126 protein-coding genes, 3 pseudogenes and 1 riboswitch (2 of these 130 only partly in view) are annotated in these 112,228 nt (G+C 58.7%); of the genes and pseudogenes, 30 read left to right on the top strand and 99 right to left on the bottom strand.

Annotation, left to right across the window (positions count from 1 at the left end):
- From A6764_RS09560 to A6764_RS09500, 13 genes are all read right to left on the bottom strand, one after another.
- Positions 1-466 carry the 5' portion of a ribonuclease HII gene (locus A6764_RS09560; RefSeq protein ID WP_029100191.1) on the bottom strand. 311 nt of this gene lie to the left of the window's left edge, so only the first 466 of its 777 coding nucleotides appear in the window; its start codon is at positions 464-466; the stop codon falls past the left edge of the window.
- Between the two features lie 92 nt (positions 467-558).
- Complete coding sequence (gene ylqF, locus A6764_RS09555; RefSeq protein ID WP_029100190.1) at positions 559-1,449, bottom strand: ribosome biogenesis GTPase YlqF; 891 nt, start codon at positions 1,447-1,449, stop codon at positions 559-561.
- Positions 1,450-1,489: 40 nt separating this feature from the next.
- Positions 1,490-2,047 carry a signal peptidase I gene (lepB, locus tag A6764_RS09550; protein WP_065066699.1) on the bottom strand — a complete coding sequence of 186 codons (558 nt, stop codon included), beginning with the start codon at positions 2,045-2,047 and terminating at the stop codon, positions 1,490-1,492.
- Between the two features lie 129 nt (positions 2,048-2,176).
- A complete protein-coding gene (gene rplS, locus A6764_RS09545) occupies positions 2,177-2,524 on the bottom strand; it encodes a 50S ribosomal protein L19 (protein ID WP_029100188.1) in 348 nt (115 codons plus the stop codon).
- A 147-nt stretch (positions 2,525-2,671) separates the two neighbouring features.
- Positions 2,672-3,424, bottom strand: coding sequence for a tRNA (guanosine(37)-N1)-methyltransferase TrmD (gene trmD, locus A6764_RS09540; protein WP_065066700.1), 753 nt, complete (start codon positions 3,422-3,424; stop codon positions 2,672-2,674).
- 13 nt (positions 3,425-3,437) lie between these two features.
- Positions 3,438-3,956, bottom strand: coding sequence for a ribosome maturation factor RimM (gene rimM, locus A6764_RS09535; protein WP_065066701.1), 519 nt, complete (start codon positions 3,954-3,956; stop codon positions 3,438-3,440).
- A 44-nt stretch (positions 3,957-4,000) separates the two neighbouring features.
- Entirely contained in the window at positions 4,001-4,417 is a 417-nt protein-coding gene (locus A6764_RS09530; protein ID WP_065066702.1) for a YlqD family protein, read from the bottom strand.
- Between the two features lie 64 nt (positions 4,418-4,481).
- Entirely contained in the window at positions 4,482-4,709 is a 228-nt protein-coding gene (locus A6764_RS09525) for a KH domain-containing protein (protein WP_029100184.1), read from the bottom strand.
- A gap of 23 nt (positions 4,710-4,732) precedes the next feature.
- Positions 4,733-5,005: a 30S ribosomal protein S16 gene (rpsP, locus tag A6764_RS09520; protein ID WP_029100183.1), complete on the bottom strand. Its 273-nt coding sequence runs from the start codon at positions 5,003-5,005 to the stop codon at positions 4,733-4,735.
- A gap of 115 nt (positions 5,006-5,120) precedes the next feature.
- Positions 5,121-6,530 (bottom strand): signal recognition particle protein, encoded by a 1,410-nt coding sequence (ffh, locus tag A6764_RS09515; RefSeq protein ID WP_065066703.1) that lies wholly within the window; start codon positions 6,528-6,530, stop codon positions 5,121-5,123.
- A 10-nt stretch (positions 6,531-6,540) separates the two neighbouring features.
- On the bottom strand, positions 6,541-6,879 hold the full coding sequence (locus tag A6764_RS09510) for a putative DNA-binding protein (protein WP_029100181.1): 339 nt from the start codon (positions 6,877-6,879) through the stop codon (positions 6,541-6,543).
- A gap of 119 nt (positions 6,880-6,998) precedes the next feature.
- Positions 6,999-7,763, bottom strand: coding sequence for an anti-sigma factor (locus A6764_RS09505; protein WP_264622490.1), 765 nt, complete (start codon positions 7,761-7,763; stop codon positions 6,999-7,001).
- On the bottom strand, positions 7,756-8,343 hold the full coding sequence (locus A6764_RS09500) for a sigma-70 family RNA polymerase sigma factor (protein ID WP_255309633.1): 588 nt from the start codon (positions 8,341-8,343) through the stop codon (positions 7,756-7,758). Before A6764_RS09500 ends, A6764_RS09505 begins: the two co-directional genes overlap by 8 nt.
- A gap of 198 nt (positions 8,344-8,541) precedes the next feature.
- On the opposite strand from A6764_RS09500, the gene A6764_RS09495 reads away from it, so the two are divergent.
- The 3 genes from A6764_RS09495 to A6764_RS09485 are packed head-to-tail and all read left to right on the top strand — an operon-like array spanning position 8,542 to position 11,623.
- The gene (locus tag A6764_RS09495; protein ID WP_044899101.1) at positions 8,542-9,696 is read left to right on the top strand and encodes a COG1470 family protein; all 1,155 of its coding nucleotides are present in this window, start codon (positions 8,542-8,544) and stop codon (positions 9,694-9,696) included.
- Between the two features lie 3 nt (positions 9,697-9,699).
- Positions 9,700-10,650 carry an ABC transporter ATP-binding protein gene (locus A6764_RS09490; RefSeq protein WP_065066706.1) on the top strand — a complete coding sequence of 317 codons (951 nt, stop codon included), beginning with the start codon at positions 9,700-9,702 and terminating at the stop codon, positions 10,648-10,650.
- The gene (locus A6764_RS09485) at positions 10,637-11,623 is read left to right on the top strand and encodes an ABC transporter permease (protein ID WP_051188265.1); all 987 of its coding nucleotides are present in this window, start codon (positions 10,637-10,639) and stop codon (positions 11,621-11,623) included. The genes A6764_RS09490 and A6764_RS09485 overlap by 14 nt, the downstream gene beginning before the upstream one ends.
- 47 nt (positions 11,624-11,670) lie before the next feature.
- Here A6764_RS09485 and A6764_RS09480 read toward each other — a convergent pair whose 3' ends face one another.
- The 6 genes from A6764_RS09480 to A6764_RS09455 form a co-directional block, all read right to left on the bottom strand.
- The gene (locus tag A6764_RS09480) at positions 11,671-12,756 is read right to left on the bottom strand and encodes a Ger(x)C family spore germination protein (RefSeq protein WP_176703236.1); all 1,086 of its coding nucleotides are present in this window, start codon (positions 12,754-12,756) and stop codon (positions 11,671-11,673) included.
- The gene (locus tag A6764_RS09475; RefSeq protein ID WP_065066708.1) at positions 12,740-13,873 is read right to left on the bottom strand and encodes a GerAB/ArcD/ProY family transporter; all 1,134 of its coding nucleotides are present in this window, start codon (positions 13,871-13,873) and stop codon (positions 12,740-12,742) included. Before A6764_RS09475 ends, A6764_RS09480 begins: the two co-directional genes overlap by 17 nt.
- Positions 13,870-15,375 carry a spore germination protein gene (locus A6764_RS09470; protein WP_255309634.1) on the bottom strand — a complete coding sequence of 502 codons (1,506 nt, stop codon included), beginning with the start codon at positions 15,373-15,375 and terminating at the stop codon, positions 13,870-13,872. The genes A6764_RS09475 and A6764_RS09470 overlap by 4 nt, the downstream gene beginning before the upstream one ends.
- Positions 15,376-15,534: 159 nt before the next feature.
- The gene (ftsY, locus tag A6764_RS09465; protein ID WP_029100172.1) at positions 15,535-16,536 is read right to left on the bottom strand and encodes a signal recognition particle-docking protein FtsY; all 1,002 of its coding nucleotides are present in this window, start codon (positions 16,534-16,536) and stop codon (positions 15,535-15,537) included.
- 12 nt (positions 16,537-16,548) lie between these two features.
- Positions 16,549-20,121: a chromosome segregation protein SMC gene (gene smc, locus A6764_RS09460; protein ID WP_264622489.1), complete on the bottom strand. Its 3,573-nt coding sequence runs from the start codon at positions 20,119-20,121 to the stop codon at positions 16,549-16,551.
- Between the two features lie 499 nt (positions 20,122-20,620).
- Positions 20,621-21,247, bottom strand: a complete 627-nt coding sequence (locus A6764_RS09455) for a type I glutamate--ammonia ligase (protein WP_264622488.1) — start codon at positions 21,245-21,247, stop codon at positions 20,621-20,623.
- An 85-nt stretch (positions 21,248-21,332) separates the two neighbouring features.
- On the opposite strand from A6764_RS09455, the gene A6764_RS09450 reads away from it, so the two are divergent.
- The gene (locus tag A6764_RS09450; protein WP_255309638.1) at positions 21,333-21,443 is read left to right on the top strand and encodes a helix-turn-helix domain-containing protein; all 111 of its coding nucleotides are present in this window, start codon (positions 21,333-21,335) and stop codon (positions 21,441-21,443) included.
- Positions 21,444-21,502: 59 nt separating this feature from the next.
- Here A6764_RS09450 and rnc read toward each other — a convergent pair whose 3' ends face one another.
- The 16 genes and pseudogenes from rnc to A6764_RS09370 form a co-directional block, all read right to left on the bottom strand.
- Positions 21,503-22,204, bottom strand: a complete 702-nt coding sequence (rnc, locus tag A6764_RS09445; RefSeq protein ID WP_176703237.1) for a ribonuclease III — start codon at positions 22,202-22,204, stop codon at positions 21,503-21,505.
- Between the two features lie 39 nt (positions 22,205-22,243).
- Entirely contained in the window at positions 22,244-23,479 is a 1,236-nt protein-coding gene (fabF, locus tag A6764_RS09440; RefSeq protein WP_029100165.1) for a beta-ketoacyl-ACP synthase II, read from the bottom strand.
- Positions 23,480-23,617: 138 nt separating this feature from the next.
- On the bottom strand, positions 23,618-23,851 hold the full coding sequence (acpP, locus tag A6764_RS09435; RefSeq protein ID WP_029100164.1) for an acyl carrier protein: 234 nt from the start codon (positions 23,849-23,851) through the stop codon (positions 23,618-23,620).
- Between the two features lie 91 nt (positions 23,852-23,942).
- Entirely contained in the window at positions 23,943-24,683 is a 741-nt protein-coding gene (gene fabG / locus A6764_RS09430) for a 3-oxoacyl-[acyl-carrier-protein] reductase (RefSeq protein WP_029100163.1), read from the bottom strand.
- Entirely contained in the window at positions 24,677-25,627 is a 951-nt protein-coding gene (gene fabD / locus A6764_RS09425; RefSeq protein WP_029100162.1) for an ACP S-malonyltransferase, read from the bottom strand. Before fabD ends, fabG begins: the two co-directional genes overlap by 7 nt.
- Before the next feature lie 15 nt (positions 25,628-25,642).
- Positions 25,643-26,647, bottom strand: coding sequence for a beta-ketoacyl-ACP synthase III (locus tag A6764_RS09420; RefSeq protein ID WP_029100161.1), 1,005 nt, complete (start codon positions 26,645-26,647; stop codon positions 25,643-25,645).
- A 5-nt stretch (positions 26,648-26,652) separates the two neighbouring features.
- Positions 26,653-27,660, bottom strand: coding sequence for a phosphate acyltransferase PlsX (plsX, locus tag A6764_RS09415; protein WP_035294859.1), 1,008 nt, complete (start codon positions 27,658-27,660; stop codon positions 26,653-26,655).
- Between the two features lie 21 nt (positions 27,661-27,681).
- Entirely contained in the window at positions 27,682-28,266 is a 585-nt protein-coding gene (gene fapR / locus A6764_RS09410) for a transcription factor FapR (protein WP_029100159.1), read from the bottom strand.
- Positions 28,267-28,402: 136 nt separating this feature from the next.
- A complete protein-coding gene (locus A6764_RS09405; RefSeq protein WP_255309635.1) occupies positions 28,403-28,888 on the bottom strand; it encodes an AAA family ATPase in 486 nt (161 codons plus the stop codon).
- Positions 28,889-28,940: 52 nt separating this feature from the next.
- Positions 28,941-29,099, bottom strand: coding sequence for a hypothetical protein (locus A6764_RS09400; RefSeq protein ID WP_255309636.1), 159 nt, complete (start codon positions 29,097-29,099; stop codon positions 28,941-28,943).
- A gap of 12 nt (positions 29,100-29,111) precedes the next feature.
- A pseudogene (locus A6764_RS09395) lies at positions 29,112-29,641 on the bottom strand (ABC-2 family transporter protein).
- A gap of 666 nt (positions 29,642-30,307) precedes the next feature.
- Entirely contained in the window at positions 30,308-30,577 is a 270-nt protein-coding gene (locus tag A6764_RS09390) for a DeoR/GlpR family DNA-binding transcription regulator (RefSeq protein WP_255309637.1), read from the bottom strand.
- A 24-nt stretch (positions 30,578-30,601) separates the two neighbouring features.
- The gene (rpmF, locus tag A6764_RS09385) at positions 30,602-30,772 is read right to left on the bottom strand and encodes a 50S ribosomal protein L32 (RefSeq protein ID WP_081656575.1); all 171 of its coding nucleotides are present in this window, start codon (positions 30,770-30,772) and stop codon (positions 30,602-30,604) included.
- Between the two features lie 138 nt (positions 30,773-30,910).
- Positions 30,911-31,426, bottom strand: coding sequence for a YceD family protein (locus A6764_RS09380; RefSeq protein ID WP_065066713.1), 516 nt, complete (start codon positions 31,424-31,426; stop codon positions 30,911-30,913).
- An 85-nt stretch (positions 31,427-31,511) separates the two neighbouring features.
- On the bottom strand, positions 31,512-32,579 hold the full coding sequence (locus A6764_RS09375; RefSeq protein ID WP_065066714.1) for a SepM family pheromone-processing serine protease: 1,068 nt from the start codon (positions 32,577-32,579) through the stop codon (positions 31,512-31,514).
- Positions 32,576-33,370 carry a patatin-like phospholipase family protein gene (locus A6764_RS09370; RefSeq protein WP_029100154.1) on the bottom strand — a complete coding sequence of 265 codons (795 nt, stop codon included), beginning with the start codon at positions 33,368-33,370 and terminating at the stop codon, positions 32,576-32,578. Before A6764_RS09370 ends, A6764_RS09375 begins: the two co-directional genes overlap by 4 nt.
- A gap of 220 nt (positions 33,371-33,590) precedes the next feature.
- Between A6764_RS09370 and ylbJ the strand changes: the two genes are divergently transcribed.
- Positions 33,591-34,820: a sporulation integral membrane protein YlbJ gene (gene ylbJ, locus A6764_RS09365; RefSeq protein WP_065066715.1), complete on the top strand. Its 1,230-nt coding sequence runs from the start codon at positions 33,591-33,593 to the stop codon at positions 34,818-34,820.
- A 4-nt stretch (positions 34,821-34,824) separates the two neighbouring features.
- Here the strand turns inward: ylbJ and coaD are convergent, their stop codons facing one another.
- Both coaD and rsmD read right to left on the bottom strand, forming a co-directional pair.
- Positions 34,825-35,310, bottom strand: coding sequence for a pantetheine-phosphate adenylyltransferase (gene coaD, locus A6764_RS09360; protein ID WP_065066716.1), 486 nt, complete (start codon positions 35,308-35,310; stop codon positions 34,825-34,827).
- Positions 35,307-35,915 carry a 16S rRNA (guanine(966)-N(2))-methyltransferase RsmD gene (rsmD, locus tag A6764_RS09355; protein ID WP_044899083.1) on the bottom strand — a complete coding sequence of 203 codons (609 nt, stop codon included), beginning with the start codon at positions 35,913-35,915 and terminating at the stop codon, positions 35,307-35,309. Before rsmD ends, coaD begins: the two co-directional genes overlap by 4 nt.
- Positions 35,916-36,296: 381 nt before the next feature.
- Here rsmD and A6764_RS09350 point away from each other — a divergent pair, with 381 nt between their 5' ends.
- Complete coding sequence (locus A6764_RS09350) at positions 36,297-36,440, top strand: hypothetical protein (protein ID WP_176703238.1); 144 nt, start codon at positions 36,297-36,299, stop codon at positions 36,438-36,440.
- 101 nt (positions 36,441-36,541) lie between these two features.
- Here the strand turns inward: A6764_RS09350 and A6764_RS09345 are convergent, their stop codons facing one another.
- Complete coding sequence (locus A6764_RS09345) at positions 36,542-37,042, bottom strand: GNAT family N-acetyltransferase (RefSeq protein WP_065066717.1); 501 nt, start codon at positions 37,040-37,042, stop codon at positions 36,542-36,544.
- Between the two features lie 73 nt (positions 37,043-37,115).
- Positions 37,116-37,433, bottom strand: coding sequence for a hypothetical protein (locus tag A6764_RS09340; RefSeq protein ID WP_065066718.1), 318 nt, complete (start codon positions 37,431-37,433; stop codon positions 37,116-37,118).
- 134 nt (positions 37,434-37,567) lie between these two features.
- Between A6764_RS09340 and A6764_RS09335 the strand changes: the two genes are divergently transcribed.
- Both A6764_RS09335 and A6764_RS09330 read left to right on the top strand, forming a co-directional pair.
- A complete protein-coding gene (locus A6764_RS09335) occupies positions 37,568-38,494 on the top strand; it encodes a non-homologous end joining protein Ku (RefSeq protein ID WP_143863296.1) in 927 nt (308 codons plus the stop codon).
- A 43-nt stretch (positions 38,495-38,537) separates the two neighbouring features.
- Positions 38,538-39,674 carry a cation:proton antiporter gene (locus A6764_RS09330; protein WP_065066720.1) on the top strand — a complete coding sequence of 379 codons (1,137 nt, stop codon included), beginning with the start codon at positions 38,538-38,540 and terminating at the stop codon, positions 39,672-39,674.
- On the opposite strand, the gene A6764_RS09325 is transcribed toward A6764_RS09330, so the two are convergent.
- Both A6764_RS09325 and A6764_RS09320 read right to left on the bottom strand, forming a co-directional pair.
- Positions 39,671-41,152: a YcdB/YcdC domain-containing protein gene (locus A6764_RS09325; protein ID WP_065066721.1), complete on the bottom strand. Its 1,482-nt coding sequence runs from the start codon at positions 41,150-41,152 to the stop codon at positions 39,671-39,673. The two genes, A6764_RS09330 and A6764_RS09325, sit on opposite strands and share 4 nt — an antisense overlap.
- Positions 41,153-41,292: 140 nt before the next feature.
- Complete coding sequence (locus tag A6764_RS09320) at positions 41,293-42,171, bottom strand: cation diffusion facilitator family transporter (protein WP_029100147.1); 879 nt, start codon at positions 42,169-42,171, stop codon at positions 41,293-41,295.
- Between the two features lie 181 nt (positions 42,172-42,352).
- A riboswitch (TPP riboswitch) is annotated at positions 42,353-42,463 on the top strand.
- A 144-nt stretch (positions 42,464-42,607) separates the two neighbouring features.
- On the opposite strand from A6764_RS09320, the gene thiC reads away from it, so the two are divergent.
- The 3 genes from thiC (at position 42,608) to A6764_RS09305 (ending at position 45,741) form a co-directional block, all read left to right on the top strand.
- The gene (thiC, locus tag A6764_RS09315; RefSeq protein ID WP_065066722.1) at positions 42,608-44,389 is read left to right on the top strand and encodes a phosphomethylpyrimidine synthase ThiC; all 1,782 of its coding nucleotides are present in this window, start codon (positions 42,608-42,610) and stop codon (positions 44,387-44,389) included.
- A gap of 51 nt (positions 44,390-44,440) precedes the next feature.
- Positions 44,441-44,611 (top strand): hypothetical protein, encoded by a 171-nt coding sequence (locus A6764_RS09310; RefSeq protein ID WP_162836737.1) that lies wholly within the window; start codon positions 44,441-44,443, stop codon positions 44,609-44,611.
- Between the two features lie 179 nt (positions 44,612-44,790).
- Positions 44,791-45,741 (top strand): ATP-dependent DNA ligase, encoded by a 951-nt coding sequence (locus A6764_RS09305; protein ID WP_065066740.1) that lies wholly within the window; start codon positions 44,791-44,793, stop codon positions 45,739-45,741.
- Positions 45,742-45,745: 4 nt separating this feature from the next.
- On the opposite strand, the gene A6764_RS09300 is transcribed toward A6764_RS09305, so the two are convergent.
- From A6764_RS09300 to A6764_RS09285, 4 genes are read right to left on the bottom strand one after another with little or no spacing between them, the layout of a single operon-like run.
- Entirely contained in the window at positions 45,746-47,104 is a 1,359-nt protein-coding gene (locus A6764_RS09300; protein WP_065066723.1) for a GerAB/ArcD/ProY family transporter, read from the bottom strand.
- A 12-nt stretch (positions 47,105-47,116) separates the two neighbouring features.
- On the bottom strand, positions 47,117-47,353 hold the full coding sequence (locus A6764_RS09295) for a hypothetical protein (protein ID WP_029100143.1): 237 nt from the start codon (positions 47,351-47,353) through the stop codon (positions 47,117-47,119).
- A complete protein-coding gene (locus A6764_RS09290; RefSeq protein WP_029100142.1) occupies positions 47,346-48,509 on the bottom strand; it encodes a Ger(x)C family spore germination protein in 1,164 nt (387 codons plus the stop codon). The genes A6764_RS09295 and A6764_RS09290 overlap by 8 nt, the downstream gene beginning before the upstream one ends.
- 4 nt (positions 48,510-48,513) lie before the next feature.
- A complete protein-coding gene (locus tag A6764_RS09285) occupies positions 48,514-50,136 on the bottom strand; it encodes a spore germination protein (protein WP_065066724.1) in 1,623 nt (540 codons plus the stop codon).
- A gap of 159 nt (positions 50,137-50,295) precedes the next feature.
- Between A6764_RS09285 and ligD the strand changes: the two genes are divergently transcribed.
- Both ligD and lgt read left to right on the top strand, forming a co-directional pair.
- Positions 50,296-51,201, top strand: a complete 906-nt coding sequence (gene ligD, locus A6764_RS09280; RefSeq protein ID WP_044899072.1) for a non-homologous end-joining DNA ligase — start codon at positions 50,296-50,298, stop codon at positions 51,199-51,201.
- A 134-nt stretch (positions 51,202-51,335) separates the two neighbouring features.
- Positions 51,336-52,136, top strand: coding sequence for a prolipoprotein diacylglyceryl transferase (lgt, locus tag A6764_RS09275; protein ID WP_065066725.1), 801 nt, complete (start codon positions 51,336-51,338; stop codon positions 52,134-52,136).
- Between the two features lie 268 nt (positions 52,137-52,404).
- Here the strand turns inward: lgt and A6764_RS09270 are convergent, their stop codons facing one another.
- From A6764_RS09270 to A6764_RS09215, 12 genes are all read right to left on the bottom strand, one after another.
- A complete protein-coding gene (locus tag A6764_RS09270) occupies positions 52,405-53,190 on the bottom strand; it encodes a 2-keto-4-pentenoate hydratase (protein WP_065066726.1) in 786 nt (261 codons plus the stop codon).
- A gap of 13 nt (positions 53,191-53,203) precedes the next feature.
- Complete coding sequence (gene dmpG / locus A6764_RS09265) at positions 53,204-54,232, bottom strand: 4-hydroxy-2-oxovalerate aldolase (protein ID WP_065066727.1); 1,029 nt, start codon at positions 54,230-54,232, stop codon at positions 53,204-53,206.
- 22 nt (positions 54,233-54,254) lie between these two features.
- On the bottom strand, positions 54,255-55,142 hold the full coding sequence (locus A6764_RS09260; protein ID WP_065066728.1) for an acetaldehyde dehydrogenase (acetylating): 888 nt from the start codon (positions 55,140-55,142) through the stop codon (positions 54,255-54,257).
- Positions 55,135-55,920, bottom strand: a complete 786-nt coding sequence (locus tag A6764_RS09255; RefSeq protein ID WP_065066729.1) for a 2-keto-4-pentenoate hydratase — start codon at positions 55,918-55,920, stop codon at positions 55,135-55,137. Before A6764_RS09255 ends, A6764_RS09260 begins: the two co-directional genes overlap by 8 nt.
- A 25-nt stretch (positions 55,921-55,945) precedes the next feature.
- Positions 55,946-57,415: an aldehyde dehydrogenase gene (locus A6764_RS09250; protein WP_029100135.1), complete on the bottom strand. Its 1,470-nt coding sequence runs from the start codon at positions 57,413-57,415 to the stop codon at positions 55,946-55,948.
- Positions 57,416-57,426: 11 nt separating this feature from the next.
- Entirely contained in the window at positions 57,427-57,888 is a 462-nt protein-coding gene (locus A6764_RS09245) for a RidA family protein (RefSeq protein ID WP_029100134.1), read from the bottom strand.
- 2 nt (positions 57,889-57,890) lie between these two features.
- Positions 57,891-58,901, bottom strand: coding sequence for an amidohydrolase family protein (locus A6764_RS09240; protein WP_029100133.1), 1,011 nt, complete (start codon positions 58,899-58,901; stop codon positions 57,891-57,893).
- On the bottom strand, positions 58,886-59,431 hold the full coding sequence (locus A6764_RS09235) for a 3-hydroxyanthranilate 3,4-dioxygenase (protein ID WP_029100132.1): 546 nt from the start codon (positions 59,429-59,431) through the stop codon (positions 58,886-58,888). Before A6764_RS09235 ends, A6764_RS09240 begins: the two co-directional genes overlap by 16 nt.
- Positions 59,428-59,637, bottom strand: coding sequence for a 2-hydroxymuconate tautomerase (locus A6764_RS09230; RefSeq protein ID WP_029100131.1), 210 nt, complete (start codon positions 59,635-59,637; stop codon positions 59,428-59,430). Before A6764_RS09230 ends, A6764_RS09235 begins: the two co-directional genes overlap by 4 nt.
- A complete protein-coding gene (locus A6764_RS09225; RefSeq protein WP_065066730.1) occupies positions 59,624-60,181 on the bottom strand; it encodes an NADPH-dependent FMN reductase in 558 nt (185 codons plus the stop codon). The genes A6764_RS09230 and A6764_RS09225 overlap by 14 nt, the downstream gene beginning before the upstream one ends.
- Before the next feature lie 39 nt (positions 60,182-60,220).
- Positions 60,221-61,699 (bottom strand): 4-hydroxyphenylacetate 3-hydroxylase family protein, encoded by a 1,479-nt coding sequence (locus A6764_RS09220; protein ID WP_065066731.1) that lies wholly within the window; start codon positions 61,697-61,699, stop codon positions 60,221-60,223.
- 166 nt (positions 61,700-61,865) lie between these two features.
- Positions 61,866-63,188, bottom strand: coding sequence for an MFS transporter (locus A6764_RS09215; protein WP_141669625.1), 1,323 nt, complete (start codon positions 63,186-63,188; stop codon positions 61,866-61,868).
- 287 nt (positions 63,189-63,475) lie between these two features.
- Between A6764_RS09215 and A6764_RS09210 the strand changes: the two genes are divergently transcribed.
- From A6764_RS09210 to A6764_RS09195, 4 genes are all read left to right on the top strand, one after another.
- Positions 63,476-64,306: a methyl-accepting chemotaxis protein gene (locus A6764_RS09210; RefSeq protein WP_065066733.1), complete on the top strand. Its 831-nt coding sequence runs from the start codon at positions 63,476-63,478 to the stop codon at positions 64,304-64,306.
- A gap of 46 nt (positions 64,307-64,352) precedes the next feature.
- A complete protein-coding gene (locus tag A6764_RS09205) occupies positions 64,353-65,000 on the top strand; it encodes a Crp/Fnr family transcriptional regulator (RefSeq protein ID WP_065066734.1) in 648 nt (215 codons plus the stop codon).
- 64 nt (positions 65,001-65,064) lie between these two features.
- A complete protein-coding gene (locus A6764_RS09200) occupies positions 65,065-65,718 on the top strand; it encodes a Crp/Fnr family transcriptional regulator (protein ID WP_065066735.1) in 654 nt (217 codons plus the stop codon).
- A 150-nt stretch (positions 65,719-65,868) separates the two neighbouring features.
- Positions 65,869-66,108 (top strand): hypothetical protein, encoded by a 240-nt coding sequence (locus A6764_RS09195; protein WP_035294884.1) that lies wholly within the window; start codon positions 65,869-65,871, stop codon positions 66,106-66,108.
- A 69-nt stretch (positions 66,109-66,177) separates the two neighbouring features.
- Here A6764_RS09195 and A6764_RS09190 read toward each other — a convergent pair whose 3' ends face one another.
- The 4 genes from A6764_RS09190 to A6764_RS09175 all read right to left on the bottom strand — a co-directional run bounded on the left by A6764_RS09190 (position 66,178) and on the right by A6764_RS09175 (position 69,295).
- Positions 66,178-67,197, bottom strand: a complete 1,020-nt coding sequence (locus tag A6764_RS09190; protein WP_065066736.1) for an inorganic phosphate transporter — start codon at positions 67,195-67,197, stop codon at positions 66,178-66,180.
- Entirely contained in the window at positions 67,190-67,807 is a 618-nt protein-coding gene (locus A6764_RS09185; RefSeq protein ID WP_065066737.1) for a DUF47 domain-containing protein, read from the bottom strand. The genes A6764_RS09190 and A6764_RS09185 overlap by 8 nt, the downstream gene beginning before the upstream one ends.
- A gap of 201 nt (positions 67,808-68,008) precedes the next feature.
- Positions 68,009-68,653, bottom strand: a complete 645-nt coding sequence (locus A6764_RS09180; protein WP_065066738.1) for a GGDEF domain-containing protein — start codon at positions 68,651-68,653, stop codon at positions 68,009-68,011.
- A gap of 213 nt (positions 68,654-68,866) precedes the next feature.
- Positions 68,867-69,295, bottom strand: a complete 429-nt coding sequence (locus tag A6764_RS09175; protein WP_255309639.1) for a MarR family winged helix-turn-helix transcriptional regulator — start codon at positions 69,293-69,295, stop codon at positions 68,867-68,869.
- Positions 69,296-69,468: 173 nt separating this feature from the next.
- Between A6764_RS09175 and A6764_RS09170 the strand changes: the two genes are divergently transcribed.
- A complete protein-coding gene (locus A6764_RS09170) occupies positions 69,469-70,722 on the top strand; it encodes an MDR family MFS transporter (RefSeq protein WP_264622487.1) in 1,254 nt (417 codons plus the stop codon).
- A 48-nt stretch (positions 70,723-70,770) separates the two neighbouring features.
- Here the strand turns inward: A6764_RS09170 and A6764_RS09165 are convergent, their stop codons facing one another.
- Positions 70,771-71,361 carry a cupin domain-containing protein gene (locus A6764_RS09165; protein ID WP_065066741.1) on the bottom strand — a complete coding sequence of 197 codons (591 nt, stop codon included), beginning with the start codon at positions 71,359-71,361 and terminating at the stop codon, positions 70,771-70,773.
- 131 nt (positions 71,362-71,492) lie between these two features.
- On the opposite strand from A6764_RS09165, the gene A6764_RS09160 reads away from it, so the two are divergent.
- Both A6764_RS09160 and A6764_RS09155 read left to right on the top strand, forming a co-directional pair.
- Positions 71,493-72,557, top strand: a complete 1,065-nt coding sequence (locus A6764_RS09160; protein WP_065066742.1) for a type III polyketide synthase — start codon at positions 71,493-71,495, stop codon at positions 72,555-72,557.
- A 6-nt stretch (positions 72,558-72,563) separates the two neighbouring features.
- Positions 72,564-73,073, top strand: a complete 510-nt coding sequence (locus A6764_RS09155; protein ID WP_044899051.1) for an isoprenylcysteine carboxyl methyltransferase family protein — start codon at positions 72,564-72,566, stop codon at positions 73,071-73,073.
- Positions 73,074-73,250: 177 nt separating this feature from the next.
- Here A6764_RS09155 and A6764_RS09150 read toward each other — a convergent pair whose 3' ends face one another.
- The 3 genes from A6764_RS09150 to A6764_RS09140 all read right to left on the bottom strand — a co-directional run bounded on the left by A6764_RS09150 (position 73,251) and on the right by A6764_RS09140 (position 74,590).
- Entirely contained in the window at positions 73,251-73,424 is a 174-nt protein-coding gene (locus A6764_RS09150; protein ID WP_081904112.1) for a YozQ family protein, read from the bottom strand.
- A 134-nt stretch (positions 73,425-73,558) separates the two neighbouring features.
- Entirely contained in the window at positions 73,559-74,086 is a 528-nt protein-coding gene (locus A6764_RS09145; protein ID WP_029100115.1) for a hypothetical protein, read from the bottom strand.
- Between the two features lie 81 nt (positions 74,087-74,167).
- Positions 74,168-74,590, bottom strand: coding sequence for a MarR family winged helix-turn-helix transcriptional regulator (locus A6764_RS09140; RefSeq protein WP_176703240.1), 423 nt, complete (start codon positions 74,588-74,590; stop codon positions 74,168-74,170).
- A 389-nt stretch (positions 74,591-74,979) separates the two neighbouring features.
- Here A6764_RS09140 and lepB (A6764_RS09135) point away from each other — a divergent pair, with 389 nt between their 5' ends.
- Both lepB (A6764_RS09135) and A6764_RS09130 read left to right on the top strand, forming a co-directional pair.
- On the top strand, positions 74,980-75,540 hold the full coding sequence (lepB, locus tag A6764_RS09135; RefSeq protein WP_029100113.1) for a signal peptidase I: 561 nt from the start codon (positions 74,980-74,982) through the stop codon (positions 75,538-75,540).
- A 147-nt stretch (positions 75,541-75,687) separates the two neighbouring features.
- Positions 75,688-76,053 (top strand): hypothetical protein, encoded by a 366-nt coding sequence (locus A6764_RS09130; protein ID WP_065066745.1) that lies wholly within the window; start codon positions 75,688-75,690, stop codon positions 76,051-76,053.
- 173 nt (positions 76,054-76,226) lie between these two features.
- On the opposite strand, the gene A6764_RS09125 is transcribed toward A6764_RS09130, so the two are convergent.
- From A6764_RS09125 to A6764_RS09090, 8 genes are all read right to left on the bottom strand, one after another.
- Positions 76,227-77,210 carry a hypothetical protein gene (locus tag A6764_RS09125; protein WP_065066743.1) on the bottom strand — a complete coding sequence of 328 codons (984 nt, stop codon included), beginning with the start codon at positions 77,208-77,210 and terminating at the stop codon, positions 76,227-76,229.
- Complete coding sequence (locus A6764_RS09120; protein ID WP_255309640.1) at positions 77,201-77,785, bottom strand: RNA polymerase sigma factor; 585 nt, start codon at positions 77,783-77,785, stop codon at positions 77,201-77,203. Before A6764_RS09120 ends, A6764_RS09125 begins: the two co-directional genes overlap by 10 nt.
- Before the next feature lie 167 nt (positions 77,786-77,952).
- Positions 77,953-79,011, bottom strand: a complete 1,059-nt coding sequence (locus A6764_RS09115) for a M15 family metallopeptidase (protein WP_029100110.1) — start codon at positions 79,009-79,011, stop codon at positions 77,953-77,955.
- A 251-nt stretch (positions 79,012-79,262) separates the two neighbouring features.
- Positions 79,263-79,445 (bottom strand): hypothetical protein, encoded by a 183-nt coding sequence (locus A6764_RS09110; protein ID WP_029100109.1) that lies wholly within the window; start codon positions 79,443-79,445, stop codon positions 79,263-79,265.
- 152 nt (positions 79,446-79,597) lie between these two features.
- Positions 79,598-81,628 carry a gamma-glutamyltransferase gene (ggt, locus tag A6764_RS09105; RefSeq protein WP_029100108.1) on the bottom strand — a complete coding sequence of 677 codons (2,031 nt, stop codon included), beginning with the start codon at positions 81,626-81,628 and terminating at the stop codon, positions 79,598-79,600.
- Between the two features lie 204 nt (positions 81,629-81,832).
- Entirely contained in the window at positions 81,833-82,912 is a 1,080-nt protein-coding gene (locus tag A6764_RS09100; protein WP_065066747.1) for a phosphodiester glycosidase family protein, read from the bottom strand.
- Positions 82,893-83,408 (bottom strand): coiled-coil domain-containing protein, encoded by a 516-nt coding sequence (locus tag A6764_RS09095; protein ID WP_035294907.1) that lies wholly within the window; start codon positions 83,406-83,408, stop codon positions 82,893-82,895. Before A6764_RS09095 ends, A6764_RS09100 begins: the two co-directional genes overlap by 20 nt.
- A gap of 105 nt (positions 83,409-83,513) precedes the next feature.
- Positions 83,514-84,335 (bottom strand): RDD family protein, encoded by an 822-nt coding sequence (locus A6764_RS09090; RefSeq protein ID WP_065066748.1) that lies wholly within the window; start codon positions 84,333-84,335, stop codon positions 83,514-83,516.
- Positions 84,336-84,414: 79 nt separating this feature from the next.
- Here A6764_RS09090 and A6764_RS09085 point away from each other — a divergent pair, with 79 nt between their 5' ends.
- Positions 84,415-85,395, top strand: a complete 981-nt coding sequence (locus A6764_RS09085) for a stage II sporulation protein M (protein ID WP_035294911.1) — start codon at positions 84,415-84,417, stop codon at positions 85,393-85,395.
- Here A6764_RS09085 and A6764_RS09080 read toward each other — a convergent pair.
- The 10 genes from A6764_RS09080 to A6764_RS09035 form a co-directional block, all read right to left on the bottom strand.
- Complete coding sequence (locus tag A6764_RS09080; protein ID WP_065066749.1) at positions 85,362-86,732, bottom strand: DUF58 domain-containing protein; 1,371 nt, start codon at positions 86,730-86,732, stop codon at positions 85,362-85,364. The genes A6764_RS09085 and A6764_RS09080 overlap by 34 nt on opposite strands.
- Positions 86,683-87,603: an AAA family ATPase gene (locus A6764_RS09075; protein WP_065066750.1), complete on the bottom strand. Its 921-nt coding sequence runs from the start codon at positions 87,601-87,603 to the stop codon at positions 86,683-86,685. Before A6764_RS09075 ends, A6764_RS09080 begins: the two co-directional genes overlap by 50 nt.
- Before the next feature lie 7 nt (positions 87,604-87,610).
- On the bottom strand, positions 87,611-88,744 hold the full coding sequence (locus tag A6764_RS09070; protein ID WP_065066751.1) for a DUF4350 domain-containing protein: 1,134 nt from the start codon (positions 88,742-88,744) through the stop codon (positions 87,611-87,613).
- On the bottom strand, positions 88,728-89,372 hold the full coding sequence (locus tag A6764_RS09065) for a DUF4129 domain-containing protein (protein ID WP_255309641.1): 645 nt from the start codon (positions 89,370-89,372) through the stop codon (positions 88,728-88,730). Before A6764_RS09065 ends, A6764_RS09070 begins: the two co-directional genes overlap by 17 nt.
- Entirely contained in the window at positions 89,356-90,351 is a 996-nt protein-coding gene (locus A6764_RS09060; RefSeq protein ID WP_035295581.1) for a DUF7847 domain-containing protein, read from the bottom strand. The genes A6764_RS09065 and A6764_RS09060 overlap by 17 nt, the downstream gene beginning before the upstream one ends.
- A 448-nt stretch (positions 90,352-90,799) precedes the next feature.
- Positions 90,800-91,939 (bottom strand): glycosyltransferase family 4 protein, encoded by a 1,140-nt coding sequence (locus A6764_RS09055; protein WP_065066752.1) that lies wholly within the window; start codon positions 91,937-91,939, stop codon positions 90,800-90,802.
- Positions 91,940-92,041: 102 nt separating this feature from the next.
- Entirely contained in the window at positions 92,042-93,874 is a 1,833-nt protein-coding gene (locus A6764_RS09050; protein WP_264622486.1) for a CotS family spore coat protein, read from the bottom strand.
- Between the two features lie 198 nt (positions 93,875-94,072).
- Entirely contained in the window at positions 94,073-94,600 is a 528-nt protein-coding gene (locus A6764_RS09045) for a hypothetical protein (protein WP_065066754.1), read from the bottom strand.
- A 209-nt stretch (positions 94,601-94,809) separates the two neighbouring features.
- Positions 94,810-95,754: an NAD-dependent epimerase/dehydratase family protein gene (locus A6764_RS09040; RefSeq protein WP_065066770.1), complete on the bottom strand. Its 945-nt coding sequence runs from the start codon at positions 95,752-95,754 to the stop codon at positions 94,810-94,812.
- 165 nt (positions 95,755-95,919) lie between these two features.
- Positions 95,920-96,087: a hypothetical protein gene (locus A6764_RS09035; RefSeq protein ID WP_176703241.1), complete on the bottom strand. Its 168-nt coding sequence runs from the start codon at positions 96,085-96,087 to the stop codon at positions 95,920-95,922.
- 74 nt (positions 96,088-96,161) lie between these two features.
- Between A6764_RS09035 and A6764_RS09030 the strand changes: the two genes are divergently transcribed.
- From A6764_RS09030 to A6764_RS09020, 3 genes are all read left to right on the top strand, one after another.
- On the top strand, positions 96,162-96,359 hold the full coding sequence (locus A6764_RS09030; protein ID WP_029100093.1) for a hypothetical protein: 198 nt from the start codon (positions 96,162-96,164) through the stop codon (positions 96,357-96,359).
- 119 nt (positions 96,360-96,478) lie between these two features.
- Entirely contained in the window at positions 96,479-96,946 is a 468-nt protein-coding gene (locus A6764_RS09025) for an NUDIX hydrolase (protein WP_035294924.1), read from the top strand.
- A 316-nt stretch (positions 96,947-97,262) separates the two neighbouring features.
- Complete coding sequence (locus A6764_RS09020; protein ID WP_065066756.1) at positions 97,263-97,913, top strand: SurA N-terminal domain-containing protein; 651 nt, start codon at positions 97,263-97,265, stop codon at positions 97,911-97,913.
- Positions 97,914-97,942: 29 nt separating this feature from the next.
- On the opposite strand, the gene A6764_RS09015 is transcribed toward A6764_RS09020, so the two are convergent.
- The 7 genes and pseudogenes from A6764_RS09015 to A6764_RS08985 all read right to left on the bottom strand — a co-directional run bounded on the left by A6764_RS09015 (position 97,943) and on the right by A6764_RS08985 (position 101,238).
- The gene (locus A6764_RS09015; protein ID WP_255309642.1) at positions 97,943-98,062 is read right to left on the bottom strand and encodes a putative holin-like toxin; all 120 of its coding nucleotides are present in this window, start codon (positions 98,060-98,062) and stop codon (positions 97,943-97,945) included.
- A 112-nt stretch (positions 98,063-98,174) separates the two neighbouring features.
- A complete protein-coding gene (locus A6764_RS09010; protein WP_065066757.1) occupies positions 98,175-98,669 on the bottom strand; it encodes a hypothetical protein in 495 nt (164 codons plus the stop codon).
- A gap of 269 nt (positions 98,670-98,938) precedes the next feature.
- The gene (locus A6764_RS09005) at positions 98,939-99,190 is read right to left on the bottom strand and encodes a spore coat associated protein CotJA (RefSeq protein ID WP_065066758.1); all 252 of its coding nucleotides are present in this window, start codon (positions 99,188-99,190) and stop codon (positions 98,939-98,941) included.
- Between the two features lie 18 nt (positions 99,191-99,208).
- Positions 99,209-99,712 carry a manganese catalase family protein gene (locus tag A6764_RS09000; protein WP_035295585.1) on the bottom strand — a complete coding sequence of 168 codons (504 nt, stop codon included), beginning with the start codon at positions 99,710-99,712 and terminating at the stop codon, positions 99,209-99,211.
- A gap of 87 nt (positions 99,713-99,799) precedes the next feature.
- Positions 99,800-100,273, bottom strand: coding sequence for an NUDIX hydrolase (locus tag A6764_RS08995; RefSeq protein WP_065066771.1), 474 nt, complete (start codon positions 100,271-100,273; stop codon positions 99,800-99,802).
- Positions 100,274-100,441: 168 nt separating this feature from the next.
- Positions 100,442-100,806, bottom strand: a pseudogene (locus tag A6764_RS08990) (DUF4188 domain-containing protein).
- A 234-nt stretch (positions 100,807-101,040) separates the two neighbouring features.
- Positions 101,041-101,238, bottom strand: coding sequence for a hypothetical protein (locus A6764_RS08985; RefSeq protein WP_065066759.1), 198 nt, complete (start codon positions 101,236-101,238; stop codon positions 101,041-101,043).
- Between the two features lie 215 nt (positions 101,239-101,453).
- On the opposite strand from A6764_RS08985, the gene A6764_RS08980 reads away from it, so the two are divergent.
- On the top strand, positions 101,454-101,999 hold the full coding sequence (locus tag A6764_RS08980) for a YdcF family protein (protein ID WP_065066760.1): 546 nt from the start codon (positions 101,454-101,456) through the stop codon (positions 101,997-101,999).
- A 260-nt stretch (positions 102,000-102,259) separates the two neighbouring features.
- On the opposite strand, the gene A6764_RS08975 is transcribed toward A6764_RS08980, so the two are convergent.
- Together A6764_RS08975 and A6764_RS08970 are read right to left on the bottom strand one after the other, a co-directional pair.
- Complete coding sequence (locus A6764_RS08975; protein ID WP_083989766.1) at positions 102,260-102,967, bottom strand: RNA polymerase sigma factor; 708 nt, start codon at positions 102,965-102,967, stop codon at positions 102,260-102,262.
- A 556-nt stretch (positions 102,968-103,523) separates the two neighbouring features.
- Positions 103,524-103,697: a hypothetical protein gene (locus A6764_RS08970; RefSeq protein WP_156110336.1), complete on the bottom strand. Its 174-nt coding sequence runs from the start codon at positions 103,695-103,697 to the stop codon at positions 103,524-103,526.
- Between the two features lie 272 nt (positions 103,698-103,969).
- On the opposite strand from A6764_RS08970, the gene A6764_RS08965 reads away from it, so the two are divergent.
- Entirely contained in the window at positions 103,970-105,439 is a 1,470-nt protein-coding gene (locus A6764_RS08965; RefSeq protein WP_065066762.1) for a recombinase family protein, read from the top strand.
- A 16-nt stretch (positions 105,440-105,455) separates the two neighbouring features.
- On the opposite strand, the pseudogene A6764_RS08960 reads toward A6764_RS08965, so the two are convergent.
- The 7 genes and pseudogenes from A6764_RS08960 to A6764_RS08930 form a co-directional block, all read right to left on the bottom strand.
- Positions 105,456-105,554: pseudogene (locus A6764_RS08960) on the bottom strand (manganese catalase family protein); the annotation flags it as partial.
- 11 nt (positions 105,555-105,565) lie between these two features.
- Entirely contained in the window at positions 105,566-105,817 is a 252-nt protein-coding gene (locus tag A6764_RS08955) for a spore coat protein CotJB (protein ID WP_029100084.1), read from the bottom strand.
- Positions 105,818-106,048: 231 nt separating this feature from the next.
- A complete protein-coding gene (locus A6764_RS08950; RefSeq protein ID WP_065066763.1) occupies positions 106,049-106,330 on the bottom strand; it encodes a hypothetical protein in 282 nt (93 codons plus the stop codon).
- Between the two features lie 223 nt (positions 106,331-106,553).
- The gene (locus A6764_RS08945) at positions 106,554-106,676 is read right to left on the bottom strand and encodes a hypothetical protein (RefSeq protein WP_255309643.1); all 123 of its coding nucleotides are present in this window, start codon (positions 106,674-106,676) and stop codon (positions 106,554-106,556) included.
- A 66-nt stretch (positions 106,677-106,742) separates the two neighbouring features.
- The gene (locus tag A6764_RS08940) at positions 106,743-107,093 is read right to left on the bottom strand and encodes a YolD-like family protein (protein WP_035294940.1); all 351 of its coding nucleotides are present in this window, start codon (positions 107,091-107,093) and stop codon (positions 106,743-106,745) included.
- Positions 107,090-107,533: a YhjD family protein gene (locus tag A6764_RS08935; RefSeq protein ID WP_065066764.1), complete on the bottom strand. Its 444-nt coding sequence runs from the start codon at positions 107,531-107,533 to the stop codon at positions 107,090-107,092. The genes A6764_RS08940 and A6764_RS08935 overlap by 4 nt, the downstream gene beginning before the upstream one ends.
- Positions 107,530-108,771 (bottom strand): DNA polymerase IV, encoded by a 1,242-nt coding sequence (locus A6764_RS08930; RefSeq protein WP_065066772.1) that lies wholly within the window; start codon positions 108,769-108,771, stop codon positions 107,530-107,532. The genes A6764_RS08935 and A6764_RS08930 overlap by 4 nt, the downstream gene beginning before the upstream one ends.
- Positions 108,772-108,929: 158 nt before the next feature.
- Here A6764_RS08930 and A6764_RS22380 point away from each other — a divergent pair, with 158 nt between their 5' ends.
- Both A6764_RS22380 and A6764_RS08920 read left to right on the top strand, forming a co-directional pair.
- Positions 108,930-109,169, top strand: coding sequence for a hypothetical protein (locus A6764_RS22380; RefSeq protein WP_413541975.1), 240 nt, complete (start codon positions 108,930-108,932; stop codon positions 109,167-109,169).
- Between the two features lie 1,039 nt (positions 109,170-110,208).
- On the top strand, positions 110,209-112,228 hold the 5' portion of the coding sequence (locus A6764_RS08920; RefSeq protein ID WP_264622485.1) for a cadherin-like beta sandwich domain-containing protein. It continues 512 nt past the right edge of the window; only the first 2,020 of its 2,532 coding nucleotides appear in the window; it begins with the start codon at positions 110,209-110,211; its stop codon lies off the right edge, out of view.

Here is a 112,228-nt window from a genome sequence, read left to right as displayed (position 1 = left end):
GCATCGCTTCGCGCGTCGCCTCCAGGATGTTGATCTCGTCGATCCGCTCGGCGGACACGATTCCGATGCCGACTGCCAGCGCGTCCCGTCTGATGACTTCATAAAATCCTTCCCGTACCGATGCGGGTAATTTCTTCGAATCGTTCAGCCCCGGCAGGTAAAAATCGGCCGGCAGGCAGACGGCACAGGCGACGACCGGGCCTGCCAGCGGGCCGCGGCCGACTTCGTCGATCCCGAAGAGATGCACGTGGCCTTCCTCCCGCAGGGCGCGCTCCACCTGCGTCATCGCTTCCCACTGTTCCGCCAGCCTGGCCTGCCGGGCCATTGCGCCCTCGAGCTGGCGCGCCAATTCCTGTACGCCTTTTCGGCTGTCCTGCCGCAACCATTGTAAAAAATCTTTGGGGATCTCGTCCATTTTTTCGATGAGCTCCCGTATTTCCTTTATCGACAGTTCCGCGAGATTCATTGACGGCTTTCTCCTTATGTATCCAAAATGTGTCCGCCTGAACGGAAAAACCCGCCTATCCGGCGTGGATAGACAGGTTTTCCCGATCTCCTTCAGGACAGAGAGGGCGGCTTTCCGATCGGCTCCTCCATCTCCCAATCGGCGGGGCGCTCCAGGGAGACAGGCCCCAGCTTGCCCGAGCGCAGGTCGCGCAGGAACAGCTCGGCCGCCTTGTCGTAGTCGATCTCTCCGCGGGATGCCAGGCATCCCCGCTTTTTCCCGATCTCCTCCAGCATCTCCACCCGGTCGCTCGGGAGCGTTTGCAGTTTGAACCGCTCCTGCAGCCGCTCCGGGTAGTAATGCATCATGTAGCTGATGGCGAACAGGGCCACGTCGGTAAAATCGATCAGCTCGTCCTTGATCGCCCCGCTCGCCGCCAGCCGCAGTCCCACCATTTGATCTTCAAACTTGGGCCAGAGGATGCCGGGGGTATCCAACAACTCGAGCGTGTCGCCCATTTTCACCCACTGCTGGGCTTTCGTCACCGCGGGACGGTCTCCCGTCTGCGCCACGGAACGCTTCGCCAGCCGGTTGATCAGGGACGACTTGCCGACGTTGGGAATGCCGAGGATCATGATCCGCACGGCGCGTGCCTGCATGCCCTTCTCGGCCCGCTTGGCCAGCATCTCGCCCGCCAGTTCCCGGCACATCTCCGGCAGTTTGCCCACACCTTTCCCGCTCAGCGCGTCAATCGGCAGGGTGCGGATGCCCTGTTCGCGAAAGTAGCTGATCCACTCGTCCGTCACCTGGCTGTCGGCCAGATCGGCCTTGTTGAGCAGGATCAGCCGGGGCTTTCCGCTGATGATCTCGTCAATCATCGGGTTGCGGCTGGAAAGCGGGAGACGGGCGTCCAGCAGTTCGATCACCACGTCAATCTGCTTCAGTTTCTCCGTAACTTGTCTGCGGGCCTTTGCCATGTGGCCAGGGAACCACTGAATCGTCATGATGTCTCACCTGCCTCGGGTGTGTGATAAAGGGAGGTCGTCAGCGGGCCAGGCGGATCTGGGAGAGCGGCCAGAAGACGAATTCCGCCCGTCCCACGACCCTGTCCAGGCTGATCGGGCCGATCGCCCGGCTGTCGTGGCTGTTCAGGCGGTTGTCCCCAAGCACGAAAATCTCGCCTTCTCCCACTTGGATCGGTCCAAAGTCGTTGGTCAGCGGAACGCCCAGTTTCGCCGCCTCTTCCCGGTTTTTGGCCAGGTACGGCTCGTCCACCGGCTTCCCGTTGACCAGGAGTTGGTCGTTGCGCACCTCCACCGTGTCTCCCGCGACCGCGATGACCCGCTTGATGTAATCGCGGCTTTCTTCGGCGTGAAACACGATGATGTCGCCGCGCTTCGGCTGCGTCAGGTGGTAGACCGCCTTGTTGACCACCAGTTTTTCGTTGTTATGTAACGTCGATTCCATGGATTCGCCTTCGACGATGAACGGGGCGAACAGGAAGGTACGGATGAGAAATGCTAACGCGATGGCTATGCCGAGCGCCTTGATCCATTCCCACGTCTCGTTTTTGGCGCGGCTGGAGGTAACTTCTTCGCTCATGGGTCCGATCCTCCCGCATTGTGCCTTGGTGGACGCCCGGTTCAGGGAACGCGTCCGTGTTTGGATGGAATAATGGGAAAAAGAGGCCTGGCAAGCAGACCAGACCCCCTTTGTATGCAAAACATGCGATTATTTGCGAATTTCCTTGATGCGGGCTGCTTTCCCCACGCGATCGCGCAGGTAGTACAGCTTCGCGCGACGAACTTTACCGCGGCGCACAACCTCGATCTTGTCGATCTTCGGCGTGTGCAGCGGGAACGTACGCTCAACGCCTACGCCGTAAGAAACCTTACGAACGGTGAACGTTTCGCTTACACCCGTGCCGCGACGACGGATCACAACGCCTTCAAACAGCTGAATACGCTCGCGCTGACCCTCGATAACCTTTACGTGAACACGAACCGTGTCACCAGGCCGGAACGCAGGAATGTCCTGTTTCATTTGCTCTTTTTCCAATTCACGGATCACTTGGTTCATCCTCAATTCCCTCCTTCCGCTCAGACGTTCTTACCCGTCCTCACAAGACTCAGCTTCGCGCTGAGATCCGGGTAGCGGACCGCCTTAGTCAGCGGGCAAAATTGCCACAAGAAGTATATTAACACACCGGACATGAATCCACAAGAGCTATTCCGGTCCGGAGCCCGAATTTTTTTCCTCTTCTCCCAGCTCGGCCAGAAGTGCTTTCCACTCATCGGGCAGCTCGATCTTTTCCAGCAGATCAGGTCTGCGCTCCCTGGTCCTGCGCAGCGATTCCTTCAGCCGCCAGCGCTCGATATTGGCGTGGTGGCCGGAGAGCAGGATGTCCGGCACCTTCCACCCGCGAAACTCCGCCGGACGGGTGTAGTGCGGATACTCCAGCAATCCGGTGGTAAACGAATCCTTCTCCGCCGACGACTGATTGCCCAGCGCCCCCGGCTGCAGCCGGACGATGCTGTCGATCACCACCATCGCCGCAAGCTCGCCGCCGGTCAGCACGTAGTCGCCGATCGAGATTTCGTCCGTGACCAGGTATTGACGGATGCGTTCATCGTATCCTTCATAGTGGCCGCAGATGAAAACAAGGTGCTCCTCCCCGGCCAGCTCCTCCGCCATCTTTTGGTTGTACGGCCGGCCCTGGGGGCACATCAGGATGACCCGCGGCTTCGCGTCGCCGGCCACGGCTTCCACGGCGCGAAAGATCGGCTCCGGCTTCAGCACCATGCCGCCTCCCCCGCCGTAGGGCGTATCGTCAACGGTGCCGTGCTTGCTTTCGGAGTAATCGCGAAAGTTGATCACCTGAAACCGGACGATGCCCTTCTCCTGCGCTTTCCCCAGGATGCTGCTGTTGAGGACGCCGTCAAACATCTCGGGGAAGAGCGTCAAAATATCGATTTTCACGATCCGTCCCCCTTCACAGCAGGCCTTCCATCAGGTGGCAGACGACCCGCTTGCCGGCGATGTCCACTTCCTTGATGCAGTCGTCGATAAACGGCAGCAGAATTTCGCCGCGCTTTCCTTTTACCACCCACACATCGTTTGCGCCAGGCTGCAGCACGTCGACGATCCTGCCCAGTTCTTCCCCCTCGTCGGTGAATACCTGGCAGCCGACCAACTGGTGGATGTAATACTCGTCCTCCTCCAGCTCCATCAGCGCTTCTTCGGGAATCTTCAGCTCGCCGCCCTTGAACTTTTCCACGTCGTTGATCGACGGGTAGCCCCGGAAGCTGATGAGTTCAAACCCCTTGTGGGAACGGCGGGAGGCCACCTTCAGCTTCAGCGGCTCCGCCAGCGACGGATGAAACAGAAACAGTTCGCTCCCTTTGCGGAAGCGCTCGTCGGGGAAGTCGGTGGTCGAAATCACCTTGACCTCCCCCCGCAGCCCGTGGGTGTTGACCAGTTTTCCCACGGTGTAGTAACGCGTTTGGCTCACGCGCCTTCTCCTCCTTTCGTGGGGATGATGTACGGGCGCATCGACTATTCGCGGGGCGCTTGCCGAATCTCGTGAATCCGTCCGTCCTTTACCATGATTTCCGTTCCGGACATGATTTCATCCCACACATCTCCGACGCGAATCTGGACGGGACTCTGCACGGTCGCATATTCAATCTCGCTGCCCTCCGGCAGGTTTTCCGCCTGCCGCAGTTGAAACTGGAGCTGCTCCAGCTTTTCCTTGCGCTGCCGTTCCTCCCGGGCGATCCGCTCCTGCACCAACTGCAGCGCCTCGGGCGTCCGCTTGCGGGCGTCCGCGAGCAGTTTTTTGGCCTGAAACTGCCACTGCTCCCACTCTTCCTGCCGCCGCCGGATCTGTTGGCGGTACTGTTCCACCAATGCGGCGCGGGAGGCTTCCGTCATGATCACCTTCACCTGAACCGTACGCAAAATGGTAAGCACGTCCGTCACTCCTCTCGAAGGCTGCCTGCATCAAAAAAGACTGGGACAGCTCCCAGCCTTTTTCTCAGACAATCTCAACCGTGACCCGCTTATCCGTATGGACGGAGGCGGCGATCACGACGGAGCGCAGCGCCTTGGCAATTCGTCCCTGTCTGCCGATGATCTTCCCCATGTCATCGGGGTGCACCGACAGTTCGTAGACGAGTGTGCGCTCTTTTTCCACAGCGTTTACACGAACGTCATCAGGATGATCGACGAGAGCCTTTGCGATCGTTTCGACCAGTGCTTTCATCATCGGACCTCCGGATGACCGGCTTACTTGCCGAATTTCGTTTCGTGTACTTTCGCCAGAACGCCTGCTTTGGACAGCAGGTTGCGAACCGTGTCAGTCGGAGCTGCACCGTTCAGGATCCATTTCACCGCTTTTTCGGTATCGATCTTCACCACAGCCGGTTGTGCAACCGGGTTGTAGTAACCGATTTCCTCGATGAAACGGCCGTCGCGCGGAGAACGGGAGTCAGCCACTACTACGCGGTAGAACGGCGCTTTCTTGGAACCCATGCGCTTCAGACGGATTTTTACTGCCATGCTGTTTCACCTCCTGTATGGATCAACGCAACGGTCAACTCGTCGCGTTGGCATCTCTTTTATCTGAACCATCGCGTCACCTGCTTAGAGCAGGGCGCGAAGAGATCATACGAGATCACTTGAACGGGGGCTTGAAGTTGAACGGGAAGTTCATGCCTCCCGGATTGCCGCCGCCCTTGCCCAGAAAGGGAAGGCCAAAGCCTTTTTTCTTCGCCTTCTTTTTCATCTTGTCGGCCACGCCGGTGAACTGTTTCATCATCTTCTTCATTTCTTCAAACTGCTTGATGAACCGGTTCACTTCCTGGATCGACGTGCCGCTTCCGGCCGCGATCCGCTTGCGCCGGCTGGCGTTCAGCAGCTCGGGGTTGGCCCTCTCCGCTTTCGTCATCGACTTGACGATCGCTTCGACGCGGGCAATCTGCTTTTCGTCCACCTTGAGCTGGCCCTTCATCTTGTTCATGCCCGGCAGCATGCCGAGAATGTCTTCAAACGGGCCCAGGTTGCGCAGCTGCTGCATGGATTCGAGAAACATGTCAAAGGTGAACTCCCCTTGACGCATCTGCTTCTCCATTTCCCGCGCCTTTTCTTCGTCAACCGCCGCCTGCGCCTTTTCGATCAGGCTGAGCACGTCGCCCATCCCGAGAATGCGCGACGCCATCCGGTCCGGATGGAACGGCTCCAGCGCGTCCAGCTTTTCGCCCATCGCCGCAAACTTGATCGGCTTGCCGGTGACGGCCTTGACGGACAACGCGGCACCGCCGCGCGTGTCGCCGTCCAGCTTGGTGAGTACCACGCCTGTCAGCTCGAGCTGGCTGTTGAAGCTTTCCGCCACGTTGACGGCGTCCTGACCGGTCATCGCGTCGACGACGAGCAGAATCTCATCCGGTTTGGCCACGTCACGAACCTGCTTCAGCTCTTCCATCAGCGCTTCGTCGATGTGGAGCCGGCCGGCGGTATCGATCAGCACGTAGTCGAGATGGTTCTCTTTGGCGTGCTCAATCGCTTGTCTGGCGATCTCCACCGGACTGACCTGGTCGCCGAGGGAGAAAACCGGAACGTTCAACTGTTCGCCCAGCACCTGCAGCTGCTTGATCGCCGCCGGACGGTAGATGTCCGCCGCCACCAGGAGCGGTTTGCGGTTCTGCTTTTGCAGATACTTGGCCAGTTTTCCGGTCGTGGTCGTCTTACCGGCACCCTGCAGCCCCGTCATCATCACGACGGTCGGCGGCCGGTTGGCAACGGCCAACTGGGCGACGTGTCCGCCCATCAGTTCGATCAGCTCTTCGTTGACAATCTTGATGACCATCTGGCCGGGCGTCAGGCTTTTCAGCACCTCTTGCCCGACGGCGCGCTCCTTGACGCGCGTGATAAAGTCTTTGACGACTTTAAAGTTGACGTCGGCTTCCAGCAGGGCCAGACGAACTTCGCGCATCGCTTCGTTGACGACGGTTTCGTCGATCTTGCCTCTGCCGCGCAGTTTGTCAAACGCGTTCTGCAGCCGACTGGTCAAGTTTTCAAATGCCATGCGAGCCCTCCTAATCCATCTCCGACAGTTGGTGGAGCAAAGCTTGCAGTTCCTCTCTTGCCTCGCTGTCCGCGAGCTCTTCCACAATCCGCCCGATGCGTTCCAAGAGAGCCTGGCGCTGTTCGTGCTTGGCGGCCAACAGCAGTTTTTCCTCGTACTCAAACAACTGCCGCTCCGCCCGCTTGATGTGGTCGTACACCGCCTGTCTGCTCACTTCGTGCATCTCGGCAATTTCTCCCAGCGACAAATCATCCAGATAGTACAGCTCCAGATATTCCCGCTGCTTGCCTTTCAAGAGCGGCGCGTAAAAGTCGAACAAGAGATTTACCTGATTGGTCTTCTCCAGCATGAAACCAATCCTTTGCTGAGAGGTACTCGATTATGTCCTGTAAAGTGATTCTCCTTTACAGCACGATAACTATACTACCCAATTCTCCATGCACTGTCAAGGTTTTTTATTGACACAGTTTACGGACGAATGTTCACGAACATCGCCTCCGGACCGGTGGGGGAAAAACTGCCCCCTTTCGGTTCGATGCTGACGGCGATGTTCGTGACCCGGCGAATGTCTCCGTCGTGGACATACAGGTGCGCCATCCGTCCCTTCCATTGTAACACACCTGCGTTTGCCCTGCTGTCTCCGATGATGAACCAGACCTGATAATCCTTCTCTTCCAGCGGGTCCAGTCCTTCCGCCAGGATCAGCAGCTCGTTGGACATGTCGTTGATCCAGACGTATCCCCTGACGTTGGTCCGCATCACGGGCACCGCTTGATGCAGCACCGTTTTGGGGTCGTTGACGATCCGGTTCTGCCTGAGGAACAGGGACGTGGCGGGTTCACCGTGGAAGACGGGGGCCGGCTCCGCCCGGTCCATGACGTCTCCTCGCAGCGGGACCAGAGCCAGGGCCGCCAGCAGGACGCAGGCCGCCGCCGAGGACAGGACCGCCGCACGACGCCGCCGCGACCGCCGGCTGCGCGCGTCGATGGAGCGAAGCAGCCGCGTTTTCAGACGGGGCGAAGGCTCCGTTCTCCGCGCAGGCGCATGAAGTTCAGCGGGTTCTCCGGCTCCGCCGCTTCCGTCCAGAATCGCCGACCACTCGCGGTGCAGAGCCGAACAGCGGGAACAGCGATGCAGATGCCGCGCCAGTTCCTCGCTGTGCCCGGCGGAGAGTCTGCCGAGAACCAGGTCGATCACGTCTTCTTCGTTTACGCCGCAATGCTTGTCACTCACGCGTATCGCCTCCCTTGCCGCTTCCGTACCATCCCGTCTCCGCCAACTGCTTGCGCAGGTTGTGCAGTCCGTAGCGAATCAGCGACTTGACCGTTCCGATCGGCCGGGCCATGATGTCCGCCAGTTCCCGATGGGTTTTCGCCTGAAAATAGGCCCCGTAGACCGCCTGCCGCTGCGGCTCGGGAATCCCGTTCAGCACGTTCCGCACCGTTTCCCGTTCCAGCTTTGCCAACACCGTTTCTTCCACCGAGTCGCCCTGCAGCGGGTGGGGGTCCGCCGCCTGTTCCCGCTGCTGTTTGGCCTGGGTCCTGCGCAGACGGTCCATGCAGCGCGACTTGGTCTTTACCGCAAGCCACGCCTCGACGCTTCCCCGCTGCCGGTCGTACTGCGCCGCCGTCCGGTAGGCTTCGAGAAAAATGTCGTGACACAAGTCCTCTGCCTCCATCGGATCGTGCAGCATCCGCAGGGCGACGCGGTAGACGAAAGCGGCGTACCGTTCGTAAAAGGCTTCAAACGCCGCCCGCGAGCCGCGCCCCATTTCCCTGAGCAGGCGCTCCCCTTCCAGGTTCTGTTCCGACACGCCCTTCCTCCCCCTTTGCCGATGCCTCTTTCCCAATTTTCTTGTAACAAAAAAGGCGCGAATGCGCAATTGGGTGCAGCAGCGTTCCCGCTGTCCGGAGCTCCCGAAAATTTTTTGGACGCCGGCAAATCCAACTGCGCATGCTTTCACGTATACGGGGTGAAACCAACTATCAACGATAAAGGGGGAATTGTCATCATGAAGCGCAAGTGGAACCGACAGTGGGCGCTGGGACTGGCGCTGGCCCTCGGCCTCGCCGCGGCCGCCTCTGCCCGGGCCGACGCCGCGGGAGCGTTGAGCCTGTACACGCCGTATCCCGCCATCACGGTGACGCCGGGTGAGTCCATCCAGTACAACGTCGATCTGATCAACAACGGAAGCGCCATCGAAAGCGCGGAGCTTGAGGTGGAACATCTGCCGGCCAAGTGGGAATCGGAAATCACTGCCGACGGGTGGAGCGTGCAGACGATCGCCGTCAAGCCCAAGGATTCCCGCTCCGTCACCCTGCAGGTGGACGTCCCGCTCGACGTGAACAAGGGGACCTACCGCTTCGAGCTGAGCGCCAAGGGGAAAGCGGTCCTGCCGCTGACTGTCACTGTCTCGCAGCAGGGCTCGTTCAAGACGGAGCTGACCAGCGAGCAGCCGAACATGGAAGGACCGGCGGACTCCCAGTTTCAATACAGCGCCACCCTGCGCAACCGGACCGCGCAAAAGCAGCTCTACTCCCTGACGGCGCAAGCGCCGGAAGGTTGGGACGTGCAGTTCAAGGCGGACGGCAAGGCGGTCACGTCTGTGCAGGTGGACGCCAACGGCTCGAAGGACATCGACGTCGAAATCCGTCCGCCGAAAAAAGTGAAATCGGGATCGTACAAAATCCCGGTGAAGGCGGCCACCTCCTCCACCTCCGCCCAATTGGAGCTGGAAGCGGTGATTACCGGCACCTACGGCCTGGAAGTCAGCACCCCGACCGGCGTGTTAAGCACGGACGTCACCGCCGGCGGCACGCGGACGCTGCAGTTGAAGGTGACCAACACCGGGACGGCCGATCTGCGCAACGTGGAACTCTCCGCAAGCACGCCCGTCAACTGGGAGGTGACCTTTGAACCGAAGCGGATCGACAAACTGGCAGCGGGACAGAAGGCGGACGTGACCGCCACGATCAAGGCAGACAGCAAGGCAATCGCCGGAGACTACGTCGTCAATGTCAGCGCCACCGCGCCGGAGGCCTCCGCGGATGCGGAGTTTCGCGTCGCCGTCGAAACGTCGGTGCTGTGGGGCTGGTTGGGCGTACTGGTAATCCTCGCTGTCGCGGGTGGTGTCACCTACCTGTTCCGCACCTACGGGAGGCGGTAACACATGGCGGAAGACGTCATTACGCTGTCTGCCCTGACGAAAGAGTACGGCGGGTTCAAAGCGGTTGACAACTTGACCCTGACCATCCGCCGCGGCGAAATCTTCGGCCTCTTGGGGCCGAACGGCGCGGGAAAATCGACGACGATCCTGATGATGCTGGGATTGACGGAACCCACGTCGGGCACCGTCCGGGTGGCGGGCCACGACCCGACGCGCGACCCGCTGGCCGTCAAGCGAAAAGTGGGGTACCTGCCGGACGACGTGGGCTTCTACGACGACATGAGCGGCCTGGAAAACCTGCTCTACACGGCGCGGCTGAACGGCATTCCCGACGAGACGGGAAAAGAGCGGGCGCTCCGGCTGCTGGAGCGGGTCGGCCTGAGCGAACACGGCCACAAACGGGCGGGAACGTTTTCCCGGGGGATGAGGCAGCGGCTGGGGCTGGCCGACGTCCTGATGAAACAGCCCGAAGTGATCATCCTCGACGAGCCGACGCTGGGCCTTGACCCGGAGGGCGTCCGCGACTTTCTGCACCTGATCCAGCGGCTGAGCAGAGACGAGGGGATTACCGTCCTGCTCTCCTCCCACCATCTGCACCAGGTGCAGCAAATCTGCGACCGCGTCGGCCTGTTCGTGTCGGGCAGACTGCTGGCGGAAGGCAACCTGGCCCAACTGTCGGCCCAACTGTTTGCCGACGAGCCGATCCTGATCGAAGCCGATGTGCGGCCGGTCAGCGAGGAACTGGTGGAGCAGTTCGCGAGGCTGGAACCGGTAATTCGCGTCGAGCGTCGGCAGGACGGGACGCTGCTCCTCTCCTGCAGGACGGACGCGGCCCCCGAGATCGCCCGGCTGGCCGTCCAATCCGGCGCCGCTCTCCACCGCCTGAACACCAAAGCGTACGGGCTGGACGAAATCTATCATCGCTATTTCGAAGGGGGGGATGTCCGTGTTTGACCGGTTTGTTCGTCCCCGCGCGGAATCTCTCCACCCGTTTTGGGTGATGGTGCACAAGGAGATGGCCGACCACCTGCGAAGCTGGCGCTTTGTCATCCTGGTGTCGATTCTGGTCCTGACCTGCATCGGGTCGCTGTACACCGCCCTGTCGACGATCCGGGAGGCGGTGCCCAAACAGGACGGCGGCGCATCCTTCCTGTTTTTGAAGCTGTTCACGATCTCGGACGGCACGCTGCCGCCGTTTATCACCTTTGTCAGCTTCCTCGGACCGCTGCTCGGGATCGGGATGGGCTTTGACGCCATCAGTTCGGAGCGCAACAAAGGCACGCTGAGCCGGCTGTTGTCCCAGCCGCTGCACCGCGACACCGTGATCAACGCCAAATTTGTCGCGGCGCTCATCGTCATCAGCGTCCTGCTGTTTGCCCTGGGATTCCTCGTCATGGGGCTTGGACTGATCGCCATCGGCATTCCGCCCACGCCGGAAGAACTGGGGCGCATGGTCTTCTTCCTGGCGCTGAGCGTGCTGTACGTGGCCTTTTGGCTGAGCGTGAGCATCCTGTTTTCCACCCGCTTTCGCCAGGCCGCCACTTCCGCGCTGGCGGGGATTGCCGTCTGGCTGTTCTTCAGCGTCTTTTTTCCGCTGCTGGTCAACCTGACGGCCGCCGCCACCGCACCGGCCGCCCAGACGCCGGAGAACGTGCTGTCCCATCAGCAGTTTATTCTAAACCTCTCCCGCCTGTCGCCGAGCCAGTTGTTCAGCGAGGCCACCACGACGATGCTGACGCCATCCGTCCGCAGCCTGGGGCCTCTGACGATGGAACAGATTTACGGAGCGATTCCCAGTCCGCTTCCGTTCGGCCAAAGCCTGCTTCTGGTCTGGCCGCAGGTAACGGGACTGCTTGCGGCTACAGCCGTTTGCTTTGCCGCCTCGTACGTTTTGTTCATGCGGCAGGAGGTTCGCAGCCGCAACTAACAGGCAAGAAGCCCTTGCTGCAGCCGACAGGCCATGCAAGGGCTTCGTCATCTTTTCATCTTCAGCAATCCCAGACTTTCCAGCTGCAAATGCACGTCCACATGGACAGGCATGGTGGGCCACGCCGCTTTCCACGCTTCCTCGGTGTACGGCTGCGAAAAGGGGCCCAGGGTGCGCTCTCCGATCCGCAGCGGGTCAATCCTCAACCGCTGCAGCTTTTTCACAAGAAGGGCGGCCTTCTGTTCCAGAACCGCTTCCAACTCCCTCGTCAACTGCTGCGCCGCTTCCGGTTGGTTCAGGTCCCGCTCGCCCTGGTATTCTTCCACCCTCCCGGTTCCTTCGATGTAAATCTTCACATCGCCTGTAGGTTGTACCGTCACCTTCGTTTTCGTGTGCAGCGACCCCAGCGTAACTCCTCGTTCCGGCAGGGACAGCGACTTTTGAAATCGCGTCGGTCGGTTGAGGATTTGGAACAGGGTATCGTCCAGCGCCGTGATTTCGCCCACCATTTTGCCATCGCGAAACAGCGCCGTTCCTTCATAGATCAAATCGGTTCCGTTTGCGGTGAACAGCGGCATCTGCGGATCTGCATAAGGGGAAAAATACGCTTCCATAAACCGGTGCAGATTGGTCACCGTGATTTCTCCCTGCCGCTCATAGTGAGCCAGCATCTTGTACAGATAAAAATCGATCATTTCCTGCTGTTTTTCGACCTGCTGGTTCAAGTACGCGAGAAAATCTCCTTCCACGACGATCAGATACAGGCGGTCGGAGATTTCGGGATCAAGCATCATGGTGTTGACAATGGGCAGGAGGTCTTCCCGGGCGAGACTTTTGGAAATAAAGAGCATGCGCAGCTGCCCGCTTTTCATCTCGCGGTAGTACTTCTGGTTCAGTTGGATTCGTCCTTCCTTCATCATCCTGACGTTTGCCGTGATCATCCGTTTCTTTTCCTCGCGCAGAGGCGGGACCAAGGTTGCCTGCTCCAGGTGTTTGTCCGCGCCCCGGTCGACATACAGCAGGATGGTCGGCGAGATTTCTTCAATGATGCTGCTTTTCACCGACCATGAGCCGCAGCCGGACAGCATCAGCAGCATCGGGACGATCATCAGGCTGTTACTGCGCTTTTTCACTTTTTCGCCTCCTGGATTGCATGGCATGCAGCACAAGAAACAGGGCGGGAGTCAATGCAAAGGATGCCCCGCCGACAACCATCTGCAGTTGTTCCCACATGCGTCTTTGGATTTCCGATGTCCACAGCCAGCGATCGACAATCAACAGATACCCTCCCACCGCCAAAAACACCATGAACAACCCTCCCGCATGCGGCGCCTTGCGGATTCGCTTCAGCAGAATGCGAAGGGCCCCGTATACATAAAGCATCAGCAGCGCGATCACCAGGACAACGGGGGCCATGTAAGCGGGCACCACGATCATTTCCACGCGTTCAAAAAAAGGAAGCTGGATGTAACGAATCAGTTGGATCAGCGCAATATCAACGGTTTTCAAATAAGAAGAACCGAAAAACAGCAGCGAAACGAAAAAGAAATACACGTATTCGAAGAGTGACACAACGTGCCCCGCCAGGAAGTATTTGGTCAGCGGCTTTCCCCCTGTCCACGGCCCCAACACAACGAAATATTCCGGCCCGGCAAACGCCGCCCATACGAACAGCAGGGATTCGAGCCAGTGGGAGGGCCACTGCAGCGGGATGATCGGATACAGATGGGAATAGTTCGCTTCCGGCGGCAACAAAAAATACCCGTACAGGACGAGGATCCAGGCGGACATCAGAAAGGCGATCACGCCAAAACGAAGCACCGTCCACATCCCGTGTTTCGCCAAATAATATCCGGCGAACATCATCAGAACGATGAACGTCCCGGTATTGACGGAGGGAAACAGGATCTGGTGCACGATGCCGACATACCCTTTCACGACAATCGTCAATTTCAGCAGCGTGATGACCAGGCAGGGGACCATCAACACGCGCATCCACACGCTCCCCACGAACGGCCGCCATCCTTCCGTTTCATGCTGCTGGTAACTGGCTTCCAGGCCCTTTCCGATTACCCACAGGTTGAGAAGAGCCAAACATCCGGCAAGCAAAATGATCCAGACCATATACGGTTGAACCAGCACGTTCGGCAGGATCAGCATGAAGTAGCCGACTTGCATCCTGTTCACCAAAACAGCCCACATCCATGGCTGAAGCGGCTTGTCATGGGCAAACAACGAACTGCTCTTCATCGGATCTCCTTTTTCATTCTCGATTTCGCCACCGGTCGCAGGTGCGCAGGCCGCTGTTTCATCATCTTCAACGGCAGCCGAACGATCGTATCCTTCCAATCTCGCCAATACATCGGGGTAAGGGGAGCAAAATACGGCTGCTTCAAGGACGTGAGCCCGGTTAAATGGATAAGCACCCACACCATTCCGAAAATGATTCCCCACATCCCCAGCCAGGCGGCAAGGATGAGCAGGGCGAACTGGATCAATTTGCTGGAATTCGTCATCAGGTAATTCGGCACCAGAAACGACGCGATGGCGGAGACGGCAATGTGGATGATCAAAATATTGCTCGCGACATTCGCTTCGACGGCAGCCTGACCGACGACAATTCCCCCGACAATCCCGAGCGTCTGGCCGGACTTGGTGGGCATCCGCAAGCTGGCCTCCTTCAGAATCTCGAGAGTGAGCAGCATGAACATGGCCTCCCAGATCGGGGTAAAGGGAATCTCGCTTCTCGACTCCATGAGCAGGTACAGCACTTCCAGCGGAATCGAATAGTAATGGTGCGTGGTCAGCGCCACATACACCGGCGTCAGGACGATGGCAAACAAAAAGGCAAAGAAACGAAGGAACCGCAAGAAGCTGCTGACCATCCAGCGGTGGATGTAATCCTCGGGAGACTGAAACAAATCAAAAAACGTAACGGGGGCAATCAGCGCAAACGGCGTATTGGCGACCAGCCAGACAATTTTTCCGCTGGCCAGTGCGGCGGCTACCGCGTCCGGCCTGTCCGTCTGCTGAAACTGCGGAAAAACGCTGCTCATGTGATCCTCCAAAAACGCACTGACATGCGACGAGTCAAAAAATACATCGAAATCAATGTTCGATGTCTTTTCAAATGCGAGCCGGATGTTTTCCGGATTGGCAATTCCCTCGATGTACAGCAGCGCGACGTTTGTTTTGCTCAACGATCCCAGGGTAAACAAACAGTACTTCAGTTCCGGCACGGGCAAACGCCTGCGGATCATGGTCAGATTGTGATCCAACTGCTCGCTCAGGCTGTCCTTGGGTCCGTAGACGATGGCTTCCTGCTCCGAGCTTTCAATGGAACGGCTGATGGTGCTGGGAATATGCACGGCAAATACCTGCCCCTCGCCAAACACGATGACGGCGCCCTGCAGGGTTTGTTCAATCGCCTTTTCGAGATTCGGGACCGGCTTGACCTGATCGGAAATGATGGCGCGGCTTGCGCAGTCGTAATCCCCGTGTACCAGCGGGAGCAGAATCCCCTCCCGCAACTGGTCCGCATCGATCAGGGAGCGAACGTAAAACAGCGTGACTGCCTGGGCATTCACCTGCAATTCTTTCACACAGGCATCATGAACGTGGCAGAACCGTTTCTGCAGCTCTTCAACCGACAGGGACGAAACGGTCCGGGTCTGTTCGTCCCCGTGTGCAGGTTCGTCTTTGGCATGAAACGCCGAAAACATGTCAGGGAACAGCCTTCGAAGAATGTTCATGTGACACACCGCCTTTTCGTGCACCCTAAATAGGGAGTATTTCCTTCGAGGGTGACAGGCATACAAACGGATGGGGGGGCACTTCCGGTTCACCCCATACGAAAAAAACCTGTATCACGGTGAAAGCGATACAGGTTTCCTGTCCTTATCAACACTTTGTTACTGCTGCTCCTCCGCGGTCTCCTGCGCAATCAGCCCGGCAAACAGCGCGTGCACAAACTGCTCAGGGTCAAACGGCTGCAGGTCGTCCATCTTTTCCCCGAGGCCGACGTATTTGACGGGGATGTTCAGTTCGTTGCGGATGGCGATGACGATCCCGCCTTTGGCCGTCCCGTCCAGCTTGGTCAGCACAATGCCCGTCACGCCGGCCGCCTGGCCGAACGTCTTGGCCTGGGAGAGCGCGTTTTGCCCCGTCGTCGCGTCCAGCACGAGCAGCACCTCATGCGGGGCTCCCGGCAGTTCCCGCTGCACGACGCGGTGCACCTTGCTCAGCTCTTCCATCAGGTTGACCTTGTTTTGCAGGCGTCCCGCCGTGTCGCACAGGAGCACGTCCACGCCGCGCGACTTGGCCGCCTGGACGGCGTCGTAGATGACGGCCGCAGGGTCTGCTCCCTGCTGGTGCTTGATCACATCCACACCGACGCGCTCGCCCCACACCTCGAGCTGTTCGATCGCGGCCGCCCGGAACGTGTCCCCTGCCGCCAGCAGCACCTTTTTCCCCTGCTGTTTGAACATATGCGCCATCTTGCCGATCGTGGTCGTCTTGCCCACGCCGTTGACGCCGACGAACAGGATGACGTTCAGCCGCCCGTCCTGCACGTTCAAACCGGCGTCCCGGCTCTGGTCGTTTTTCAGCAGGGCGACCAGCTTTTCCGACAGGATCGGCTGCAGATCCATGGCGTTCTCGATTTTTTGCTTGCGCACCTCGTCGCGCAGTTCGTCAATCAGCTCCATCACGGTGTTGACGCCGACGTCGGCCGTGATCAGGATCTCTTCCAGTTCGTCAAAGAAATCGTCGTCGATTTTTTTGTACCGGCGAACCAGATCTTCCACCTTTTCCACCAGCAGATCCCTGGTTTTGGCCAGACCTTCGGTAAATTTTTGCGTAACCGCCTCCGACTTTTGCACGATGGCGTCACGCAGACGCTTGAAAAAGCTCATGGTCATCTCCCTTTACGAAGCGGATTCGATGAATGTTTTGGTATCCTCCAGCTTGACCGAGACGATTTTGGACACGCCGCCTTCCTGCATCGTCACCCCGTACAGCACATCGGCGCTCTCCATCGTCCCCTTGCGGTGGGTGACGCAGATGAACTGCGTCTGGCTGCTGAACTGGTGCATGTACTCGGCGAATCGGTTGACGTTGGCTTCGTCCAGCGCCGCCTCCACCTCGTCCAGCACGCAAAACGGCACCGGCTTGACCCGCAGAATGGCAAACAGGAGAGCCATCGCGGTCAGCGCCCGTTCGCCGCCGGACAGGAGCGCCAGGTTTTGCAGCTTTTTGCCGGGCGGCTGCGCGACGATGTCAATCCCCGTCTCCAGCAGGTTGTCCGGATTGGACAGCAGCAGGTCGGCGCGTCCTCCGCCGAACAACTGCACGAACACGTCGCGGAACTGTTCCCGGATGGCGTCAAACGTCTCTTTGAAACGGCGGGACATCTCGGTGTCCATCTCTTCGATCACTTGATAGAGCATCGCCTTGGCCTCGTTCAGGTCGGCCTCCTGCGCGCTCAGGAACTGATGGCGCTCAAAGAGCCGCTCGTACTCTTCGATGGCGCCCAGGTTGACCGTGCCCAGCGCGGCGATCTCTTTTTTCAGGCGGTTGACGATCTGCTGCTCCTCCGCCATGTCGCCGCGGGGCGGGTATTTCTGCTTGGCCAGGTCGTAGCTGATTTCGTATTCTTCGGAGAGTTTGTTCAGGAGGTGATCCAGTTCCACCTCGAAGCGGTTGGCCTTCACCTCTTCCTGATGCAGTCCTTCCTCGAGCGCCTTCACCTGCTTGCGGATTTCCCTGACCTCCTGCTCCACCTGCTCCTGCTGATGGTAGAGCGTGGCCCTCTCGCTGCGCCGCTCCTGGATCAGTCCCGCGACGCGCTCCTTGTCCTGCCGCAGCTCGGCGATCTTCTGCTCCAGTTCGCCGCTGGACGACTCGTTGGTCCGCTCCAGCTCGTCCAGCGAGGCCAGCGTCCGGTTCAATTCCTCCCACTCCCGCTGCAGCGACGCGCGCTGTTCCGAGAGCCGCTCCAACTGCTCCACGCGGGACTGGTGTTCCTGCTTGACCTGGGCGTCCAGCACCTTCAGGCTGGTGATCTTCTGGTTCATCTCTTCCTTGGATTCGAGCTGCTCCTGCCGCTTCGCTTCGGCGGCGGCGATCCGTTCGGACAACTGCTTCTCTTCTTCTTCCATGACGGCCAGGGCGGCCTCCAGTTCCGCCAGTTTCCGTCCGGCTTCCTCCATCTCCCGGCGGTACCCCGCGACGTCCTGATCGACGAGCATGGCCCGTTCCGCCAGCGAGCGGCCTTCCGCTTCCGTCTGCTGAAGCAGCCCCTTTACTTCCTGTTCCTTCAGCCGCAGCGATTCCCCCTGGGTGCGAAGCTGCTCCTGCTCCTGCTCGATCCGCTTGAGTTCTTCGGCCAGTTGTTCCATACGCGTAGTATGCCCGGCAATGGCCTCTTCGATCTCGGCCATCTGCGCCTCCAGCTCTTCCGCCTGACGGCTGCGGCCCAGCAGGTTGGTCGTATTCTTTTTCAGCGCGCCCCCGGTCATGGAACCGCCGGCGTTGACGATGTCCCCTTCCAGCGTGACGACGCGGCAGCGGTAGCTCAGCGCCCGCGCCACGCGGTTGGCCTGCTCCAGCGTCTCCGTGACGATGACATTGCCCAAAAGGGATTCGACGATGGGACGGTACGTCTCCTCAAACGAGACCAGTTCGCTGGCGATGCCGACCACGCCGTCCTGCCTGCCCAACAGCCGCTTCTCGTCCGGCTGCAGGCTGCGCGGCCGGATGACGTCCAGCGGCAGGAAGGTAGCCCGTCCCGCATTGTGCTGTTTCAGGTAGGTGATCGCCGCCCGGCCGGCCGCTTCGTCGTCGACGACCACGTTCTGCAGGGCGCCGCCCAGCGCCACCTCCACGGCAGTCTCGTACTTTTCCGGCACCGTGACCAGTTCGGCGACGGCCCCGTGAATCCCTGCAAAGCCGCGCTCGCGGGCCTTGAGGATTTCTTTGACCCCCTGCTGGAACCCGGCAAATTCCGCCTGCATCTCCCTCAACAGGTCGAGCCGCGATTTGGCCGCTTCCCGCTTCTGCTCCCACTGACGCAGTTCCCGGCGGGACGCCTCCAGGCGGGCTTGTCCCTCGCGAATCCGCTCGATCGATTCCTTGTAACGGGTGAGTGTCTCCTGAATCGACCGGTCAATCTCCTGAAGCTGTTCGTTCAGCTCGGCCAGCTTGGCCTGGCGGGTCGCCTCTTCCTGATTGAGCCGCTCTTTTTCCTGCTCCAGCCGCTCCGCCCGGGCCTGGCTGGTCTGGCTCAACTGCTGCTGGTGGCGGATTTCGTTGCGCAGATTGGCCATCGCGTTCAGTTTTTCAAAGTAGTCCCCTTTCAATCGCTCCACGTCGTCAGTGAGCGACTGGATCATGGCGGAAAACTGGTCTTCCGCCTCCTTCAGCGACGCCTGCGCATCGGCCATGCGCCGCCTGGTTTCCTCGACCCGCTGCTGTTCTTCTGCCAGCTCGGCCTCGACGGCGTGCCGCTTTTCCGTGATGCGGTGCATCTGTTCCATCGTCTGCTGCCGGTTGGCGGCCAGGTTGCGCAGCCGTTCCTTGAGCACTTCCCGCTGACCTTCCACTTTCTCCGTCTCTTCGCTCACGGAAAGCAGCACTTGCTGCAGTTCCTCGATCGACTGGTCGATCTGGCTGACGTGAAAGCGGGCCTGCTCCAGGTCGGCTTCCCGCTTCGAGGCCTGGGCCGTCTGTCCGGCCAACTGCTCCCGCAGCTCCTGCACGCGGCGGCTCGCTTCCTCCCATTTGGCGTGCGCCGCCTCGATCTGCTGGACGTAGAGCGCCACCTCGTGCTCCATCAGCGTCTGACGCAGTTCGTTGTATCTGCGGGCGGTGTCCGCCTGCTCCTTCAACGGACCGATCTGTTCGTTGATCTCGCTGACGATGTCGTGAATCCGCACGAGGTTTTGTTCCGTCTCGTCCAGTTTCTTCTCCGCTTCCCGCTTGCGGGTTTTGTACTTGACGATGCCGGCCGCTTCTTCAAAAATGCCGCGGCGGTCCTCCGCCTTGGTGCTGAGAATCTCTTCGATTTTTCCCTGCCCGATGATGGAGTAGGCCTCTTTGCCGAGACCTGTGTCCATGAACAGCTCCATGATGTCCTTGAGCCGGCAGGCCCGGTTGTTTATGTAGTATTCGCTCTCACCCGAACGGTAGACCCGGCGGGTGACAGAGACTTCCGTATATTCCACGTCGAGAGAACGGTCGGTATTGTCCAGCGTCAACGTCACTTCCGCAAAGTTGAGCGGCTTGCGCGTATCGCTTCCGGCGAAGATGATGTCTTCCATCTTTGCCCCGCGCAGCGATTTGGCGCTCTGTTCGCCGAGCACCCAGCGGATCGAGTCGGACACGTTGCTCTTGCCGCTTCCGTTCGGCCCGACGACCGCAGTCACTCCGGGCACGAATTCCAACTCGGTCCGGTCGGCGAACGATTTGAACCCAACCAGTTCCAGGCGTTTCAAATACATACTGACGGTCCTCCTTAAAAACCCGTCCGGCGCATGCGATCACACGCCCGCCCGTCCGGCGCTGCCGCCTGCCGAGCGGGCCCGTTTCGCCGCCGGGCGGGGGCCCTGAAAGAAAGCCCCTGCTGGGGAACAGGAGCAAGTCATCTGCGTAAAACCCAATGTGAGATAAGTGTACCATAGAATAACGGCCGAACGAAGACCTTTCCCCCAACGGTCCGGGACAAAACCACCCCGTGCCGCCCTTTTCCGGCAGACGGAAAAACAGTCTCCGCCCCTTGCATGTTTCGTCGTCCGTTCCTCTGCGCACCGCCTTGTCCCGCTTGCGGAACAGGGGGACGTATTTGGCACAAAAGGCCCACTGCGAAGCAGGCAGCGTTTCGGGCTTGCCCGCAACTGTAATAGTTTATCACAGAACAGCCGTTTGTCGAAGAAAAAAGAAGCTCCTCCCCGGCATCCCGCCGAAGAAGAGCGTGTTTCGTTCGCCTGCGTCCCTTTCTGGTCAGAACCGCTGCGCAAACAGCCGGCGCTCCCAGTCGCTCACGTGCCGGGTGTATTTCTCCCATTCCGTGCGCTTTACCTTGAGATACTCTTCCCAGATCTCGCGGCCGATCGCCTGTGCCAATACGGTGTCCTGGCTCAGGCTGTCCACCGCCTCTTCCAGCGTCCGCGGCAGGCGGGCAATCCCCCGTTCCTGCATCTGCGCCTCGGTGAGCCAACTGACGTCGTCGCTCGCCGGTTCGCCGGGATGAATGCGGTTGTGAATGCCGTCGAGGCCGGCCGCCACGAGACAGGCGGACAGCAGGTACGGATTGCAGGTGCCGTCTCCGCCGCGGAATTCGAACCGGCGGGTGCGCCGCTTCTCCGGGATGCGCACCAGGACGGAGCGATTGCCTGCGCCGTAGCAGATGTGGGCCGGTGCCCACGTGCCCGGCCGCATCCGCTTGTACGAATTGATGCTCGGCGCTCCGATGGCGATCAGGGAGCGGCCGTGTTTGAGCAGGCCGCCGATAAAATGGTACGCCTTTTCCGACAAATCCAATCCGCGCGGGTCGGTGTTGTCGGCGAACAGGTTCTCTCCCGCGTCGTTGTACAGGCTGATGTGCACGTGCAGGCCGCTGCCGGCCAAGTGCTCGAACGGCGCGCCTGTTCGCCTGTCCGGCAGCCTGGAGGAACAGGTTGCGCGGCTGGAGCGGGAGCTGATCCCCTAGGCCCTGCGCGAAGCGAACGGAAACATCACCAAGGCGGGGGAGCGGCTGGGGATTTCCCGCCAAAATTTGAATTACAAGCTGAAAAAGCACGGCATGTCCAAAGACCCGGCCTAAACGAAAAACCCGTTCTCCCTCTTTGGTAGAACGGGTTTTCTCACGGATCAGCGAACGGTCTACTTCGCCCCCAGTTTGATCAGCGCCCGGGCGGCCGCCTGCTGTTCCGCCTCTTTTTTGGAACGCCCGCTGCCCATGCCGAGCGGACGGTTGTTCAGGAGTACTTCGGACACGAACTCCCGGTTGTGCGCCGGCCCCTTTTCCTCCACGATGCGGTAGTGGATTTCCCCCAGATTGTCCTGCTGGACGAATTCCTGAAGCTGACTCTTGAAGTCGGTGACCTGGGCAAACTCCCCCTTGTCCACTCGCGGATAGACGTACTTCTCCATGAAGTGAAAGACCGCGTCCAGTCCCTGATCCAGGTAAAGCGCGCCAATAAATGCCTCAAACACGTCCGCCAGCAGCGCGGGCCGCTGCCGGCCGCCTGTCAGTTCTTCCCCTTTTCCCAGCAGAACGAGATCGCCAAAGTGAAGCAGTTCGGCAAATTTGACCAATGACGGCTCGCAGACGATGGCTGCCCGCAGTTTCGTCATTTCCCCTTCGCTCATTTTGGGAAAGGTCTTGTAGAGAAATTGCGAAACGGTCAGTTCCAGGACGGCGTCGCCGAGAAATTCCAGCCGCTCGTTGTCCTGGATGCGCTTGCCGCGCTGCTCGTTGACATAGGAAGAATGGGTGAAGGCTTGCCGCAAGACGTTCTCGTCGCGAAATCGAATGCCGATGGTTTCTTGCAGCTCCGAGAAGTTCATGACGCTCACCACCATTCTTGAAGACTTCCTGCTCTTCTTTCCGGCAGGAACCATTTACGCCTCAAACCGCTTCAAGACGATCGTGGCGTTGTGACCGCCAAACCCGAACGAGTTGGACATGGCTACGTTCACGTCCGCCTTGCGCGCTTGATTGGGTACGTAGTCGAGGTCGCACTGCGGATCGGGGTTTTCCAGGTTGATCGTCGGCGGCAGAATCTGATCGCGCAGGGCAAACGCCGACGCGATCGCTTCCACACCCCCGGTCGCCCCGAGCATGTGACCGGTCATCGACTTGGTGGAGCTGACCGCCAGCTTGTAGGCATGGTCGCCAAACACGCTCTTGATCGCCTGCGTTTCCGAAATGTCCCCTTGATCCGTAGAGGTGCCGTGTGCATTAATATAATCCACTTCCGTCGGTTCAATACCGGCGTCGCGCAGCGCGTTTTTCATGCAGCGGGCCTGCCCCTCCGGAGACGGCGCGGTGATGTGGTAGGCGTCCGCGCTCATGCCGTAGCCGATCACTTCCGCCAGGATGGTCGCCCCCCGTTTTTTCGCGTGCTCCAGCTCTTCCAGGATGAGCACGCCTGCTCCTTCGCCCATGACAAAACCGTCGCGGTCGATGTCAAACGGACGGCTCGCCTTTTCCGGCTCGTCGTTGCGGGTGGACATCGCTTTGGCGGAACAGAAACCGGCAAACGCCATCGGTCGGATCGTCGCTTCCGCACCGCCGGTGATCATCGCGTCGGCGTGGCCGTGCTGGATCAGCCGGAAGGCGTCGCCGATTGCGTTCGTCCCCGTGGCGCACGCGGTAATCGCGCTGGACGTCGGCCCTTTTGCCCCGTACTGGATGGAGACGGCCCCGGACGCCATGTTGGCGATCATCATCGGGATAAAAAACGGGCTGACACGGCGCGGTCCCTTTTCCATCAGCACCTGGTGCTGCTCTTCCCAGGTAGCCAGACCGCCGATACCTGATCCGATGTATACACCCACGCGTTCCGCATTCTCAGCCGTAATCTCCAGCTTGGCATCTTCCATCGCCATTTTGGTGGCGGCCAACGCAAACTGAACGAATCGGTCTGTACGTCGGATTTCCTTTTTGTCCATGTACGCCTCGGGATTGAAATCCTTCACTTCCCCCGCAATCTGCGTAGGGTAGTCGGAGGCGTCAAACGCCGTGATGCGCCCGATTCCCGATTTTCCTTCCAGCAAGCTGTTCCAGAAGGTCTGCGCGTCGTTTCCCACGGGGGAGATGACGCCGACACCGGTAATCACCACTCGTCGTTTCATTACGATCACCTCTATTGAAAGTCAGCTCTCAGCTTCCTTGTTCTTCGCCTGGTTACGGTTGGAAAAGCTCTGCGGCAAAATCGAGCCGGGTGTGTGAAGGGAGAAGTCCCGCGTGACACGGGACTTCCACTGAATGGACTACTTGTGAGATTCTATGTAAGCCACAACCTCACCAACAGTAGTGATTTTTTCAGCGTCTTCGTCAGAGATTTCCATATCGAACTCGTCTTCCAGCTCCATCACGAGTTCCACTACATCCAGGGAGTCGGCACCCAGGTCCTCTTTGAAAGAAGCTTCCAAAGTCACCTTGGATTCCTCCACACCCAGACGATCGACGATGATTTTCTTCACACGTTCCAAAGTATCTGCCATTCTGCTTCACCCCCTCTCCCCGTATTATAGTGGATGAGCCTGCAAAACACCAGTTGAGTCAGGCTCTTGCTGCTCGAGCGTGTCGCGCGCCTCACATGTACATGCCGCCGTCCACGTGCAGGGTTTGGCCGGTCATGTAGTTGGCCGCGTCCGAGGCGAGGAACAGAACCACCCCGGCGATGTCATCCGCCTGGCCGAGACGGCCCAACGGAATCTGGCCCAGCATGGACGCCTTGACGTCCTCGGGCAGGGTCGCGGTCATGTCCGTGTCGATAAAACCGGGAGCGACCGCGTTTACGGTAATACCGCGGGACGCCAGTTCGCGCGCGGCCGTCTTCGTCAATCCGATCACGCCGGCCTTGGCTGCCACGTAGTTGGCCTGGCCGGGGTTGCCCAGCACGCCGACGACGGAGGTGATGTTGATGATCTTGCCGGAACGCTGTTTCATCATCGGACGGGTGGCCGCTTTCAGGCAGTTGAAGACGCCTTTCAGGTTGGTGGCGATCACCTCGTCCCACTCTTCCTCTTTCATCCGCATCAGCAGATTGTCGCGCGTGATGCCGGCGTTGTTGACGAGAATGTCAATGGTGCCGAAGCGCTCCAGCGCCTCTTTGAACATCTCGTTTACTTCTTCGGCGTTGGCCACGTTGGCGCGGATCATGATCGCCTCGCGCCCCAGTTCCTTCACCTTGGCCACCGTTTCCGCGGCCGCCGCCTCACTTCCGGCGTAGTTGACCACGACGTTGGCCCCCGCTTCCGCCAGCCGAAGCGCGATCGCACGGCCGATGCCGCGGGAAGCGCCGGTGACCAGCGCGGTTTTGCCTGCTAGCATAATACCCCTCCGTTCAACAGTTCATGTAACGATTCCATATCCTGAACGGAAACGATGGTCGTCCCCGCCGGCGCAATCTTTTTGATCAGGCCGGCCAGCACCTTGCCCGGGCCGATCTCCACAAAGGTGGTCACGCCCTGATCCGCCATCCACCGGACGGAATCCTCCCACAGTACCGGAGCCGCCACCTGTTTCACGAGGTTGTCGACGATCGCCCCCGCTGCCGTCTCCGGACGGGCGGACACGTTGGCCACCACCGGCACCCGGGCGTCTTTCACGTCCACGTCGGCCAGCACGGCCTTCAGCTTTTCCGCCGCGGGCTGCATCAGACTGGAGTGGAACGGGCCGCTGACATTGAGCGGCAGGACGCGTTTGGCGCCGGCCGCTTTCGCCTGCTCACCGGCCAGCCGCACGCCCTCCGCCGTACCGGAGATGACGATCTGTCCGGGGCCGTTCATATTGGCCGGCTGAACGGGATGGCCGGAGGCGGTCACCGCTTCGCAGACGTCCTGCAGGGCCTGCCGCTCCATGCCGAGGACGGCCGCCATCGCTCCCTGTCCGGCCGGCACCGCTTCCTCCATAAATTGGCCGCGGGCGCGCACCACTTTCACCGCGTCGGCAAACGCCATCGCCCCGGCGGCTACCAGCGCCGAATACTCGCCCAGGCTGTGGCCGGCCACGTAATCCGGCGTCACGTCCGCCCGTTTTTCCCGAAGCGCGGCCAGGACCGCGACACTGGTCGTCAGGATCGCCGGCTGCGTGTTGACCGTCAGCCGCAGCTCTTCTTCCGGTCCTTCGAAGCAGAGAGACGACAGCGAAAAGCCGAGCGCTTCGTCCGCACGTTCAAACACGTCGCGGGCGGCTGCGGACTGTTCCGCAAGCGACCGCCCCATCCCGACGAACTGGGACCCCTGTCCCGGGAAGACAAATGCCACTTTGCTCATGAACGATTTCCTCCTTTAAGCCGGTGTGGTGGACCACTTCAACAGGGCCGCTCCCCACGTCAGACCGCCGCCGAAGCCGACGAGGACGACGTTGTCGCCTTCTTTCAGGCGCCCCTCCTCCACCGCTTCGTCCAGCGCGACGGGGATGGAAGCGGACGACATGTTGCCGTAGCGGTCCAGGTTGATCGCCACTTTGTCCTCCGACAGGCCGAAGCGCTGGATGGCCGCGTCGATGATCCGCTTGTTGGCCTGGTGGGGAACCAGCAGGTCGATCGCTTCCTTCGGCGTCCCCGACTTCTCCAGGACCGCTTCCGTCGCCGAATTCATGACGCGGACGGCAAATTTGAACACTTCACTGCCGGTCATCGAGATGTAGTGCAGGTTTTTTTCCACCGATTCGCTGGAGGCCGGAATCCGCGAACCGCCCGCAGGCTGACACAGGAGCGGTCCGCCGGAACCGTCCGCGCCCAGCTCAAACGCCTGGAATCCGAAGCCCTCGCCCACCGGTCCGAGCAGGGCCGCACCGGCGCCGTCGCCAAACAGCACGCAGGTGTTGCGGTCCTTGTAGTTCGTGATCTTGGACAGGGTTTCCACCCCGACGACGAGCACGTAGCGGTACATTCCGTTGGCAATGAACTGGCTGCCCGTGGCGATCCCGTAGAGGAACCCGGTGCAGGCCGCCGATACGTCCAGCGCGGCCGCTCGGGAAGCGCCCAGCTTCTCCTGCAGGATGCAGGCGGTCGAAGGGAACATCATGTCGGGCGTAACGGTGGCGACGATGATCATGTCCAGCTCTTCCGGACTGATCTTGGCTTTCGCCAGCGCTTTTTTGGCCGCTTCGTACGCCAGATCGGACGACGCCTGATCCGGTGCGCTGATGCGGCGCTCGCGGATTCCGGTGCGAGTGACGATCCACTCATCTGACGTTTCTACCATTTTTTCCAGGTCAAAATTGGTCAACACCCTCTCCGGCGTGTAGGAACCTGTCGCCAAAATCCCTACGGGGCGCAATTCCTTCATTGGTTTCACTCGCTTTCTCCCGATTTGTTTTTCTGCAGTGCGTCTTGAATAAACCCGTTCACATCCTCAGCCACAAAGCGGACGGCGCTGGCAATCGCGTTTTTGATCGCGCGCTCGTCTGACGATCCGTGCGCCTTGATCACGGGCCGACGCAGTCCCAACAGCGGAGCGCCGCCGTATTCGGCGTAATCCATCCGCTGCTTGAAGCGGACCAGGCTCGGTTTCAACATGGCCGCACCTACTTTATTAATCAGGCTGGAAGTAAACTCCTGCTTGAGCACGGAAAAGATCGTGGAAGCCGTGCCTTCCATCGCCTTCAACAGCACGTTGCCGACAAAGCCGTCGCAGACCAGCACGTCGCACGCTCCCTGCATCACGTCGCGCGCCTCCACGTTGCCGACGAAGTGCAGGTCGGCCTGGGCCAGCAGCGGAAAGACGGCCTTGGTCAGTTCGTTCCCCTTGCCCTCTTCGGTCCCGACGTTCAAGAGACCGACCGTCGGGCGTTCGAAGCCGAGCACTTTTTCCGCGTACAGGCTGCCCATCACGGCGTACTGGAAGAGATGATGGGGCTTGGCGTCCATGTTGGCTCCCACGTCAAGCGTCAGCGTCGCCCTCCCCTTGATATTGGGGATAAACGCCGCCAGCGCCGGCCGCTCGATGCCTTCCATACGTCCCGCGTACAACAGGCCGGCCGTCATCAACGCTCCCGTATTGCCCGCCGAAATGGCCGCGTCCACTTTTCCTTCCCGGGCCAGTTCGACGGCCACCACGAGCGACGCCCCTTTTTTGCGCCGGACGGCCCGTACCGGTTCGTCGTCCGGTTCAATGACTTCTGACGCCGGGTGGATTTCCAATCCTGCAGGAAGCTCCCCCGGAAGTTCGCGTCGAATCGCCTGCTCGTCGCCGACCAGCACAACCTCAAGCGACGAATCCTCCCTGACTGCCTGCAAAGCGCCCAGCACCGTGCTGCGCGGCGCGTTGTCGCCTCCCATCGCATCCAATGCAATTCGCAACCGTGTCTCCTCCTTATGCTGTCATCCATTTCGCTTTGCGACATCGGACATGCCGACGACGCGGAACGTGGCGGTAAAGACCAGCTCTCCCTGCACCTTGGTCTCCACCCGCACTTTGCATTCGTCCCCGTTTCGGCTGCGCACAACGGCCTTGGCCACCAGCTTTTCCCCCAGCCGGACCGGACGGACAAAGCGGATGCGGGCAGAAGCGGTCAGCGCCACGTCGGCGTCGATGACCGCCACCGCCAGCGAGTTGGCCTGGGCGAATATGTAGTGTCCACGGGCGATTTGCGTCCGTGCAAAGACATGTTCTTCCTTGATTTCCAACACGGAGATGGCCTGTACGTCGAGCTGCAGGTCGACAATTTCCCCGATCACTTCGTCAATCCCCAGCGATTTGACCGGGTCCAGGCTCCTTTCCGCCACCGATTTGATCCGCTCCCGCAGTTCCGGGATGCCCAGCTCCAGGCGGTCCAACCGTATTGTTTGAATGCTGACCTGAAACAACTCTGCCAGATCCTCGTCAGTGGCGAAGGGATTTTCCTGAAGCGTCTGCACCAAACGGGTCTGGCGGTCTTTCTTTGGCAAGCGGGCGATGGGTAACACCCCCTCGGCGTCCGTATTCGATCGCATAAGTTGCGAGCAGTTTTTAATACCAGGTACTAATCAAGTATAAGGGAGAAGCGGCGGAATGACAAGCGAAGATCGCCGCAGTCGGCAAAAACGGGAAAGATGTCCCCCGTCAATAGATGCGCTTGATCACCTCTTCGATGCTCGGCTCCTTCATGCAGATGTCCAGCGGCTCTCCCCACTTGGCCACTTCCGCCAGCAGGCGGGGGGACGAGGTTTTTCCCTTGTCGAAATACACCGTCACTTCGCAGCCGCTCCGCTCGATCCGCTCCACGCCTTCCGGAAGCGGGATGTCGCCGGGCGGCGTGCGATACTCCACGTGAATCACGCTGGGCAGCCCGATTTGCGCCCGCAGGTCGGCGATGCTTCCGTCCATGATTGTTTTCCCGTGGTTGATGACGATGATCCGGTCGCAGAGCTGCTCGATGTCGTCCATGTCGTGCGTCGTCAGCACAATCGTTTTTCTCCGGCTCCGGTTTATTTCTCGGAGGAATCCGCGGATGCGCGTCTTGGCTACCACATCCAGCCCGATCGTCGGCTCGTCCAGAAACAGGATGGGTGGATCGTGCAGGAGCGCGGCGGCCAGGTCGGCCCGCATCCGCTGTCCCAGCGACAGCTTGCGGACGGGTGTGTCAAAAACTCGCGCAGGTCTAATAGGTCGTGAAACTACTCAACGGCCCGCCGGTAACGTCGTCCACCGCTTTCCGCTCCACCCGCTCGCGGCTGAACAGCGCGCGCAGCGAAGCCAGCGGCCCCGTTTTGGGCGCGGGGAGAAAAAACGATTTGCTGACGTTTCTCGCTTCAATCATCTCGCATCCCTCCTAGCTTCCCGTACTGTGATTGCCGCGAATGCCCCTGTTCCAGAAGCGCACCGCGACAAACACCGACGCCGCCGCGACCAGCGGCGTCAGGAGCGGATCATACCAGTCTCCGCCCTTGCCGAGAAGGTAGCGCATCGGCACGTAGTTGACAAAGGCGACCGGGATTACGGAAAAGAACAGCCCCTTCAGCCACCCCGGATAAAGACTGGCGGGATAGTTGGACGCGTTGGCCGGGGCGTAGAGGGAATACGTCTGCAGGTCCTTGGTCTGGTGCGTCCAGAAGCAGAGGGTCGCGGTCGCAAGCGAGAGGGAAAAAAGATCGCGCTGCCCGCCAGCAGCGCCACGGGCGCGTACAGCACGACGTCCCACACCGGCTTCCCCTGTGCGTGCAGCCCGGCGACGGCGACGCCAAAAACAACGAGCCCCTGTACAATCCCGCCGATGCGCCCCAGCTCCAGGTTCCGCGTCAGCAGCAGCGCGAGCGGCGAGAGGGGGCGGATCAGCAGTTGATCCAGTTCGCCCTGCAGCACATACCGTTCAAACTCGTGCAGTTCCGGCGCGAACAGCCGGTAGCACCCCGTCGAACGGCAGATACGGGCCGATCTACCCAAGCACGCCCGGCAGCAGATCGACGGGGATCATCTGTCCGCCGATGCCGAGCACAAGCGACATGAGGATGTAGTGAGCTCAGCGGATTCCGTCGTCCAGAAGGAGGTGATCCCGACCAGGTAAAAGAGGAGCACTCCCAGGTAGACGGCCAGGCACAGGGATAATGCGGTCCACAGCCAGACAGCCGGATGCGCTGGCAGCCGGAATCCGACCGCGATCCCCAGGACAAGGCCGATGGGCACGCTGCGGAAACAGGCGTTGTAGGCGATTCGCCATCGTCCGGATGTCGTACGGGTCCTTTCCCGCCAGCACCCCCGCCCAGATGGCGATGTAGACCAGCCCGAAGATTGCGCTTGCCAGATTGTTGACCAGATGCGACAGAATATACTGAAAATTGCATCGATAACTGCTGCGGAGGACGAATCTTCCCACTGGGAACGGAATGGTTTCTGTCGAAGCCCTGCGGAGATGAATCCATGGAAAAGGGAAGCGCCGTAAGAGAGCTTCCCTTGATAAATTTGTCTGCTGTCACGCTGGTTCACCCGATCACGCCAGCCAGACAAAGTTTATCCCGCCTTTAGTCCGATTCATTCCAAACCGGTTACGATCAGTTCCACTTCATGGACGCGGAGCGCCTCGGCGATCTCCTGTTCGGGGGCGCTGTCCGTCACGATCAGATCAATCCGGCCCAGGTCGGCGATCCGGTACAGCATGCTGCGCCCAAACTTGGAATGGTCGGCGAGAACGATTACCTGGTCCGCGCGCTTCATCATTTCCTTGATGAGAAACCCGTGCTCTTCCGAGGTGGAAACCAGCCCCGACACCGTTATTCCACAGGCGCAAAATGAAAAAAGCAAGGTGATTTCTCACCCTGCTTTTTCTTACTTCGCTACTTTTACACCTTTATAGTGTCCGCAGCTCGGGCAAACGCGATGCGCAAGCTTGTATTCGCCACAGTTATCGCATTTGATCATGCCTGGAATCTCTAATTTGAAGTGCGTACGACGCATTCTTTTACGGGTTTTGGAAGTTCTCCGCTGAGGTACTGCCATCTTCCTTACACCTCCTTCAACTGGCAAATGCTAAGAAGCTCTATTGGGTGGATGGTAAAGGCGCGAACGCTTCCGCCATCCTTCAAAAATGAGACGCTCGATCGACGGATCGGCTATCCCATCTTGAAAACATAAGCATTACTTGCTGTCTTTGAAGAAGTCAGCCAGTCCGGCCAAACGCGGATCGATCCGCTCGTTTTTGCACCCGCACGCCTGCTCGTTCCGATTCACTCCGCACGTGGGACACAGTCCTTTGCAGTCTTCCTCGCACAGGGGAAAGGCGGGCATGGCGAGCAGGAAATCTTCCTGCAGCAGCGGGTCCAGTTCGATCTCGTCGCCTTCCAGCGGCAGAATGTCGCTTTCTTCGTCCTCCCCCTCCGCAGAATCGGCGGGGGCGAAGGTTTCCGCAAAAGGCACGGCCGTGTGCCGGGTAAAAGGCTTCAGGCATCGCGCGCAGACAAAGTCCACGTCCGACTTCATCTCGCCTTTCACGTAATAGAGATTGCCCAGCTTGGCTGCCTCGCCGCTCGCTTCGACAGGGGTCAGCCCGCGAATCTCCTGATGGCGGCGCTTCAGCTCGTCGGCGTCCAGCGTCAGCCGAAACGGCAGCGGCTCACCTTTTCGATGGTCCAAATCGCTTACTTTGATGTTCACACCTTTTCACCTCAAGCACAACAAGGATGATTATAGCCTTTGCCCTTTGCTTTGTCAACCAATTTTCCTTGACAGCTCATCCGCATTACGAGCCTTTCGGTTTTTGCGCCTTGAGGAAAGCCAGCGCGTCGTCCACGGTTTTGACCGGGACCACCCGCATCCGGGACCCGATCCGCTTGGCCGTCGCCAGCGCTTCCTGGTAATTGGACACCGGCCCCTCGGCGTCGTCCGGCGCAAAAAAGATGTCGGCTCCCGCCTGGTCCGCGGCCACGACCTTGTGGTTGATGCCGCCGATTCGGCCAACCGAACCGTCCGGCGAGATCGTACCGGTCCCGGCGATCTTGTATCCCCGCGTCAGGTCGATCTCCTTGTTCAACTGGTCGTAAATCTCCAGCGTCATCATCAGCCCCGCCGAGGGACCGCCGATGCCTTGGGCAGTGATGCTGACCCGCTTCGGGACGATGATCTCTTGTTTGTTGTCGGGACGGATGCCGAGGCCGGGCGTTTTGGAATCAGGCAGCGGTGCCAGGGCCAGCTTCCGCTTTTCCTCCCTGCCGTCGCGGATCAGCGTCACTTCCACCTGGTCGCCCGCCTTTTTGGTCGACAGGTAGTGGAGCAGATCCTTGGCTTCGCGCGTCGGTCGGCCGTCCACCGCCACGATCACGTCGCCGATCTGCAGCACGTTTTTCGCCGGCATGCCCTCGATCGTGCCCATCACCCAAACGCCCTGGTTCTCGATCTTCACATCGTATCCGGCCAGGCGGAACGCGACGGCTTCCGCGATCTTCTGGGAGTTGTCCATCACGGCCAGCTCCCGTTTCGTAAAGTCTTCGTTGCTCTCGCCGCTGCCGACTACCAGTTCCTTTTTCATCAGCTCCGCGTCGGGAGACAGATGGGCGTAGAGATACCAGGCGAGATTGGCCTCTCCCATCCTGACCGTCGTCAACATGAACGCCCCTGTTTCGTCCTTCTTCCCGCCCTCGACGTCAATCATCGGGGCCAGTTCAATGGCGGAACCGGGCCGCGTCACATAGTACGGAGTCGGCACGAAAAACACCATCCCCAACAGGACGACTGCCAGCACAAACAGCCAGGGAATGGAATGTGCCCCCCGGCCCGTCCGGTTGCGCGTAATCAGCCTCTCCTCACTCATTGCTTTGCCTCCCAGTCGGCGATCAATTCCTTGATCCGTTCCACAGAGTCCAGTCCGGCGCGTTCGCCGAGGGCGATAATCTCCTCCACGCCGGTGTACGCGATACTGCTATAGTGTCCAACATCGGGACGGATTACGAGATCGGCAGCCAAAATCTGATGCCGCAAAATCTCCCGCTCCATGACGTCGATCGTCTGGGCGATCACGTCAAAAATCGTGGTGACCTTCATCGGCGTGTCAAACTGGGCGACATCGACGGCGATGACGAGATCGGCCCCCATGTCGCGAATGACCGTGATCGGCACCCGATCGATGACCCCGCCGTCCACCAGCAGGCGGTCTCCCACCCGTTCGGGCACAAAAATGCCCGGGATGGAAATGCTGGCCCGAACAGCCTGATCCACCGGCCCCTCCCGAAAGACGACTCGTTCCCCCGTCTCGATGTCGGTGGCGACGACAGCCAGCTCTTTGGGCAGTTCTTCGATGCGTTTGCCATGGGTCAGCAGGCGGATCAACTGCTTGATTTTTTCGCCCGCGACGAACCCCAGACTGGGAACGGTCAGATCCAGCCAATGTTTTCGCTTCAGGTTCAGCGCCAGTTTTTCCATCATGTGAGGCTCGATGCCGTTGGCGTACACGGCGGCGATCAAGCTGCCCATGCTGCTTCCGGCCAGCATGTCAACTTCGATGCCGTTTGCCTCCAGTGCCTTCAGCACACCGATGTGGGCAAAGCCTCGGGCTCCTCCCGAGCCGAGCGCCAGTCCCACTTTCGGTTTGCGCGTTGTTCCCATGCGCCACTCCCCCTCTCACAAACGTATGCAGGGTACCGCCGATCCTTTCGGACAAAGCAGACGGGCGGAGCATAGTTTTTGGTTCGGTCACGTAGACATGTACTATCTCGGCCGGTCGCCGGTCTTGCCACGCCGCCCATGAGCACTGCGGCACCGCCATCGCCGGCTGCAGGGCCCGCCGGGGTTTCCCATTGCTCATTCGCTGGTATAGGAGGTAGCTATGTCGCTCCGCTCTCCATTTCTTACGCTGCTGTTCGCCTTGTCGGCGATTGCCCTCGTCGTCATTTTGGTGTCGCACCCGCAGACGTCGTTTGAGGCGGCGCTCCGCGGCTTGAAAATCTGGTGGGAGGTGGTGTTTCCTTCCACCCTGCCCTTTATCGTTCTCTCCGAGATTCTGATGGGCGTCGGTGTCGTCCACTTCGCCGGCGTCCTCCTGGAACCGCTGATGCGTCCGCTCTTCAACGTACCGGGGACAGGCGGCTTCGTCCTGACGATGGGCTTTGCCTCCGGCTATCCCGTGGCGGCCAAGCTGACGACCCGCTTGCGGGAACAGGGCAGCGTGACCCAGGCGGAAGGAGAACGGCTCGTGTCGTTTACCACGACAGGGGACCCGCTGTTCGTCATCGGCGCGGTCGCCATCGGCTTTTTTCACAGCGAGCAGATCGGGGTCGTCCTCGCGTTCAGCCATTATGTCTCAGCCGTCCTGATCGGGCTCATGTACCGCTTTTACGCACCGTACGCTCCCTTGAGCAAGCCGCTGGAAAAAAACAGGCTTCCCCTGCCGCTCCGCGCGCTGCAGGCGATGCATCGGGCGCGTCTGCGCGACCGCCGACCGTTTGGCCGGCTGATGGGGGAAGCGGTCCAGTCTGCCCTGCACACCCTGTTGATGATCGGCGGCTTCATTATCGTCTTTTCCGTCCTGATTCAGCTTTTCGCCACCATCAACCTGACCCGGTTTCTCAGCAGCCTGCTGGCGGTGCTGCTCGGTCCTCTCGGTCTGCCGCCCGCCCTCTCCAACGGGATCATCGCCGGTCTCTTCGAGGTCACGCTTGGCGCACAGGCCGCGAGTGAAGTCCCCGCATCCGTCCCGATGATCTGGCAGGCGGCCATCGCCAGCGCGGTCCTCTCCTGGGGCGGCTTGAGCGTGCATGCCCAGGTGGCCAGCATCCTCGGCCAGACGGATCTCAGGGTGGCGCCGTACCTGCTCGCCCGCGCGATTCACGCAGCCCTTTCGGCGGCGCTCACCTTTTTGGCGTGGGAACCGCTCACCGCATCTTCCTGGTTCAGGGGAAGCAGCGTCCCGGTCTTTCTGCCGTCCACGTCCGGGATTCCGGTCATGGACTGGTGGGATACCCTGCTTCACTCCGGACTGATCGCTGTCGTGATTCTCGCCGCATTGGCCCTGCTCAGCCTGCTCGTGCGCCTCGCCAGCAGGCATCAACCGCATTGATCGCTCAGGATTGTGCGGCAAACTTGGCGCGCAGCGCACGCTCCACGACGGGCGGCACCAGGTCGCTCACGTCGGCGCCGTACCGGGCCAGTTCCTTGACGATGCTGGAACTGAGAAAGGAATAGCGATGGCTCGTCATCATGAACAGCGTCTCGACATGATCATCCAGCTTCTTGTTGATGGAAGCCATCTGCATCTCGTACTCAAAATCGCTGACGGCCCGCAGTCCGCGAATCACCGCCCGCGCCTGACGCTGGCGGACGTAGTCGATCAAAAGGCCGTTGAAGGATTCCACTTCCACGTTGGCCAGGCCGGCCGTCGCCTCGCGCAGCAGTTCGATGCGTTCTTCCACACTGAACAGGGACTGTTTCTTGGCGTTGATCAACACCGCGACGATCACCTTGTCAAAGATTTTGGCCCCGCGGGAGATGATGTCGAGGTGTCCGTTCGTCACGGGATCAAAACTGCCTGGGCATACTGCGATGGTCATGAGATGGATGCCTCTCCTTCCGACGCCGTTTGCTCGGCGTGATGGTGTTCTTCCAGCTCGTGGGCATAGAGCGTGACCGTCGTCTCCCCGTAGGTGGCGACGCGCTCCACTACACAGCGGCCAATCGTTTCCGGCAGGCGGATGGCGCTGTCGTGTTCCGCCACGATCCACGCCCCGTCCGCAAGCAGTCCCAATTCCTGCATGACACGGAGGTCTTCGGCAATGTTTTGCTGGGCGTACGGCGGGTCGAGAAAGACCAGGTCAAACGCGACGCCGCGTTTCCCCAGTGCCTTCAGCGCCCGGGAAGCATCCGTGCGGTACAGCTCGGAACGGTCTTCCAGCCGGCAGGCGGCGATGTTTTGCTTGACGACCGCATGCGCTTTTGCGTCCCGTTCCACGAAAACGGCCCGTTCCGCTCCCCTGCTGAGCGCTTCGATCCCCAGCCCGCCGGTTCCGGCATAGAGATCTAGGGCCCAGCCGCCGGAAAAGTACGGGCCGATCATATTGAAAATGGATTCCTTCACCTTGTCGGTCGTGGGCCGCGTGCCTTTGCCGGGGACGGCCAACAGCCTGCGCCCCTTGTGTTCACCTGCGATGACTCGCATAATGCCTCACCTTTGTATGTATGGAGAATGAGAATGATTTCATACTAACACAACCGGTCTGCCGCGTAAAATTGTGCCGTGGAAAAAAATTGCGCCGTCCATGTATAAGAGCTGGAAGGTCTGGCAAAGAATATGGATAGCGACGCAACGGTGTCGCTGACAACCGCGGAGAAGACTTACGTTTCCCCATAAGCTCTTCCTCCGGTTTCTCCTCTCCCATAATTGAAAGGCGGTTTACTTTGGCGCGCTGCGTGTCTGATAGGAACATGCCGTGCCCAATCTCCCTTGGGGAGAAGTTAAACCGCTGCCTCATCGCCAATGGCGGTGGGGTATTTTTTTGTGTTCCGGGCGGCACACTATTCGAAAAAGGAGGCGGACCCCATGGCAGAAAAACGGCCGTCGAAGCAAAAACAGGAAGCCTCTGCCGCCCAGTCCCTCGCCGACCGCACCGGCGTCGGCACGGAAGCGGCGCGCCGCATGCAGTCGGAAGCCGACCAGTCTGATGTGACCAAACACGGGCAGTAAATGACGGAAAGCCAGCCGTGATGAGAAACGGCTGGCGTTGTATCGGAATCGGCTGGATGATGAAGCAGCGCAACCGGGGATGTGCCTTGCGCCGGGCGTTGTCAGGACTGTTCCCACGCGTAAACGTGCACCTGTTTCTCCCTGATGACAATCTCTTTTTCCCGGATCATTCCGATCTTTTGGGCAACTCGTACGGATGCGGCGTTTCCCGGTTGAATCAGGCAGATCAATCTCCTCAGCCCTTTCGCCGCTGCCGCGTACTCGCGAAACGCTCTCGCCGCTTCGGACGCGTAGCCGTTTCCCCAGTATTCCTTCGCCATCCAGTAACCGATCTCCGTCTCCGGCTTCCCGTCCACCGTCTGCGGCACCAGTCCCGCATGGCCGATGGGCCGCATATCCTGTTTCCGTACCGCCACCATCAGCCCCAGTCCGGAAGCGTAGGACCGCTGCACCCAATCGTAAAAGCGGGCAACCTCTTCATCCGTTCTCGGCCTGCCGTGCCCGATGAAGCGGACCACGTCCGGGTCTTTCAGCAGACGATCAAGAAAAGGAAGATCGTCCGGGCAATACGGGCGAAAAAACAATCGGTCGGTTTCCAGCATGCGAAATAACACTCCTCCTGTTATGGCCGGGCGTGCACCTCCCCTGCTCACCGCGATGTGCAGGTGGGCGCTGTTACTGGTTGGCCACCGCTTTTTTGAGCAGGCGAATATCCGTGTCGTGCTCTTTCACCAATTCCTGCAAATCGCGAATGACGCCCTCCGACTCCGTGTTACGAGCGACCTGCGCTTTGATCAGCACCACCTGGTCCTTGATCTCGCGCACGTCGCTTTCGATGATGTCCAAGCGGTGCTCAAACCGGTCCATTCGCTGCTCAAACCGGTCCATTCGCTGCTCAAGCCCGCCGATCCGCTGCTCAAGCCCGCCGATCCGTTCGTCCAGCCCTCTCAACTGCTGCCCCAATCCCGCGATCATGCTTTTCAGCTCGTCCATCGCTCTTCCCCCTTTTGCTTTCACTGTACAAAAAGAAAGCATGCCTTGTCGAGTAAAATGACCTGCATTTCCCTCCCGCTCGTTCCATCGGGGTGCAAATACTACTGACAGCAAACCCTGACAGGAGGTCTGACATGCACACGGTCTGGAAAGGTTCGATCAGCTTTGGCCTGGTCAATATCCCGGTGCGGATGCATACCGCGACTGAAGAGCGGGACATCCGCTTTCGCCAGCTTCACAGCGAGTGCCACACGCCGATCAAGTACGCCAAAATGTGCCCGCACTGCCAGCGGGAAGTGGACGCGTCGGAGATCGTGCGGGGATTTGAATACGAAAAGGGCAACTTCGTGATCATTCGCGACGAGGATCTGGAAGCGATTGCCCCGGAAACGCGGAAAGCGATCGAGATCCTCGATTTTGTCGATCTGAACGAAATCGACCCGGTTTACTTTGACAAAAGCTATTTTCTCTCCCCCCAGGACACCGGAGAAAAAGCGTACGCCCTGCTCCGGGCAGCGATGGAAGAAACGGGGAAAATTGCCGTTGCCCGCGTGACGATGCGCAACCGCCAAAGTCTGGCGGTGGTCCGGCTGTACGAACACTGCATCATGCTGGAAACCATCTTTTATCCCGACGAGGTTCGCCCCGTCTCACAGGTGCCATCGCTTCCCGAAGCGGACGTCCCGCTGGCTGACAACGAGTTGAAGATGGCGGCGGAGCTGATCCGCAACATGACGACGCCGTTTGATCCGGCCAAGTACAAAGACGAATACCGCAGCCAACTGCAGGCGATGATCGAGAACAAGCGGAAAGGAGAGGAAGTGGCTGTCGCTCCGGCGGCTCCACGCGCCAACGTGATCGATTTGATGCAGGCGTTGAAGGAGAGTCTCGCCGCAACCGGCGGCGCGTCTGCTCCCGCCAAGCTGGAGCCGGAGCCGACGCCGGCCGCGCCCGCCAAAAAACGGACGGCGGCGGGCAAAGAGCCCTCTCAGGAGCCGGCCGCCGGCGCCACCACGACGACCACCAAGAAACTGAGGCGCAAAAAGGCGAAGTCGTCCTGATCCGCTGCATGTCCGTATTCCCTAGTAGAAAGGATGAGCGAACGTGCTCTTCTCCCTTCAAGTGTTCATCATCCTGCTGGTGACCAAGCTGGCCGGCGAGTACAGTGTGCGCCTGGGGCAGCCGGCCGTCCTCGGCAAGCTGCTCAGCGGCATCCTGATTGGTCCGGCCGTGCTGGGGGTAATCGAGCGTACGGAAGTGCTGCATGAGCTGAGCCAGGTAGGCGTCCTGCTTCTCATGTTCCTCGCAGGATTGGAAACCAATCTGGACGATTTGCGCAAAAACCGGAACGCCTCTGTAGCCGTTGCCGTCGGCGGGATGCTGGTGCCGTTTGCAGGCAGCTATCTGGCTGCCCGTTTTTTTGGCCTGGAGCCAATCAACGCCGTCTTTCTCGGCCTGCTGCTGTCGGCCACATCGGTAAGCATCTCGGTCCAAACCATAAAGGAGCTGGGCAAGCTGCACACGCGCGAAAGCACGACCATTCTCGGCGCGGCGATTGTGGACGACATTCTGGTGGTCGCAGCCCTGGCGATCCTGATGAGTGTTCTCGGCGGCGCGGAAACGCCACTACTTCTCGTCCTCGGCAAGAAAGCGGCGTTTTTTGCCGTCATCATCCTGCTGGGCTGGAAGGTTGTCCCCTGGGTGATGAAAAAGCTGGCCCCATTGCGCGTGGAAGAGGCGGTGATCAGCGCCGGGTTGATCGTGTGCTTCTTTTTTGCCTGGCTGGCCGAATCCCTGGGTGTGGCTGGCATCATCGGCGCGTTTGCCGCCGGACTGTCCATCTCCCGGACCGAATTCAAGGAGGCGGTGGAACACAAGCTGGAACCGATCGCCTACGCGATCTTCGTGCCCGTCTTTTTCGTCAGCATCGGGCTGTCCGTATCGTTTGCAGGTATCGGCGGCCAGGTGTGGCAGATCGTGGTTCTTTCCGTCATCGCCGTCCTGACGAAACTGGTCGGCGCCGGAGCGGGCGCACGTCTTACCGGTTTTTCCCGGCCGTCCGCCTTCGCCGTCGGCAGCGGCATGGTGTCGCGCGGGGAGGTGGCCCTGATTCTGGCGGCCATCGGTCTGGAGACAAAGCTGCTGCCGGCCGGCCAGTTTACGGCGCTGTTGATTGTGGTGATTGTGACGACCATGGTGACGCCGCCGATGTTGAAGCGCGCCTTTGCCAAAGCGCTCTAACCGTGCCGCCTTTCGCAAATCACCTCGCCGCTGCAGGCGTCAACGAGGCGGACCGGCAGTCCCGACTCCTTGTGAACGGCCGCGTACTGCAGGCGGTAGAGGGACTGGCCGCCGTCTCGGCACCGCCCCCACTGCAGGCGAAATACGGTTTCCTCCCGGAGACGACGCAGGGCTTCTCGAGGCGGCAGGGCGGGAATGATCGGCGCATGAATCAACCCGTTTGGAGGCGCATCGAGCCCGGAAAAACGTTCGATCCGCCCTGTTGAGGAATGAACCGTGACGAAGAGGAACCCCGGTTCGCAGGGGATGCCGCCTCTTCGGACGCGAAACCGAAAATGTTCCCGTTCGCGGCGCTCGTCCCCTCCCTCGTCCGGGACATCCGATGCCAGTTCCAGCAGGGGCAGCAGTTCCGGCACCGCCCGCCGCAGGAAGGAAACGGCCCGCTCCAAACACTCCTCACGGGACAGGCGGAGCGTACCTGCTTCCTCTTCCCATCGCCAAAAGCTCAGCAAACGTCCCGTGTTCGCATCAAGCTGGGCCATGGCCGCACGTTCTTCCTGCCGCCTGAGGAAAAATTCTCTAATCGAGCGGTATGGGCGATCGGGCTCCTGCGAGACACGGTCGCGACGGCCCCAAACCACAGCCGTCTGGTTCTCCGCGGCGAACAACGCGGTCTGCTGAATGCGTTCGTAGTGGACAGGGTCAATCCCGATCAGTTCCTCCAGCGATTCGACGCCTTGTTCACAAGCTGAAACGGCTTCAGCCGACAGGGGGAGCCAGTTCACATTCTCTTCGTCCGCCGCCGCTTTTGCCTGCGGGCCTGTTTCCGCCGAAAAAGTCAGGTAGACCGACTCCGGTTCATACACCAGCCGCCACATTCCTCCCCCGCCGGCGAATACGCTCTCCGGAAGCAGCTTCAGCTCGAGCCTAAGCGTTACGTCGTTTTCCAGGAAACGCTCGCACACCGCCTCCCCCACCAACCGCGCGGGCGGTTCCGGCAGCGGCTGCACGCCGAAATAGGTAAAATCGGTCACCGCGCCGCTCTGGTGCACCTTGACGCGGCAGCCTGACAGCGGCAGCGGCAATCCCAGCGCCTCCTGGCAAAAGTGAACCCAGACGCCGTTTTTTTCTGTGGTCACCGTCACGTGAGAGAATGCTTCCAGCGCCTTGGGTTCGTGGCTGGAAACGAACTGTTCCGCCCGCCGCCTTAATGCATCAACCGGCAGCACCGGGCGACGATTCCACTCGTCGGGAACATCCTGCGTAAATTCAACCAGCTTTCCCTCCGAACTGAACGTGACCGCAATCCCTTCCTCGCTGTCGGGCTTGACCCAGAGAAACGTGGCCTTCCCTTCTTGGTGACGCCCCCCATCTTCGATCAGCAGCCTGTACGACGATGGGATGTCAAACAGTGAAACCGCCCGCTTCCTTAGTCCGTTCAGCGCAGTCTCCATGTCCGCTGCAGCCTGTTTCCGCACGGTGCACAACCTCCTGAACCCTTTCGTTTTGTCTCGCTGATTGCCATGTTCATCTGTTTCATCCACATTATACCAAAGACAGAAAGATGAAAAAAACCTGTCCCTTGCCCGCTAACGGGCAGTGACAGGTTTTCGTGTCGTCAGCGCTGGGACCGTTCGTCCGGCTCGATGTGGATGTGCACGGCGTTGACGTTGTGTGCGGCCCTCATCCGCGCCTCGATATCCTCGGTGATCGTGTGGCTCTCCGTCACGTTCAGTCTGGGATCCACGTGAATCACGACATCGACCAGCACGCTGCTTCCGTGGTAGCGCGCCTTGATGTCCTTGATGTCCTTGACGCCGGGGATCTGGGCGATGGTGGAGCGCAGCGCTTCCAGTTCTCCGCGGTCAAACCCGTCCGTCAACCGGTGCGCAGCCTCGCGGAAAATGGACCACGCCGTTTTCAGGATGATCCCGCCCACCACGAGCGCGGTCAGCGGGTCCAGCCAATGCAGTTGGAACTGGGCGCCGGCCACTCCCGCAAAGGTGCCGACGCTGACCAGAGCGTCGGAGCGGTTGTCTTCCGCGGCAGCCATCAAGCCCTGGCTGTGGGTCGCCCGCGCGAGCCGCCGGTTGTAGCGGTAGACGCCGAACATAACGGCAGCGGTTGCCAGGGCGGTCCAACCGGCCAGCATGTCGGGCGCTTTCATCTCCGGGTTGAACAGCGAGGAGATCGCCCGGCTGAGGACTTCGATCCCGACCGCCAGCATGATGAAAGATGCGACGAGGGCCGAAATGGTTTCCGCGCGAAAGTGGCCGTAGGGATGGTCGTGATCGGGCGGCTTTCGCGAAATGCGCAGGCCGATCAGCACGGCGACGGAAGCGACCACGTCGGTCGTGTTGTTCAGTCCGTCCGCCAGCAGCGCTTCCGAGCCTGCCGCAAGCGCCACCCCCACTTTCACCAGGGAGCAGCAGACATAGGCGATAATGCTGACCCACACTCCCCGTTCCCCCTGCTTCAGATTCGCGTACACATCCACCTGCATCACCTCAAGACTCCTTTTCACACGACCTTCATCGTACCAGACGACTCCCGAGTGGGTCTACAGAAACAGTTTTAGTCCGGGTCAGCATGATAGGGAGGAGGAAAATAAGTTGGACAGCTCCAAAACCTCTTGCCGGGAATATTATGAAAGTGGTAAGCTGGTTCCGTACAACATTACACACATGCACGGGAGCTTGGGGAACCAGGCTGAGAGGATGGCTGATCCGCCGTCGACCGTTGAACCTGAACTGGGTAATGCCAGCGGAGGAATGTTCTTGACACCGAGAAACGGGGTGCGCGTCTGTTCGCGCACGCCCTTTCTTAACTGCGTCTGGCGTCGCATGGTTCCATGCGGCGTTTTTTCGTGACGCGGCTTCTCCGCCTCCCGCAGGGTTCACGCCACGTGCAACCGTGACAAGGAGGTTTTTTTCATGTCCACTTCATCTTTCCCCTTCATCTCCGCATCGGCCGTCCCGCCGTTTCCGGGCAGCCGCAAAACGTACGTCCAGGGCTCCAGACCGGACATCCGCGTGCCGATGCGGGAGATTTCCCTGCTGCCGTCCATCACCCCCAACGGCGAAGTGCCCAACCCGCCTCTGCGCGTCTACGACACCAGCGGGGAGTATACGGCACCCGACTACATCACCGATATCCGCAAGGGGCTGCCCGCCCTGCGCAGCAGTTGGATCGCGGAGAGGGGCGACACCGAGGAATACGACGGCCGCGAGCGCAGGCCTGAGGACGACGGCTACCGGTACAACCGGGAGGGGGCGTCCGTCCCCGTCTTTCCCGCCAACGGACGCAGGCCGCTGCGCGCCCGCCAGGGACAAAACGTCACCCAACTGCACTACGCCCGCCGCGGCATCATTACGCCGGAGATGGAGTTTGTGGCGATCCGCGAGGGCGTCTCGCCTGAGTTCGTGCGTCGGGAAGTGGCCAGCGGCCGGGCGATCATCCCCGCCAACATCAACCATCCGGAGAGCGAACCGATGATCATCGGCCGCCATTTTCACGTCAAGGTGAACGCCAACATCGGCACCTCCGCCGTCACCTCCTCCATCGGCGAGGAAGTGGAAAAAATGATATGGGCCGTCCGCTGGGGGGCCGACACGATCATGGACCTGTCCACGGGCAAACACATCCACACCACCCGGGAATGGATCATCCGCAACAGCCCGGTTCCGGTCGGCACCGTCCCGATCTACCAGGCGCTGGAAAAGGTGAACGGCAAGGCGGAGGAGCTGACCTGGGAGGTGTACCGTGACACGCTGATCGAACAGGCGGAGCAGGGGGTGGACTACTTCACCATCCACGCCGGCGTGCTGCTTCGCTACATTCCGCTGACGGCCAAACGGGTGACCGGCATCGTCTCCCGCGGCGGTTCCATCATGGCCGCCTGGTGCCTGGCGCATCACCGGGAAAACTTTTTGTATACCCACTTTGAGGAGATTTGCGAGATTCTGAAGACGTACGACATCGCCGTATCGCTGGGAGACGGCCTCCGTCCCGGCTCCATCGCCGACGCCAACGACGAGGCCCAGTTTGCCGAGTTGGATACGCTGGGCGAACTGACCCGGATCGCCTGGAAGCACGATGTCCAGGTGATGATCGAAGGCCCCGGCCACGTGCCGATGCACCTGATCCGCGAGAACATGGAACGGCAGCTCACGGTGTGCCAGGAAGCCCCCTTCTATACACTGGGGCCGCTTACCACCGACATCGCCCCCGGCTACGATCACATCACCTCCGCCATCGGGGCGGCCATGATCGGCTGGTTCGGCACGGCCATGCTGTGCTACGTGACGCCCAAGGAGCACCTCGGCTTACCTAATAAGGAAGACGTCCGCAGCGGGCTGATCGCCTACAAGATCGCCGCCCATGCCGCCGACCTGGCCAAGGGACACCCGCGCGCCCAAGAGCGGGACGACGCCCTGTCCAAAGCGCGGTTCGAATTCCGCTGGAACGACCAGTTCAACCTGTCGCTTGACCCGGAGCGGGCCCGCGAGTACCACGACGAGACGCTCCCGGCGGAAGGGGCGAAAACGGCCCACTTCTGCTCGATGTGCGGACCCAAATTTTGCAGCATGAACATCACGCAGGAAATCCGCAAGTACGCGCAGGAGAACAACCTGACCGTGGAGACGGCCGTGGAACAAGGGCTGAAAGAGCAGGCGGTCGCCTTCCGGAAACGGGGGAACCGGCTCTACACGTAGGCGGCGCTTCCCGGCGCCCCACGCGCACCTGCAAGACGAGGAGGAGATCGTGTGAACCAGGCGGAACAGCTTCTCGCGGAAGCAAAACGGCTGGAGGCCGAATGGCTGAGGGTGAAGCAGCAGTTGGCGAAGCTCCAGTCCGAGTGCGAACACGACTTTGCCGACGGCCCGCTGTCGATGACCTGCCGCAAATGCCTGTACGCTGAAAGCACGTACTACTGAACCGCAGCCGAGGCGATGAGACGGATGCCGCTCATCGCCTCTTTCGCTTGTTTGCAGCTCATGTGGAATCGGCACAGACTTCCCCGGCCAATTGGGGAACAATCATGGATGAGGCCGATCCGGACGGCTCCCTTCGTTCCGTCCGGCGGCAAATCCCGTTTACGCGGATGAGGTGGAACATGAAACCGATTATCCCGATGGAGCCAGTGGGGAGCGACACCATACCCCGGGACCCGGGCTGGATTGCCCAGGTGAAATGGGACGGCGTTCGCGTCCTGACCTATCACGACGGCAGGAACGTGCGGCTGTTCAACCGAAAGGGAAACGAGCGCACCCTGCACTACCCCGAAATAACGGATCTCGGCACGTACTGCCGAGCCGACTCCGTGATCCTGGATGGCGAGGTGATCGCGCTGGGAAGCGACGGCAAGCCCTCCTTTCACGAAGTGATGCGCCGGGACGGGATTCGCCGCATGCAGAACGTGCCCCGCATGCAGCAGACCGTGCCGATCACCTACATGATTTTTGACTGTCTGTATCTGAACGGGGAATGGATCAACCAACGCTCCTTGCAGGACAGAATCAGGCTGCTGACCGAAACGATCGAACCGAACAGCCACGTTCAAGTGGTGCCGTCCCACGATAACGGCTCCGCCCTGTTTGAGGTGATCCGGCAGCACGGCATGGAAGGCATTGTCATGAAGCGGCTGGATGCCCCGTACCTTATCGGCGCGAAAAAAGAGGTGTGGCTGAAGATCAAACATTACCGGGATGTGATTGCGGCCATTGGCGGTTTCACCTTGAACGGCGGGGTTGTCAACGCGGTGCTTTTGGGCCTTTACGATGAGGACTTTCAGTTTTGGTACATCGGCCACGCGGGGACAGGCAAGCTGTCCCGTCAGGAGTGGCGGGAGCTGACCGACAGGCTGATGCCTACGGTTATCCGCGAAAGACCCTTTGTGAACAAGCCCGAGCGCCATGCCGACGCGTTCTGGGTGAATCCCACGCTCACGGCCAAAATCAAGTACGCGGAATGGACGGAAGGGCGATCGCTTCGCCAACCATCGATCCAGGCGATTGTGGACGTGCCGCCGCACGCCTGCAGGCTGGACAGGGAGATGATGAGATGACCTCCTACTGCTCTGCGGCGGCTGTTTCTTTCCCCTGCGTCTGCTTGTGTTTCAGGTGATTGATCGCCTGCATTTCCAGATAGGAGCTCACCAGCGCCACCAGATAGCAGAAAAAATACGTCGCGCCGCTGATCAGGCCGGCAAATCTGATCCGCTCCTCCAACCAGGCCCCGCCGACGATCGACACCACACACCCCATGAGCGCCAGCTTGTTGATCCAGGACCACGTCCGGAAGCGCTTGTACTCTCTCGTATGGACGGGAAGCGGGTCATGTCTGCTTCCCCGTTCGCGCAAGCGGGCTGCGGCAAACAGGAATGCCAGCAGGGGAAGCTGAATGATGAGGGTGATGGCCGGCATGCCGTAGCTGATGAAGCGCAGCACGTCATCCGTTTTGGGAAACGACAGGAGCGAGGAGACCACGACGAACAAGCCGCACGGCCCGTTGCAGGCGGCGTAATGATGCTGGCCGGCGAACGATCCGACGCCGACGAGAAAGGCGATGTAGGTGATGACCACCTTGATCGTGAAGGCGGGAAACCAGATGCTGAACAGGATCACTTCCACGCGGTCCAGGAAGTCGGTAATGTGGATCTGCTGCACCAGCGTGTGGAGGGGGAAGCTCAGGCGGCTGGTGATCAGATACCCCATCACGCCCAACTGAATCACCATCACCAGCGTCAGCGAAAATCCGGCGATGATCGCCCCGTGCTTCATGGTGGAATACAGCAGCCGGGAGTGGGAAATGGCATGCAGAAACGCGCCGAACAAAAAGATGTCGCCAAACATCCCGGACGCGACGAGATTGATGAGGCCGACCGCCGCAATCTTGCTCTCCAGTACCGGCTCCAGCCGTTCAACCGCATACTCGTTGCTCAGTGTAAAGTACAGCAAGGCGGCGATGAGAAAAAAAACGGGAAAGTACATTTCATTGACGCGGGCAGCCACTTCCGTGCTTGTTCTGCCGTAGTACATCAGCACCAGAACGAACACCAGGAGAATGATTTCCAGCGGCGTCCGGGGCAGCAGCGTCAAATGCAGGTAGAAGCTGACCCCCTTGATGTCCGCCACGATCAACAGCCAGAGGTAGAACAGCACGATGACGTTGACGATGCCGCCGATCCACCTGCCCCCTACCAGAAAGATGATTTCAAACAGGTTTTTTCCGGGGTAGGCCCGCGTCAGCCTCGCGAAGACCAGGGCCACCAGCATGGCGTAAAACGTCGGAATGATGTAGGCAAACCACGCGTCATTCTTGGCAATTTTGGCCAGCGTTTGCGGCTGGCTGATCAACGCCCCCGTGATCAGGACGCTGCCGATCAGCCAGGCAATCTGCCGGTGATTGATCACCTGTTTATGGATCATGACAGGTCCTCCTTACCGGATCTTTTCCAGCCACTGCTGGAGGCCAACGGAAAAGACGTCGGCCAGGTAATTGGTCGGCATGATCACGTTGAGTTGAAACTGCAGCGCAGCGAACAACCCGATCGTGATCAGGTAAAAGAAGCCCACCACCCGCCTCTGCTTGACCGGCATGTTTTTTCGCTTCATGAAAAACTGGATCAGGGACGCAAGCAGCATTAGGCCGTACAAAACCAGGAACACCCTATTCATCGTGATCTTCCTTTGTGATGTTCTCCGTTGTCTGGCCGATGTTGGTGATTTCGGCTTTGGTCTGGACGTGGAACTCCACCTGCGCAAGGCGCTCGTTCCAATCATCCCGCAACTGGCTTCGCCACTCCCGGGGATACTTGCGGGCCAACACCAGGCCCAGCCCGATTGTATCCGTCCGCTGCCGTCTCATCTGGGCCAGCGTCTTTTTTACCGTTTCGGTGATGTGCATGGACAGTTTTCGTTCCAGGGCAGTCAGGTTGGCCGCCCTGCCCAGATCCGCGTTGGTCAAGTTTTCAATGACGGTCGCCGAGGCGTACACATTGATCAAAAACTGGATCCGGCCCTGCTTGATCACAGGCTTGATTTCCGCCTTCCCCTTGTCGAACTGGACGTTGACGTTCTCCCTGTCTGTCAGGGCAACCTTGGTGGCGAAGGGCGTAAACTGACGGCGAAACCACCGCAGCCCCCCTGCCGCTTCCTCGTTGAACACCCCCACCATTTTGTCGCCGCGGAATTGTGCCACCCCGAGGATTTGAATCTCCTTGGACTTGCCTTTGGGATGGGAATGGACGGACATCACGTACGGCAGGTAGGCGTCCACGCCAGGTGTGCTCAGCATCTGTGCCATGTCTTTGACGGTGACGGGAATTGTTTCCTTTTTGATCAGTTCCCTCATCGCCTCACCCGAGAACCGTTCAAAACTGGGCTGTGCCTGCAGCATGGTAATGCCCTTCCCCTTGGCCAGCACCAGGTACGCGGTCAGACGGTTCTCCGGGAAACGGGCCACAATATCCAGCACCTTGCTCAGTCCGTCCCGGGCCAACTCTTCCCCGATGACAATCACGCGATGGTGGGCGTAGAACAACTGCCGGCTCATCCTGGCCTGAAGCACGCTGTTTGCTTCCCGCAGCGTCTTGCCCGTGGCCGAGTCGACGTAATAGGTCTTATCCCCGCTGGTGCCTCCGCCGCCCCCGGTCGGTCCGCCCAGGTTGCTCACCAGCGGAACCTGAACGGACAAGCGGTACTCGCCATTGGCCTCCTTGTCGATGGAAAAGGCAATCACGATGGCGAGGTCGTTCACTTCCACCCGGTCCCAGCAGCCGGCCATCAGCAGTCCGCAGAGCGCGGCAACGCATCCCTTCATCCATCGTCTCATTCCTTCATCCCTCTCCTCGCGTGCGGCCTCCGTCACCTGTCCCCGATCCGCCTTGGCGAACGGTGCCGGAGCTGCCTGCGTCGCGCTGCTGTTGGCTGGTATGGCCGGCCCGCAGCCGACGGGCGTCCTGCACGCCGAGAAAGCTGGGCCGTTTGTTCATGTAGGACCAGGGAGCACGAATCAGCACGTCCTTCAGGTCGCCCACCGACATCGGCGCGATCGGCGACAGGTAGGGGACGCCAAGCGAACGCAGGTTGGCCAAGTGTCCCATGATCAGCAAAATGCCGACGAGAATCCCGTAGATGCCCAGAATCGAGGCGGCGATCATCAGCGGAAAACGCAGCATCCGGAGCGCGATGGAGGCGTTGAAATGGGGGACGGTAAACGAAGCGATCCCCGTAATGGACACGACGATCACCATCGGCGCCGACACAATCCCAGCCTCCACGGCCGCCTGCCCCACGACAAGAGCCCCCAGGATGCTGACCGCCTGACCGACCGTTTTGGGCAGGCGGACCCCGGCCTCCCGCAGCGCCTCAAAGGAGATTTCCATGATCAGCGCCTCCACGATCGCCGGAAACGGGATGGATTCCCGCGCCGCCGCGATGCTGAGCAGCAGGGTGGTGGGCAGCATCTGCTGATGAAACGTGGTGATGGCCACATAAGCGGCGGGCGTGAGCAGCGAAATGAGCAGAAACAGATAGCGCAGCCAGCGGATCAGGGTAGCCATCTGGAACCGTTCGTAGTAGTCTTCGTTCGCCTGCAGCATGATCCAGAACGTGGTGGGCACGATCAGCACCATGGGCGTTCCGTCGACCAAAATGGCGACCCGCCCTTCCAGCAGCGCTCCCGCCACCGTATCCGGCCGCTCGGTATACTGGACCTGGGGAAACGGAGAGTACATGTTGTCCTGAATCAATTCCTCGATGTACCCCGACTCCAAAATCCCGTCGATTTCGATCACACTGATGCGCCGTGTCACTTCTTCCACCAATTGCGGGTCGGCAATCCCCTCCAGGTACGCGAGCGCCACGTTGGTATTGGTTTCCCTGCCAATCACCAACGATTTCATTTTCAACCGGGGGGTCTTGAGTCTGCGCCGAAGCAGGGAGGTGTTGGTCCGAATGTTTTCGATGAAGCCCTCCCGCGGGCCGCGCACCACCGCTTCCCCCTCCGGCTCGTCGACAGAGCGCTTTTCCGGGCCGCGCATGCCCAAGGTGAGCGCCTGCGTGTTTCCGTCCACCATAATGCCGGTGTCGCCCGACAGCACGGCCTGCAAAAACTCTTTGTAATCCTTCGCCTTGGAGATTTGCGAGACCGGCAGAAGAGCCTCTTCGATCACTTCGACGTCGTCATCGCCGCTCTCCAGGATCATCAACGCCTCCAGCGCCTGGTTGACCGCTCTCGTATCGATCAGGCCGTCGACGAATACGGCCACGGCCGGGACGCCGTTTTTCATCTTGAACTCGCGGATGACAAAGTCGGAGCAGTCGGAAAACAGCCGTTTCAAAAAGAGCACATTCTCCTGCAGGGCGGCGAAGACAGGAACCCCCTCCAGATCGGTCAAACTGCAGGTATTGATCGTTTTGAGCCATTCTTCCTTGTTGGGTGTTCCGTTGTGAGCCATCGCATTCACCAACCGTTGGCAAGCTATCCGTATTATGGGTGCCGGACCGGCAAAATATGCAGACGGCGCCGCCGCATAACTGTCCCGCGCCGGGGCATAGTAGTGGCAAAACTTCGGATGCCATCCCGAACATTTCTCCGGAAAGAGGGTGTCAAAGCCATGCCGACCGCCGCGGCCGATCTCGTTTTGACCGTCGAAGGCAGGGAACTGACCGTCACCAACCCGCAAAAACCGCTTTGGCCGGAAGCAAACGTCACCAAATGGGACTATATCCGCTACCTGTTGGAGGTGGCGCCTCCCCTGCTGCGCTACGCCCAAAACCGCCTGTTGACCGTGATCCGCTATCCGCACGGCATTCACGACAAGCATTTTTACCAGAAAAACCTGCCCGAGTACGCGCCGGACTGGATTGCCACGAGCCGCTGGGAAAACACGCGGTATCCGCTGTGCAACGACACCGCCACGCTTGTCTGGATGGCCAATCAGGCTGCGCTGGAGTGGCACGTGTCGTTTCATCTCGCCCACGATGAAACGCCGACCGAGCTGGTGTTCGACCTGGATCCTTCCACGCCCGAGTTCGCCCCCGCAGCCGAGACGGCGCTGCTGTTAAAGGAAGTGCTGGACGGGTTGAATCTGCCCTCATTCGTCAAGACATCGGGGGCCAGCGGTCTGCAGGTCTACATCCCGATCGAGCGGCGCTACACATTTGACGAAACCCGTCAGGTCGGTCAATTCGTCGCCACTTATCTGGCGGAGAAACACCCGAGCCTGGTCACGATCGAACGCCTGGTAAAAAACCGGGGAACCAAGCTGTACGTCGACTATCTGCAGCACTGGCGGGGCAAAACGCTGCCCGCTCCCTACTCCACGCGCGCCCGCCCGCAGGCGACCGTCTCCACTCCGATCACGTGGGACGAGGTGCCCCGCATTCATCCGACCGACTTTACCGTCCATACCGTGCCCCCGCGGCTCAGGGCACGGGGAGATCTGTTCGCGCCGGTCCACGATCCGGATCTGCGGGCATCCCTGGACCCGATTCTCTCCTTTCTCGCCAAGCGGAGGTAATGGAAGGGGAACCCCCGGCGGACCTCGCCCCTCCTCCCGCTTTGCGTTTTCTTTCGCCTTCCCTCAATTGGAACTGGCTGTGCCGTTTGTGCTATACTGGGCATCAGATGGTTGAAGGCAAGGAGGAATTCATCATGATTGATCCGATTGCGTTGTCGCTCGGCCCCATCAAGATCCACTGGTACGGTGTGATTATGGGGCTGGCGTTTTTCCTGGGCACCTATTTGGCCCGCTACAACGCCAAACGGGCCGGGATCGATCCCGACCACGTGCTGAACATGGTCGTCCTGATCATCCCGGCCGCGATCATCTGTGCCCGCTTCTACTACGTCATTTTTGAGTGGGAGCAGTACAAAGACAACCTGTTTGACGTGATTGCCGTGTGGAAGGGCGGACTGGCTATCCACGGCGGGTTGATCGGCGGTTTTCTCGCCGGTGCCTGGTACGTCCGCAAGCACAATCTTCCGTTTCTCAAGCTGGGGGACGTGCTGATTCCCAGCGTCATTCTGGGACAGGCGATCGGCCGCTGGGGCAACTTTATCAACCAGGAAGCGCACGGAGGGCCGGCCACGGAGGAGTTCATGTCGCACTTTCCCGCGTTTATCCGCGAACAGATGTACATCGGCGGCCAGTACTACCACCCCACGTTCTTGTACGAATCGCTGTGGAACCTCGTGGTCTTTGCCATCCTGATGGTCATGCTGTACCGGTTGAAACGCTTTGACGGGCAGGTGCTGTTCAGCTACATGATCCTCTACTCGCTCGGCCGCTTCTTTATTGAGGGCATGCGAACCGACAGCCTGATGCTCGGCCATACGCTGCGCGTCGCCCAGCTTGTCAGCCTCAGCCTGATCGCCGTCGGGGTCGTGCTGCTGCTGGTGTATGCCCGCAAAAGCAGGCAGCAGTCCGATCACTCCCAACATTCGTCGGAATGACGAACACATACGCCCAAAAAACCGATCCGTGTAGTATGCACCCCTTAAACGTAGACGTTGGAACCCCCAGGGTTGACCGATCAATACGTTAGGGGGTGCATTCTTTTCTTACAGTCAACGGCCAATCGTTCCCACCAGCTCTTGTCCCTGAGACGCCCGGAAAGCAGTTGAAATACATAAGGACGTGTCTGGACTGATCGGAACAGATACGGTTGAAACAAAATAAGCCGACCCCGGTCGCGTACCGGGGCCATCTAGCAAATTACGGTCATTCCTTGACGGTAAACTCAATGGAGCCCAGTCCGTCCCATTTGGCAGAAACGACATCGCCGACAGCAAGTGGCTGCGCTCCGGTAATGCCGCCGGTCAAGATCAGTTGGCCGGCTTGCAGCTTGCGCCCTCTGCGAGACAGCATGTTGGCCAACATGGCGACGGAATGGGCCGGATGTCCCAGCACTGCCGCCCCTGCGCCCAAATCTTTCAATTCCCCGTTGATGGAGAGGGTAACTCCGACCAGATCCAGTTCCAGCTCATCCGGTCTGCGCAGCCTCGATCCGATGAACACACGGGAAGCGGACGTGTTGTCCGCGATCACGTCGGGGAGGGTGAACTGAAAATTCAGGTAGCGGCTGTCGATAATCTCCAGGGCGGGAACGACGTATTCCGTGGCGGCCAACACGTGAGCGCCCGTCACTCCCGGTCCTTCGATATCCCTGCCGAGGATGAACGCGATTTCCGCTTCCACTTTCGGATGAATCAGTTCACGGAAAGACAGGACGCCGCTGTCAACGGACATGTAATCAAACACATGGCCGTAGATCGGCTCGTTTACGTTCATCTGCTTCATTTTGGCCCGGCTGGTAAAGCCCATTTTCAGCGCGATCACCCGATGGCCCTGCTCGCGCTTGATGGCAACCAGCTCATCCTGGATCCGGTACGCATCCTCTACCGACAAGTCTGGATATTCAGCCGTAAGTTTCACCTCTTCCTGCCGGTTGAACTCCGCATCGACCAGCTTTTGCGCCAATGATCTGTAGGAATGTTCCGCAAGCAAGCTGTCCACCTCCTTATCGCAGTCCCGCTGCACTGCGCTGCTTCAAGATTTCCGCAGCGACATCAATGATCATGTCTTCCTGACCGCCTACCGCTTTTCGCTTCCCGAGCTCAATCAGGATATCGCGAGAATCAATTCCGAACTTCTTCGCGGCACGCTCCGCATGTAGCCGGAAGCTGGAATACACGCCTGCGTATCCGAGGACCAGGCTGTCCCGGGTAATCTCCTGCGGAACCTGAAGGATGGGCGCAACGATCTCTTCCGCCAGATCCATCATTTTGTAAAGATCAATGCCGGTTTCGATGCCCATCCGTTCCAGCACGGCGACCAGCACTTCCGTTTGCGTATTGCCCGCGCCGGCCCCCAAACAGCGGACACTGCCGTCGATGCGCGTTGCCCCTTCCTGAATCGCCGCCAGCGTGTTGGCCATCGCCAGGGACAAATTATTGTGCGCGTGGAACCCTATCTCAACGCCGATGCTTTGCTTTAATGCCCTGATTCGTTCGGCCACTTCATGAGGCAGCAGGGCGCCGGCCGAATCAACCACATACACCGCATCGGCTCCGTAGCTCTCCATCAGTTTCGCCTGCTCGACCAGTTTTTCCGGAGGTGCCATGTGAGACATCATCAAAAAACCGACGGTGAAGAGGCCAAGTTCTTTGGAGCGGGCAATGTGTTGAGCGGAAATATCGGCTTCGGTAACGTGCGTCGCGATCCGCGCCATGCCGACACCCAGCTTCACAGCGGCATTCAAATCCTTGATTGTGCCGATTCCCGGCAGGAGGAGCACACCTACCGTCGCCTGTTTGCAGACGGCAACTGCCGCCTCGATCAGTTCCATCTCATTCGTTCGGGACAGCCCGTACTGCAAGGAAGAACCGGCCAGACCGTCTCCATGGGAAACTTCGATGAAGGGAACATTCGCCTCGTCCAAAGCGCGGGCCACGCTCACCACCTGTTCCACGGTAAATTGATGGTTGATCGCATGGCTGCCGTCGCGAAGCGCCACTTCCGTGATGAGAATATCCCGTTTACCACTCATCTGTTTCGTCTCCTTTCCAGTTTCAGACGGATGCTGCGTTCACGTGGTGCGCGGCAAATTCCTCCGCCACTTTCACCGCCGTCGCTGTCATGATGTCCAAATTGCCGGAGTAGGTGGGCAGGTAATCGCCGGCCCCTTCCACTTCCAAAAAGACGGTGACTTTGTTGCCGTCGAAAATGGGCTCGGTACGGAGACGGTATCCGGGTACGTACGATTGAATATAGCCTGCGGTTTGCTCAATGGATGCAGCAATCGCCTGTTCATCCAGCGTTTCTTCGTCAACCAGCGCATACACCGTGTTCCTCATCAAAATCGGCGGCTCTGCGGGGTTCAGGATGATAATCGCCTTGCCTTTCTTCGCGCCGCCAATGGCTTCGATGCCGTGGGCGGTGGTTTCCGTAAATTCGTCGATGTTGGCGCGGGTGCCCGGACCGGCGCTTTTGCTGGAAATGGTGGCGACAATCTCAGCGTAGTTGACCGGGCTCACGCGGTTAATCGCGTGAACGATCGGAATCGTCGCCTGGCCTCCGCACGTAATCAGATTGATGTTTTTTTCGTGCAGGTGGGAACCGAGATTTACGGCCGGAACGACATATGGGCCGACTGCGGCCGGAGTCAGGTCGATGGCAAGCTTGCCCGCTTCCCGGAGGGCCTTGGCATGACGAATATGCGCTTTCGCAGACGTGGCGTCAAACACGATGTCGGCAAGTTCCGGACTGTTTTCCAAAAACTGCTTCAGTCCACCGTCGAACACTTCATAACCGCGCTGCTTCGCCATGCGCAGTCCCTCCGAGTCGGGATCGATGCCGATCATCGCGGTAAGCTCCAACTGGCTTGACCGGCCCAGCTTTATCATCAAATCGGTGCCGATGTTTCCGGAGCCGAGAATGGCAACCTTTACGTTAGACATGAAATCTCACTCCCACTTCCCCGAGATGGGCGATTCGCGCGCTAAAACAGTCTCCGGGGGCCGCATTGACCGCCGCAGACAGGGCACCAGACAGAATCACTTCCCCGGCTTTTAGCGTAATCCCGAACTCAAACAGCTTGTTGGCCAGCCATGCCACGCAGTTGGCAGGGTTGCCCAGCGCCGCTGCTCCCACACCGGTATTGACCAACTCGCCGTTTTTGTAAAGGGCCATACCAGCCAGCGCGAGGTCGATTTGATCCGGCTTCACGGGGCGTCCGCCCAGCACGTACAAACCGGAGGAGGCATTGTCTGCGATCGTATCCTGCAGCTTGATCTTCCAATCCGCGATCCGGCTGTCCACAATTTCCAGAGCAGGGAGGAGATAATCGGTCGCCTGCAGCACGTCTGACGCGGTGACGCGCGGCCCCTGCAAGTCGCGTTTTAATACGAAGGCAATTTCCCCTTCCACCTTGGGCTGGATCACGCGCTGAAACGGAATCTCCCCTCCGTTTTCCACGGCCATGCCCGCTAGCAAATGACCGTAATCAGGCTGGTCGACCCCGAGCAATGTCTGCATGGCTAACGAGGTCAACCCGATTTTCTTCCCGACAACGACGTCGCCGGCCTTCACTTTTCGCTCAATCGTGTGCAGCTGCACGCGGTACGCTTCTTCTGTCGTGATATGCGGGTCCAGGGCGGTTAACGGCTCTACCCCGCGGCCGCTTCGTTCCGCCTCCGCCAAATGGTCGGCAAATTTCGTGATTTTTGCCAAGTCCAACGACGCTACCTCCCTGTGTGAGATTTCATAGTTTCATGGTAACGGTCTTTGCTTCCGTATAGAATTCAAAGCTGTGCCGCCCACCTTCACGGCCGATGCCGCTCGCTTTTGCCCCGCCGAACGGCGTGCGAAGGTCGCGCACATACCAGCAGTTGATCCACAACAGGCCGGACTGCACCTGAGCTGCCACCCGGTGGGCACGTCTCAGGTCGTTCGTCCAGACCACGCCGGCCAATCCGTAGATCGAGTCATTGGCGATGCGAATCGCTTCTTCCTCCGTTTTGAACGGAATGACGACTACGACCGGGCCGAAAATTTCCTCCTGGGCCACCCGCATTTTATTGTCTACGTCATAAAAGACGGTCGGCTCGTAGAAGTTTCCGTCACCCAGGCTGGTGATTCGCTTGCCGCCGTAAGCAAGCTTGGCGCCTTCGGCCAGACCGATCTGCACGTAGTCATCGACCGTTTTCAGGTGGCTGCGCGATACGAGCGCCCCCATATCCGTCTCCGGATCCAGCGGATCGCCCACCTTGATTTGCTGCACCGCCTTCACGAATTTGTCGAGGAACCGGTCGTAAATGCTTTCCTGCACCAGCAGCCGCGACCCGGCCAGGCAGATTTCTCCCTGGTTGCGGAAAATCGCTTCGATGGACCCCTTCACCGCTTCATCGAGATCGGCGTCTTCAAACACGATGTTTGCCGACTTTCCGCCCAGTTCGAGAGAGACCGGGATCAGCCGGGAAGCGGCGTTTTTCATGACCGTCTTGCCCGTCGTCGTCTCGCCGACAAACGAAATCCGACGTACGTAGGGATGCGTGGTCATCGCCGTGCCGACGGTTCCTCCCGGGCCGGTCACGATGTTCAAAACGCCCGGGGGCAGGCCTGACTCATTGGCAATTTCACCCAGCATCACGGCGCTCAGGGGAGTATAAGAGGCCGGCTTCACCACCACGGTATTGCCGGCTGCCAGGGCCGCGGAAGCTTTCCAGGTCATCTGCATGAACGGCAGATTCCACGGAATAATCAGGCTGGTCACCCCTGCGGGAGCGTATTTCGTGTACGACATGAAATTGCGCATCTCGTAGTTTTCATGAATCAGGTATTTGGCCATCTCGGCAAAAAAGCGCAAGTTCCAGGCAGCTCTGGGAATGTCAAAGCCGTGGCTCTCCTTGATCGGCTTGCCGACATCGAGCGTTTCCACCCAGGCCAATTCGTCCACCCGTTCCATGACGAGGTCGGACATTTTGCAGAGAATCTTCGCCCGTTCTTCGACAGGCATACCGCTCCAGACGCCGCTTTCAAAGGTGCGCTGCGCCACTTCAATCGCCTTGTTCACATCTTCCTCGCCGGCATTGGCCACCGAGGCCAGCTTTACATTGGTCGCCGGGTTGATCGTGTCGAACGTCTCGCCGGATATGGCGTCGATGTATTCGCCGTTGATGAACAGCTTGGCGTCTTTTATCTTTCTTTCTCTTTCCTGTGCAGTCTGGCTCATCTGCATCCTCCCTACTCCTCAATTTCCACGATCATCTCAACTTCGACCGCGTTGTTGTGCGGAAGCTGCGCCATGCCTACCGCAGAACGTGCGTGTTTGCCTTTCTCACCGAAAATCTGCACCAGTAAATCGGAGGCGCCGTTCATCACCTTGGGTTGATCCGTAAAATCAGGAGCGCTGTTGACAAAGCCCAGGAGTTTGACAAACCGTTTCACTTTGCTCAATTCGCCGATCTCCCGTTTGACGACCGCCAGGAGATTCAGCATGCACTGTCTTGCCGCCAGATAGCCTACTTCCACCGTAACGTCTTCTCCCAGTTTGCCGCGGTACTCATCCGTCCCTTGACCGGCAAGAAACAGGAGATTGCCGGTGCGAACGCAGCCCACGTAATTTCCCGCAGCCTGCCGCGGTGCAGGCAGCGTCAAGCCCAGTTCCTGCAATCGCTGTTCGGGTGTCGCAGCATGTATCGTCATCGTTACCTCACCTCCACCTGGCTCATGTTCAGGAAGCGAAGCGCGTTTTCCCCTAGCATCGCCCGCTTCTGTTCTTCCGTGACCGTCAGCATCTGGTCAATGACCTCGCCCGGGGGAATTTCCCGAAGCAGGAACGGGTAATCGGAGCCCATCAGGATCCGCTCGTGGCCAAAGCGGTCAATCATGTACTGGATGTTCGCCGGATCATAGACCAACGAATCAAAATAGAAATTCTTGGCGTAATGGCTGGGCGGCTGTTCCAGCAGCCGGAGATGGGGCCATACCTTCCAGCCCTGGTCCAGCCGGGGAAGAATGTAAGGGAATGATCCCCCGCCGTGGGCCAAACAAATCCGCAGGCGGGGGAATTTCTCGATCACGCCCCCAAGGATCAAGCTTGCTGCAGCGAGGGCCGTTTCGCTCGGCATCCCCACGGTGTACATGAGATTGTGGCGAGGCATCCGCTCTCTGCCCAACGTCTCCCACGGGTGGACAAACAGCGGCACGTCCCACTTCTCGCACATCTCGAAAAATTCCAGGAAAGCAGGGTCATCCAGATTGTTTCCGTTCACATTGGTGCCGATTTCAATCCCTTTCAGGCCCAGTTCGTGAACGCAGCGATCCATTTCGCGGATGGCGACGGCCGTGTTCTGCAGAGGAACCGTTCCAAGACCCACAAACCGGTCGGGATGCTGTTTCACGGTTTCCGCAATGAAATCGTTTTGGATGCGGGCCATCACTTCCGCTTCTTCAGCGGGCGCCCAATAGGAGAACGTGACGGGAATCGGAGACAGCACCTGGATGTCCACCTTTTCCCGGTCCATATCCTGGATCCGCTTCGCAGAGTCCCACACCTGGTCGGTTACTTCGCGGAACACCTTTCCCCCGACCAGGATATGGGCGCCGCATGCGCACGTCCGGTGCAGGACAGGCCAGCGTTCCCCCTTGAATGTTTCGGCGAAGTTCGGCAGGTCTTCCGGGATGATATGGGTATGAAAATCTACTCGCATTTCCATTCGCTCGCTTCCGGCGGCATGACGTACCCGCAGTTTTTGCAAGTCCGCAGCTCCAGGCTGCCGTTGAATCCTTCGATCGCTTGTTTTACCTGCGTTTCGATATTGGTCAGCTGGACGGTAACGCGGTGCATTTCATGGTCGCATTGATCGCAGAACCAGACAAAGTCCTCCAGCTCTCCCTGAGCCCTGCTGCGCTCAATGACAATGCCGATGGTATCGGCCACCCTGTGCGGCGAGTGCGGAACATTGGCCGGGAGCAGGAACATTTCACCTTCCCGCACGGTGATCACTTCGCGTTTGCCTTCCTGATTGATAATTTCGACGTAACAATCCCCCTTCAACTGATAGAAAATTTCTTCGGAGGGATCGACGTGGAAGTCGCGCCGTTTGTTCGGTCCGCCCAGCACCATCACCATCAGCTCCGCGTCTTTCCAGATCACTTTGTTGTTGACCGGAGGTTTCAGCTGGTCCTTGTTTTCCTCGATAAATTTCCACAAATTGATCGGTGCGAACATGCTCGTCGTACTCATGTCAATCGCTCCTTTTCCGCTTGGATTTCTTTCACCGTCTTTCCGCCAATCGCCCAATGGTTCAACGGAATCTCGTAAAGGATGATCCTGATCCGTTCGGGTGCGACCTGCAGGGTTTCGGAGACCGTTTGCGTTACATCGGCAATCAAACGCTCCTTCACCTCTTGATCTCGTCCCTCCAGCAGCTTGATCTCAAGAATAGGCATGAATGTCACCGGCTTTTAACGCTTTTTGCATATGGACCACTTCTTCGGCCAGATTCTTGATCCGCTGCAGTACGTCTTCGTCCACCAGTTCATTCTGCCGGTTGAAGTGGTCGGTATTGGCGTACACATAGCCGGGTGCGACGTACGCCCGGAAGTATCCGGCGATGGGCTTCAACTGATTTTCAATCACCAGAAAATGCTGATACGTGCCCCCGTTGGCGACAAACCCCATCACTTTATGGCGAAGTGCCTCTGGATTCACCAGGTCGAACAGGTTCTTCAGCACGCCGGTGATCGATCCTTGGAAAATCGGCGTGCCGATGATGTAGAAATCTGCCGAAGAGACGATGTCGATCATCGTTTTCGTATCACCGGTATAGGTCGACGGATCGCGTCCGTCACAGAACTGGACATCGTACTGCTTCATATCCAGCAGTTCCACTTCCAACTCCGGATCCAATTTCTTCGCTTCCTCCAGAACCTTTTCCACGAGTATGCGCGTTTTTGCCCCCACGATCGTTCCTGATATGCCTAACAACTTCATCCCGTTTTCCTCCTTTGCCTGATAGCGGCAGTCCGTTTATCACGCCTTGGCAACCAGCTCATTGAGATCAAGCACGCTCAGCGCTTCATCAACCATGTCAAACGTGCGCTCCCGTTTGTAATTGTTGTAAAAGATCGCCCGCTTGCGGATCGGATCTCCGGTATAGTACCGCTCGTATTGCAGGAGCCGCTGGCCGAATGCTTCTCCGCACAAATCCCAAGCCAACTTGAACAAACGGACGCGTTCCTTGCCGGAGATTCCCGATCGACCGGCGTAATACTTCTCCATATCTTCCACCAGTTCCGGATTGGCAAAATCAGCCCCTGTCGGAGACATCAGCAGTCCGCCTGCTCCGATGATTTGCAGCACTTCCACGGCGCGCGGGTACATCTTCGGCAGCAGTCCGCGTATCGTTTCCAGCGGCACCCAACCCGGCATGATTTCGCCCGACGGCAATACGTCGCACTCCTGTTCGGCGATCCGCAGCAGCGCCCTGATCGATTCCACCGACTGAATCAGCTCGCCCAAGTCGTTCTGGACATTCAGGTAGACATCCACCCCGATGGAGTCGGCCAAGCGGACCGCTACTTCCGTGGCAAACTGCAGTTTGATCAGCCCGCGTACACCGGTCTGATGAGCCGGCTGCTGCGCGATTCCCGTTTTCGGATACAGCAGGTTGGCCGCTTCCACGTTGTTGTACAGAAATACCCGGTCCCACGGCACCAATACATCGTGGAAGACCAGCACCGCATCCATTTCTTCAAAGCGGGACGCCAACGGATGGTCAAACAGCGAGCGGGTTCCGTCCTGCATCGGTTCGCGGCAGAGAATCCGCAGTCCCGGGGTGTCAATGGGAACGGCAAAGGCAAGCGCGTAGCGTTCATCACCGGGTTTGAATCCAGGGAACGAGTAGATGATCACTTCATCCGTGATCGGTGCCAGGGTGGCGAGCATTTTCGCGCCTCTGACGATCAGTCCTTGCGGCGTCTCCCTGACCGCGCCCAGATGGGTAAAGAGATCCTCCTGTTCATGTGATGACTTGCTGCGGTCGTTTTGCGGATTGATAATGGCGTGGGTTAAAAACAAATCGTTGTCACGAATGTAGCGATAGTACGCGCGGACATTTTCCGCCCACTGCGGGTTGTATGTTTCCAAAAAGGACGCGTTGCTGAACAGCGATGTAAGCACAACATTGAGGAAATCCGGGGTTCTGCCCATCAATCCGAAAGTCGCTTTGGCATACGCTTCATACAACGCCCGGCGCGCCTGCAAATCCTCGTGGGTTTTCGGGACCAGAAACGCATTATTCACACGTTCCCCGGTTTCTGTACAGATGTGCGTAATCTTGTCCTGGTACTCCGGATCGTGCTGCATATCGTACAGCTTTGCGATTTCACGTATTGGCTGCTGGAACACAACCTCGTCGCATACATGGGTCACTTTCCGTCCGGACAGCCAAATCTCCGGCTGCCGGGATTTCAATCCGTTGATGTACTGGGCACCTGTTCGGATTCCCATGGTAATTCCTCCCTACTTTCTTGGTTAGGATGAGTTCCTGTCTTGTGATTGCATTATAATATTGAACAATTTTGAAAATTGTAGTGCGGTTAACGTTTTCAGCCGATTTTTGAAGTGCCGTCAGAAAAAAGGCTGCCGATCGTATCGACAGCCTCCCACGCGTTGGTTAGATGTTCCCGTCGCGGTGCTTCGGGATAAACAACACCATGACCGAAGCGATGATTCCCGCGATGGCAAAGGTATAGAAGTTCCAGGCGGGCCCCATGTTCCAGGACATGAACAATCCGATCAGCACCGGGCCGGAAATCGCCCCGATCCGACCGAACCCGATCGCCCAGCCCAGCGCGGTCGCCCGGTTATCCGCGGAGAAGTACTTGGAAATGTAGGCGTTCATGATCAACGTGGTACCGATCGTCCCGAAACCGGCGAGGCCGACCAGGGCGTACACCACCGGCATCGACGATTTTACACTCAAGAGGGCCATCGAGACCCCGGCGAGGAGGTAGGAGATGCTGATGATCTTCTGCGATCCCCACCGGTCTGCCGCCCTGCCCGCCAACAGCGCGCCTACCGCTGCCGACAGGTTCAGCATGAACAGGAAACCCAGACTGGATCCGAGCGGATACCCCGCCTCCTTCATCATTTTCGGCAGCCATGTGCTCAACCCGTAAATCATCAGCAGGCCCATGAAAAAGGCGATCCAGAAGCAGACGGTCGCACGGATGTTTTGTTTGGCGAACAGCGCGGCGACCGAGGCGAATTGACCCTGTCCCTCGTTCGCTTGATCCGGCTTGTATGCTCCGATGGTATCAAGCGGAATGTTGTACCGGCTGGCAACTTGCTCCGCCTCTTCGCGTCTGTTCTTCGCCAGCAGGAAGCTGATCGATTCGGGCAAATACTTGAAAATGAACGGCACGAGGAGAATCGGGACGGCGCCGAGCCAGAACAAGAACCGCCAGCCGAAATCCTGCAGGAAATACATCGACAGCAGCGCACCGAGCAAACCGCCGACCGGGTACCCTGTGTACATCACGGCGTACATCAACGACCGCCGTTCCACCGGCGAATACTCGATGGTGAGGGCGGACGCCGTGGGAATCACGCCGCCCAGCGCGATACCTCCAAGAAAACGAAACAAACCGAACATGTCAGGCGAGGGTGCCATCGCGGCAAACCCCATCATGATGGAAAACAACGATACGCAAAAAGCCAATGTCTTTTTGCGCCCGATCATGTCCGTGACAGTTCCGACACAGATGGCTCCCACCAACATGCCGACCAGCGCATAGCTTCCAATGGCGCCCGCTTTCGCCGGAGACAGCGACCAATCCTTGTACTCCATCAACGAAGGCAGCACAGCGCCGTAGATGCCGAGATCATACCCGTCTGCCAGCATGCTGAACCAACAGATGACAACAACGAGCAGCGTGATGGCTGGCATTGTCCTGGCTGCCGGTTTCGACGACGGATCGAGAACGGGCGCATCCATTTGCAGATTCCCTTTCATCATATCCTCCCCCTGATAATTGTTTAAATATTTAATAAATGCCGTGAACTGATTGTACTAAAAGGGAGGACCTCCCTGTGTAAATTGCTTAACGTTCCAATCCCTTTTTTCGAACCCTTCCGTCACGCCGGTTGTAAACCAGTTAACATTTTTTCAGACTTTTTTTCGCGACGAGAATGTTTACGTTGTACATATGCTCTTCGCCCATTTATAATTGTGCTGGTGGTTTCTAAAAATTTTGATTTATGAAACATGGGAGCTTGAAGGGTATGAGCCTGCTGGAAAGTGTCGTACACGTATCTTCCATCATGCACAGGATGGTTTTGTGCTTTGAAGATGATTTTACGCTCGGGATCACGGATACGGAGAAATTTTTAACCTACCTGCCCGGAAAGACCTTGCAATTCGGATTATCGCCGCATGATCCAATCAAGGAAGGCAGTCTGGCCAATACGATTATCAAGCAGGGAAGACCGATGACGAAGCTGATGGATTCCTCGGTGTACGGAATCGCCTACATTGCCGGCGGACTGCCGATTGAGGAAGACGGCAGGATTTCCGGTGCGCTCGTCTTCGGAGTCAGTCTGGATCGCCAAAATAAGCTGGCACAGATTGCCGAACACCTGTCGGCCATTGTGGAAGAGGTTTCTGCCCAGTCCGTGGTGATGCAGTCAAGCGCTGAGACGTTGTCGTCACACAGCGAGAAGCTTCATCAGGTCATGACCGGAATGCTGCAGCAAGTAGAAACAACCTTTTCCGTATTGAAATCAATCTCAGACATCGCCAAGCAGTCGGGCATACTCGGGTTGAACGCCTCGATTGAAGCCGCCCGTGCAGGGGAGCAGGGCAGAGGCTTTGCGATCGTTGCGGGAGAAATGCGTCGTTTGGCTTCGACGTCCGGCGATTTGGCAAAGGAAATCTCCAAGAGCCTTTCTTCGCTGCAGGAGGAGATCACCTCTCTTTCACAAATGGTGCTTGCATCAAAAAATCTCGCAAAGGCACAGACAGAAGGGATTATGGAACTGGCTTCCGCCATTCAAGACGTTACCAAGGAGGCATGCCTGCTGCAGCAGATGTCGCAGATCCAAGCCGGCAGCTAACCACAGCCGTTGATCGTTTACAACCATATTGAAAGGAGTGTTCGATATGGTATCCCCGTTTGAAACCGACCTGAAGTGGGAGACGTTTCTGAAGTACGGGAAGAGGCAATTCGTGAAAGGAAAATCCGTCATTTACTACCAGGGAAGTCTGGGAGACGGGTTTTATTACCTTCACAAGGGCTTGGTGAAAATCGTCACCTCCACGGTAAAAGGAAACGACCGGTTGTTGAACATCGTGGTGCCCGGCCAACTGCTCGGGATTCAAACCATGGACCGGCAAACGCACTTTACCACCGCGATCGCCGTTAAGGACTCGGTGGTCTATCATTTTTCCTGCGAACAGTTTGCGAAACTGATGAAGGAGCAGCCGGAATTACTGCCCCTGTTTGCTCAAACCGTCAATCAAAAAATGCGGATTCTTCTTTATGCGATTAATATGAAAGCGCTTTCTTCTGAAGAGCAGATCGCCGCGCTGCTCCTCAACATCTGCGATGAGTTTAAAAACTATGAAGTCCCCCTCACCCAACAGGACCTGGCGCACTGCACCGGATTAACCCGAATCACCGTATACAAAATCCTGAAACAGTGGAAAGAAGACGGACTGATCGACATCGAGCAGCGCAAATTTGTGATCAAGCGTCCGGATGTGTTGCGGAAGTTGAATCTGTCTGCACCGACAGCGAAAACGGTTTAGTCTGGAGCGCTCATTCCCTGTCCAATGTTGCGCAGAGAATGATGTTGGGAAGGAAAGGTGATCTATGGTAAACCTTCGCTACAAGTGGACTCCGTTCTTACCATATGGACAAAAACTGGAACTGAAAAAGAATACGTTCGTGTATCGCCAGGGAGAAAACGGCAGAGGCTTTTATTACCTGGAGCAGGGCGGGGTGAAAATCAGCCTGCTATCCGATAACGGCCACGAGCGTGTCATTGACTACGTCCCGATCGGGACCCTGCTAGGGGAACACGGGGCTCACAGAGGAACCTATTTGACAACCGCGGTTACCACTTCACCTTCGATTCTCTATCATTTCTCCGATGAAGCCTTGTCAAGAGTGTGCAAGGATCATCCCCATGCGGCGATGATCTTCACCAACTCCCATATCTATAAAGTACGACTCCTCGCCGAAATCATTTCCTATCTGGACAGCCCGGTCGAACAGCAAATGGCTCACTTTTTGTTGAAATTGATTCAAATTCATGAGAATGAAAACATCCCCATCGACCAGACGTCGTTCGCCCGGTACATCGGCACGTCCCGGATCACGGTCAACAAGATCATCCAGAAATGGCGCCAGCAAGGCTTTATCCAATTCTCCAACGGCGTGATTCAGGTGATTCAGATCGAGCGGATTCGAGAGATACTGACCCAAATGGAAAGTGAGCAGTTTGAGCAAAGTACGTCCTTGTAACCCCCTCCGCAGTGGGAGGGGGTCTCCCTTTTTTGAAGAATCGAGACTGCTCAACGGGGTCTTGACCGGTGGGCCGGGTGGTTTTTACTGGTCTGAATTGTCGCAAAGGTGGGCATAACTGAAAGAAAACGACGAAAGGAGAAGGATCGCATGGATGACGACATGTTGGAGGCGTATCTGGACCGGAGCGTGCGCGTTCACTTCGCCCCGGGCATGATCGGTCCCGGCCTGTCTTCCTTCGAGGAAGGAAAGCTGCACGACTACAGCGCGGCGGGGCTGCTGCTGGAGGCCGCGGACGGTTCACTCGCCTACATCCCGTTCACTTCGGTCCGGATGGTGCAGATCAAACCGCGACCCGGCTTTTGGGAGCGCTTGACCGGCACCTCCTGATCCATTTTCCCTGCAAACAACAAAGCTCCTCTCCCCCGTCAGGAGAGAGGAGCAGGAGCCTTGATTCCGTTACAAAAAAACGTCGAAGACCACGTAACAGGCGGCCGCGAGCAGTCCCGTCGCCGGCAGCGTAATGACCCACGTCACCAGGATTCGGCCGGCCAATCCCCACTTCACTGCGGAGAATTTTTGCGACGCTCCCACACCCAGAATGGACGAGGTGATCACGTGCGTCGTGCTGACGGGCAGTTTCAGCATGGTAAAAATGGTAATAATCAGGGCAGACGACAAGTCGGCGGAGAACCCGCTGATCGGTTTGATCTTCATGATCTTGCCACCCATCGTTTTAATGATCCGCCAGCCGCCAAACGATGTTCCAAGCGCCATTGCGATCGCCGCCGAGATTTTCACCCAGATCGGGATCGTGATTTCTCCCGTCTCCGAGGTCATAAAGCCGCCGGAGATCAGCGCGAAGGTGATAATCCCCATTGTCTTCTGAGCGTCGTTGGCCCCGTGGCTGAACGACTGCCAGGACGCCGACAGCACCTGCAACAAGCGAAAGCCTCTGTTCGTACGGTGATACGGCATGTTGGCCACCAGTGCGGAGACCAGTTTGATAATGACAAACCCGACCACAAACGCAACGATCGGTGAGAAAATCAGCGCCTGGACAATGCTGATAAAGCCTGCCATGTTAATTGCGCCGAAACCGGCTGCACCGACAACCGCGCCGGCCACCCCGCCGATCAGGGCGTGTGACGACGAACTGGGAATCCCGAACCACCAGGTGATCAGGTTCCACAGGATGGCGGACGTAAGCGCGGCCAGGACGATGACCAGACCGTTCTCCAGCTTGAACGGGTCGGCGATGCTGCCCCCGATCGTTTTGGCCACCCCGGTGTAGGTGAGGGCACCGATCAGGTTCAGAACCGACGCGATCAGAATCGCCGTGCGCGGACTCAGCGCCCGGGTGGACACGGACGTGGCGATCGCGTTGGCCGTGTCGTGAAAGCCGTTGATAAAGTCAAAACTGAGCGCCATGATGACGACAAGGATGAGTATGATCATGTCAGGTGAAAGACTAAGCATTCTTCAGCACAATCCCTTCTACCAGGTTGGAAACATCCTCGGCGAAGTCCGCACAGTCTTCCAGCTTGTCGTAAATCTCCTTCAGCTTGATGGCCTCGATCGGATTGGCGTCGGGTGCGTTGAGCAGGTCGGATACCATTTTCCGGTAGTTGGAGTCAGACTCATGCTCCAATTCCTTGATCTCGGCAGCGTATTGGGCCACCACCTGGTGATCCAGTTTGCGCAGGGTACGGATCAGCTCGATCAGTTTGGCCGAGCATTTCACCAGAATGTTGGCCTGAGCCAGAACGCGAGGATCGGGCTGGTGCACTTGATAGAGGTACATCCGATCCGCTACTCCGTCGATATAGTCAATCATTTCGTCCATCGTATGCGCGAGCTGGTGAATGTCCTCCCGCTCCAGCGGGGTAATGAACGTGGAGTTCAGCTCGTTCATGATACGACGAACGATTTCATCCCCTTCTTTTTCAACCGCCTTGATCGCTTTCACTTTGGCTTCCACATCCTGATAGTTGCCAATCATTTCGTAAAACAGATGGGTGCCTTTGTGAACATTGGCGATTTGCTGTTCAAACAGGTCAAAGAAGATGTCCTTGTTGGATTTCCACATATGTTCCGTCGTCACTCCTTTGGAAAAATAGCGCCTCACCGATTATAACCGAACAGCTTTCTAAAGGTAAATTTAAAAACAAGGAGAAACGCGTGTTTTTTTCATTAAGATATTGTAAAGGTTTTGTAAAGGCGCATGACAAGCGAAAAACACCCGCCCTTTTCCGGATGCGAGTGTTCGTACTGCCACCTGCTTCCTGGATTACTGTTCCGCCACCAGTATGCAGTCTTTCTTCTTTTTCGCTTCGTACATCAGGGTGTCCGCTTTCGCCGCCAGTTCCGTCGCCGTGGACGCGTGCGCGGGAAACGAAGCAATTCCGATGCTGACCGTCACGCCCCCCAGGTCTTCCCGCACATTGCGCTGGATTCTCTCCCCGACGGTCACGCCGTGCTGCGTGTCCGCATGAGGCAGCAGGATGACGAACTCCTCGCCTCCCCATCGGCCGACTGAATCCTGCGCGCGGATGCTGCGCTTCAGGATGTCGGCAAAGCGGCACAGCAGATGGTCTCCCGCCAGGTGACCATGGCTGTCGTTGAAGATCTTGAAATTGTCAAGGTCGATAAACAGCAGGGTAACCGGATAGTCGTGGCGGCGGGCCCGCTCCACCTCCCTTTCCAGCAGTTCAAAGAAGCGGCGGTTGACAAGCGCACCTGTCAGCGAGTCCAGATAGGCCGCCTCTCTCAGTCTGTCGGCGTACAGCCCCATCCGGTAGCCCACCGCTGCCTGCAGCACTGCGGCCGCTGCCGCCAGTACGGCCGTTTGCTGATTGGCGGGCAGCCCGTAGACGGCCGTCCACAGCAAGGTGAACAGGCAGGAAATCCCCAACCCTATCCAACGTGAGTCCAACGATATCCCCCTCCGACTTATTTCACACACAAAACGAGTTGAATATGATTCAAAAGACCTATTAAAACAGAAGTTAGATAGGACTTTTATCGTATTCATAGGAATATTTTACCTGCCTGTTCCAGCGAGTTCAAGGAAAAAAATTGCTAGCGCAGTGTCACGCGATAGCGTTTGAACTGGCTAGCGTATCCTTCGATCAGTTCGATATCCCTCTCATAGACGCCGTACAGCCGTTTGAGCGCGGCGCGGATCTCGGCATGCGTCCTGCCGTCGGAAATCGACCCTTGGACTTCCATGATCCGCATGCCCTTGTGCGTTTTGCAGGATCACATCGTACGGCGGCTCTTCTCCGCAGCGCTCCGTCACCACTTTATACAAGCCGTTTTCCACTGTCTCGGCGATCATCAGCCACCCCTTTTTCACCAGTCCGGGCAAAATGCGCGAGACTGTCGTCTTGTCGCGCAATGTACGTTCGCCCAGCTCCGAAGGCGTCATGCCGTCATGCTGCGCCAGCACCACCAGCAGCTGCCATTGCTCCGGCGTGAGCCGAAACGGCTGCAGGGCTTTCGCCGTCTCTTCCCGGACGAGCTGCCCGATCCTGTACAGGTTGTGTCCCAAACTGTCTCGAAACACGTCCGTCATGCTACCTCCCCTTCCCGTGTCGTTTTCTACATCTAACCACATCTTTGCATCGATCTCCAGCGGGCCGGGATAAAAAACTGTCTATTCCGATAGGTGGCAACCATCTTTCTTTTCACGCAAAAATCTCGTATACTTACAAAATATTCTTTTACCGGAAGAGAGGAATTTGCCAAATGGTTTGGCTTCAATCCGTCATCGCTCGTTATGACACGACCATCTGGATCCGCGTGATCGGGACGATCCTGACCACGTTTGCCGGATTCATGCTCCGTCCCTTCCTGGCCTTCTATCTGTATGAAAGGATGGACGGCAATCTGCTGGTGGCGGCCATGGTCACCAGCCTGCAGCCGCTGACCAGCATGATCGCCGGACTCTATTCCGGGGGAATGGCTGACCGCTACGGGCGAAAGCCGATGATGGTGGCTGCCCTGGCGATTGAAGCGATCTCCATGGCCGGCTACATCTGGGCGGAGTCCCTCTATGCCTTCGCCGCCTTGACCATTCTGAACGGGATCGGCTCCTCCCTGTTCTGGCCGGCAGCCAGCGCGCAGGTAACGGACGTGGTGCCGGAGGAGAAGCGCAGCGAGGTGTTTGCCCTGCTGCATACCGCCCTCAACCTGGGCGCGGCGGCGGGACCGCTGATCGGGGTTACCCTGTACAAAATCAACCCGGCGATCGTCTTCGGCATCTGTTCGGCCGCCCTCTTCACCTACGGGCTGCTGATCGTCTGGAAAGTGCCGGAGACGCTCCCCCGGGAGCTGCGGGAGCGCGGCGGCCAAGCGCAAGCAGACAAGCCGAAAGCACCCAAGCTGCGGCTGCGCGAGCACACCACGCTGCTGTGGATGACGCTGGCCGCCGTTCCGGTCTCGCTCCTGTACTCCCAGGTGGAGATCATCCTGCCGCAGCACCTGCGGACGCGCTTTGACGATTTCCTGACCGTGTTTGCCACCTTGATCACGATCAACGGCCTGCTCGTCGTATGCTGCCAGATCGTGATTGCCAAGTTTGCCGAACGATTTCCGGCCCACCGCGTCATCCTGCTGGCCTACCTGCTCCTCGCTTGTGTCGGCATCGGCTACGGCTGGGCCCCCACCTTTTTCCTGCTCGTGGTGGCGGAGGCCATCTTTACGCTGGGCGAGATGCTGTACGGCCCGCAGATCCAAAAGGCGATTTCCGTCATGGCGCCGGAAGCGTACCGCGGCCGTTACTTTTCCATCTTCGGGGCCAACTGGGGCATCACCGGCACGATCGGCCCATCGCTTGGCGCCGTGTCGTTCCGCAGTATCGGCGGCGCCTACTGGTTTTCCCTGCTCGCCGTACTCCTGCTCGTCGCCGGCCTGTTCCAGTACCGGCTGGTGAAGCGGGCCATGAGCCAGCCGCAGCCGGCTCCTTTGGACGGTGCCAAGCCTCCGATTGCCGCCTCATAAAGAGCGCCTGCCGCCCGCCCGACGCCGCCTGCCGCGTTCCGGGCGGGTTCAGCTTTGCGCGGCGTAGCGCAGCAGCCGTTTGTCCCGCGTCGGCAGGAAGCGGACCGGCTCCCGGTCAAACACGTACACCCGCTTCTCCCCGCTGTCCACGAATACGACCAACGATCCCCCACAGTCCGTGTACGCTTCCTCCACGGTCACAAACGAGAAGCAGGAATATTCGGAACAAACCTGCCGCTCTCCTTCGGCGGAGGTGAGTTTTCGCTCCGCACCCGGCAGATGCCGCACTGTCGCATCCCCATCCCCCGGATACTCCAGGCCGTTATTGCCCGGCGTTGAAAAAATCAGCAGGTGAACCGGTTCGGAGCTGTCGTTGCGGTAGCCGTGAATCACCTGCTGCCAGCCGAAGACCACTTCCCCCGGAGAAACCGAAATGGTCTCGCTGTTGCTGACCCAGTAGGTGAGCACGCCGGACAGCACCAGCGCACAGTCCTCTCCGGACGGATGCGTGTGCGGCCCGATCTCTCCCCCGGGGGCCAGAACCCCCTCGATCAGTCTGGTTTTTCCTCCCGCGCTTTGAAAGACAGTGCGCAATCCGTAACCGCCTGACTCGACCGCTCTCAGCTCAACCGTTTGCATCCTCGTTCCCCTCACCTTTCCATACTTTTTTATTTTATAACTTTACTATCCGAATTCCAGTGTACCACGAATCGGACATCCACGGCTAGGGAAAACTGGAACTACTTACCTGACGGAAGGGAGGGATTGCGATGCCCCGCATCGAAGCCGCGGCGACAGCCGTTCCCGAACACGAAATCACTCAGGACGGCTCCATGGCGGTCGCCCGCGCGTTTTTCCAACAGGCCTTCCCCGACATCGACCGCCTGCTCACCGTCTTTGCCAACAGCCAGATCCGCAAGCGCCACTTCTGCATGCCGCTCGACTGGTTTCAAGAAGAACACGGGTTTGCCGAAAAAAACCGGCTGTACGTGGAGCATGCCGTCTCCCTTGGCGCCGAAGCCGCCTGGCGCTGTCTGGACAAGGCGGGAACGGCGGCGGCGGAGATCGACTGCCTGATCTTCGTCTCCAGTACGGGCATCGCCACCCCCAGCGTCGACGCCCGACTGATCAACCGTCTGGGGCTTCGACCGGACATCACCCGCGTGCCGCTGTGGGGACTGGGATGCGTCGGCGGGGCGATGGGCCTTTCGCGGGCATGCGAATACGCCCGGGCCTACCCCGCAAGCCGCGTCCTGGTGGTGGCGGTGGAGCTGTGCGGATTGACGTTTATCCGGCAGGATCTGTCCAAAAGCAATCTGATCGCCACCTGCCTGTTTGCCGACGGGGCCGCCGCCGTGCTGGTGGAAGGAGACGAGGTGAAGCGGCCGTCTACTCCGCCCCGCCTCCGCTTCATGGGCGCACGCACGACGACGTGGCCGGACACGCTGGACATCATGGGCTGGGAGCTGACCGAACCGGGCTTGAAAGTGATCTTTTCCCGCGACATTCCCAGCCTGGTCCGGCAGTCGATGCGGGACAACGTCGACGGGTTTCTCGGACCGCTTGGCGTATCCGTCCCAGACGTGCAGCGTTTTATCTTCCATCCCGGCGGGGCGAAGGTGCTGGCTGCCTACCGGCAGGCGTTGGGGATTCCCGCCGAAGCCACGCGGTTGGCCGAGGACGTCCTGCGCGACTTTGGCAACATGTCGTCGCCCACCGTTTTGTTCGTGCTGGAAAAGTGCATGGAAGAGGGCTGGAAGCCGGGAGAAAAGGGACTGCTGGCCGCCCTCGGACCCGGGTTCAGCTCGGAGTTGATCCTGTTGGAAGCGAGGTGAGCAAGCGTGGGCTTTTTTTTGGCCGTCTATGCCGCCGTCGTCGCCCAGCGCTTGCTGGAACTGGCCCTGGCGCGGCGCAACGCCCGCCACATCCGTTCCGCGGGCGGCCGGGAAGTGGGGGCCGGCCACTACAAGTACATAGTCGCCCTGCATGTGCTGTTTCTCGTCAGCCTGCTCGCGGAGGGACTCCTCCATGAAGGCAGGACCGCCCCGTGGTGGGCGTGGACCTTTTCCGTATTCGCGCTGGCTCAGGGACTTCGGTACTGGTGCATCGTCAGCCTGGGGAAACGCTGGAACACGCGCATCTACATCCTTCCCGGCGCCGAGCCCGTGCGGCGCGGCCCGTACCGCTTCCTGCGGCATCCCAACTACCTGGTGGTGGCGACCGAACTGTTCGTCCTGCCGCTCACCTTTTCCGCCGTCGCCACCGCTGTCATCTTTTCCCTGGCCAACTTCTGGCTGCTGTGGCGCGTCCGGATTCCGGCGGAGGAGCGGGCCGTCTACGACCGGCCGTGAGCGTACGCTGCGTCCCGATCGGGGAGGTTTCGGACCGGCTGCCGCTTTGACATGACAACAAACCCGGACGGGTACGCGGTCCGGGTTTTTGCCGTTTGCTGATCCTGCTGGCCGTCTCATCCGCATGGCCTTTTGCCGTCTTCGGCCCGGCAAGCGGGGACGGTCGGGAGCAGGACGTCAGTTCAGCCCTTGGGCATCGTCAATCGTCCCCATTTTGTACATGTCGCTCACCTGCTCCTGGGTGGCAGCCAACCCCTGGGACAGCTCCTCATCTGTCTCGGATGCCGCCGCAGATGGCCTGACGGCCGTGTCGGACGGGCGGTCGAAACCGTATCGGCGCTCATCTGCCATGCCTGTTCCTCCTTCCTGTCTTGGGTCAACTCGTAGTGTGTGCCGCTTCCCTGCCGTTTAGCCAAAGAGACCGTCCAGGCACGTCAAAAAACCCCTTCCGAGTTCAGAAGGGGTTGTCAGGGTCAAGAAGATGTTTACTTGTCGCCGTTCGAATCCGGCACCGACCAGTTCCAGCCACGGGGCTGCTTGGCATCGTCGGCGCTGGCAGCCGGCTTCACTACAATCACGCTGTCCTCTACCGGAGCGGCCACCCAACCGTGAGCCACGGCGGTTTGCCCGCTTTTGGGCGACAGTACAATCGTTTGGTCTTCCACAGGCATTGCAACCCAGCCGTTTTGCGTGGTCACGTTCGCAGTGCTTCCCGGCTGAACTACCCATTGATCCTCAACAGGCAGGCTGATCCAGCCGTTTTGGGCGGCAACGTTCGCAGTGCTTCCCTGCTGAACCACCCACTGATCCTCTACCGGCATGTTGATCCAGCCGCTTTGGCTGGTGACAGCCGCGTTGCTTCCCGGCAGAACCACCCATTGATCCTCTGCCGGCATGTTGATCCAGCCGTGAGCCTGTGCCGGTTGAGCGGCTTCGTTTGCAAAAGCAGCGTTCGCGAACAGAGTGGCGCTGAGAACCATGGTTCCCGTCAACAGTGTTGTCGCTTTTTTCATCGTCGTACACTCCCATCTTCTGTTTGTTCACGCTGTCCTGTGAAATATCCCCCGCCCGCTGCTCCGATGGCTGTATGTAGGTTACTGCAAGCCTTGCTTCACTTTTCGGAGATAGAGTGTAAACTGTTCCAGCTCGCTGTCGGTCAGGTTTTCCATCAGTTTGGCGATGAGTTCCCTCCGTCTGGACAACAACCGCTCCATCAGCGGAACCGCCTTGTCCGAGAGCGTCACCCAGACGACCCGCCGGTCCTGTTCATCACGGACCCGATTGACATAGCCCGCCTTGACCAGCCGATTCAGTGCGATGGTGGTGGCGCTGTTCGACTGCTTCAAGAGAGCAGCCAAATCGGACACCGTGCTGCGCTCTCTGTCGTAGAGCACCCGCAGCAAGATGAACTGCTTGGGACTGACTACCTCTTCTTCCAACAGCCAATGGCTGATAAAGAAGCGAGCCAATTCAACAAACACCTGATCCAGTTCCTCGATTTTACCGGCGCGGGACATTTCGCTCACATCATCACCCTTTTTCAAAGATACATACTTTTACTATAAAACTATATCGGCTGTCAACAGGCTGCGCAAGCATTTCTGGTGCCGGCCTCTGAAAAAGGGGATGTGAGTAGGACAATACGTTTACTATTTAATATTTTTACTGTAAAACTTTTTGCATCGTCATCTTACCGCAAAATGGGAAACTTTGCAAGGGGCCAGTTTCGTGACAAATTCGTGACGGACGAATGGCCGTACGCCGCCTGTTTTCCACCCATTTCCATGAAATTGCTTCCGTATCTGTCCGTATCGTATGTATAATAAAAGATACGGCGGCGCGCCCCTGTTCTCGTTTTTGAATCGGCAGCCGCCCCGACAAACCTTGATACATAGGAGATTGGCATATGGAACATACGCAGAGCACGGCAAAATGGAAAACGGAATTGGCAGACTGGTTGAAATCGTTCGTCTTGATTGGCGGCTTGACCGCCTTTATCTATGTGTTCGTCATGGCCCCTTACGTCGTTCAGGGGCGCTCCATGGAGAGCACCCTGCACGACCGCGAACGGGTGATTGTCAACAAGGCGATCTATTACCTGCAGCAGCCCAAAAGAGGGGAAATCGTGATCATCCATCCCGACGCGAGCGGGGAAAACTGGATCAAGCGGGTCGTCGCCGTCGCGGGCGATACCGTAGAGGCGAAAGGCGATCAGTTGTACGTCAACGGCCAGCCCGTCAACGAGGAATACCTCACCGCCAACAAATTGAAAGCGGCCGCGAACGGCGTCACACTGACCGAAGACTTTGGCCCGATCACCGTACCGCCTGGCCACGTCTTCGTCATGGGCGACAACCGGAACAACAGCATGGACAGCCGGGTCATCGGCCCCGTCAGCCTGGATCACGTGGTCGGCCGGGCGGAACTGGTCTACTGGCCGTTGGGCAGCATCCGCCTGCCCAAGTGATCGCTGCCGGGACGCTTGGTTTCTGCACAGGAAAGACAAGCGTGACGGTTCCGGTGCACCTGACGATTTGACTGATAACCGCTCGAATTTTGCGCATGATAAGAGGGTAATCGCATGCAATCCCACAATCAGGAGGTCGTTTTTTTCGTGCATACGATCACCCATGCCCAACAAGAGCTGGCTCAGTGCAGGCAGTCCATTCAGCAGTTGATCCAACAGACGATGCAGGCGAGCGCCACCTACCGGCAGCTTCTGCAGCAGGAACAGCAAAACGCCGCCACGCTGCAGCAGTTGGCCGCGCGCGAGCAGCAGGCGGTCCAGATGATTCAGCAGGCGCTGAACGGTCATGACACGGCGATTCGCCAGATGCAGCACGTGATCACGCTGTGCGAGCAAATGGAGCGGGAGCTGCAGCAATCTGTCGCACAGCAGGTTTCCTTGCAGCAGTCTGTCGCACAGCAGGTTTCCTTGCAGCAGCCGTCATCCCTGCCAACCTACCAGACCCGTCACTGATTCGGCCGCATTCACGGTGCGGCATACAATGGCTGTCGCGAACAGCACACAGCTCTCCGCGTTTCCTGTCCGGATCACGCGGAGAGCTGTTTTTCGTTTTGAGCAGGTGCCGTAAGCCGCACGTATCCCCGATTCTGCCAGACAGCGGCGGCAAGGAAACGAGGAATCGTCAGTCATTGGCGTTTTCGGATGGTTTTCCCCTGCTTGCTGCCGTGTGCCGTGAGCACCCACTCGCCCCGCTCTTCCTCCCACGCGAAACGGTACAGGTGATTGACCGCATCGGACGACTTGTAGACGACCAGCGCTTCCTGGCCATCGTGCCGCAGAAACAGGCCAGGGATGATGTCGCCGGCCTTTCCGGTTACGGCTACCCGTGTCCAAGCTGCATCCAATCCTTTCCGCGCTTTCTCCGGCAGGTGAAGTGCGTGCCGCTCTTGTTTGATCCCTCGGTCGAACTCATACTCCCCCGGATCGATGCCGAAACTTTCAAACACATCCCGGTACACGTCGTGGAGAAACAACATGTTTTGGAATGCATGCAGGAATCCGCTCTTGTTCGTCAGCAGCAACAGCTGATCATGAGCGTACACGTAGGTGGGACCCGATGCTTTCATCGGCGTAAAGCCCGGCTTTAGCTCAGCGCCGGTGAAGGTAAAGGTAATGTGGCCCGGCACGGAAAAATCCTCGTCGATCTCTACCTTTTCCGCTTGCCCCGGATTGGGGAAAAACACGACGTCCAGCTTCCCTTGGTTGGTGGTCAGCCGAACGGCTTGGTCCGTTGCCGCAAAAACGTCAGCAAATGGCGACGGCTCGATTTGCGTGAGCTCCAGGTCGGTATACGACTGCAGGAATTGGATGAATTCCACTGCAAACGGGAACTGCTCCTCAACGGGCGGTTCTGCCGGCTCCACGACAGGAACGCGGCCGCCTCCCGCATCTTGCTGCCAGTCCGTAACAACAGGCGTCAGGAGGAACACGCCCGCCCCGCAGGCGGTCACCACGGCCGCGATGGAGACTGCGACACGCCGGAACCTGCCCTGTTTTTGTCCGATCCTTTCGCGGATGTTCCGTTCGATCCGCTCCATGTCCGCCCTGGCCGGTTGAAATGCCATCCGCTTCGCTGCTGCCAGCTCGCGCAGCCTTTTGTCTAAATCCATCGCTCCTCCTCCTTGCGCATCAATGCTTTCAGCTTTTCCCGCGCCCTGTGCAGGCGGGTGTAGACTGCTCCGGGTGTAATGCCCAGGATTTCGGCGATCGTTTCCGCTCTCATTTCTTCGTAGTAGTGGAGAATGAGTACCTGTTTGTGCCGAAACGGCAGCCTGTCGATCAGCCGTGACAACGCGGCCCGTTCGTCCTTCTGCACGACCTCCTTCTCGATGTCGGCGCATGCTTCACGGTTTGCCTGGGTGACGGAAAACCGTTTGCGAAACAACCCGGAGCGCAGATACCGTTTGGACTCATTGACCGCAATCCGATAGAGCCAGGTCTCGATCCGGCTGTCCCCCCGAAACGCAGACAGATGCTTGTACGCCTTGAGGAAAACCTCCTGGGTGATGTCCTCCGCAGCCGTCCGGTCCTTGACCAACCAGCAGCACAGCCGGTACACCCGGGCCATCTGCGTCTGCATCAGTTGTTCAAACGCGGCATCCCTGGTCTGGTTCAGCACGGCACCGCCCGTCCACAGATGGTTCTGCTCCAGCGTTCTCCCCCCTTTCTCTCTATTTAGATACAAGCGGCCGTTTTTTCTTACAGAATGAAAAAAACCGCCGGGACTCCTCGTTCCTGGCGGTTTCACTCTGGCGGCCGCACGGGCCGACGGCGAAAGAAGCGGCTGTCCGCCGTCCCCGGTCGTGTCCCCGGCGCGGAAAGCCGCTTCGTTATCTGTCGGTATGCGGAAGGCTACTGTGCCTGCACCGGACCGGCGTCCTTGAAGTACTCCTCCAGCGTCATGCCTTTGGACATGATCTCCTGGGCGACCGCTTTTCCGACGTAGCGCAGATGCCACGGTTCGTAGGCGTAGCCGGTGATCTCTTCTTTCCCTTTCAGGTAGCGGATGATGAACCCGAATTCGGCGCAGTGTTCCGCCAGCCATTTGCCCTCCCGCGTGTAGGCAAACGGCTCTTCCAGCAAGGTGCTGCGATCGGAGCCGGCTACGTCGATAGCGAGGCCGGTCTGGTGTTCGCTTTTCCCCGGCAGGGCGCTGTAGCGGGCCGCGTGCTCCGCTCCCTGGGTTTTCACGTAGCCTTCGTACAGGACCTTTTGCGTGTGGTACGAGCGGTAACCGGAGACGCCGTACAACTGGATGCCGTCCTGGTTCGCCTTGGCGAACAGTTCCTCCAGGGCACGGGCCGCTTCTTCCCGCAGCAGGCGCTTCTCCGCCTTGCCGGAAAACGTGAACGGCACGTTGGGTTCGACCAGACGGGGCGGCACGTAATCGGCCGGCAGGGCCCGTTCCTTGTTGACCACCACGACCAGATCGTCCGGATTGGTAACGGTCGGGACGCCGTTCACCATGGTCACGGTCGAAGCGAGCGACGGTTTGACGGTGATCGTCGCGGTTTTGCGTTCGCCCTGATACTCCACGGTAACGGTCGCTGTGGAACCGGTCGCCGCCCGGGAAGATACGGCGAGCTCCCCGTTGGGTCCGACTGTCACGACATCGGGCGCGGAAGAGCGGTACGTGACGCCATCCCCGTACGGCAGCGTCTGTTTGGCCCCCGGTGCCAGCACCAGGCTGGCCGGAACGGCGGCCAGGCTGATCGACGAGGATGACGGAGCGGCGGTCCCATCCGTCGATGGTTCCTCCGTCTTCGGCTGCACGTCTGCCGGAGCGGCCGGCTGCGGCTGGGCGCTTGCCCCCGGAAGCCATTGGCCGAGCTGCGGCGCTTCACATCCTCCCAAAAGCGCGGCGGAGAGTACGGCTGCAACTGCTAGACCGGCTGGTTGTCGTTTTCTCATGAGATGTACCTCCTGGTTCCTTGCACACACATGCGTCTTGTTCTACCTTACCATGTCGCATGACGTAATCATAGCTTCAAATGTCACGCTTTTTGCCGGGTTCGCTCCCTCGTCTGGACAAAAACAGGAAGCAGCCTTCCGACGATTCGAACGATTCCCCCCTATTATACACCCACGCCGAACCAACACAACGAACCGTTCCCTTTCTGGAAACGATTTGCCGGTTTCGCTGCCGACCGGCGTCTTGTGCTCTAGGGCGCGTTCGGGAAATCTTTTCGTTCCTGCTCCATCAACGTTTCCCCGTAGCTCTGCTGCAGGGAAGAAGCGGCCGGGTCGGCACGCCCTGATCGCCGCTTGGAAACAAACCGGTCACACAGCCATCCGACCGCCAACAGTCCTCCGCAGACAAGAAGCACAAACCCCCAGAGCGGCATCTTACTCTCCTCCTTTGCCCGAAACTTCGCCCATATGGATGAATGGTCGTATTCCTGTTTACGCGCGAAACGTCGTACCGTTTCTTCCCAAACGTGCATATCCGCCAAAAGGCCCTGCCGTTTTCAGCAGGGCCCCGAGGTGAACTGTCCGATTATGGTTTCTTGAGGAGGACGGCTGCTTCTTTCGCGTCCCAGCTTACCGTGTAGCCGAGCGCTTCCGCCACCGGTTTCACGGGCAAAAACGCTTTGCCTTCCAGCGTGACGACGTCCTGCTGGAACCGGGAGGGATTGCCGCCCAGTCCGATCAGGAGTTTTTTCGCCTCGACGTACGCGGTACCGTTGACCAACGCTTTCTGCTCCGCCGTGTACGGGTAGATGTGGCCGTTCACTTTCAGCACGAACGGTCCTGGCTTCGCCGGGGGGAGCGGCTCCGGTTCCGCCGACGTATACGCCACCGCGTCCACGCCAAGCACGGTTCCTTCCCGCGTGTTGTCGGCTCCCCCGTACATTTTGCCGGTCTCAAAGTCGTAGATGATCGCCTGCACGTTTCCGATGTGTTCCGGCTGTTCGTTGAACACGTGCCCCTTGGCCATCAGTTGGAGGATGACGTCCTGGTCGATGCCCGCCTCCCAGGTGACGTTGGGATAGCCACTGGTAAAGATGCGCGGCGCCAGGATGGCGTCCTGGATCTCCATGCCGTGCTCGATCACGTTCAAAATGGTCTGCGACACGGAGGCGATAATCGTGGAGCCGCCGGGCGATCCCACTGCCATGAACGGCTTGCCGTCCTTCAGCACGATGGTCGGGCTCATGCTGGAGCGCGGACGCTTGCCCGGCTCCACCTGATTGGCTCCGCCCGGCACGGCGTCAAAGTCGGTCAGCTCATTGTTCAGCATGAAACCGTATCCCGGGACCATGATGCCGCTGCCGAAGACATCTTCGATCGTCGTCGTGTAGGAGACGAGATTGCCCCATTTGTCCATCACGGCAAAGTGGGTCGTCTGCTTGACGGGATGGGTGTCGGTCAGCTTCAGGGCCGGCACCGGCTTCTTGTCTGTTTCGTACTTCCAGGGATCACCGGCTGCAATCTCAGGGTTGGCCGCGTCCGGTCGGATCAATTTGCGCCGCTCCTGTATGTAGTCGTCGTGGATCAGGCCCTGTTTCGGCACGGGGTAAAAGTCTTCGTCCGCCATGTACGCGGCCCGGTCCGCGTAAGCCAGACGGTTGGCTTCGATCAGATTGTGCAGGTATTCCACCGAGCCGAACCCCGCCTTTTTGTTGTCAAAGCCCTCCATCAGCTTGAGGATCTGGATCACCGTCAGTCCGCCGGAACTGGGAGGGGACATGGAGACCACCTCGTAGCCGCGGAACATGGCCCGCACCGGCTCGCGTTCCTTGACCTCGTACCGCTGCAAATCGTCCATGGTCATGGAACCACCGGTCCGCTGTACTTCGCGCACGAGTGCCTGGCCGATTTCTCCCTTGTAAAAGGCGTCCGTCCCCTTTTCCTTGATCAGCCGGAAGGTCTTCGCCAAGTCGGGCTGGATGAGCAGGTCGCCTTTTTTCAGAGGCGTACCGCCTGGCACAAACACCTCTCCGGCCGTCTTGTGCTTCTGCAGTTTGTCCGCTGCGTCGGCGATGGTTTGGGCGGTCACCCAGTTTACCTCCACGCCCTTCTCGGCCAGTTCGATCGCCGGCTCGATCACCTCGGCGAGCGACATCGTGCCGTATGATTTCAGCGCCTTGTCCACGCCGAGCAGCGTGCCGGGCACCCCGACCGCCTTGCCGTTGGTGTGCCGCTCGGCAAACGGGATCGGCTCGCCGCGTTCATCCAGAAACATCCTGGCGTCCACTCCCTGGGGAGCCGCTTCCCGGCTGTCAATGACCGTGATTTTGTTCTGATCCTTGAGGTAAATCATCATGAACCCGCCGCCGCCGATTCCCGACATGTACGGCTCCGCCACGTTGAGGGCAAATTGAATTGCCGCCGCGGCGTCCACCGCATTGCCGCCTTTTTGCAGAATGTTCCGGCCCACCTGTGCCGCCGCCGGATGGGCGACAGCCACGATGCCCTGCGTCGCGCCGTCCGCACCCTCGGGAACTCCCGGCACGGCCGCCTGCACCGGCGCGGCCAGCGACACCAGCGCCGCCATGGACGCGATCAGCACTTTTGCCTTTTTCATCCAATCCCTCCTCGACCTTCCATCATCTATAAAATTTATTATATTTCTGAATATTTGACTTGGTCAACGTGAGAAAGGCGCGAGTGCGTCTGGGAAAAAAGAACCGGACCCAACGAAAAAAGCCACCCGCATGACGAGTGACTTTTTTCGGAGCAATGATCGATCCGGCCGGCCGTTCCCGGCAGCCGCTGCCGCACCGTCTCGCTACGGCATGATCACCAGATTGCTGACCACCGGACGCTCTCTGCCGTCGGAGGGCCGGTTCAGAATCCTGCCTTTGTAGTAGAAGGCGCTGGAACCGCCGCCGTCCAGATTGTAGGCGTCCACCACGTGAAACTCCTGCAGTTTGCGCTGCGCTTCTTCCAGCGTGACGCCGCTGCTCCACCCCTTGCGCCGCCCGTCGATGACGATCAGCAAGAGGTCGCCGTTGTCAAAGTGGCCGATCAGCGTTCGCGGCTGACGGGCATTGGCCCATTCGCGCGGGATCGGCATGCGCTTGCCGTCCTTGAGGAGCGTCGGCAGGAAGCTGGCCCCCTGCAGAATGCCCTGCTGGGCGATCTGCTGCTGCGAGGTGATTTTGCCGCCGACCAGCCGCCCTTTGTTGTTGAATCCGACGAAGCTCAGATTGGTATTCGTCGAAAAGGTGCGAATCTTGCCGTCAACGACGGTAATGCCGAGCGGGGTCAGATAACCGTTTTTGTCCTTCATGAAGCCGCCGGCGTTGATCGCCAGCACCGCTCCCGTGCGTTTGCCGGCGCTGCTGGTCGTCTCGCCCTTGCTTTTGACCGCGTCATGCGCCAGCACCATCCGCAGCGCGTTGGGATTTTTCAGCCGCACCTTGGCCATGTAGCCGCGGTATCCCGCTTCTTCCAGGGAGTACACTTTGACGATGGCGTTGGGCCCAAAGCTCTGCCCGACCGGATTGCCCAGCATGCTGGACAAAATCGTGTCCAGCACGTCGGCCGATTTTTGCGTCTGCGATTTGCTGGCCTCCAGCAGGTTGTTGATCGATTTGTGCTGCTCCTCGTACTCCTGTTTCTCCTTGTCTGCCCGGCTGCGAATCTCCCCGATGATGGATGACGTCTGGCGCAGTTGGACGTTGGCGTCATCGAGCTGCTTCATCAGCGCCGCCACCTGTTTGCCGGTAGCCTCCGCCGGCGGCGTCAACTGCTCCACCGGCAGCTTGTCCACCGGGTTGGCCTGGGAAAACGCCAGCAGAAACCCCACCGCCGGCGCCAGGAGAAACGCGAAGAAGCGATGAATCTTACCAGGCACGGGCCGCATCCTCCAGTTTTTTCAGCGACGCCTTCAACTCGACCAACTGCTTGTTGAGCTGATCGATCCGATCCTGCAGGGCCTGTTTGGTCTTGTTGGTGCCGCCGATGGTTTCGCCTGTCAATTGCAGATCTTCCTGGAGATTCGCCAGTCCGTTCTGCACCTGTTTCATTTCGTCCTGGACGAGCGCCAGTTGTTCTTCCAACTGCCTCATCTGCTGCTCGTTCTGGGCCTGCACCTCCTGAATGCGCTGGTTCACGAACTGCTGCTGCTTGTCCAGCGTGTGAACGGCAAAAGCGTATCCGGCGCAGGCCAGTCCCACCCACAGCAGCACGGCCATGACGGCGGGCACAAGCGAGCGTTTTTCGTCCGTCCGGGGAGCGATCGCCCGCACCAGACTGGCGAACAGGCCGTTCCGTCTGCGCTTTCCCCCCTGCCTCCCCTGTTCCGGGAGGCGCAGCGTGGTCGATGGAGTCGATGACGCGGAAACGTACTTGTCGCTCACCGGCTCTCCCTCCTCTCGTGCGACATGAGTTGACATTTTATTATAGCATAATCACAGCATGCGACACCTCTTTGCAGAAAGATCGGAACGCTCCGATCCTTCCGATTACGGTCCGATCTTCCACTCATGCTGAAGCTGATCGTGCAGCTTCAACAAAAATCCGACCGGATGAGCCTCCGCCGTCTGCCGGTCGGGCCAATCCAGCCTGTCGCACAGCCGTCGCGTGATCTCCAGGGCCAGTTCAATCCGCCTGTCGTCCGCCAGAGTCATCAGGCGGCCGACAAACGCGGAGAGAAGCTGCCAGTCTTCCCGGGTGATCGCCTGTTTGTGCCGCTCGCTCAACACAAAGGACGGCGCATCCGCCATCCAGCGCGCAAGCTTCCGCCCCTTTCGTCCGCGGATAAGCCGCATCCCCTCGTTTTCCAACACGACAATCGTCCCCGCCACCATGTCGCCGATCCGTTTGTCCCGGGGATGAAAAAACACGACCAACCCGCCGAGAAAGTAGCCGGTCGGCAGACTGTCAATGACGCGGAACAGGTTGCGGATCACGGCGGACAAAAACGTCAGCGACTGGCCGTTTTCCTGGATGACGCGGATGCCCATCCACCGCTTTCCCAGCGTCTGCCCGCCGCGAAAGTACTCCATCAGTAAAAAATAGCCGAAATTCAGCAAAAACAGACCAATCAGCAGGATGGCCAAGGCGTAGCTTTTCTCATCCTGGAAAAATCCATCTCCGCTGCCAAATGCGACTATGCCAAACAGCACAAATACAGTAAGATTAACCAAGAGAAGGAGCGCCATGTCAATCAACTGGGCCGCCGCCCTGCTGCCCAGCCCGGCCGTTTGAAAGCGGAGCTGGACGTGCTCGGGCGTGACGATGGCGGCTTCCCTGTATGGGCGGTCGATGCTTCTCTGTTCGCTCATGGGTGAAACGTTCTCCCTTCCCCGAAAAGTGACTACCTTTTTATCCTGAAAACAGACCTTGCGAAACGGAGGGTTCCTCGTGAATGTGACGTCGTTTTGGCACACCCACAAATCCACCTGGGCCGAGCTGGACCGGCTGCTGGATCGCTTTCACAAGCGGCCGCGGGAGATCGGAGCGGCCGACATCGACCGGCTGACACTCCTGTACAAAAAAACCTCCGCCCATCTGGCCTACATCCGCACCTATCACCCGCACGACGAAGTGACCCGCTATTTGAACCGACTGGTGGCCCGCGCCCACAACGTCGCGTACAAGCAGCAGTCGACCAGCGGCGGACAGCTCTCCCGCTTTTTCTGGGTCCACCTGCTGGAGCTGATCCGCAAACGCCTCCCGTTCATCGGCTGGGCGGCCGTCCTGTTTCTGATCGGCGGCGTTTCCGGGTTCGCCGCCGTCATGGCCGATCCGCTGAATCTCTACTTTGTTCTGCCGGAAGGGATGGCCGAACAGATCGATCCCGGCCGGCTCGGCCAGGGACACGAATCGATCGACAGTCCGATGATCTCCACGCTGATCATGATCAACAACATCAAGGTAGCGATCCTCGCCTTCATCAGCGGCGTGACGCTCGGCCTGGTGCCGCTCTATCTGCTGCTGTTCAACGGGCTTTTGATCGGAGCGCTGGCCGCCGTCTACTGGCAGGCGAACGCCAGCTACGCGTTCTGGGCCTACATCCTGCCGCACGGCGTGATCGAGCTGACGGCCATCTTCATCGCCGGCGGGGCCGGTCTGCACATGGGCTACCGCCTGCTCGTACCCGGACCGTACCACCGCAAATACCAGTTCCTGCAGGCGGCCAAGGAATCGGCCCAACTGCTGCTCGGGACGCTGCCGCTGTTTGTCGTCGCCGGAATCATCGAAGGGTACATCACGCCCTCCGCGCTCTCCCTCGAGGCGAAATACGCGGTGGCGATCCTCACCCTCATCGCCATTGCCGGCTGGTACGCGTACGGGCTAAAGCGGCAGCGTCACAGCGCTTCTCTCGCCTTGATCTCCAAGTAGCGGTTCACTACCGCCAGCGTTAGCTGATCGGCCGGGACGTCCAGCACCTGGATGCCCGCGCCGATCATGTTTTGTTGGAACGCTTTTCGGTCGAGCTGGAAGCGCTGGGCCAGCGCCTTGATATAGGCCAGGCGGCTGCTGGTCGTCTCCGCCCGGTTCCAGGCGTGCAGGAGCGGGTCGGCGAGGGAGAGCAAAAGCAGCAGGTGACTGCGCCGAATCCGCCAGAGGTACGCGGCCAACTGGTCTTCCAGCAGGTAGTTTTCCATGTCGGAAAACAGCACCATCAGGCTGCGCCGCTTCTGCTGCCGGTGCAGGTACTCCAGCGCCTGCAGCGGATTGGATTCGACGAAGTCGCTCTGCAGGTCAAAGACCGCTTCCAGCAGGGTGTGCAGGTGGGCAAGCCCTCTGCCCGGCGGGACGTACACCTTGATTTCATGTGAAAAGGCGAGCAGCGCCACCTGATCCCCCTGTCTCAGGGCGACGGCGGCCAGCGTCAGCGCCGCTTCCAACGACAAGTCCAGCTTCGTCCGGCCGTCCAGTTCCACGCCCATCATCCGGCCGCAGTCCAGGAGAATCGTCACCACTTTCCCCTGTTCGGGGCGGTACTGGTTGGTCATCAGGCGGCGCGTCCGCGCGGAGGCCGACCAGTTGATGTGGCGGGGATCGTCATCGGGCACGTAGTCGCGGATCGCGTGAAATTCCGAACCCGACCGCGCCCGCCGCATCACTTTCCTGCCGTCGACGATCAGGCTCTCCTGGAGCGAGTTGAGGTACCCGCGCACGGCGGACAGATCGGGATACACCTTGACAGACTGCTCGCAGGACAGTTTGGCCTGCTTTTGCCACAATCCGATGTTCCCCCTGTAGCGCAGATACAGATGGGACCACGTGTACGTCCCCCGCTCCCTGGCGCGGGTCTCGTAGCGGACCGTGATGGTGCCCGGCGGCAGTGCTCCCGCAAGCGGCTCCAGCCGCTCAAACGAAAGCGGCAGGTCGTCGAGCAGTTCGTACCAGACGATTTGGCCGCTCCTGTTCTCCAGGCGGACGCAGACGGACAGCGCCCGGCCGAGATCAATCTGCTCCGGCAGTTCACGCGACGCGGTCAGCTCCCTGCGCCTGGGAAGCGTCGCCAGGTCGATTACGCTCGCGATGACGAGCAGCCCGTTCACAATCCAGAACGCGGCATACCCCCAGCTAAGCAGGTACCCCGCCGCGGCCAGCGGGCAGCTGGCCAGCGCCAGGAGAATCAGCCGCCTGGTGGGCAGCACGAAGTCGTCGAGGAAAAACCTAGCGAGGAACCGGAATCGCGGCCAGCGTCTCATCGATGATGTGGTCACTGGTTCCCCCCTCCAATTCCACCTGCGGCGCGAGAATCAGCCTGTGGCGCAGCGCCGGTCGGGCGACCGCCTTGACGTCGTCCGGCGTGACGTACATCCGCTGATCCAAAACGGCCCAGGCCTTGCTCGCCATCAGGACGGCGATGCCGGCCCGCGAACTGGCCCCCAGCAGCAGCCGCTTGGTCTCCCGGGTCTTGCGAATCAGCGTGGCGATGTACTCGAGGATCGAATCTTCCACCACCACGTCGGCCAGCTTCCGCCGCTCGCGAGCGATCTCCTCGACGCTGATGACCGGCTCGCTCGCTGCTGCCGGTTCGGCAAAGAACGGCACGTGCTGCCTGAGAATCTGCGTTTCCTGTTCATGCGACGGGTAGCCGACCTGCAGTTTGAACAGAAACCGGTCCAACTGCGCTTCCGGCAGGACGTACGTACCTTCGTATTCCACCGGGTTTTGCGTGGCGATGACAAAAAACGGATCAGGCAGCGGATAGGTGACCCCGTGAATCGTCACCTGCCGCTCTTCCATCGCTTCCAGCAGCGCCGCCTGCGTCTTGGGAGGCGTGCGGTTGATCTCGTCAGCCAGAAGCAGGTTGGCAAAGACCGGTCCCTTCACCGTTTCAAACCGGTTCTGCTGCATGTTGAACACGACGTGGCCGATGATGTCGCTCGGCATCATGTCGGGGGTAAACTGAATCCGCTTGTATTCTCCGCCGATCAAGCCGGCCAGGGTGCGGACCATTTTCGTCTTGCCGATCCCGGGCACCCCTTCGAGCAGCACGTGACCGCCGGCGAGCAGCGCCGCGAGCAGCAGCCGGATGTTGTGCCGCTGCCCCAGCACGCGTTTCTCCATTTCTTGCAGCAATTGTTCCACGTCACATTCACTCCTTTTCCAAGCGCTCTGTCATGTCGTCCAGCATGCGGCTGTCGGCCACCAACTGCTTGAGCGAGCAGCGCCCCGCCGCTTTTGCCGCCTCGATCCGCTCCAGCAGTCCGATGAGCGCGGCCGCCTCCGCTTCACTCCATCTCGCCCTGGCGGCCGCCGCGATTTCATGGGACGAAGCCCGGGTGTGAAGCCCCCAGCGCTCCTGCATCATCTGCCGCAGGTACGCCTCCCGGATCTTCAAGGCATCCAGGGCCAAGCGGCGCCGTTCGTACCAGCTCGCCACGGCCAGCAGCGTTTCGTCCCCGCGCCGGACCGTCCATTCCCGCAGGGTGTAGACGGGGCCGAAGCGTTTGCCCTTTCGCCACAGCCAAAGCAGGAGCACCACGCCCAGTTGGGCCAGGGCCGCCACCAGCCACCCCGGGTAGACGGCGAGAATGCCCGGCTGCTGCCGATAGCCGTGATGGTATTCATCCAGCCAGGTGACGCTCCAGTCCCCCTGCAGGTGGGGCCAGATCAGTTCGAAGTGGGAGTGGTTCATCACCTGCTCGTTCGTCAGCCACTCGGGCACGAGAAACAGCGTGACCGTACCCGCCCCCACCTTCGTCCGTCCGGCGATGATGCCCAGATCGTCGGAAAGGAGCGGCTCCAGGTCCGGCGTGTTGTCCAGCCGCATGTACGCATGCACCAGACCGGTCCGGCCCTGACCGGCGGAAGGGCCGTGGATGGGCCTCTCTTTCGCCTCATCTCCTGCCTCGCCCGCTGCGGAGGCCGACAGGTGGGCCTCCTCCCATCCAGACGGATTGCGTTCAAACACGATCAGGTCGTTGCCGCTCTCCACCCAGCGGAGGATATCCTCCCGTTCGCTGTCCGTCACCTGGCGCGGTTCGACCACAATCAGCGCCTGGCCGCTGCCCGGCGGCAGAAAGCGCCACGGTTGGCGCCACTCCTTGACGCCGTTCCGCTTTTCCCCCAGCAGCGTCGCGATTGCCTTGAGACCAGCCGGCTGAGGCGAAAACGAGACGTACGGCGGATACAACGGGGCGGCCGGTTTGATCAGCAGCCAGCCCAGCGCGAGAAACAGCAGTACGGCGGCGGCGAGAGCCGCACGGTATCTAGTGACGGTCCCCATGTTGTCCCTCCCCGCTCCACTGCCGTTCCAGTTCGCTCACATGCCGCCAAAAGACCGCCTCGTCCACGCTCTTCCTGCCGTACCACACCTGTTCAAAGGCGTGCGCATGACGGCGAAAGAGCGGTTCCAGGTCCGGCTGTCGGTCGCGCAGCTCATCCATATACTCCCAGTTGGTCTTCCACGTTTCCACCCGAATCCACGACCGCTCCTGCAGGTACAAGAGCAGGGACAGAAACATGAGGCGCATGCCTTCCCGCCACTCGCCCCGCTGTCCCAGCTCCTTGGCTTCCCGCAGGCAATCCGCGTGCGTGCGGATGTGTTCCCCCCTCGCCAGCAGCGCGGCTTTTCGCTGTTCCGCCCGCACCATCCGGCGGACCAGCCAGCAGATCAGCACAACCAGGCCGATCAGGGCGGCGGCGATGATTGCGCCGGACAGCGTGCTGGCCGCTCCGGGCGGCACGTCGGCGTGCCGCAGCAGGCGGGCGATGGTCTCCACGATGTGCTCCAGCAGCGGATCCAGCCAGCTTTCCCCCTCCCCGGACCGGACGGCATACTCGTCGGCGGACAAAATCTCCGCCAGCCGTTCCTTGTCGCGGGAGAGTTGATTCGCATCAATCATGGCTGCCATCCAACTCCGCCGCAGCCGAAGTCTCCGCCTGCCTCCTCAGCATCGCTTCCACGTCAGTCCCTTCATAGCGGACCTTCAGATCCAGATAGGCAAGGGCGTAGACGATCATCATCCACGGGATGAGCAGACACGAGACCAGCACCTGGATCAACTGGCTCAGGATGGATACGCCAAAAGCGGCGATCGACAAGGCGGAGATGCCGCCGGAGAAGATGGTATAGATCACCGTCAGCACCAGATACAGCGCCATTAGACGCCAGAAGCTGCCTTTCGTCAATTTCCAGCTCCGGCCGATGCCGATCCCCTCATGATCCAGAAGCACCACCGGCAGGTAAAACCCCCAGCGAAGCAGAAAAAAACCGGGAACAAGCACGATTCCGGCGAGAAACAGCAGGTACCCGCCAATCATCAAAACGATGACGGCGACCGGCGAAAGATCGCTGTCTTCCGCCGCCAGGCCGGCAATGCCGAATCCGAGCACGGATAAGAGAACGATGGCCAGAACAAAGGCCAGCATGATGCCTGCCATGATCAGTCCGAACACAAACGTGCTGCCGGCCAGCGGCCACACCCGGCTCAGCGCCTGCTTTAGCGCCGCTTTCACGTTGACCGGCTCCCCTGTCACCGCCGCCCTGGTCATCAGCAGCGCCGCCGAGAGCATCAGCGGATAGACAAACAGCATCGTCACCGGCACCCAGACGAGCAGGTACAACAGCAGGTGCCCCAGGTTGTCCGTCAGGGTGGCGTCGGACGCCCCCAGGCGGTTTTGCCAGAATTCCCAAAAGGTCGACGATTCGTCATCGCTCGTCACCAGGGGCATGCTGCCGAGATCGGTCATCAATACCTCCTGAATCAGGAGAAACGGTCCAAACAGCAGCATCGTCAAGAGAAAAAACGGGACAAAATGATGCCGGTAGACGGAGAAGCTCCGATCCAGCAGGCTTCCCACTCCCATGGGTTCAAGCTGCAAGTGATTCATGCACGAGACCTCCACCATACGTTTTAAAGATTTCTCGATCATTATACACGATTTTCCTTCCTTTTTAAAAAATTCCTCTGCATTTGGAAAAATGCGTCGAATGATCTCCTTCCGCAGTTCATCCCGCCCCAAGCAGGCAATGCGCCGCTTCTGATGACCGGACTCGGCTGGATATTTGTCCATTTCCGGCACTTCCGCCGTGCATATCCTACACCATGCACAGATGGAGGTGTCAGCATTGAAATCGACCAAAGCAGCGAAAAAGAGGAGCCCGCTGAAAAAAAGAGAACAGGGAGGCGTATCCCGGCACGTGCCAGCCGCGCGAATCGGTTTTGCACCGATAAACGATCCCGCAGCAAACGTGCGCCGGTCATACCCTCCCTGTATACTTTCCAAACGGACGCGCTTTTTGATTTGCCATCCACAAGGCGGACGATTCAACGGGCCGCTATCCGTTCCAGACTTGCAGCACTTCACTTGCCACCCGGTTCCACGTGAATCGTTCCTCGGCCAAACGCCGGCCGGCATTGCCCATTCTCCGCTGCAGATCGCGGTTGGAGAGCAGCGTGTGCAGCTTCTCGGCAAATGCCTGCGGATTTTCCGGCTGTTCGACCAAAAGGCCGTTGCCGTTGACGATCACCTCCGGATTCCCGCCTCGCTGCGTCGTGACAAACGGCAGTCCGGCGGCCATCGCTTCATAGTGGACGCGGGCGAGCGGCTCCTCCCACTGCGAGGGGCAGACAAAAATATCGCCGGCCCAAAACCAGTGGTGAATCTGTTCGGCCGGTACGTATCCCGTCGTGATGACCGGAACGGGGGAACGCGCCGCCAGAGCGCGGACGTAGGCCACGTAATCGCTCACTTTGTCCACGCTGTACCAGGAACCCCCGACCAGGACGAGCGCAATGTCGGAATGGCGGCGTGACAGTTCGTTCATCGCCCGGACCAGGATGTCGGCACCTTTCTTCGGAGTGAGCCGTCCGACAAACAAGATGACCTGCTTTCCGTTCAGATTGTACTGCGAGCGGAGCTGGTTGCGAATTTGCTTGGCCGCCTGCGACCGCTCCCACGGAACGAACAGGTCCAGATTTACACCCGAATAGATGGTGCGCACCTTGGGCGCCGCCTGCGGATACAACCCGCAGATCACCTTGCCTACGTAATTGCTGATGGTGATGATCTGCTCCGTTCCTTCGATCGCCCTGACCGCTACGTCGGGATCAATTTTGGCTGGATCGAACATGTCGTTATGCATGCTTAAAATGATCCGCGCGCGGGGACACGCTTCCCGGATCAACGGCACCAGGCGCGGCCGGTTGAAGACGTGAATGATGTCGTACGAATTGCTGCGGAGAAATTGGATCACTTCTTTCGCGTACAGTTCATAGGCGCCCTGTCCGTTGACGCGCACGTACCGAACATTCCCTTTTGTTTCCTCCTGCGGAAGCGACGGATCCGACGTCCCCAACACCGTCACGTTGTGATGCTTGCCGAGAACATTGACAATACCGGCGATATAGGTTTGAATGGCACCGCCCCGGATTGGCGGTACGGGCAATTTTTCCGTACAGATCAATAACCCCTTCATCCGAATTCTCCTTTCCCATCACGCCGCTTGGTTCAAGCCGGCGGTCAGTCTGGCTCACTTGTCGCCGTACGGCTTTCGGACGGCAGCTTTGGCCGCCTTGGTTCAAGTCGCCGCTGTTTGGCCGAAGAGGCGTTTTCTGTTTTTGACTGCCTGCTTTTTGTCTTTGTCCGCTCTCCTTGTCAATGCGGATGGTTTCTGTACCTTTCGTTTGCGCTGCACCGTTGAGGCCGCTCGTTTGATCAACTTTTTCAGCTTGATGACGCCGGTTTTGCTTTTCTGCTTCGGTTTGCGCTTCGTCGTCGACCGGGACGTCTGTACCGGTTTGCGCTTCGTCGTCGACCGGGACGTCTGTACCGGTTTGCGCTTCGTCGTCGACCGGGACGTCTGTACCGGTTTGCGCTTCGTCGTTGACCGGGACGTCTCCGGTTTGCGCCGGCTCACGCTTGTCGCCGTTTTCACCGACGGCCGTCTTTTCTGCAGGCGGCTCTCTTCTCGTTTCACCTTGCGGACACGCTTGCGGTAAACGCCCTTGGCGCCTGCGGCTTTGAGTTTTACCCGCGCTTTATCCCGCACGACGGGTGCCTTCGATACGTCGGCGGGGTCTTTCACCTCGGTTTCGGACGGCGAAGCGCCGACCCGTTCCTTTTCCTTCAACACGGCAGCAGGCTCTTCTGCCGTACGCCGTTTCCCTTTCTTCGCCGATTCAGGCTGCGCGTCTGCTTGTGCCGGCTGCTGCAGGACCCATTTGTCTGCATCCGGCACGCTTTCCCTGACCGGCCGGCGCGGTTGGCGCAACGCCGCCAACTGCTCGTAATGTTCCGCTTTGTATTTGGATTTGTCCTTGGCCAGCTCCGCCAGCGCCTGCCACTTGGATTGGTCCGCGGCGACAATCCGCTGCTGGATGGCTTCCACTCCTCCCGTGCTCAAAAACGTCACCGGATCGAAAAACACCTCTTTGAGATGCTTGTAAAACTCGTTGGGGAGAGCCATGTCGATCAGAAGCACGTCGAAGCTTTCCGCACTGAGCGGATTCGCCTCGTGGTAAGCCTCGATCATGCCGCGCATCCAGGTGGTATCCCAGACGCCCATGTCATCCATCGTGCTCGTAATCAGCTTGCGCAGGTCGCGAAAGGGGAGGTCGTACGCGACCCCGTCCAGGTCTATCACCCACAGACCGCCCGGCCCCATCTGCCCGTTGGACCATCCGTAATCCTGGTGAACCAGTCCCCAATACGGTTCGCCCATCGCCACCATGTGCCGGTAGGGAGACTCGTTCAGCTTTTGCAGCGCGTCCCAGGCCTGCCGCTCAAACAGGTCGACAACGGAGAGAATGGACTTGCTGGCAGGAATGTCGTTGTACACTTTGGCGACTTCGCGCAGCCAACCGATTTTTTTGGCCACCTTCTTGTAGTAGTTGGGCCATTTGTGCAGCCGTGACGCGTTCTTTGCCCCTTGCGGAGGAACGTACCCCTTGGAGTAGCGATGAAACTCACCCAGCCCGTAGCACAACTGCTGGGCCCCTGCGAGGTCGATTTTGGTCGCCGGCGTGAGGGGTTCCACCCAGTCGGTGACGATCCAGAGCTTCCCGCCACTCTCAACAAACAGTTTGCCGTCTTTTGCCGGGATGAGCGCGGGAACTCTGCCCCCCTGTTGGTGAATGTACGCTTGCGCCCCGACACTAAACATGCTCCTCGCCGGAGCGCGGTGCAGCAGCTTCAGGCTGCGCGGCCCCTTGTTGGTCTGGATCCGCCAAATGGCACCGCCCTTGTCAGGTTTCGAGGTGATCAACCTGCGATCGCTGACAGACATGTCGTAGTGAGTCATCACTTTCACCGCCAGCTCGTCGATCTCCGGCGGCACGTGCAAATCCCAATCTACAGGCTTCGGTCCTGTTGCCTCTGGGTTATCCCACGGCTTGATAACATATTGATCCATTGTCTCCCTCCGAAGTACGTTTTGTAACTCGGTGTAAATCTTTTATAAGGTATTCGTTGCGAAGGGATCACGTAACGGACAAATATCTATCCGCACTTGAGAAATCGTGCCAACCGCCCTCTTGTCCGCACCGGAAAAAGAAAAATCGATGCGCCTGCTCGGCGCATCGTCTCGACGCGTTGTGTGCTGATGCTGTTCTCAGTCGTCGTCCTCTTCTTCGTCCTCATCTTCGTCTTCTTCGTCCGTTTCTTCGTCTTCACCGGACCCGTCTGCGTCTTCTTCCTCGTCTTCCTCTTCGTTCTCTTCCTCGTCGTCGCCTTCGTCCCCATCCTCGTCTTCTTCTTCGTCCTCGTCTTCTTCTTCGTCCTCGTCTTCCTCGTCCGTTTCTTCGTCTTCATCGGACCCGTCTGCGTCTTCTTCCTCGTCTTCTTCGTCCCCATCTTCGTCGGCTTCTTCCTCGCCGTCTTCTTCTTCTTCGGATCCTGCCTCGTCTTCGTCTTCGTCGTCTTCGTCCTCTTCATCTGCGGCCGCTTGCGAGACGACGATTTCCGTTTCTTCGTCGTCTTCCTCGTTCAGGTCCTCTTCCAGGACCGGGTCATGGCCGGACGAATAGATCAGTTTCTTCTTGTTGCCGTCCGCGTATTCGATCCCAACTTCCAATTCCTCGATCCCGTTTTCGCCCTTCAGCGTTTCGCTCAGATGCTCCAACCAGGTTTCTTGTGCCATCTGCCTATGACCTCCCACCATCAAGTGTCATGCTTGCATGTTGTCATCGGATTCCCCTTTGACTTGTAACACTATATGAACCTGTCTGCTTGTCGGTCTGAGCAGATGTCTACTCTCCATAGCGGAATTTTGGTTCCTGTCCAAAGGGGGGATCGAGGCGAACGACCGATTCGCTGTGCACCGCCGCCGGTGCTGTTCGCTGCAATCGTTCAGGGAAGCACGGAACGGATGTCGGCGATCTGCCGGGCCAGGCCCTCTGCCAGGGAAACAACAGGCCGGTACCCCAGCAGACGCTCCGCTTTTGAGATGTCAGCCCACGTGTGTCTCGGTTCCCCGTGGAGATTTCCCGTGAAACGGAGCGTGGCCTTCTCTCCCGTCAACCGCTCCAGCATGGCGATGACGTCCAGCACGGAGGCCCGTTCCAAACCGCCGATGTTGATCGTCTCGCCGATCACCCCGTTTGCCGTCAGCGCCGCAGCCGTGGCCTCCACGCAGTCGGCAACGTACGTAAAATCGCGGGTCTGTCGTCCGTCTCCAAAAACCGTAATGGGTTCGTGTTTCAGCAGGCTGCGGATAAACAAATGGAACGCCATGTCGGACCGCTGGCGTGGGCCGTACACGGTAAAATACCTCAATATCACAATCGGCACCCCGTAACAGAGCCGATACACATTGCACAAATGCTCGCCGGCCAACTTGCTGACACCGTATGGGGAAAGCGGCACGGGCGGAGCGTCTTCCGGGACCTGTCCGGTCTTTTCACCGTAGACGGACGAGGTGGAAACGTAGATGAACCGATCCAGCTTGCTCACGCGGGCCGCCTCCAGCAACCGCTGGGTAGCCAGGATATTGTGCGTGACATACAACTGAAAATCGCTGCCCCAACTGGAACGAACACCAGGCATGCCAGCCAGATGATACACCACATCGACTCCTTGCAGCAGGGCGGGGAGGTCGGCCTGGAGCAGGTCTTCCTGGATAAACCGAAAGCGCGGATGGTTGACGAGCGCGGCGATATTTCTCTGTTTGACAGGAGCGAGCGACGGATTGACAAACACATCGAGGCCCACCACTTCCGTTCCCTCCATCTGCAGCAGCCGTTCGCACAGATGGGAACCGACAAAGCCGGCGGCGCCTGTCACCAGTATGTTCATGGTCGCGATACCCCCTTTCTCGGAATGCACAATCGCTTCATAGCCGAAGCCTCCGCTCGTTTTGGCCGCAAGCAGCACGCTGCTGCAAAGCGCTTGCTAAATAGTATGCAGACGAAAGACGAACACTTGGACGCATACCGCTTTCCGCGCAAATTTGGCTCTTGTCTACCCGGCCCCGGACAAGCGGATCGGGCGCGGCACGGTCAGCGTCGTGGCGCTGGCAAGCGCCTGGCGTCCGCCTTCACGCAAAAAAGAGCCGGCGGTTTTTCCGTCGGCTCTCTCGCTGCTGCGCCGGCAAGTCGATTGGTCAGCTTGCCGGTCTTCAAATGACACCGGCTTTTTCCCGAAACCATGGCCCGCCTCATTCGTAAGCGGTATATAACCAGCAGTCTGAAGGAGTGGTCATGTTGTTCAAAAAACTGATAAACAGCCTGCTCGGCAGCCGTCCCGCTTCCCGTACATACCGGCGGTACAGCAGCAGCGATTACAAGCACGGCGGCTATCACAAGCAGCACGATGGCCGCGGTCATGGACACGGACACGCGTACTACGGAAGCGCCCATTACAAGAAAAAGCATTCCAGCAGCGGCTTTTTCAGCAGTTGACTCATCCGCTCGGCAGCGTTCCCCGTATGGCCCCGCCGCGTTACGCGGGGCTCTTTGTGTTCCCGCCCACCCCAAATTGTGGTATCATTGGAAATATTCTTTCGTTAGGTGGGAAATGGATGATCGAATACGTGAAAGAAATGAGAAAGATCATCGGAACCAAACCGCTGATGATTTGCGGCGCCAGCGTGATCATCTTTGATCCAGACGGAAACGTGCTGATGCTGCAGCGAAGCGATAACGATTGCTGGTGCTTTCCCGGTGGAACCATTGACCTGGGAGAGCGGCTGGAGGAAACGGCACGAAGGGAGGCGTTGGAAGAAACCAACTTGCGGCTGCATGACCTGGAGCTGTTCGGTGTCTTTTCCGGCGAGGAATTGCATTATGTCTACCCGAATGGCGATGAAATCTATGGGGTGGACGTTGTCTACACGTCCTCCCGTTATGAGGGTACCGTAGCCATCAACCACGAGAGCAAGGCTTATCAGTTCTTCCCGATCGATCAGCTTCCGAGCAGCATCAGCCCGCCAGTCAAACCGATCGTGAGAGAACTTCTCGCAAGATTGGGGAGACGACCTTCTTTGTAAGGGAGCTATGTATCCCCTCTTCATGCTCGTATCCCTACCAAGCAGACCGTAAAAAAAGCCTCCCTTCCTGGTAACGCGGCGGGGATTTTTCTATGGGGAACATACGCAAGTCGTATGTGGAACACATTGGGTTCATCCTGATGATGGGTGGGGTAACCTTCTTACAGCGTTCATGTGAATATCGTGACGATGATGGAAGAATGGAGACCGTCAATGAACCTGAATGGCATATACGGAGAAAAACACACAAAACCATTCTCGAGCAGCACGAGTGACGGACCAAGAGCGATACCGTGAATATCATGAGGTGTATACGATGAAGAACACACGAATCGTAGTAGCATCGATAACGGTTCTTGTCCTAAGTGCAGGCAGCCTATCCCATTCATTGGCAAAAAAGGAACCCGATGAATTTGAGAAAGGCCAAAAATATGCTCAGATATACACCGAAACAGTAAAGATGGACAGAGCCTCCCTCCCTTTGAACGCTGTTCTTCAAAAGAATGTGGACATTACGATCACCCAAGAGGAAATAAACGATAAAATCGCCAGATATACCGCCTATTCTCAGGCTTTTGGTGTTACCTTAACCCCAGAGCAGGCGATTGATAAGGTGATCGAGAGACATTTGCTAAAAAAATATGCGCTGGAAAATAAATTGTATCCTTCTGAAAAAGAGATCATACAGCACATCCAGGACATCAAAAACAGCTACCTTCAACATCAATCGCCGCTGATCGAAGGAATGATTGACGAATTGGGATTGTCCGTTAATGAATTCTTCTTTGATTTTTTACGAGATGGATATGAAGAAGATCTCGTGAGACTGCACATTATCAACAAACTGAAAGCCGAACACAAAAAATGGAACAACGAATCCGACAATGATTACCACAACAGAATGATTGAAGAGCTCCATCGCCTTATCGAGAACCTAAAAAACAATTCAAATCCCTTGGTCAAATAGACCGCACGAGTTGTCAGCTCAAGGGCGGTCTATTTCCTTTTGAGGTACGTCAGCAACGCGAGGATGAACATGCCGAACATGAACATCAGCGTCAATGCTTGATACACCTCCATCAGCTTCACCCCTTTGAACGGGGGCTTTTTGCACAAACGGCTGACGCTCCCCCCCACCGGTTCCAGAGATGAGGCCGCTGTCTTTGCGGGATTCCAGGACATGTGCGGCCTTCGCTGTCAGCACTGCCGCCCCGGAGAGCGCGAAGTCTCAGAACGGAGGAGGTTCGACTTTCACCCAATCCGTTTTCCCAAGCAGGGCAATCAGTCTCTCCGCATCTTCCTGCTTGTACGCGTCACGGTCAAAAGCTGGCTTCATGTCGAACGGCTTGATGTAGTGCTCCCCTTCTTTTGTCTGTACGTACATGAGGTATTTCCGCTGTGTGACGACCTCGTTCGTTCCGTATTCCACAATCCATACGGAAAGGGAGTTTACCGTTCCGACAAGGTTTGTTTTGGTTCCTTTGTTCATCCCATTCACAAATTGCTTTCGTTTCGATTCTTCGGAAATGGTTGAAATCAGTTCCGGTTGTGGCTTTTCCGATCCTTCTCTATACATGAGAATCGAAACCGCTGTCAGGTTTTCGTGCGGCAGCACGGATTCCGGCCGGCTCTCTGATAACGGCGATACCAGTTTTCCGGAGCATCCCGTCATTACCACCAAACAAGCGATCAACAGCAAAAAAACAGGTAGATTTCGAATCATGTACGTTTGTCCTCCTCTTTTCGGAAGAAGCAACCTTCACAAGCAGGGACGGCTGCTTTGGAATCTTTTCGCAAAAACCGCACCGGCTCCTACTAATTGTACGCTACGTTCACGCCTGGCCCTTGCCTCTGATTGGTCCATCCTCTTCACAAACCGGGGACAAAGTAACAACCCCCTCAGACATGGCGGTCACAAGCTCCCCCCTGCAAAAGCAAAAAGCCATCCGCTGCCTGAACGTGGATGGCTCTCCGACATGCCCAAACGCTTTCCTACTCCCGGTACGGATTCTCATACGGATCATACAGCCACCGAAACAGCGTGCCCGCTACCAGCGCTTCCGGCAGCGAAAACTGGTCCATGTACGGGTCGGGCGGGTACGGTTTGACCGGAGGCAGGTTCACGGGCTGATAGCCCCCCGTCCCCGGCGGGTAAAAGCCGACCCGCGGGGGAAAGTGGCCTGCCCGGGTGACCGGATGCGGGCTGCCTTTGGCGGCGGCTTCGCGGGATTGTTCCTTCTTCATGCGCGCATCCCTCCTTCGTCAAAAATACTTTTTCGTCTTGTAGTGTTCTTCCACGATGCACAGCGCTTCGCGGAAGCGTTGGGAGTGGACCACTTCCCGCTCGCGCAGGTATTTTAAGACCTGGATCACATCCGGGTCGTCCGTCAGGTTGATCAGCCATTGGTAGGTGGCGCGGGCCTTTTCCTCGGCGGCGATGTCCTCCGCTAGGTCGGCGATCGGGTCGCCCTTGGCCTGGATGTACGCCGCAGTCCAGGGATTGCCGTTGGCGTCCGTATAGAACAGCGCCTTTTCGTGATCGGCATACATCGATCCCAACCCGGCCGCCCGCATCTGCTCCGGCGTGGCGTCTTTGACCAGCTTGTGGACCAGCGTGGCGATCACTTCCAGGTGCCCCAGCTCTTCCGTGCCGATGTCCGTCAGCAGCGCTTTGGCCCGCTCGTTCGGCATCGTGTAGCGCTGGTTCAGGTAGCGGAGCGCCGCAGACAGTTCGCCGTCCGGCCCGCCGTATTGTCGCAAAGGGATGAGTTTCCCGGAGACAGCATGAGCGCCCTCTTTGACGCGAAGGGTTTCGTCGTTTGCGCATGTGCTTGTCCCGTTTTGCTGTACAACTCAATCGCCCACTCGTCCGAGGAGTTCATGGGGATTCACGGTCCATGACTCATATGGCACCATACTACTCTTCGCCATCGCGTCCAGCGTTCGGGATTGAAAATGAGGTCGTGTGATGTACGCGTCTATGTTTGATTCGTGCAACGCTACAAATTTGGCTTCTTGGATTTCTTCCGGTTGAATCTGGATCGTACCGCTTACATATTCGCCGTAGAACACAACGGTAAGAATATGACTGGCAGCATTATAGTAAACACCTGTGATGCCTTTGGGCTGTATGGTTACATTCGTTTCCTCCAAACATTCCCGAACAACCGCTTTGTCCAAAGGTTCTCCTTCTTCCACCTGGCCTCCCGGAAGCTCCCACGTATCCGAACGCCGATGGGTCTTCACCAATAGTACGTGCCCTTGTTGATTGGTCACAAAAGCCGAAACCGCGACAATATGTCGTGGAACATGATGGACGTGATCCACTGAAAGCACCTCACCCTTCTTTGTTTTCTCAGGCTATGTGCGAAATGAATCAAGCTGTGCGTGATTACACCTTCATCCGAATGAATGATCGATTTCCGTTCACTCAAAAAATGAAGTACGCTCCATACGTTTTCTTGCGGTATTAAGTTCATTGGTAATTCGCACATGCTAGAATGCTTTAGCCAAACCATATATTGGCATGTTAATATAAAGGGATTCATTTTTTTCAACTTTGTAGGTTTCATGATAGATACCTACCGCTCCGCTTTCCCCATTTTTTGGTAAAACATTTTCATCGCTTTTGAGTGTGTGGTTCCATATGTATATGATTCCAAGTGTTCATACGACTTCCAGTATTGAATCGTCGTTACTGTACGCCAGCCAATGACAGTTGTCTCTTGAAGGAATCCTAACTCTGGATTTTGATAAAGTTCCTTAAGCATTGGTGTCATTGCCTGTATGGCTGATATCCATTTAAAAAAACCAGAAAGTTTATTTAATCGCACACCGATAATAAATACTACAAAATCCATCTTCGGTTTTTGCGGTGAACGCACCCTTATGTATACTTGTTGACATGGTTCCATTTTTAAGAAATTTTGGATCTATCATAGCATAAAAATCAAATAAAATTTTAAATATTAAATATTTTTATGCTGTTTCTCTTAAATAAGACCGCCCGTTAGCGGAGTGAAAAAAAAAAAAAAAACGGCTACCACAGCAACCGCTATCGTTTCCCGTTCGTGAGAAATGTTAGGTGACGCCTATTACGATTTGTCTTTCTCGTCGTCTTTCTGTTCCAGAAACGGCTGCAGCGGATCTCCGCCAACACGCCCGGACATCATATCGTCGAAAGGGGTGTAATTGGTTCTGTTTGGCAGCCTATTTTGTCGGATCGAGGTAAAAATCACCCAAAACAAGCCAGCTGCCATAACAACGGCAACTATGATAACGATTGCGCTCATCCGCATCACCACGTTTCGTATTTATTGATAAGAATTTTTCCATAGCATCCATATCCCGTTCTTTCTTGATTGTTTTCCAATCCCCTCCCCTTTTTATTGCGAGAAGAGATACTTTGCAAAAAAAATCCTATCACTCAGAAGGGTTCCACTCGTTTCATCCGTAATACTAATCGCATAGACTTGCTTGAAACGGTAAAAATTGGAGTGACGAAAACATGATCACGTATCAAGCGTTATCCGATTTCATTTTTGCGGATCGCCGTCATCTCTTCTCCTGCCCTGATCTCGTGATTTACCATCCAGGTCACTATACCGAATGCAACAACGCGATCATCAAGCTGTACCAAGAGGAGGGGTTCGCAAAGATTACGCTATCCGCGGCCCCCAATCGTTTCATGGATGGACAATCGGAGTATGACGTACATAAACCGATTCTTATCGAAGGGGGCATCCCGGAACACGACATTATCCGCATCTCGGAGGGAACCACGATTGAGGAGATCGTCAAACACTCATTTCGAATTCCTCAACAGCAGGGATTCCCCATTCATAAGGTCCTGTTGGTGGGAAAGGCCTTTTTTGCGAGACGGTTTCTCCTTTTGGGCGAACGGTATGCTCCTCAGGGTACCGTGGTCGACGTACTGGGGCTTGTCGATCATCGAGGGATCACGAAGGACAATTGGATGAATTCCCCCCAAGGAAAGAAGAGGGTTATTGGAGAACTGGAGAAAATAGCCAACATGTTGGGCAGCAGCCACTAATCTTCTGACACATTTCGTATATACACGTCTCGATGATTCGTACATTTGTTTGCGTTGATTTAACTTCTGATTCGCATGGGATGGAAAAACAAAAGACGGGAGATATTGGGCCTACTGTTTTCTAAATGCCTCCGAAGGCAAGGGTTCTATCCCAGAAAAAAATCGGATGGCACTCGGGTGATTTTCCTGCTTAACTCTGATGAAGACGGTTTGTGGAAAGCAAAATATACTTGTAACGAGTGTCAATACCTCTCCAACATTTATTGAATTGGCTTTATTACCTTTCCCTTCCCAGACCGTATGTCTGTGATCACCCATCTCCCCTCCTGATCTAACTCTATAAAATAAACATGGTTGGAACCATCCGAATGCTTTACAAACACGTAACCTCGCTTATGATCTTCATGTAAATATACACTTGGTTTAAAACTGCCGACCTCTTGGGCCCCAAGGATCGCCCCGTAGATTGATGTTAGGGGATCATGATCCAACGTTCTTCTACGTTCTACCATGTCAATCTGTTTAAACCCCTTCATATTAACAGGGAGCGATTCAACAATATCTTCGTCGATCATGTTTTGTTGTTCCGCAAGTTGCAGCTCTATCTCCTTTTGTGCTTGCCGTTGTTCTTCATTTATCGGTATTTTAAAGAAGGGAAACGCGTTGGTAACATAGCCCACGCCACCCAGGCCGAGAACGAACAGCATGCATCCCATTATGACAGCCACTTTTATTTCCAAGTCGTCACGAAAGCTAAGGAACGTCAGCCACTTTTCCTTCTGTAATGCTTTTTTACTCATCCTTACCAGGATTTTGTAATACCATGTTTGAAAACACGCTGGATTTCGTAACAAGTGAAGCTTTTGATAACAAATCAGAAAAGCATCTTGCACGATCTCTTCAGCCAATTCCTTATTCTGTGTAATCAGGTATGCCGTTTGTTTGGCTTTGTAGTAGTGCCTTGAAATTGAACGCTACTAACAATTTTTTCGGACATTTTGTGGGCAGGCGATGACCAGGGACACTTAGGATAAGAATCAATTTGCACGGATCGATTACGATGACTCTTCTTAAACGAAAATCGTCGTACGCAAATGCGAGAAAAACCATGACACGAAATCGCCTATGTGACTCATTACTCGTCTCCACGTCTGTTTATTTTTTTGCTTAGGAATTGGACACTCCTGTGGAGTCTGCCCACTTCCTCGTAAAACAACTGGGTGAGAAAGAGTAATGTCCCGATGATGATCCCACCGGCGATGATGACCCCAACCATTTTCCAAATACACGCATCGAATCCCCTCCTACCTTACATGGTAACATTCACCAGAAACAAGCGGTATTACCAATTTGGTTGCTTTCCCCATCCCGATACGGCCGTCGATCGGAGGGCGATGCGCGATCAAACGCATGGTGTTTTCCAACATTCCGCTTCAACCAAATCCGCGTTTTTTCCTGTATCCGCCATCCTGGTGCCGCCTCTCCCATCCCCCTCCTGCCAGGGGTTGTCCCATCCGGCATCGGTCACCCGATGCCCAGCTCCTCCATCACGGAGGCTTTTGCCCATCGCACCAGGACGTCTGCACACTTCTTGCTGACTTGTTTTCGAAGGTCAGGGGTCATGTCCACCGTTTCACCTGCTGCCCGGATATAGACCTTGTGCGGCAAGACCACAAGCGGTTTTGGCTTTCTTGCCACACCATCACCCCCTCTCCGTACTCTTTGTATGCGGGGTGGACACGTGGACGGGACTGTTTGCTGCGAACACCTCGCCGAGGCGCAGATCGCCCGACGTCCCGGCATATACCTGTTCTATGAGGCCGCTTTGCGCATGGCGTACGCGTCTGGCCGTTTCAGAAGCATCACGATCGTTGGCATGCTTCCAGTGAAAAGACGGCGCGAACGCCCCTTGTCTTTGTGTTGATCGCGGCGGCCGAGGAGGAACCGACTGGCGAGGGGGGATTGCACCCATGACGATTGCTCTTTACATCCGCGTTTCCACGGAGGAACAGGCCCGCGAAGGGTTTTCCATCCCGGAACAGCAGGAACGCCTGCGTGCCTTTTGCACCGCGCATGGATGGACGGATTACGCGTTCTACATCGATGACGGTTACTCCGCCAAAGACACCAACCGACCGGCCTTCCGACGGATGACGGATGACATTCGGGCCGGCCGCATCCACATGGTCATCACGACCAAAATCGACCGGCTGACGCGGCGGCTCATCGATCTCCTTACGTTCGTCGATGAACTGGACATGTACGAGTGCACCTACAAGTCGGCATCCGAGACGTTTGACACCGGCACCGCCGTCGGCCGGATGGTGCTGCAGCTCCTCGGCGTCTTCGCCGAATTTGAACGGGAACGGATCGCGGAGCGCGTTCGTGAAAACATGTACCACGCTGCCAAACAGGGCAGGCCGGTCACCACTCCCTGCTTTGGGTACGACGTGGCGGACGGTCAATTCGTCATCAACGAGGAAGAGGCACACTGGGTACGAAAAATGGTAGACATGACGCTAAACGGCCACGGCACCTGGAGCGTAGCCAAGATGTTGAACGAAAACGGTGTACGGACCAAACGGGGACGGGAGTGGACATTGAAGGCCGTCCGGGTCTTCCTCTGGAAAAACGAAATGCTGCGGGGCAATACGGTGTGGAATCAGCATGCGCGGAAAAACGGCAGGCTGATCCAACGCCCTCCGGACGAGTGGCTGCTGGTTGAGGGAACCCACGAGCCCATCCTTGACCAGGAGACGTACCGGAAACTCCAAGACGTCCTCGACCGCAGCCAGCGTGCCGCCCCGCGCTCCAAAGGGAGCCGCTATCTCCTCTCCGGGCTCGTGTTTTGCGGCCACTGTGGAGCGAAAATGTACGGCATGGACACCACGTGCAAAAAGAACGGCAGGGAGTACCGTCCACCGGCCCGATACTTGTGCGCGGGCTACGCCAAGAAAGGCCAATGCTTTTACCACTACATCCCGTGTTCCGCTCTGGACCAACAGGTCATTCGGGAAATCGTCAGCCTGAGCCAGACTGACCTGGACGTTCCGCTGCATGCCGTCTCCGTGCAGGAAAACCACATCCGCGGGGAGCTTACCCAGTCCAAACGGCAGCTCGCCTTCATGGACGAAAGGTTCCAGCGGCAGATTCGCGCATTCGAGCTCGGGATTCTGGACGAGGCCGACCTGCTGGAAGCCAAGACAAGGCTGAACGAGGAAAAACGGGCATTGCGTGAAAAGATACGGACGCTGGAGGAACGTGTGGAGGCCGAGGTATCCCCGGAGGCGGTACAGGCGAAGATACGGAACAGAATCACCACCCTCCAAGAGGCCGTGGAAAACGACGACCGGGAACGGCTGAAAAATGGAATCCGGGAGATCGTTCACCAGGTTACCGTATACGACGGCAGCCGGATCGAGATCAGCTTTTGGGTGTAGTCATACCTTTGCGCCGGTCCGGCCCGCCGTACTGGGTGATCAGAAATTTGGCCATTTGCAGGTCCGGCCTGCTTACGCGGACGGGGATTTCCAGCTTCTTTTCATAAATCCACATCGCCGTTCACCTCAATACTCGATTTCCCACGGCCACGGCGTGGCGGTCCACACCCAGCGGCTGGGGGAAGACGAAAAACCGTACTGCATCAGCGGGCCGCACTTCGTTTCATACTCCGCTTTCAAGACCATCAGCTCTTTGGACAAGCAGTTGTATTGATGAACGGCGCGCTGGTCTCCCGGGTTCACGTCCAGATATAATTGCAGCTCGACGAGCGCAAACTGCACCTCCTGCAATTTGCGAAGCGCATTGCTGGGCTCCATGAGACTCCTCCTTTTGCTTCCCGCTGCCTCTGCCGGTGACGGGTCGAGCTTGTTTGCTCCGCACGTGCCCGGCGGGCGCTTTTTCTTCTCGTTACCACCGTATGCATCTAGGCGTTTGTCGGTCCCTCCCGCCGCGGCACAAACAAAAAACCTTTCGTCGTCCCGCTTCCGGGATGAGAAAGGTTTGCGTGTGCGTATTCGTCTCTGTGCAGCGGCCGTGCGGTCTGCCCGCTAGGTGGTGACGGCCTTGGCCTTGGGTTTGGTGATAATGTGATGGCCGCGCGGCAGGCCCCGCTGCTGCAGTTCTTCTTCCGTCAGGATATGGAGCGTCTCGTCCTTGCACGGCATCGGCACCAATCCGCCAAACGGGCTCATGACCCGCCCGTTCGTTTCCGTTTCGATGACCACGTACAGTCCCTTGTTCTCCAACTGCTGAATGAACTCCGTCCAGCGTTTGGCGGTCATCTGCTCCGCGTGCCTGGTAAAAATGACACCCATTTCTTGTGCTAACATGTACAATCTCCTTTAACGTACGCATCAGGTCTTGATCGGAAAGATATCCTAACGATACTCTGAAACGTCCTGTTCTGGCAAAAAGCATTTCGCGCAAAAAACGGCGAAAAAATGCTGATTTTCCCCGCCTGCCGTTTCAGGAACAGCACGTCACCACCGCGCACGGCATTTCACCGTGCCACGCTGTTTTTTGCGGCTTGCCTTTTCCTGGCTGCCCGTGCTGCTAGCGATAGGTAATGGCCTGTCTCCCCAGGGCTTCCCAGCTTCTTTTCAGGGCCTGGTGGGAGACGCGCCGCTGCTTGTCGCCGGACAGCGGATCGTTGACGTAAGCGTATCGCTGGCTCACGCCGAACGCCTCCTTTGGTTTTATCCAAAGGGTGCCCCGCCGGCCGGCCGGCCATGTCCCCTCCGCTCAGGAGATTGCTGTCAGTTCCGCGTCCAGCAGGCGGGCAAACGGAATCCGCAGCGTCTTCTCCCCGCTCTTCAGCTTCAACTGCCGGCTGGCCGGATCGATGTGAACCACCCGGCCGCTCAGGCGGCGGGCCGCCTCGCCGTCGTAGTAGGTCAGGCTCACGACGCCGCCCGTCTGGAACGCTTCCCAGATCCGCTCGCTCACGGCCGCCAGTTGTTCCTCGTCCAGTTCCGGGGGGATGTAGCGTCGCTCTTCCGCCTTGATCCGCAGGTACATCTCCCGATGCTCGGGCAGCACAAAACGGCTGGCCGCAAACAAATTGTCCTTCTTCGACACGCGTTTTTCCCTCATGTTGCCTTCTCTCCTTCTTCGCGGCCGATCCCCCGCGCATGACGTTCCGGCACCATCGCGCCCGGGTCCTGGCGGGGGGCTTGCTGCCGCATGATCCACAGCCGGGCCAGTTCCTGGCATTCGGCGCGCAGCACCTCAATGGAGTAGACCGCCTCCCGCACGTACCCGCGCTGCCGGTACTGCACCACGTAGACGCCTCGCTCCCGGCGGGCGCTCAGCAGGACGCATCCCCGCTGCCGCAAATGGCGGCGCAGTCTGTGATGCTGCCGCTCCGCCCAGCGGGACAGTTCCTCGAAAAACCAGTGGTACGACAGCTTCAAGGGAACCTGCCGCACCCGCCCCCAATCCGCCATGGCGGCGCGAAACAGCAAACCGAACAGGATGTACAGGCGCAGCAGTTCCTGTTCTCCCTCCGCCGCCTGCCCGTCCCGCTCCGTCACTTGTAGTGCCCCCCGATCTTGCGGGCACGCTCCCGCGCCTGCCCCGCTCCCAGCAGGGAAACGGCCCGCAAAATGGCATCCTGTCCGTAGCGGGCGCGGATGTCGTCCATGGCGCGGGCGAGCGAACGCTGCCTGTGCGTGTCGGTAAACAGGTTGAGCTGAACCACATTGTCGGGCACCAACTGTTCCAGGCTGACACCGACGCTGCGCACCGGCGTCTGCTGCCAGTGCCGGTCAAACAGGCGGCAGGCCGCTTCGTACAGCGTCATCGCGTCATGGGTCGGCTCCGGCAGCTTCAACTGCCGCCCAAAGCCGGCAGGGGCATCAAAATCGGCCCCGCGGCATCCGACCGAGACGACCGATCCCATCAGCCGCTTGCTCCGCGCCCGGCGGCATACCTCCTCGCACAGCTCCAGGAGCACCACCTTGATCTCGGCGGCGGTGTGATAGTCGCGCGGCAGCGTCATGTGATGGCCGATGCCCTTTTGCGTCTCGTGGGTCTGAAGCGACACCGGCGAATTGTCCAGGCCGTGAGCCGTGCGCCAAAGCACCTCGCCGTTTACGCCCCAGCGGCGGGCGAGCACCGCCGGAGACATGCGGGCGAGCTGCCCGATCTGGTAGATGCCCATGCGGTGAAAGTGGCGCTTCATCCGCGAGCCCACCCCGAACAGCTTTTCGATCGGCAGCTTCCAGAGCGTGTCGGCCAGCTCTTCCCGCTTCAGCCAAAAGATCCCCTCCTCCCGCTTTTTGGCGAAGTTGTCGCAGGCCATCTTGGCGAGCACCTTGTTCTCCCCGATGCCGATCCGGGAGTTAATCCCCGTCTCCAGCCGGACGCGGCGGCGGATTTCCTCGGCCATCCGCCAGGGGTCGCCGAACAGCCGGACGCTTCCCGTCACGTCCAGAAACTGCTCGTCGATGGAATACGGCTCCACCAGATCGGTAAACGACTCAAAGATGCGGGTAATCTGCACGGAGACGCGGAGGTACGTCTCCATCCGCGGGCGAACGACCACCAGATGCCGGCACTTTTGCTGCGCCTGCCACAGCGCCTCCGCCGTGGTGACACCGTACGACTTGGCAATCGGGCAGGCGGCCAGAACCACGCCGCTGCGCCGTTCGGGATCGCCGGCCACGACGACCGGTTTGTCCCGCAGCTGCGGATGGGCCGCCTTTTCAATACTGGCGTAAAAGCTCTGCATGTCAGCCAGGAAGATGATCCGCTTGCTGTCCTTGGTCATGATGCTCACCCCCAACAGGAACATTTGTTCTCATCTTAAATCTGTTCTTAGTATAGCAAACATATGTTCGGTTTTATACTCCCTGCTTGCAAAAAAAGCGCTGGTAATTTTTTCTTCCGCTTTCTGCCGAACGGCAGAGCGGCAGAGCGGTCGGCTACGTGATCATCGCCGGGCTGACCAACCTGCACGGCAGCATCGAGCTGATGCGCATTACGATCTCCGCGAAAGGGAAAAGATACGGCCGCCGGGTCCTGCGGCAGGTCAAGCGCTGGGCGTTTGAGGAACAGCAGGCTCACCATCCGCCCTTCGCTCCTTGCCGGACAAACGGGAATTACAGGCGCAAAAGAGACGTGAAAAGCCGTACTGAAAATCGTTCTGAAACATTACAATGTTGGTAACGATCAAGGCTTTGGCTTTGGCCCGTCCTTGGTCGCGCAGCACATCCAGAAAGGAGTTGACATGACGTTGCGACACATCAGGATGACCGCAGGTTTGCCTCCTTTCGCCCGTGTTTTTCTCGTTTCCCTGTTGGCCTTGTTTCCCTTTTTCAGCGCTCCTCCGCCCGCTCATGCCCAAGCCTCGATCACGATCGACTCGCACGCGAACGGAGACCAAATCAAAGCGGGAACCATCCGGGTGTCCGGCACATACGTGGACGGTGCGCGACGTTCCTGGACAATCCGCTTAGAAATGGGCGGCAAAACCAGGGGGCTCCCCGCTTCGGGAGTCTAACTCTGTATCCGATTCGGCGGGGGAAGTGCCCGCCCGGAATGAAAGTCGGCATTCCTGCCTGATCCTCCGACATGCGCGGCCGATTTGCCTCGGACGCGTATGAAGCTCGGTGAAGCGCGGCGTCTTTGCTTCGGACAAAGGTGCCGGGGGGCCATAAAGCTGCTATGCCCAGGAGAACGCCTCGGCGTTGGCACGAATCCTCGGAAGAACGACCCGTCCGGCGGGGACATGGCGAGTCCCCTCCTCCCCGCGTCGCGCGGGGCAGTCGCGGAAGGAACTTCGTCCGCGTTCCTTCTGTTCCACTCCGGTAAGGGAATGGAGTTCCCCCGTCCATCCGACTGCGGGCGGGTGAACGGCTGACGGGTCAGAGAGGAGGGCTACGGCAGCAGATGCAAGGCTAGGGTACAGGGAACGTCGGAACTTCGGACGAAGATGCCAAGCGGGGCAAACCGCGATGCTTCGAAACGGCAGGAAATGGCCGTTGCATCCGAAGGACAGCAGCCCGTAGTAGCGAGGAAGCAGGGTAATGCCTGTGGAGCGAAGGGGCATAGCCATGCGCTCCGCTGGGGAGAACATGGCGGAACGCCGTGTGCGGTGAAAGCCGCATGCACGGTGTGACGTGGGGGAAAAGGGGATCCGCACGATGCGCACCCCGCGCAGGCGAGGACGCACCCTTACCTATCACGGTCGTACGAGCTAATGCTCGTGATCAACGCCGAGACACTCGCAGACGTTCACACGGACGATCCTGACGGAGACGGATCCGGCACGTGGTACTGCGACATCGACGCCAGCCGGTACGACGGACCCGTCGAGATCGCCGTGAAAGGCTGGGACGCGGGGACCCGCTACGGGGTCTGGTCCCCATTTGTCACGCTGCAGGTGGAGAATCCCGCGGCCAGCAAACCGGTCGTCACCATCGACAGCCCGGCGGATGGCACACAGGTGGACGGGGCGGTGATGATCGAAATGTCGGTGCAGGCGAAAAACCCGCTCTCCTCCGTGGAAGTGAGGATCGACGGAGGGAAATGGCTCAAGGCCAAGGCAGACGGTTCCAGCGGCCGCTACAAGTACCTCTGGAAGCCGCCGGCCGGAGCCTCCGGAACGAGCCGGATCGAAGCGCGGGCCAGCGACCGCCGGGGAAATGTCGGCACCAGCCTGACCACGTACGTCCGCCTTGGCGGCGCCGCAGCCGAACCCGTCACCGTGGAACCGCAGGACCGGGCCATCTGGATCTGGGAAAAAGCGTCGTACAACCTGTTTTACAACGACGGCTCCAAGGAGGTGCTGGACGCCCTGGCGCAGGACACCGCCACCTTCCAGTCGGATCCCGTCACGACGTTTTACCTCGGCATCGACCAATTGTACGGAACGCACGTGATGCGGGAAGCGCCCGAGAAGGTGCGGGCGTTCGTCTCCTGGGCCCACTCCAGGGGGTACAAGGTGCACGCGACCATCGCGGGCGGAACGATCCTGCCCTACATGGGCGCGTACAGCCGCTACCACGAGATCGCCGTCCGGACGATGGAAGACGTGATCAACTACAACCTCTCCGCCGCTCCCGACGAACGCTTTGACGGCGTCAACGTGGACATCGAGCCATACATTCTGCCCGATTTCAAAACCGCCCAGCCTTCCGTCCAGATTCAGTACCTGGACGGTCTCTCCAAGATGATTCAGCGAAGAGACGCTGCCGGGATCAACCTGCCGTTTGGCACCGTGATCCCCAGATGGTACGATTCAGCCGCCCAAGCGCAGAACATCCCCTGGAGGGGAACGGCGACATGGCTGTCCGAACACGTCCAGAACATCAGCGACTACGTTGCCATCATGGACTACCGGGACACGGCCGACGGATCGGCCGGCATCATTCAGGGAGCGCTGGGAGAACTGGCCTACGCCAATGCCATTGGCAAGCCCGGGTCCGTCGTGATCGCGGTGGAGACGCTGGACATCGCCGACGGGGGCGATCCCGAGACGATCACCTTCCGCGAAGAAGGGCGCACGCACATGGAAAGCGAACTGGACAAAGTGTACGCGGCAGTCGGGAGCGATCCGGCTTTCGCCGGCATCGCCATGCACCACTACGATCCGCTGCGCCAGCTCCCCTCCGACTGGGGGCCGGACCGGATCATGTGGGAGCCGCCGGCCGACGACAGCCCGCCTTCCGCTGTGAGCGTCCGGCCGACCGCCGCCGCGTTTGATCACCAGCGGATCGACGTCACCTTTGGCCGCGCCTTTGACAACACGGAAGTGGAGGAATACTACGTCTACCGCAGTACCGACAGCGGGTTTGAACCCGACGAGTCCAACCTGGCGGGCAGTACGAGAGGCCTCCTCTTCTCCGATACGGGGCTGCTGCCCAACACCACCTACTACTACAAGGTGGCCGCCGTCGACGTGAGGGGCAACCGGGGCCCCGCCTCGGACGAAACGTCGGCCGTCACCGGCGACACGCCGCTCGCGCCGATGGTCGTGCGCGGCATGGAGATCACCCATACCGGCACCAGCGCCAAGGTCAGCCTGCGGGTCGTCGACAAGGAGACGAACGCTCCGATCCCGGCCGCTATTGTCCACGGCCGGTTCGCGTACGGAGCCGGAAAATTTGTGGACATCGTGACGGATGCGGACGGCATGGCGTCGGCCACCTCCGAAGCGGTCGCCGCTGACCGGCAGGTGGACTTTATCGTGCGGCGGATCAGCTCCCCCGGATACTACTGGGCGA

It is taken from the genome of Brevibacillus sp. WF146, assembly GCF_001673705.2.
Lineage (GTDB): Bacteria > Bacillota > Bacilli > Brevibacillales > Brevibacillaceae > Brevibacillus > Brevibacillus thermoruber.
Note: the sequence above shows the minus strand (reverse complement) of the source record. Positions and strands in the feature narration are given on the sequence as shown.

Excerpts from the sequence above, each read along its gene's own strand:
- ylqF (WP_029100190.1), bottom strand. The coding sequence starts at position 1,449 with ATGACGATTCAGTGGTTCCCTGGCCACATGGCAAAGGCCCGCAGACAA.
- lepB (WP_065066699.1), bottom strand. The coding sequence starts at position 2,047 with ATGAGCGAAGAAGTTACCTCCAGCCGCGCCAAAAACGAGACGTGGGAA.
- rplS (WP_029100188.1), bottom strand. The coding sequence starts at position 2,524 with ATGAACCAAGTGATCCGTGAATTGGAAAAAGAGCAAATGAAACAGGAC.
- A6764_RS09525 (WP_029100184.1), bottom strand. The coding sequence starts at position 4,709 with ATGAAAGCACTGGTCGAAACGATCGCAAAGGCTCTCGTCGATCATCCT.
- rpsP (WP_029100183.1), bottom strand. The coding sequence starts at position 5,005 with ATGGCAGTAAAAATCCGTCTGAAGCGCATGGGTTCCAAGAAAGCGCCG.
- ffh (WP_065066703.1), bottom strand. The coding sequence starts at position 6,530 with ATGGCATTTGAAAACTTGACCAGTCGGCTGCAGAACGCGTTTGACAAA.
- A6764_RS09510 (WP_029100181.1), bottom strand. The coding sequence starts at position 6,879 with ATGCTGGAGAAGACCAATCAGGTAAATCTCTTGTTCGACTTTTACGCG.
- A6764_RS09495 (WP_044899101.1), top strand. The coding sequence starts at position 8,542 with ATGAAGCGCAAGTGGAACCGACAGTGGGCGCTGGGACTGGCGCTGGCC.
- A6764_RS09490 (WP_065066706.1), top strand. The coding sequence starts at position 9,700 with ATGGCGGAAGACGTCATTACGCTGTCTGCCCTGACGAAAGAGTACGGC.
- A6764_RS09485 (WP_051188265.1), top strand. The coding sequence starts at position 10,637 with ATGTCCGTGTTTGACCGGTTTGTTCGTCCCCGCGCGGAATCTCTCCAC.
- A6764_RS09475 (WP_065066708.1), bottom strand. The coding sequence starts at position 13,873 with ATGAAGAGCAGTTCGTTGTTTGCCCATGACAAGCCGCTTCAGCCATGG.
- A6764_RS09470 (WP_255309634.1), bottom strand. The coding sequence starts at position 15,375 with ATGAACATTCTTCGAAGGCTGTTCCCTGACATGTTTTCGGCGTTTCAT.
- ftsY (WP_029100172.1), bottom strand. The coding sequence starts at position 16,536 with ATGAGCTTTTTCAAGCGTCTGCGTGACGCCATCGTGCAAAAGTCGGAG.
- smc (WP_264622489.1), bottom strand. The coding sequence starts at position 20,121 with ATGTATTTGAAACGCCTGGAACTGGTTGGGTTCAAATCGTTCGCCGAC.
- rnc (WP_176703237.1), bottom strand. The coding sequence starts at position 22,204 with ATGGTGGTGAGCGTCATGAACTTCTCGGAGCTGCAAGAAACCATCGGC.
- fabF (WP_029100165.1), bottom strand. The coding sequence starts at position 23,479 with ATGAAACGACGAGTGGTGATTACCGGTGTCGGCGTCATCTCCCCCGTG.
- acpP (WP_029100164.1), bottom strand. The coding sequence starts at position 23,851 with ATGGCAGATACTTTGGAACGTGTGAAGAAAATCATCGTCGATCGTCTG.
- fabG (WP_029100163.1), bottom strand. The coding sequence starts at position 24,683 with ATGCTAGCAGGCAAAACCGCGCTGGTCACCGGCGCTTCCCGCGGCATC.
- fabD (WP_029100162.1), bottom strand. The coding sequence starts at position 25,627 with ATGAGCAAAGTGGCATTTGTCTTCCCGGGACAGGGGTCCCAGTTCGTC.
- A6764_RS09420 (WP_029100161.1), bottom strand. The coding sequence starts at position 26,647 with ATGAAGGAATTGCGCCCCGTAGGGATTTTGGCGACAGGTTCCTACACG.
- A6764_RS09405 (WP_255309635.1), bottom strand. The coding sequence starts at position 28,888 with ATGCGGGCCGACCTGGCCGCCGCGCTCCTGCACGATCCACCCATCCTG.
- A6764_RS09400 (WP_255309636.1), bottom strand. The coding sequence starts at position 29,099 with ATGATTGAAGCGAGAAACGTCAGCAAATCGTTTTTTCTCCCCGCGCCC.
- rpmF (WP_081656575.1), bottom strand. The coding sequence starts at position 30,772 with ATGGCAGTACCTCAGCGGAGAACTTCCAAAACCCGTAAAAGAATGCGT.
- A6764_RS09375 (WP_065066714.1), bottom strand. The coding sequence starts at position 32,579 with ATGAGTGAGGAGAGGCTGATTACGCGCAACCGGACGGGCCGGGGGGCA.
- A6764_RS09370 (WP_029100154.1), bottom strand. The coding sequence starts at position 33,370 with ATGGGAACAACGCGCAAACCGAAAGTGGGACTGGCGCTCGGCTCGGGA.
- ylbJ (WP_065066715.1), top strand. The coding sequence starts at position 33,591 with ATGTCGCTCCGCTCTCCATTTCTTACGCTGCTGTTCGCCTTGTCGGCG.
- coaD (WP_065066716.1), bottom strand. The coding sequence starts at position 35,310 with ATGACCATCGCAGTATGCCCAGGCAGTTTTGATCCCGTGACGAACGGA.
- rsmD (WP_044899083.1), bottom strand. The coding sequence starts at position 35,915 with ATGCGAGTCATCGCAGGTGAACACAAGGGGCGCAGGCTGTTGGCCGTC.
- A6764_RS09350 (WP_176703238.1), top strand. The coding sequence starts at position 36,297 with ATGGCAGAAAAACGGCCGTCGAAGCAAAAACAGGAAGCCTCTGCCGCC.
- A6764_RS09345 (WP_065066717.1), bottom strand. The coding sequence starts at position 37,042 with ATGCTGGAAACCGACCGATTGTTTTTTCGCCCGTATTGCCCGGACGAT.
- A6764_RS09340 (WP_065066718.1), bottom strand. The coding sequence starts at position 37,433 with ATGGACGAGCTGAAAAGCATGATCGCGGGATTGGGGCAGCAGTTGAGA.
- A6764_RS09335 (WP_143863296.1), top strand. The coding sequence starts at position 37,568 with ATGCACACGGTCTGGAAAGGTTCGATCAGCTTTGGCCTGGTCAATATC.
- thiC (WP_065066722.1), top strand. The coding sequence starts at position 42,608 with ATGTCCACTTCATCTTTCCCCTTCATCTCCGCATCGGCCGTCCCGCCG.
- A6764_RS09305 (WP_065066740.1), top strand. The coding sequence starts at position 44,791 with ATGAAACCGATTATCCCGATGGAGCCAGTGGGGAGCGACACCATACCC.
- A6764_RS09300 (WP_065066723.1), bottom strand. The coding sequence starts at position 47,104 with ATGATCCATAAACAGGTGATCAATCACCGGCAGATTGCCTGGCTGATC.
- A6764_RS09295 (WP_029100143.1), bottom strand. The coding sequence starts at position 47,353 with ATGAATAGGGTGTTCCTGGTTTTGTACGGCCTAATGCTGCTTGCGTCC.
- A6764_RS09290 (WP_029100142.1), bottom strand. The coding sequence starts at position 48,509 with ATGAGACGATGGATGAAGGGATGCGTTGCCGCGCTCTGCGGACTGCTG.
- A6764_RS09285 (WP_065066724.1), bottom strand. The coding sequence starts at position 50,136 with ATGGCTCACAACGGAACACCCAACAAGGAAGAATGGCTCAAAACGATC.
- ligD (WP_044899072.1), top strand. The coding sequence starts at position 50,296 with ATGCCGACCGCCGCGGCCGATCTCGTTTTGACCGTCGAAGGCAGGGAA.
- lgt (WP_065066725.1), top strand. The coding sequence starts at position 51,336 with ATGATTGATCCGATTGCGTTGTCGCTCGGCCCCATCAAGATCCACTGG.
- dmpG (WP_065066727.1), bottom strand. The coding sequence starts at position 54,232 with ATGAGTGGTAAACGGGATATTCTCATCACGGAAGTGGCGCTTCGCGAC.
- A6764_RS09260 (WP_065066728.1), bottom strand. The coding sequence starts at position 55,142 with ATGTCTAACGTAAAGGTTGCCATTCTCGGCTCCGGAAACATCGGCACC.
- A6764_RS09250 (WP_029100135.1), bottom strand. The coding sequence starts at position 57,415 with ATGAGCCAGACTGCACAGGAAAGAGAAAGAAAGATAAAAGACGCCAAG.
- A6764_RS09245 (WP_029100134.1), bottom strand. The coding sequence starts at position 57,888 with ATGACGATACATGCTGCGACACCCGAACAGCGATTGCAGGAACTGGGC.
- A6764_RS09240 (WP_029100133.1), bottom strand. The coding sequence starts at position 58,901 with ATGGAAATGCGAGTAGATTTTCATACCCATATCATCCCGGAAGACCTG.
- A6764_RS09235 (WP_029100132.1), bottom strand. The coding sequence starts at position 59,431 with ATGAGTACGACGAGCATGTTCGCACCGATCAATTTGTGGAAATTTATC.
- A6764_RS09230 (WP_029100131.1), bottom strand. The coding sequence starts at position 59,637 with ATGCCTATTCTTGAGATCAAGCTGCTGGAGGGACGAGATCAAGAGGTG.
- A6764_RS09225 (WP_065066730.1), bottom strand. The coding sequence starts at position 60,181 with ATGAAGTTGTTAGGCATATCAGGAACGATCGTGGGGGCAAAAACGCGC.
- A6764_RS09220 (WP_065066731.1), bottom strand. The coding sequence starts at position 61,699 with ATGGGAATCCGAACAGGTGCCCAGTACATCAACGGATTGAAATCCCGG.
- A6764_RS09215 (WP_141669625.1), bottom strand. The coding sequence starts at position 63,188 with ATGGATGCGCCCGTTCTCGATCCGTCGTCGAAACCGGCAGCCAGGACA.
- A6764_RS09210 (WP_065066733.1), top strand. The coding sequence starts at position 63,476 with ATGAGCCTGCTGGAAAGTGTCGTACACGTATCTTCCATCATGCACAGG.
- A6764_RS09205 (WP_065066734.1), top strand. The coding sequence starts at position 64,353 with ATGGTATCCCCGTTTGAAACCGACCTGAAGTGGGAGACGTTTCTGAAG.
- A6764_RS09200 (WP_065066735.1), top strand. The coding sequence starts at position 65,065 with ATGGTAAACCTTCGCTACAAGTGGACTCCGTTCTTACCATATGGACAA.
- A6764_RS09195 (WP_035294884.1), top strand. The coding sequence starts at position 65,869 with ATGGATGACGACATGTTGGAGGCGTATCTGGACCGGAGCGTGCGCGTT.
- A6764_RS09190 (WP_065066736.1), bottom strand. The coding sequence starts at position 67,197 with ATGCTTAGTCTTTCACCTGACATGATCATACTCATCCTTGTCGTCATC.
- A6764_RS09185 (WP_065066737.1), bottom strand. The coding sequence starts at position 67,807 with ATGTGGAAATCCAACAAGGACATCTTCTTTGACCTGTTTGAACAGCAA.
- A6764_RS09175 (WP_255309639.1), bottom strand. The coding sequence starts at position 69,295 with ATGACGGACGTGTTTCGAGACAGTTTGGGACACAACCTGTACAGGATC.
- A6764_RS09170 (WP_264622487.1), top strand. The coding sequence starts at position 69,469 with ATGGTTTGGCTTCAATCCGTCATCGCTCGTTATGACACGACCATCTGG.
- A6764_RS09165 (WP_065066741.1), bottom strand. The coding sequence starts at position 71,361 with ATGCAAACGGTTGAGCTGAGAGCGGTCGAGTCAGGCGGTTACGGATTG.
- A6764_RS09160 (WP_065066742.1), top strand. The coding sequence starts at position 71,493 with ATGCCCCGCATCGAAGCCGCGGCGACAGCCGTTCCCGAACACGAAATC.
- A6764_RS09150 (WP_081904112.1), bottom strand. The coding sequence starts at position 73,424 with ATGGCAGATGAGCGCCGATACGGTTTCGACCGCCCGTCCGACACGGCC.
- A6764_RS09145 (WP_029100115.1), bottom strand. The coding sequence starts at position 74,086 with ATGAAAAAAGCGACAACACTGTTGACGGGAACCATGGTTCTCAGCGCC.
- A6764_RS09140 (WP_176703240.1), bottom strand. The coding sequence starts at position 74,590 with ATGTCCCGCGCCGGTAAAATCGAGGAACTGGATCAGGTGTTTGTTGAA.
- lepB (WP_029100113.1), top strand. The coding sequence starts at position 74,980 with ATGGAACATACGCAGAGCACGGCAAAATGGAAAACGGAATTGGCAGAC.
- A6764_RS09125 (WP_065066743.1), bottom strand. The coding sequence starts at position 77,210 with ATGGATTTAGACAAAAGGCTGCGCGAGCTGGCAGCAGCGAAGCGGATG.
- A6764_RS09115 (WP_029100110.1), bottom strand. The coding sequence starts at position 79,011 with ATGAGAAAACGACAACCAGCCGGTCTAGCAGTTGCAGCCGTACTCTCC.
- A6764_RS09110 (WP_029100109.1), bottom strand. The coding sequence starts at position 79,445 with ATGCCGCTCTGGGGGTTTGTGCTTCTTGTCTGCGGAGGACTGTTGGCG.
- ggt (WP_029100108.1), bottom strand. The coding sequence starts at position 81,628 with ATGAAAAAGGCAAAAGTGCTGATCGCGTCCATGGCGGCGCTGGTGTCG.
- A6764_RS09100 (WP_065066747.1), bottom strand. The coding sequence starts at position 82,912 with ATGCGGCCCGTGCCTGGTAAGATTCATCGCTTCTTCGCGTTTCTCCTG.
- A6764_RS09090 (WP_065066748.1), bottom strand. The coding sequence starts at position 84,335 with ATGAGCGAACAGAGAAGCATCGACCGCCCATACAGGGAAGCCGCCATC.
- A6764_RS09070 (WP_065066751.1), bottom strand. The coding sequence starts at position 88,744 with ATGGGGACCGTCACTAGATACCGTGCGGCTCTCGCCGCCGCCGTACTG.
- A6764_RS09065 (WP_255309641.1), bottom strand. The coding sequence starts at position 89,372 with ATGGCAGCCATGATTGATGCGAATCAACTCTCCCGCGACAAGGAACGG.
- A6764_RS09060 (WP_035295581.1), bottom strand. The coding sequence starts at position 90,351 with ATGAATCACTTGCAGCTTGAACCCATGGGAGTGGGAAGCCTGCTGGAT.
- A6764_RS09055 (WP_065066752.1), bottom strand. The coding sequence starts at position 91,939 with ATGAAGGGGTTATTGATCTGTACGGAAAAATTGCCCGTACCGCCAATC.
- A6764_RS09050 (WP_264622486.1), bottom strand. The coding sequence starts at position 93,874 with ATGGATCAATATGTTATCAAGCCGTGGGATAACCCAGAGGCAACAGGA.
- A6764_RS09045 (WP_065066754.1), bottom strand. The coding sequence starts at position 94,600 with ATGGCACAAGAAACCTGGTTGGAGCATCTGAGCGAAACGCTGAAGGGC.
- A6764_RS09040 (WP_065066770.1), bottom strand. The coding sequence starts at position 95,754 with ATGAACATACTGGTGACAGGCGCCGCCGGCTTTGTCGGTTCCCATCTG.
- A6764_RS09025 (WP_035294924.1), top strand. The coding sequence starts at position 96,479 with ATGATCGAATACGTGAAAGAAATGAGAAAGATCATCGGAACCAAACCG.
- A6764_RS09020 (WP_065066756.1), top strand. The coding sequence starts at position 97,263 with ATGAAGAACACACGAATCGTAGTAGCATCGATAACGGTTCTTGTCCTA.
- A6764_RS09010 (WP_065066757.1), bottom strand. The coding sequence starts at position 98,669 with ATGATTCGAAATCTACCTGTTTTTTTGCTGTTGATCGCTTGTTTGGTG.
- A6764_RS09005 (WP_065066758.1), bottom strand. The coding sequence starts at position 99,190 with ATGAAGAAGGAACAATCCCGCGAAGCCGCCGCCAAAGGCAGCCCGCAT.
- A6764_RS08985 (WP_065066759.1), bottom strand. The coding sequence starts at position 101,238 with ATGAGCGCAATCGTTATCATAGTTGCCGTTGTTATGGCAGCTGGCTTG.
- A6764_RS08980 (WP_065066760.1), top strand. The coding sequence starts at position 101,454 with ATGATCACGTATCAAGCGTTATCCGATTTCATTTTTGCGGATCGCCGT.
- A6764_RS08965 (WP_065066762.1), top strand. The coding sequence starts at position 103,970 with ATGACGATTGCTCTTTACATCCGCGTTTCCACGGAGGAACAGGCCCGC.
- A6764_RS08955 (WP_029100084.1), bottom strand. The coding sequence starts at position 105,817 with ATGGAGCCCAGCAATGCGCTTCGCAAATTGCAGGAGGTGCAGTTTGCG.
- A6764_RS08950 (WP_065066763.1), bottom strand. The coding sequence starts at position 106,330 with ATGTTAGCACAAGAAATGGGTGTCATTTTTACCAGGCACGCGGAGCAG.
- A6764_RS08940 (WP_035294940.1), bottom strand. The coding sequence starts at position 107,093 with ATGAGGGAAAAACGCGTGTCGAAGAAGGACAATTTGTTTGCGGCCAGC.
- A6764_RS08930 (WP_065066772.1), bottom strand. The coding sequence starts at position 108,771 with ATGACCAAGGACAGCAAGCGGATCATCTTCCTGGCTGACATGCAGAGC.